At 56.8% G+C, this 110,651-nt stretch carries 107 protein-coding genes, 3 tRNA genes, 3 rRNA genes and 22 pseudogenes (2 of these 135 only partly in view); 36 read left to right on the top strand and 99 right to left on the bottom strand.

Annotated elements, in window-relative coordinates; all coding sequences use genetic code 11:
• The 6 genes from ilvA to ilvL form a co-directional block, all read right to left on the bottom strand.
• Nucleotides 1-1,153 carry the 5' portion of a threonine ammonia-lyase, biosynthetic gene (gene ilvA / locus AC6I8M_RS04310; RefSeq protein WP_010615723.1) on the bottom strand. Its footprint begins 392 nt before the window's first position, so the window shows 1,153 of its 1,545 coding nt (coding positions 1-1,153); it begins with the start codon at nt 1,151-1,153; the stop codon falls past the left edge of the window.
• Nucleotides 1,154-1,159: 6 nt separating this feature from the next.
• A complete protein-coding gene (ilvD, locus tag AC6I8M_RS04305) occupies nt 1,160-3,010 on the bottom strand; it encodes a dihydroxy-acid dehydratase (protein WP_010615722.1) in 1,851 nt (616 codons plus the stop codon).
• A 61-nt stretch (nt 3,011-3,071) separates the two neighbouring features.
• Nucleotides 3,072-4,001: a branched-chain amino acid transaminase gene (locus AC6I8M_RS04300; RefSeq protein WP_010615721.1), complete on the bottom strand. Its 930-nt coding sequence runs from the start codon at nt 3,999-4,001 to the stop codon at nt 3,072-3,074.
• Nucleotides 4,002-4,034: 33 nt separating this feature from the next.
• The gene (gene ilvM, locus AC6I8M_RS04295) at nt 4,035-4,277 is read right to left on the bottom strand and encodes an acetolactate synthase 2 small subunit (protein ID WP_010615720.1); all 243 of its coding nucleotides are present in this window, start codon (nt 4,275-4,277) and stop codon (nt 4,035-4,037) included.
• Entirely contained in the window at nt 4,274-5,920 is a 1,647-nt protein-coding gene (gene ilvG, locus AC6I8M_RS04290; RefSeq protein WP_010615719.1) for an acetolactate synthase 2 catalytic subunit, read from the bottom strand. The genes ilvM and ilvG overlap by 4 nt, the downstream gene beginning before the upstream one ends.
• Before the next feature lie 149 nt (nt 5,921-6,069).
• Nucleotides 6,070-6,168, bottom strand: coding sequence for an ilv operon leader peptide (ilvL, locus tag AC6I8M_RS04285; protein WP_071813600.1), 99 nt, complete (start codon nt 6,166-6,168; stop codon nt 6,070-6,072).
• A 331-nt stretch (nt 6,169-6,499) separates the two neighbouring features.
• On the opposite strand from ilvL, the pseudogene AC6I8M_RS04280 reads away from it, so the two are divergent.
• Nucleotides 6,500-8,022, top strand: a pseudogene (locus AC6I8M_RS04280) (YifB family Mg chelatase-like AAA ATPase).
• Nucleotides 8,023-8,050: 28 nt separating this feature from the next.
• Here AC6I8M_RS04280 and AC6I8M_RS04275 read toward each other — a convergent pair.
• Nucleotides 8,051-8,389 (bottom strand): MaoP family protein, encoded by a 339-nt coding sequence (locus tag AC6I8M_RS04275; RefSeq protein WP_010615718.1) that lies wholly within the window; start codon nt 8,387-8,389, stop codon nt 8,051-8,053.
• Between the two features lie 121 nt (nt 8,390-8,510).
• Between AC6I8M_RS04275 and hdfR the strand changes: the two genes are divergently transcribed.
• Complete coding sequence (gene hdfR, locus AC6I8M_RS04270; protein ID WP_010615717.1) at nt 8,511-9,329, top strand: HTH-type transcriptional regulator HdfR; 819 nt, start codon at nt 8,511-8,513, stop codon at nt 9,327-9,329.
• Between the two features lie 104 nt (nt 9,330-9,433).
• Here hdfR and AC6I8M_RS04265 read toward each other — a convergent pair.
• From AC6I8M_RS04265 to AC6I8M_RS04240, 6 genes are all read right to left on the bottom strand, one after another.
• Nucleotides 9,434-9,509 (bottom strand) — tRNA-Trp (locus tag AC6I8M_RS04265).
• An 8-nt stretch (nt 9,510-9,517) separates the two neighbouring features.
• Nucleotides 9,518-9,594: transfer RNA gene (locus AC6I8M_RS04260), tRNA-Asp, on the bottom strand.
• Nucleotides 9,595-9,694: 100 nt separating this feature from the next.
• Nucleotides 9,695-9,810, bottom strand: a 5S ribosomal RNA gene (gene rrf, locus AC6I8M_RS04255).
• A gap of 138 nt (nt 9,811-9,948) precedes the next feature.
• Nucleotides 9,949-12,854 (bottom strand): 23S ribosomal RNA (locus AC6I8M_RS04250).
• Between the two features lie 238 nt (nt 12,855-13,092).
• Nucleotides 13,093-13,168: transfer RNA gene (locus tag AC6I8M_RS04245), tRNA-Glu, on the bottom strand.
• Between the two features lie 86 nt (nt 13,169-13,254).
• A 16S ribosomal RNA gene (locus AC6I8M_RS04240) occupies nt 13,255-14,796 on the bottom strand.
• Together the 16S, 23S and 5S rRNA genes with 3 tRNA genes alongside form the textbook arrangement of a ribosomal RNA operon.
• 494 nt (nt 14,797-15,290) lie before the next feature.
• Between AC6I8M_RS04240 and AC6I8M_RS04235 the strand changes: the two genes are divergently transcribed.
• Nucleotides 15,291-15,845 carry a gamma carbonic anhydrase family protein gene (locus tag AC6I8M_RS04235; RefSeq protein ID WP_010615716.1) on the top strand — a complete coding sequence of 185 codons (555 nt, stop codon included), beginning with the start codon at nt 15,291-15,293 and terminating at the stop codon, nt 15,843-15,845.
• On the opposite strand, the pseudogene AC6I8M_RS04230 reads toward AC6I8M_RS04235, so the two are convergent.
• The 6 genes and pseudogenes from AC6I8M_RS04230 to dprA form a co-directional block, all read right to left on the bottom strand.
• Nucleotides 15,821-16,067, bottom strand: a pseudogene (locus tag AC6I8M_RS04230) (DUF1488 family protein). The gene AC6I8M_RS04235 and the pseudogene AC6I8M_RS04230 overlap by 25 nt on opposite strands.
• Nucleotides 16,064-16,882 carry a shikimate dehydrogenase gene (gene aroE, locus AC6I8M_RS04225; RefSeq protein ID WP_010615715.1) on the bottom strand — a complete coding sequence of 273 codons (819 nt, stop codon included), beginning with the start codon at nt 16,880-16,882 and terminating at the stop codon, nt 16,064-16,066. The pseudogene AC6I8M_RS04230 and the gene aroE overlap by 4 nt, the downstream one beginning before the upstream one ends.
• A 2-nt stretch (nt 16,883-16,884) precedes the next feature.
• Nucleotides 16,885-17,460 carry an L-threonylcarbamoyladenylate synthase type 1 TsaC gene (gene tsaC, locus AC6I8M_RS04220; RefSeq protein ID WP_010615714.1) on the bottom strand — a complete coding sequence of 192 codons (576 nt, stop codon included), beginning with the start codon at nt 17,458-17,460 and terminating at the stop codon, nt 16,885-16,887.
• A 2-nt stretch (nt 17,461-17,462) separates the two neighbouring features.
• A complete protein-coding gene (locus AC6I8M_RS04215) occupies nt 17,463-17,960 on the bottom strand; it encodes a DNA topoisomerase family protein (RefSeq protein WP_010615713.1) in 498 nt (165 codons plus the stop codon).
• Nucleotides 17,961-17,984: 24 nt separating this feature from the next.
• On the bottom strand, nt 17,985-18,458 hold the full coding sequence (gene smg, locus AC6I8M_RS04210; protein WP_010615712.1) for a DUF494 family protein Smg: 474 nt from the start codon (nt 18,456-18,458) through the stop codon (nt 17,985-17,987).
• Nucleotides 18,430-19,554, bottom strand: coding sequence for a DNA-protecting protein DprA (gene dprA, locus AC6I8M_RS04205; RefSeq protein WP_010615711.1), 1,125 nt, complete (start codon nt 19,552-19,554; stop codon nt 18,430-18,432). Before dprA ends, smg begins: the two co-directional genes overlap by 29 nt.
• Before the next feature lie 116 nt (nt 19,555-19,670).
• Here dprA and def point away from each other — a divergent pair, with 116 nt between their 5' ends.
• The 5 genes and pseudogenes from def to mscL all read left to right on the top strand — a co-directional run bounded on the left by def (nt 19,671) and on the right by mscL (nt 24,409).
• A complete protein-coding gene (gene def, locus AC6I8M_RS04200; RefSeq protein ID WP_010615710.1) occupies nt 19,671-20,183 on the top strand; it encodes a peptide deformylase in 513 nt (170 codons plus the stop codon).
• Nucleotides 20,184-20,204: 21 nt separating this feature from the next.
• Nucleotides 20,205-21,149 (top strand): methionyl-tRNA formyltransferase, encoded by a 945-nt coding sequence (gene fmt, locus AC6I8M_RS04195; RefSeq protein ID WP_010615709.1) that lies wholly within the window; start codon nt 20,205-20,207, stop codon nt 21,147-21,149.
• Between the two features lie 45 nt (nt 21,150-21,194).
• The gene (gene rsmB, locus AC6I8M_RS04190) at nt 21,195-22,481 is read left to right on the top strand and encodes a 16S rRNA (cytosine(967)-C(5))-methyltransferase RsmB (RefSeq protein ID WP_010615708.1); all 1,287 of its coding nucleotides are present in this window, start codon (nt 21,195-21,197) and stop codon (nt 22,479-22,481) included.
• A 31-nt stretch (nt 22,482-22,512) separates the two neighbouring features.
• Complete coding sequence (trkA, locus tag AC6I8M_RS04185) at nt 22,513-23,889, top strand: Trk system potassium transporter TrkA (RefSeq protein ID WP_010615707.1); 1,377 nt, start codon at nt 22,513-22,515, stop codon at nt 23,887-23,889.
• Nucleotides 23,890-23,998: 109 nt separating this feature from the next.
• A pseudogene (mscL, locus tag AC6I8M_RS04180) lies at nt 23,999-24,409 on the top strand (large-conductance mechanosensitive channel protein MscL).
• Between the two features lie 19 nt (nt 24,410-24,428).
• Here the strand turns inward: mscL and arfA (AC6I8M_RS04175) are convergent.
• The 44 genes and pseudogenes from arfA (AC6I8M_RS04175) to fkpA form a co-directional block, all read right to left on the bottom strand.
• Nucleotides 24,429-24,575: pseudogene (gene arfA, locus AC6I8M_RS04175) on the bottom strand (alternative ribosome rescue factor ArfA); the annotation flags it as partial.
• A gap of 8 nt (nt 24,576-24,583) precedes the next feature.
• Complete coding sequence (locus AC6I8M_RS04170) at nt 24,584-25,426, bottom strand: IS3 family transposase (protein ID WP_022537112.1); 843 nt, start codon at nt 25,424-25,426, stop codon at nt 24,584-24,586.
• A gap of 69 nt (nt 25,427-25,495) precedes the next feature.
• Complete coding sequence (gene arfA / locus AC6I8M_RS04165) at nt 25,496-25,663, bottom strand: alternative ribosome rescue factor ArfA (RefSeq protein WP_318285102.1); 168 nt, start codon at nt 25,661-25,663, stop codon at nt 25,496-25,498.
• Entirely contained in the window at nt 25,623-26,060 is a 438-nt protein-coding gene (gene zntR / locus AC6I8M_RS04160; protein ID WP_498013679.1) for a Zn(2+)-responsive transcriptional regulator, read from the bottom strand. Before zntR ends, arfA (AC6I8M_RS04165) begins: the two co-directional genes overlap by 41 nt.
• 1 nt (nt 26,061) lies before the next feature.
• Nucleotides 26,062-26,433: a DnaJ family domain-containing protein gene (locus tag AC6I8M_RS04155; protein ID WP_010618552.1), complete on the bottom strand. Its 372-nt coding sequence runs from the start codon at nt 26,431-26,433 to the stop codon at nt 26,062-26,064.
• Nucleotides 26,434-26,544: 111 nt separating this feature from the next.
• Nucleotides 26,545-26,931, bottom strand: a complete 387-nt coding sequence (gene rplQ / locus AC6I8M_RS04150; RefSeq protein ID WP_010618553.1) for a 50S ribosomal protein L17 — start codon at nt 26,929-26,931, stop codon at nt 26,545-26,547.
• A gap of 40 nt (nt 26,932-26,971) precedes the next feature.
• Nucleotides 26,972-27,961 carry a DNA-directed RNA polymerase subunit alpha gene (locus AC6I8M_RS04145; RefSeq protein WP_010618554.1) on the bottom strand — a complete coding sequence of 330 codons (990 nt, stop codon included), beginning with the start codon at nt 27,959-27,961 and terminating at the stop codon, nt 26,972-26,974.
• A gap of 25 nt (nt 27,962-27,986) precedes the next feature.
• A complete protein-coding gene (rpsD, locus tag AC6I8M_RS04140) occupies nt 27,987-28,607 on the bottom strand; it encodes a 30S ribosomal protein S4 (protein ID WP_010618555.1) in 621 nt (206 codons plus the stop codon).
• 33 nt (nt 28,608-28,640) lie between these two features.
• Nucleotides 28,641-29,030 carry a 30S ribosomal protein S11 gene (gene rpsK, locus AC6I8M_RS04135; RefSeq protein WP_004160563.1) on the bottom strand — a complete coding sequence of 130 codons (390 nt, stop codon included), beginning with the start codon at nt 29,028-29,030 and terminating at the stop codon, nt 28,641-28,643.
• Between the two features lie 16 nt (nt 29,031-29,046).
• Entirely contained in the window at nt 29,047-29,403 is a 357-nt protein-coding gene (rpsM, locus tag AC6I8M_RS04130; protein ID WP_010618556.1) for a 30S ribosomal protein S13, read from the bottom strand.
• A gap of 140 nt (nt 29,404-29,543) precedes the next feature.
• Entirely contained in the window at nt 29,544-29,660 is a 117-nt protein-coding gene (gene rpmJ / locus AC6I8M_RS04125; protein WP_071813610.1) for a 50S ribosomal protein L36, read from the bottom strand.
• Between the two features lie 32 nt (nt 29,661-29,692).
• Nucleotides 29,693-31,024, bottom strand: coding sequence for a preprotein translocase subunit SecY (secY, locus tag AC6I8M_RS04120; RefSeq protein ID WP_010618557.1), 1,332 nt, complete (start codon nt 31,022-31,024; stop codon nt 29,693-29,695).
• A gap of 7 nt (nt 31,025-31,031) precedes the next feature.
• Nucleotides 31,032-31,466, bottom strand: coding sequence for a 50S ribosomal protein L15 (gene rplO, locus AC6I8M_RS04115; RefSeq protein ID WP_010618558.1), 435 nt, complete (start codon nt 31,464-31,466; stop codon nt 31,032-31,034).
• 3 nt (nt 31,467-31,469) lie between these two features.
• Nucleotides 31,470-31,649, bottom strand: a complete 180-nt coding sequence (gene rpmD / locus AC6I8M_RS04110; RefSeq protein ID WP_010618559.1) for a 50S ribosomal protein L30 — start codon at nt 31,647-31,649, stop codon at nt 31,470-31,472.
• Between the two features lie 5 nt (nt 31,650-31,654).
• Entirely contained in the window at nt 31,655-32,155 is a 501-nt protein-coding gene (gene rpsE / locus AC6I8M_RS04105; protein ID WP_010618560.1) for a 30S ribosomal protein S5, read from the bottom strand.
• A gap of 14 nt (nt 32,156-32,169) precedes the next feature.
• A complete protein-coding gene (gene rplR / locus AC6I8M_RS04100; RefSeq protein WP_010618561.1) occupies nt 32,170-32,523 on the bottom strand; it encodes a 50S ribosomal protein L18 in 354 nt (117 codons plus the stop codon).
• 9 nt (nt 32,524-32,532) lie between these two features.
• Nucleotides 32,533-33,066 carry a 50S ribosomal protein L6 gene (gene rplF, locus AC6I8M_RS04095; RefSeq protein WP_010618562.1) on the bottom strand — a complete coding sequence of 178 codons (534 nt, stop codon included), beginning with the start codon at nt 33,064-33,066 and terminating at the stop codon, nt 32,533-32,535.
• 12 nt (nt 33,067-33,078) lie between these two features.
• Complete coding sequence (rpsH, locus tag AC6I8M_RS04090; protein WP_010618563.1) at nt 33,079-33,471, bottom strand: 30S ribosomal protein S8; 393 nt, start codon at nt 33,469-33,471, stop codon at nt 33,079-33,081.
• 32 nt (nt 33,472-33,503) lie between these two features.
• A complete protein-coding gene (rpsN, locus tag AC6I8M_RS04085; protein ID WP_010618564.1) occupies nt 33,504-33,809 on the bottom strand; it encodes a 30S ribosomal protein S14 in 306 nt (101 codons plus the stop codon).
• 14 nt (nt 33,810-33,823) lie between these two features.
• The gene (rplE, locus tag AC6I8M_RS04080) at nt 33,824-34,363 is read right to left on the bottom strand and encodes a 50S ribosomal protein L5 (RefSeq protein WP_010618565.1); all 540 of its coding nucleotides are present in this window, start codon (nt 34,361-34,363) and stop codon (nt 33,824-33,826) included.
• A 14-nt stretch (nt 34,364-34,377) separates the two neighbouring features.
• On the bottom strand, nt 34,378-34,692 hold the full coding sequence (rplX, locus tag AC6I8M_RS04075) for a 50S ribosomal protein L24 (protein ID WP_010618566.1): 315 nt from the start codon (nt 34,690-34,692) through the stop codon (nt 34,378-34,380).
• Nucleotides 34,693-34,702: 10 nt separating this feature from the next.
• Nucleotides 34,703-35,074, bottom strand: a complete 372-nt coding sequence (gene rplN, locus AC6I8M_RS04070) for a 50S ribosomal protein L14 (RefSeq protein ID WP_010618567.1) — start codon at nt 35,072-35,074, stop codon at nt 34,703-34,705.
• 168 nt (nt 35,075-35,242) lie between these two features.
• Nucleotides 35,243-35,497, bottom strand: a complete 255-nt coding sequence (rpsQ, locus tag AC6I8M_RS04065; RefSeq protein ID WP_010618568.1) for a 30S ribosomal protein S17 — start codon at nt 35,495-35,497, stop codon at nt 35,243-35,245.
• Nucleotides 35,497-35,685 carry a 50S ribosomal protein L29 gene (gene rpmC / locus AC6I8M_RS04060; RefSeq protein WP_010618569.1) on the bottom strand — a complete coding sequence of 63 codons (189 nt, stop codon included), beginning with the start codon at nt 35,683-35,685 and terminating at the stop codon, nt 35,497-35,499. Before rpmC ends, rpsQ begins: the two co-directional genes overlap by 1 nt.
• Entirely contained in the window at nt 35,685-36,095 is a 411-nt protein-coding gene (gene rplP / locus AC6I8M_RS04055; RefSeq protein ID WP_010618570.1) for a 50S ribosomal protein L16, read from the bottom strand. Before rplP ends, rpmC begins: the two co-directional genes overlap by 1 nt.
• Nucleotides 36,096-36,107: 12 nt before the next feature.
• Nucleotides 36,108-36,806, bottom strand: coding sequence for a 30S ribosomal protein S3 (rpsC, locus tag AC6I8M_RS04050; protein WP_010618571.1), 699 nt, complete (start codon nt 36,804-36,806; stop codon nt 36,108-36,110).
• A 17-nt stretch (nt 36,807-36,823) separates the two neighbouring features.
• Nucleotides 36,824-37,156 (bottom strand): 50S ribosomal protein L22, encoded by a 333-nt coding sequence (gene rplV / locus AC6I8M_RS04045; RefSeq protein WP_010618572.1) that lies wholly within the window; start codon nt 37,154-37,156, stop codon nt 36,824-36,826.
• Between the two features lie 13 nt (nt 37,157-37,169).
• Nucleotides 37,170-37,448, bottom strand: coding sequence for a 30S ribosomal protein S19 (gene rpsS, locus AC6I8M_RS04040; RefSeq protein ID WP_001138115.1), 279 nt, complete (start codon nt 37,446-37,448; stop codon nt 37,170-37,172).
• Between the two features lie 16 nt (nt 37,449-37,464).
• Entirely contained in the window at nt 37,465-38,286 is an 822-nt protein-coding gene (rplB, locus tag AC6I8M_RS04035) for a 50S ribosomal protein L2 (RefSeq protein WP_010618573.1), read from the bottom strand.
• Between the two features lie 17 nt (nt 38,287-38,303).
• On the bottom strand, nt 38,304-38,606 hold the full coding sequence (rplW, locus tag AC6I8M_RS04030; protein ID WP_010618574.1) for a 50S ribosomal protein L23: 303 nt from the start codon (nt 38,604-38,606) through the stop codon (nt 38,304-38,306).
• A complete protein-coding gene (rplD, locus tag AC6I8M_RS04025) occupies nt 38,603-39,208 on the bottom strand; it encodes a 50S ribosomal protein L4 (RefSeq protein ID WP_010618575.1) in 606 nt (201 codons plus the stop codon). The genes rplW and rplD overlap by 4 nt, the downstream gene beginning before the upstream one ends.
• Before the next feature lie 10 nt (nt 39,209-39,218).
• Nucleotides 39,219-39,845 carry a 50S ribosomal protein L3 gene (rplC, locus tag AC6I8M_RS04020; RefSeq protein WP_010618576.1) on the bottom strand — a complete coding sequence of 209 codons (627 nt, stop codon included), beginning with the start codon at nt 39,843-39,845 and terminating at the stop codon, nt 39,219-39,221.
• A gap of 32 nt (nt 39,846-39,877) precedes the next feature.
• Nucleotides 39,878-40,189, bottom strand: a complete 312-nt coding sequence (gene rpsJ, locus AC6I8M_RS04015; RefSeq protein WP_010618577.1) for a 30S ribosomal protein S10 — start codon at nt 40,187-40,189, stop codon at nt 39,878-39,880.
• A 306-nt stretch (nt 40,190-40,495) separates the two neighbouring features.
• Nucleotides 40,496-40,978 carry a bacterioferritin gene (bfr, locus tag AC6I8M_RS04010; protein ID WP_010618578.1) on the bottom strand — a complete coding sequence of 161 codons (483 nt, stop codon included), beginning with the start codon at nt 40,976-40,978 and terminating at the stop codon, nt 40,496-40,498.
• Nucleotides 40,979-41,081: 103 nt separating this feature from the next.
• Entirely contained in the window at nt 41,082-41,276 is a 195-nt protein-coding gene (gene bfd / locus AC6I8M_RS04005; protein ID WP_010618579.1) for a bacterioferritin-associated ferredoxin, read from the bottom strand.
• A gap of 176 nt (nt 41,277-41,452) precedes the next feature.
• Nucleotides 41,453-42,637 carry an elongation factor Tu gene (tuf, locus tag AC6I8M_RS04000; RefSeq protein WP_022548949.1) on the bottom strand — a complete coding sequence of 395 codons (1,185 nt, stop codon included), beginning with the start codon at nt 42,635-42,637 and terminating at the stop codon, nt 41,453-41,455.
• 69 nt (nt 42,638-42,706) lie between these two features.
• A complete protein-coding gene (gene fusA / locus AC6I8M_RS03995) occupies nt 42,707-44,821 on the bottom strand; it encodes an elongation factor G (protein ID WP_498013678.1) in 2,115 nt (704 codons plus the stop codon).
• A gap of 93 nt (nt 44,822-44,914) precedes the next feature.
• Entirely contained in the window at nt 44,915-45,385 is a 471-nt protein-coding gene (gene rpsG / locus AC6I8M_RS03990; protein ID WP_010616441.1) for a 30S ribosomal protein S7, read from the bottom strand.
• 96 nt (nt 45,386-45,481) lie between these two features.
• On the bottom strand, nt 45,482-45,856 hold the full coding sequence (gene rpsL, locus AC6I8M_RS03985; RefSeq protein WP_010616440.1) for a 30S ribosomal protein S12: 375 nt from the start codon (nt 45,854-45,856) through the stop codon (nt 45,482-45,484).
• Between the two features lie 124 nt (nt 45,857-45,980).
• Nucleotides 45,981-46,268, bottom strand: a complete 288-nt coding sequence (gene tusB / locus AC6I8M_RS03980; protein WP_010616439.1) for a sulfurtransferase complex subunit TusB — start codon at nt 46,266-46,268, stop codon at nt 45,981-45,983.
• Between the two features lie 9 nt (nt 46,269-46,277).
• Nucleotides 46,278-46,637 carry a sulfurtransferase complex subunit TusC gene (tusC, locus tag AC6I8M_RS03975; RefSeq protein ID WP_010616438.1) on the bottom strand — a complete coding sequence of 120 codons (360 nt, stop codon included), beginning with the start codon at nt 46,635-46,637 and terminating at the stop codon, nt 46,278-46,280.
• Nucleotides 46,637-47,023 carry a sulfurtransferase complex subunit TusD gene (gene tusD / locus AC6I8M_RS03970; RefSeq protein WP_010616437.1) on the bottom strand — a complete coding sequence of 129 codons (387 nt, stop codon included), beginning with the start codon at nt 47,021-47,023 and terminating at the stop codon, nt 46,637-46,639. Before tusD ends, tusC begins: the two co-directional genes overlap by 1 nt.
• The gene (locus tag AC6I8M_RS03965) at nt 47,023-47,745 is read right to left on the bottom strand and encodes a helix-turn-helix transcriptional regulator (RefSeq protein ID WP_010616436.1); all 723 of its coding nucleotides are present in this window, start codon (nt 47,743-47,745) and stop codon (nt 47,023-47,025) included. The genes tusD and AC6I8M_RS03965 overlap by 1 nt, the downstream gene beginning before the upstream one ends.
• Nucleotides 47,746-47,931: 186 nt before the next feature.
• Entirely contained in the window at nt 47,932-48,762 is an 831-nt protein-coding gene (fkpA, locus tag AC6I8M_RS03960) for an FKBP-type peptidyl-prolyl cis-trans isomerase (protein ID WP_010616435.1), read from the bottom strand.
• Between the two features lie 280 nt (nt 48,763-49,042).
• On the opposite strand from fkpA, the gene AC6I8M_RS03955 reads away from it, so the two are divergent.
• Nucleotides 49,043-49,261, top strand: a complete 219-nt coding sequence (locus AC6I8M_RS03955; protein WP_010616434.1) for a SlyX family protein — start codon at nt 49,043-49,045, stop codon at nt 49,259-49,261.
• A gap of 55 nt (nt 49,262-49,316) precedes the next feature.
• On the opposite strand, the gene slyD is transcribed toward AC6I8M_RS03955, so the two are convergent.
• The 4 genes and pseudogenes from slyD to kefG form a co-directional block, all read right to left on the bottom strand.
• A complete protein-coding gene (gene slyD, locus AC6I8M_RS03950) occupies nt 49,317-49,856 on the bottom strand; it encodes a peptidylprolyl isomerase (protein WP_010616433.1) in 540 nt (179 codons plus the stop codon).
• A 197-nt stretch (nt 49,857-50,053) separates the two neighbouring features.
• Entirely contained in the window at nt 50,054-50,248 is a 195-nt protein-coding gene (locus AC6I8M_RS03945) for a YheV family putative zinc ribbon protein (protein ID WP_010616432.1), read from the bottom strand.
• A gap of 44 nt (nt 50,249-50,292) precedes the next feature.
• Nucleotides 50,293-51,645: pseudogene (locus tag AC6I8M_RS03940) on the bottom strand (cation:proton antiporter domain-containing protein).
• A pseudogene (gene kefG, locus AC6I8M_RS03935) lies at nt 51,645-52,197 on the bottom strand (glutathione-regulated potassium-efflux system ancillary protein KefG). The pseudogenes AC6I8M_RS03940 and kefG overlap by 1 nt, the downstream one beginning before the upstream one ends.
• A gap of 113 nt (nt 52,198-52,310) precedes the next feature.
• Between kefG and AC6I8M_RS03930 the strand changes: the two are divergent.
• Both AC6I8M_RS03930 and AC6I8M_RS03925 read left to right on the top strand, forming a co-directional pair.
• Nucleotides 52,311-54,098, top strand: coding sequence for an ABC transporter ATP-binding protein (locus AC6I8M_RS03930; protein ID WP_318285101.1), 1,788 nt, complete (start codon nt 52,311-52,313; stop codon nt 54,096-54,098).
• A complete protein-coding gene (locus AC6I8M_RS03925; RefSeq protein WP_022548955.1) occupies nt 54,022-54,213 on the top strand; it encodes a hypothetical protein in 192 nt (63 codons plus the stop codon). The genes AC6I8M_RS03930 and AC6I8M_RS03925 overlap by 77 nt, the downstream gene beginning before the upstream one ends.
• 88 nt (nt 54,214-54,301) lie before the next feature.
• Here the strand turns inward: AC6I8M_RS03925 and tauD are convergent, their stop codons facing one another.
• The 4 genes from tauD to tauA are packed head-to-tail and all read right to left on the bottom strand — an operon-like array spanning nt 54,302 to nt 57,723.
• The gene (gene tauD / locus AC6I8M_RS03920) at nt 54,302-55,141 is read right to left on the bottom strand and encodes a taurine dioxygenase (RefSeq protein WP_010616430.1); all 840 of its coding nucleotides are present in this window, start codon (nt 55,139-55,141) and stop codon (nt 54,302-54,304) included.
• A 14-nt stretch (nt 55,142-55,155) separates the two neighbouring features.
• Nucleotides 55,156-55,968: a taurine ABC transporter permease TauC gene (gene tauC, locus AC6I8M_RS03915; protein ID WP_058948763.1), complete on the bottom strand. Its 813-nt coding sequence runs from the start codon at nt 55,966-55,968 to the stop codon at nt 55,156-55,158.
• Nucleotides 55,965-56,732 (bottom strand): taurine ABC transporter ATP-binding subunit, encoded by a 768-nt coding sequence (tauB, locus tag AC6I8M_RS03910; RefSeq protein WP_010616427.1) that lies wholly within the window; start codon nt 56,730-56,732, stop codon nt 55,965-55,967. Before tauB ends, tauC begins: the two co-directional genes overlap by 4 nt.
• 10 nt (nt 56,733-56,742) lie before the next feature.
• A complete protein-coding gene (tauA, locus tag AC6I8M_RS03905; RefSeq protein ID WP_022548957.1) occupies nt 56,743-57,723 on the bottom strand; it encodes a taurine ABC transporter substrate-binding protein in 981 nt (326 codons plus the stop codon).
• Between the two features lie 235 nt (nt 57,724-57,958).
• Between tauA and AC6I8M_RS03900 the strand changes: the two genes are divergently transcribed.
• Nucleotides 57,959-58,939, top strand: coding sequence for a LacI family DNA-binding transcriptional regulator (locus AC6I8M_RS03900; RefSeq protein ID WP_022548958.1), 981 nt, complete (start codon nt 57,959-57,961; stop codon nt 58,937-58,939).
• Between the two features lies 1 nt (nt 58,940).
• Here AC6I8M_RS03900 and AC6I8M_RS03895 read toward each other — a convergent pair whose 3' ends face one another.
• Nucleotides 58,941-59,543, bottom strand: coding sequence for a LysE family translocator (locus AC6I8M_RS03895; protein ID WP_010617367.1), 603 nt, complete (start codon nt 59,541-59,543; stop codon nt 58,941-58,943).
• A gap of 60 nt (nt 59,544-59,603) precedes the next feature.
• Here AC6I8M_RS03895 and AC6I8M_RS03890 point away from each other — a divergent pair, with 60 nt between their 5' ends.
• The 5 genes from AC6I8M_RS03890 to AC6I8M_RS03870 all read left to right on the top strand — a co-directional run bounded on the left by AC6I8M_RS03890 (nt 59,604) and on the right by AC6I8M_RS03870 (nt 61,773).
• Nucleotides 59,604-59,798 (top strand): hydrolase, encoded by a 195-nt coding sequence (locus AC6I8M_RS03890; RefSeq protein WP_022548960.1) that lies wholly within the window; start codon nt 59,604-59,606, stop codon nt 59,796-59,798.
• A gap of 30 nt (nt 59,799-59,828) precedes the next feature.
• A complete protein-coding gene (locus tag AC6I8M_RS03885; RefSeq protein WP_022548961.1) occupies nt 59,829-60,317 on the top strand; it encodes an alpha/beta fold hydrolase in 489 nt (162 codons plus the stop codon).
• On the top strand, nt 60,217-60,621 hold the full coding sequence (locus AC6I8M_RS03880; protein ID WP_022548962.1) for an alpha/beta fold hydrolase: 405 nt from the start codon (nt 60,217-60,219) through the stop codon (nt 60,619-60,621). Before AC6I8M_RS03885 ends, AC6I8M_RS03880 begins: the two co-directional genes overlap by 101 nt.
• A 2-nt stretch (nt 60,622-60,623) precedes the next feature.
• Nucleotides 60,624-60,842, top strand: coding sequence for a YheU family protein (locus AC6I8M_RS03875; protein WP_010617368.1), 219 nt, complete (start codon nt 60,624-60,626; stop codon nt 60,840-60,842).
• Nucleotides 60,843-60,903: 61 nt separating this feature from the next.
• Nucleotides 60,904-61,773, top strand: a complete 870-nt coding sequence (locus tag AC6I8M_RS03870; protein ID WP_010617369.1) for a phosphoribulokinase — start codon at nt 60,904-60,906, stop codon at nt 61,771-61,773.
• A gap of 73 nt (nt 61,774-61,846) precedes the next feature.
• On the opposite strand, the pseudogene AC6I8M_RS03865 reads toward AC6I8M_RS03870, so the two are convergent.
• Nucleotides 61,847-62,236: pseudogene (locus AC6I8M_RS03865) on the bottom strand (OsmC family protein).
• Between the two features lie 304 nt (nt 62,237-62,540).
• Here AC6I8M_RS03865 and crp point away from each other — a divergent pair.
• Both crp and AC6I8M_RS03855 read left to right on the top strand, forming a co-directional pair.
• A complete protein-coding gene (gene crp / locus AC6I8M_RS03860) occupies nt 62,541-63,173 on the top strand; it encodes a cAMP-activated global transcriptional regulator CRP (protein ID WP_000242755.1) in 633 nt (210 codons plus the stop codon).
• Nucleotides 63,174-63,231: 58 nt separating this feature from the next.
• On the top strand, nt 63,232-65,307 hold the full coding sequence (locus AC6I8M_RS03855) for a YccS/YhfK family putative transporter (RefSeq protein ID WP_010617371.1): 2,076 nt from the start codon (nt 63,232-63,234) through the stop codon (nt 65,305-65,307).
• On the opposite strand, the gene argD is transcribed toward AC6I8M_RS03855, so the two are convergent.
• From argD to ppiA, 5 genes and pseudogenes are all read right to left on the bottom strand, one after another.
• Complete coding sequence (gene argD / locus AC6I8M_RS03850; RefSeq protein WP_010617372.1) at nt 65,304-66,521, bottom strand: bifunctional acetylornithine/succinyldiaminopimelate transaminase; 1,218 nt, start codon at nt 66,519-66,521, stop codon at nt 65,304-65,306. The genes AC6I8M_RS03855 and argD overlap by 4 nt on opposite strands.
• Nucleotides 66,522-66,608: 87 nt before the next feature.
• Nucleotides 66,609-67,184: an aminodeoxychorismate synthase component II gene (locus tag AC6I8M_RS03845; RefSeq protein WP_010617373.1), complete on the bottom strand. Its 576-nt coding sequence runs from the start codon at nt 67,182-67,184 to the stop codon at nt 66,609-66,611.
• A gap of 41 nt (nt 67,185-67,225) precedes the next feature.
• Nucleotides 67,226-67,817: pseudogene (locus AC6I8M_RS03840) on the bottom strand (putative adenosine monophosphate-protein transferase Fic).
• 91 nt (nt 67,818-67,908) lie between these two features.
• On the bottom strand, nt 67,909-67,977 hold the full coding sequence (locus AC6I8M_RS03835; protein WP_318285103.1) for a YhfG family protein: 69 nt from the start codon (nt 67,975-67,977) through the stop codon (nt 67,909-67,911).
• Nucleotides 67,978-68,077: 100 nt separating this feature from the next.
• A complete protein-coding gene (gene ppiA / locus AC6I8M_RS03830; RefSeq protein WP_010617374.1) occupies nt 68,078-68,650 on the bottom strand; it encodes a peptidylprolyl isomerase A in 573 nt (190 codons plus the stop codon).
• A 261-nt stretch (nt 68,651-68,911) separates the two neighbouring features.
• Between ppiA and tsgA the strand changes: the two genes are divergently transcribed.
• Nucleotides 68,912-70,090: an MFS transporter TsgA gene (gene tsgA, locus AC6I8M_RS03825; protein WP_010617375.1), complete on the top strand. Its 1,179-nt coding sequence runs from the start codon at nt 68,912-68,914 to the stop codon at nt 70,088-70,090.
• 48 nt (nt 70,091-70,138) lie between these two features.
• Here tsgA and AC6I8M_RS03820 read toward each other — a convergent pair whose 3' ends face one another.
• On the bottom strand, nt 70,139-71,422 hold the full coding sequence (locus tag AC6I8M_RS03820; protein ID WP_010617376.1) for a cytosine deaminase: 1,284 nt from the start codon (nt 71,420-71,422) through the stop codon (nt 70,139-70,141).
• A gap of 235 nt (nt 71,423-71,657) precedes the next feature.
• Here AC6I8M_RS03820 and nirB point away from each other — a divergent pair.
• From nirB to AC6I8M_RS03790, 6 genes and pseudogenes are all read left to right on the top strand, one after another.
• Nucleotides 71,658-74,193, top strand: a pseudogene (nirB, locus tag AC6I8M_RS03815) (nitrite reductase large subunit NirB).
• A complete protein-coding gene (gene nirD, locus AC6I8M_RS03810; RefSeq protein ID WP_010617379.1) occupies nt 74,190-74,498 on the top strand; it encodes a nitrite reductase small subunit NirD in 309 nt (102 codons plus the stop codon). Before nirB ends, nirD begins: the two are co-directional and overlap by 4 nt.
• A 48-nt stretch (nt 74,499-74,546) precedes the next feature.
• A pseudogene (gene nirC, locus AC6I8M_RS03805) lies at nt 74,547-75,350 on the top strand (nitrite transporter NirC).
• 45 nt (nt 75,351-75,395) lie between these two features.
• Nucleotides 75,396-76,760, top strand: a complete 1,365-nt coding sequence (cysG, locus tag AC6I8M_RS03800) for a siroheme synthase CysG (RefSeq protein WP_010617382.1) — start codon at nt 75,396-75,398, stop codon at nt 76,758-76,760.
• Between the two features lie 72 nt (nt 76,761-76,832).
• Nucleotides 76,833-77,018, top strand: coding sequence for a hypothetical protein (locus tag AC6I8M_RS03795; protein ID WP_010617383.1), 186 nt, complete (start codon nt 76,833-76,835; stop codon nt 77,016-77,018).
• On the top strand, nt 77,008-77,178 hold the full coding sequence (locus tag AC6I8M_RS03790; protein ID WP_318285099.1) for a hypothetical protein: 171 nt from the start codon (nt 77,008-77,010) through the stop codon (nt 77,176-77,178). Before AC6I8M_RS03795 ends, AC6I8M_RS03790 begins: the two co-directional genes overlap by 11 nt.
• Nucleotides 77,179-77,320: 142 nt before the next feature.
• Here the strand turns inward: AC6I8M_RS03790 and trpS are convergent, their stop codons facing one another.
• The 12 genes and pseudogenes from trpS to pilM form a co-directional block, all read right to left on the bottom strand.
• Nucleotides 77,321-78,325 carry a tryptophan--tRNA ligase gene (trpS, locus tag AC6I8M_RS03785; protein ID WP_010617385.1) on the bottom strand — a complete coding sequence of 335 codons (1,005 nt, stop codon included), beginning with the start codon at nt 78,323-78,325 and terminating at the stop codon, nt 77,321-77,323.
• Nucleotides 78,326-78,340: 15 nt separating this feature from the next.
• A pseudogene (locus tag AC6I8M_RS03780) lies at nt 78,341-78,981 on the bottom strand (phosphoglycolate phosphatase).
• A complete protein-coding gene (rpe, locus tag AC6I8M_RS03775; RefSeq protein WP_010617388.1) occupies nt 78,965-79,648 on the bottom strand; it encodes a ribulose-phosphate 3-epimerase in 684 nt (227 codons plus the stop codon). Before rpe ends, AC6I8M_RS03780 begins: the two are co-directional and overlap by 17 nt.
• Nucleotides 79,649-79,713: 65 nt before the next feature.
• On the bottom strand, nt 79,714-80,526 hold the full coding sequence (gene dam, locus AC6I8M_RS03770; RefSeq protein WP_010617389.1) for an adenine-specific DNA-methyltransferase: 813 nt from the start codon (nt 80,524-80,526) through the stop codon (nt 79,714-79,716).
• A gap of 96 nt (nt 80,527-80,622) precedes the next feature.
• Nucleotides 80,623-81,651, bottom strand: coding sequence for an SPOR domain-containing protein (locus AC6I8M_RS03765; RefSeq protein WP_010617390.1), 1,029 nt, complete (start codon nt 81,649-81,651; stop codon nt 80,623-80,625).
• A 75-nt stretch (nt 81,652-81,726) separates the two neighbouring features.
• Entirely contained in the window at nt 81,727-82,815 is a 1,089-nt protein-coding gene (aroB, locus tag AC6I8M_RS03760) for a 3-dehydroquinate synthase (RefSeq protein WP_010617391.1), read from the bottom strand.
• 39 nt (nt 82,816-82,854) lie between these two features.
• On the bottom strand, nt 82,855-83,376 hold the full coding sequence (aroK, locus tag AC6I8M_RS03755; protein ID WP_010617392.1) for a shikimate kinase AroK: 522 nt from the start codon (nt 83,374-83,376) through the stop codon (nt 82,855-82,857).
• 481 nt (nt 83,377-83,857) lie between these two features.
• Nucleotides 83,858-85,105: pseudogene (gene hofQ / locus AC6I8M_RS03750) on the bottom strand (DNA uptake porin HofQ).
• Between the two features lie 160 nt (nt 85,106-85,265).
• Nucleotides 85,266-85,427, bottom strand: a complete 162-nt coding sequence (locus AC6I8M_RS03745) for a hypothetical protein (RefSeq protein WP_498013677.1) — start codon at nt 85,425-85,427, stop codon at nt 85,266-85,268.
• Complete coding sequence (locus AC6I8M_RS03740) at nt 85,417-85,779, bottom strand: HofO family protein (protein WP_010617395.1); 363 nt, start codon at nt 85,777-85,779, stop codon at nt 85,417-85,419. Before AC6I8M_RS03740 ends, AC6I8M_RS03745 begins: the two co-directional genes overlap by 11 nt.
• A complete protein-coding gene (locus AC6I8M_RS03735; RefSeq protein WP_498013676.1) occupies nt 85,772-86,314 on the bottom strand; it encodes a PilN domain-containing protein in 543 nt (180 codons plus the stop codon). Before AC6I8M_RS03735 ends, AC6I8M_RS03740 begins: the two co-directional genes overlap by 8 nt.
• Nucleotides 86,314-87,122: pseudogene (gene pilM / locus AC6I8M_RS03730) on the bottom strand (pilus assembly protein PilM). Before pilM ends, AC6I8M_RS03735 begins: the two are co-directional and overlap by 1 nt.
• Nucleotides 87,123-87,270: 148 nt before the next feature.
• On the opposite strand from pilM, the gene mrcA reads away from it, so the two are divergent.
• Complete coding sequence (mrcA, locus tag AC6I8M_RS03725; protein WP_010617398.1) at nt 87,271-89,820, top strand: peptidoglycan glycosyltransferase/peptidoglycan DD-transpeptidase MrcA; 2,550 nt, start codon at nt 87,271-87,273, stop codon at nt 89,818-89,820.
• Nucleotides 89,821-89,904: 84 nt separating this feature from the next.
• Here mrcA and nudE read toward each other — a convergent pair whose 3' ends face one another.
• The gene (nudE, locus tag AC6I8M_RS03720; protein WP_010617399.1) at nt 89,905-90,471 is read right to left on the bottom strand and encodes an ADP compounds hydrolase NudE; all 567 of its coding nucleotides are present in this window, start codon (nt 90,469-90,471) and stop codon (nt 89,905-89,907) included.
• A gap of 398 nt (nt 90,472-90,869) precedes the next feature.
• Between nudE and AC6I8M_RS03715 the strand changes: the two are divergent.
• The 4 pseudogenes from AC6I8M_RS03715 to AC6I8M_RS03700 all read left to right on the top strand — a co-directional run bounded on the left by AC6I8M_RS03715 (nt 90,870) and on the right by AC6I8M_RS03700 (nt 96,272).
• Nucleotides 90,870-93,004 (top strand): annotated as a pseudogene (locus tag AC6I8M_RS03715) (intracellular growth attenuator family protein).
• Between the two features lie 239 nt (nt 93,005-93,243).
• Nucleotides 93,244-93,626 (top strand): annotated as a pseudogene (gene hslR / locus AC6I8M_RS03710) (ribosome-associated heat shock protein Hsp15).
• Nucleotides 93,627-93,651: 25 nt separating this feature from the next.
• Nucleotides 93,652-94,526: pseudogene (gene hslO / locus AC6I8M_RS03705) on the top strand (Hsp33 family molecular chaperone HslO).
• A 271-nt stretch (nt 94,527-94,797) separates the two neighbouring features.
• Nucleotides 94,798-96,272 (top strand): annotated as a pseudogene (locus tag AC6I8M_RS03700) (phosphoenolpyruvate carboxykinase (ATP)).
• Between the two features lie 118 nt (nt 96,273-96,390).
• On the opposite strand, the gene envZ reads toward AC6I8M_RS03700, so the two are convergent.
• Complete coding sequence (envZ, locus tag AC6I8M_RS03695) at nt 96,391-97,749, bottom strand: two-component system sensor histidine kinase EnvZ (RefSeq protein ID WP_010617402.1); 1,359 nt, start codon at nt 97,747-97,749, stop codon at nt 96,391-96,393.
• A complete protein-coding gene (gene ompR, locus AC6I8M_RS03690; protein ID WP_498013675.1) occupies nt 97,746-98,465 on the bottom strand; it encodes an osmolarity response regulator transcription factor OmpR in 720 nt (239 codons plus the stop codon). The genes envZ and ompR overlap by 4 nt, the downstream gene beginning before the upstream one ends.
• A 440-nt stretch (nt 98,466-98,905) precedes the next feature.
• Between ompR and yjbE the strand changes: the two genes are divergently transcribed.
• Nucleotides 98,906-99,148 carry an exopolysaccharide production protein YjbE gene (gene yjbE, locus AC6I8M_RS03685; RefSeq protein WP_010617404.1) on the top strand — a complete coding sequence of 81 codons (243 nt, stop codon included), beginning with the start codon at nt 98,906-98,908 and terminating at the stop codon, nt 99,146-99,148.
• A 134-nt stretch (nt 99,149-99,282) separates the two neighbouring features.
• Here the strand turns inward: yjbE and greB are convergent.
• A pseudogene (gene greB, locus AC6I8M_RS03680) lies at nt 99,283-99,756 on the bottom strand (transcription elongation factor GreB); the annotation flags it as partial.
• A gap of 53 nt (nt 99,757-99,809) precedes the next feature.
• A complete protein-coding gene (locus tag AC6I8M_RS03675) occupies nt 99,810-101,072 on the bottom strand; it encodes a hypothetical protein (RefSeq protein ID WP_498013674.1) in 1,263 nt (420 codons plus the stop codon).
• A gap of 236 nt (nt 101,073-101,308) precedes the next feature.
• Between AC6I8M_RS03675 and AC6I8M_RS03670 the strand changes: the two genes are divergently transcribed.
• Both AC6I8M_RS03670 and AC6I8M_RS03665 read left to right on the top strand, forming a co-directional pair.
• A complete protein-coding gene (locus tag AC6I8M_RS03670) occupies nt 101,309-103,639 on the top strand; it encodes a Tex family protein (RefSeq protein ID WP_010617407.1) in 2,331 nt (776 codons plus the stop codon).
• A gap of 96 nt (nt 103,640-103,735) precedes the next feature.
• Nucleotides 103,736-105,391 (top strand): annotated as a pseudogene (locus AC6I8M_RS03665) (alpha-amylase family glycosyl hydrolase).
• On the opposite strand, the gene bioH reads toward AC6I8M_RS03665, so the two are convergent.
• Complete coding sequence (gene bioH / locus AC6I8M_RS03660; RefSeq protein ID WP_010617408.1) at nt 105,372-106,145, bottom strand: pimeloyl-ACP methyl ester esterase BioH; 774 nt, start codon at nt 106,143-106,145, stop codon at nt 105,372-105,374. The pseudogene AC6I8M_RS03665 and the gene bioH overlap by 20 nt on opposite strands.
• A gap of 35 nt (nt 106,146-106,180) precedes the next feature.
• Between bioH and gntX the strand changes: the two are divergent.
• Both gntX and nfuA read left to right on the top strand, forming a co-directional pair.
• A pseudogene (gene gntX / locus AC6I8M_RS03655) lies at nt 106,181-106,849 on the top strand (DNA utilization protein GntX).
• Between the two features lie 58 nt (nt 106,850-106,907).
• On the top strand, nt 106,908-107,483 hold the full coding sequence (gene nfuA, locus AC6I8M_RS03650) for a Fe-S biogenesis protein NfuA (RefSeq protein ID WP_010617409.1): 576 nt from the start codon (nt 106,908-106,910) through the stop codon (nt 107,481-107,483).
• A gap of 36 nt (nt 107,484-107,519) precedes the next feature.
• Here nfuA and malQ read toward each other — a convergent pair.
• Together malQ and malP are read right to left on the bottom strand one after the other, a co-directional pair.
• Nucleotides 107,520-109,580 (bottom strand): annotated as a pseudogene (gene malQ / locus AC6I8M_RS03645) (4-alpha-glucanotransferase).
• A 56-nt stretch (nt 109,581-109,636) separates the two neighbouring features.
• A pseudogene (gene malP, locus AC6I8M_RS03640) lies at nt 109,637-110,651 on the bottom strand (maltodextrin phosphorylase); it runs 1,384 nt beyond the window's last position.

Genomic DNA, 110,651 nt, shown 5'->3' with positions numbered 1-110,651 from the left:
AACGCACGCCAACAAAGATGCAGGCGTTGTCGGCATCGGCATAACGGTAGTTGAACTCGGTTACCGCGCGGCCGCCCAGCGTCTGGCAGAAACGCAGGAAGCTGCCCTGCTGCTCAGGGATGGTGACCGCCAGCAGTGCTTCACGCTGTTCACCCAGTTCACAGCGCTCAGAGACATAGCGCAGACCGTGGAAGTTGACGTTGGCGCCCGAAAGCACGTGCGCCAGCCGCTCGCCTTTGATGTCGTGCTGCTGGATGTACTTCTTCATGCCCGCCAGCGCCAGCGCGCCGGAAGGCTCCGCTACCGCACGCACATCCTCGAACAGATCCTTCATCGCTGCGCAGATGGCATCGCTGTCCACGGTGACGATATCGTCGATGTACTCTTTGCACAGGCGGAAGGTTTCGCTGCCGATACGCTTGACCGCCACGCCTTCGGCAAACAGCCCGACGCGCGGCAAATCCACCGGCTCGCCGGCATCAAGCGCCGCCTTCAGGCAGGCAGAGTCCTGCGACTCGACCGCGATAACCTTGATTTGCGGCATCAGCTGTTTAATCAGAACCGCCACACCCGCCGCTAAGCCGCCGCCGCCTACCGGCACAAACACGCGATCGAGATGCGCATCCTGCTGCAACAGCTCCATCGCCAGCGTGCCCTGACCGGCAATCACCGCCGGATGATCAAACGGCGGCACGAAGGTGTAACCCTGCTGCTCCGCCAGCTCAATCGCTTTGGCTTTTGCCTCGTCAAAGTTGGCTCCGAACAGGTAAGCCTCACCGCCAAACGCGCACACTGCATCAACCTTGATGTCCGCCGTCGCCACTGGCATCACAATCAGTGACTTGATGCCGAGCGTGCTGGCCGAGAGCGCCACGCCCTGCGCGTGGTTGCCCGCCGACGCGGTAACCACGCCGCGCGCTTTCTGCTCTTCCGTCAGCCCGGCGATCATTGCGTAGGCACCGCGCAGCTTGAAGCTGTGCACCGGCTGGCGATCTTCGCGCTTCACCAGAATCGTGTTGCCAAGACGCGACGAAATTTTTTCCATTTTTTGCAGCGGCGTCACCTGGGCAATTTCGTACACAGGCGCACGCAGCACCGCGCGCAGATACTCCGCGCCATTGGGCGACGCGGAAAGCGGTTGAGACTCAGCCATCAGAGATTAGCCTCCCAGCTTAGACTTATCGCGCACCGCGCCCTTGTCAGCGCTGGTGGCGAGCGATGCATAAGCACGCAGTGCGAAGGAGACCTGACGCACGCGACCGTGCGGCGTATAAGCCGCTTCGCCACGCGCTTCCTCTTCTTCACGACGGGCATGCAGTTCGTTATCCGGTACCGCCAGCTTAATGCCGCGATTCGGGATATCGATTTCAATGATGTCGCCATCTTTAACCAGCGCGATGGTGCCGCCGTTCGCCGCTTCCGGCGATGCGTGGCCAATGGAAAGGCCCGAGGTGCCGCCCGAGAAGCGTCCGTCAGTGATCAGCGCACAGCTTTTGCCAAGGCCCATCGATTTCAGATAAGTGGTCGGATACAGCATCTCCTGCATGCCCGGACCGCCTTTCGGCCCTTCGTAGCGGATCACCACCACGTCACCGGCGACCACTTTGCCGCCGAGAATCGCTTCCACCGCATCGTCCTGGCTTTCATACACTTTTGCCGGACCTTTAAAGGTGAGGATCTCTTTGTCGACGCCGGCGGTTTTCACGATGCAGCCATCTTCCGCCATGTTGCCGTACAGCACTGCCAGACCGCCATCCTGAGAAAACGCGTGTTCGCGTGTGCGGATACAGCCTTCCTGACGATCGTCATCCAGCGTGTCCCAGCGGCAATCCTGTGAGAACGCCTGGGTGGTACGGATGCCCGCCGGGCCGGCGCGGAACATCTTCTTCACCGCTTCGTCTTTGGTCAGCATGATGTCGTACTGATCGAGCGTTTCGCGCAGGTTGAGGCCCAGCACGTTGCGCACGCCGGTGTGCAGCAGGCCGGCACGATCCAGCTCGCCAAGAATACCGATTACCCCGCCCGCGCGGTGCACATCTTCCATATGATATTTCTGCGTGCTCGGGGCCACTTTGCACAGGTGCGGCACTTTACGTGACAGGCGATCGATGTCGGAAATGCTGAAATCGATCTCGCCTTCCTGCGCGGCTGCCAGCAGGTGCAGCACGGTATTGGTGGAACCGCCCATGGCGATATCCAGCGTCATGGCGTTTTCGAACGCGGCTTTGCTGGCGATGTTACGCGGCAGCACGTGCGCATCATCCTGCTCGTAGTACTGTTTGGTCAGGTTAACGATGCGCTTGCCGGCGTTGATGAACAGGTCTTTACGATCGGCGTGGGTTGCCAGCAGCGAGCCGTTGCCCGGCTGCGACAGGCCCAGCGCTTCGGTCAGACAGTTCATGGAGTTGGCGGTGAACATGCCGGAGCACGAGCCGCAGGTCGGACAGGCGGAACGCTCAATCTGTTCGCTGTCGGCATCGCTGACGTTCGGGTTCGCCCCCTGAATCATCGCGTCCACCAGATCCAGCTTGATGATTTTGTCTGACAGCTTGGTTTTACCGGCTTCCATCGGACCGCCGGAGACAAAGATCACCGGAATGTTGAGGCGCAGCGAGGCCATCAGCATGCCGGGGGTGATTTTGTCGCAGTTGGAGATACATACCATGGCGTCGGCGCAGTGGGCGTTCACCATATATTCCACGGAGTCAGCAATCAGCTCGCGTGAAGGCAGTGAATACAGCATGCCGCCATGACCCATGGCGATACCGTCATCCACCGCGATGGTGTTGAACTCTTTGGCTACACCACCCGCGGCTTCGATTTGCTCAGCGACCAGTTTGCCAAGATCGCGCAGGTGCACGTGACCCGGTACGAATTGGGTGAAAGAGTTGACCACGGCGATAATCGGCTTACCGAAATCGTCGTCGGTCATTCCGGTGGCGCGCCACAGGGCACGGGCACCCGCCATATTACGACCATGGGTGGTGGTGGCGGAACGGTACTTAGGCATGCTCTATTTACTCCAGTCTGAAAAATGACGCGGGCGCTGCTGCACGCGCGTTACTATCTTGTTATGGATTCACCTGATCCAGCCAGCCGTACTTGTCTTCGGTTTCGCCGGTGAACAGGCAAAAGAACGCCTGCTGGATTTTGGTGGTCACCGGACCACGTTTGCCCTCACCCACCTGGATGCCGTCCACGCTGCGTACCGGCGTGATTTCTGCGGCAGTACCGGACATGAACACTTCATCCGCCAGGTACAGTGATTCGCGTGACAGCACCTGCTCGCGCACTTCGATACCGAGATCCTTTGCCAGCTTGATGATTGCATCGCGGGTGATGCCCGGCAGCGCTGAAGAGGTGAACGGCGGGGTGAACAGAATGCCGTCTTTCACTTCAAACAGGTTTTCGCCAGCACCTTCGGAGATATAACCTTGGGTATCCAGCGCGATACCTTCCTGATAGCCGTGGCGGTGCGCTTCACTGCCAACCAGCAGGGAAGAGAGATAGTTACCGCCCGCTTTCGCCGCGGTTGGCAGGGTGTTTGGCGCCACGCGATTCCAAGAAGAAACCATGGCGTTGATGCCCTGCTCCAGCGCTTCGGCACCCAGGTAAGCCCCCCACGGGAACGCAGCGATGATCACATCAGTGGTGAAGCCGTCTGGCGGGTTAACGCCGAGGCCCACGTCGCCGACAAAGGCCAGCGGACGAATATAGGCGCTCTTCAGTTTATTCACGCGGATGACTTCGCGGCACGCTTCCATCAGCTCATCCACGCTGGCTTTAATCGGGAAACGGTAAATTTTGGCGGAGTCGTGCAGACGCTGCATGTGTTCACGGTGACGGAACACCACCGGACCTTTGTGTGAGTCGTAGCAGCGGATGCCTTCGAACACAGAGGTGCCGTAATGCAGTGCGTGAGACATAACGCTAACCTTGGCGTCTTCCCACTTAACCATCTCCCCATTGAACCAGATAAAGTCTGCTTTCTTCGTACTCATTGTTATTTCCTTTGGCGACTAGGCGCGGATTTGTTATGTTGTCTGTTGCTGGATCTCGATACAGGCGACATCCATAAGTTTGCTTAACTGCGAAGACAGTAAATCGACAGAGCGCTGGCTGGCAACGGTCATTTCGATATTAATGTTCTCCGCATTGACGGCGGACGCCATATTCATCGCGCATACCTGGAAGCCACGGTGACGCACGACGCGCAAAATGCGCTCCAATATTTCAGGGCGAAAGCGGGCTTCGATAGACAATCGATGCTGGTTCATACGGTTTTCTCCATCATGTTTGCGTTGCTGGCACCCGGCGGTACCAGTGGCCAGACGTTTTCATGCTCATCAATCGCAACATGCAGGAAGTAAGGACTTTCACTGTTCAGCAGGGCATCAATCGCGGCGTCGACCTGATCTTTACTGCTAATGCGCTGGCCCGGAATATCAAAGGCGCTGGCCAGCGTGAGGAAATCGGGGTTATCGGTGAGGATGGTTTCGCTGTAGCGACCATCAAAGAACAGCAGCTGCCACTGGCGAACCATGCCAAGACGCTGGTTATCCAGCAGCAGGATTTTTACCGGCAGCTGCTTACGCTTGATGGTGCCCAGCTCCTGAATATTCATCATGATTGAGCCGTCACCGGACACACAGATAACGGTGTCATCCGGACGGGCAACCTGCGCGCCTACCGCAGCCGGCAGCCCAAAGCCCATGGTGCCCAGACCGCTGGAGGTGATGAAGTTTTCCGGCGCGCTGAAGCGCATGTGCTGCGCCGCCCACATCTGGTGCTGGCCAACGTCGGTGGTTACCACCGCGCTGTCAGGTTTACGATCTGACAACTGCTTCAGCAGCAGCGGCGCGTAGATCGCCTCACCGGGATGATCGTAGCGCCACGCGAACTCCGCGTTCATCGCTTTAACTTCGGTACGCCAGCCGTCGATCTGCAGCGGCATGCTCAGCGCCGGCAATACCTGGTTGAGATCACCCTGCAGCGATACGTGAGCGCGACGCAGTTTGTTCAATTCCGCCGGATCGATATCGATATGGATGACGCTGGCGTGCGGCGCGAAAGTATCCAGCTTACCGGTAACGCGATCGTCAAAGCGCGCGCCGACGGCAATCAGCAAATCACAGGATTGCACCGCCAGGTTGGCCGCTTTGGTGCCGTGCATGCCGAGCATACCGAGATAGAGATCGCTGCTGGCTTCGGCACCGCCCAGCCCTTTCAGGGTAGAAACCATCGGGATGCCGGTCTCCTGCGCCATGGCCCGCAGCGCCGGAACGGCCTGCGCCATGCCGACACCGCCGCCGATATACAGCATCGGTTTTTGCGCCTGCGCCATCAGCGCGCGCGCTTCGGCAATGTGCTGCGGTGAGTGGCTCAGTGCCTCTTCAACCGGCAGCAGGTGCGGCGTCAGTTCACCGCTGGCAATCTGAATATCTTTGGGGATGTCGACCAGCACCGGTCCCGGACGGCCGGACTGCGCGATGGCGAAAGCTTCCGCCATCACCGAGGGTAAATCATCCAGCGATTCAACGAGGAAGCTGTGTTTAGTGCAGGCTAATGACAGGCCAAGAACGTCGATCTCCTGAAAGGCGTCGGTGCCGATAAACGCTGAAGAGACCTGCCCGGTGATGGCGACAACCGGAACGGAATCCATCATCGCATCGGCCAGCCCGGTGATCAGGTTGGTGGCGCCCGGTCCGGAGGTCGCTATGCAAACCCCGGTTTTGCCGGTCGCACGCGCATAACCGATCGCTGCCATCACCGCACCTTGTTCGTGACGACACAGTAGATGTTCCACGCCGCCATCGTAGAGCGCATCGTACACTGGCATGATTGCTCCACCAGGATAACCAAACACTGTGTCGACACCCTGCGCGCGTAAAGCCTGAACTACCCACTGTGCACCTGTCATGGTTATTCTCCTGTATTCCTGCTGGAACAACAGAATTTTATGCTACTGCTCATAATCTGTTCCTCGCTGATTCGCTGATATTTCGTCTGGTCGAAAAAAAACCCCCGGACCTTACGGTACGGGGGTTTTTCGAATTCCAGGCTTGATTTTTAAGCCTTTCTTTCTCCAAGCGTAGCCCCGCACGGTGGGTTAATAATCACCACCACGCTAATCACGACTAGGCTAATCACTTGTAGAAGGGCTTTCATGTGTCGTCTGTTTTTTCGTTAGTTCGTTCGAAGTAATACCTACAGAGTTACCATAGTTAACAGGGGATTTACAATAATTTTCATCGGAAAATTTTATGACGCGCGCAGCTGACGTACGTTATCGCTTTGTAAGTAAAAGGTTATTCGCATTTGTGATAATTATTCATTACGCCCGCGACGCAACCGTTATTTTGCTTTTGCGATCTGGCTGCGAAAATTAATAAACAGGATGAAAAGTGCAGCGATTTTCCTGAATACCGCTTCAGGATGTTAGTTTCAGCGGTCGCCGTGTGAGTTTTTTCAGCAAGGATAAAGGCAACAAGGAGCGGTTATGTCTTTATCGAAAGTATTAACACGCGCGGCGCTCGGAGTGCAGGCTCCACTGGTGACGATTGAAGTACATATCAGCAATGGTCTGCCGGCATTGACGCTGGTTGGTCTGCCGGAAACCACCGTCAAAGAAGCCCGCGAACGCGTGCGCAGCGCCATTATCAATAGCGGTTTCACCTTTCCGGCGAAGCGCGTCACCATCAATCTCGCGCCAGCTGATTTACCTAAAGAGGGTGGGCGTTATGACCTGCCGATCGCTATCGCCATTCTCGCGGCCTCAGAGCAGCTGCCAGGCGATAAGCTGGCCCATTATGAATTTCCTGGGTGAGCTGGCGCTAAACGGCGCGCTGTGTGGCGTTCAGGCCGCGATTCCTGCTGCCATGGCAGCGCTGCAGGCCGGGCGTCAGATGGTCTTAGCGGAGCAGAATCAACAGGATGTCGGCCTGATACAACAGGGCGAAACGCTGGTGGGTAAGCATCTGGTGGAGATCTGCGCTTTCCTGCATAACCAGACGGCGCTGACGGTAGCCCATTACCAGCCTGAAACGGTGCAGCACGAGCAGCAGGACCTAAGCGATATTATTGGCCAGCAGCAGGGACGGCGCGCGCTGGAAATCACCGCCGCCGGTGGCCATAACCCGTTGCTGCTGGGCCCGCCCGGCACCGGTAAGACCATGCTGGCAACCCGATTGCCCGGCATTATGCCGCCGCTGGACGACCAGGAAGCGCTGGAGTGCGCCGCGATTGCCAGCCTGGTCAGCAAGCGGTACGCTACATCATCAGTGGCGTAAACGGCCGTTCAGAGCGCCTCATCACAGCGCATCGCTGTATGCGCTGGTCGGCGGAGGATCACTGCCGCGGCCGGGCGAAATTTCACTGGCGCACAATGGGCTGCTGTTTCTTGATGAACTGCCCGAGCTTGAGCGCAAAGCGCTGGATGCGTTACGCGAGCCGATTGAGTCCGGTGAAATCGCCATCTCCCGTTCCCGCGCCAAAGTCACTTTCCCTGCACGCTTTCAACTGATTGGTGCAATGAATAACAGCCCGACTGGCCATTATCAGGGGAATCATAATCGCTGCACGCCGCAGCAGGTGCTGCGATATCTCAGCCGGCTTTCTGGCCCGTTCCTGGATCGCTTCGACCTGTCGCTGGAGATTCCGCTGCTACCGGGCGGCTCGCTCAGCCAGAAGCAGCAGCACAGCGAAACCAGCGCGCAGGTGCGCGCCCGCGTACTGGCCGCCCGGGCGATACAGATGGCACGCGCGGGCAAGGTGAATGCGCAGCTGTCGAATCAGGAGATCGCCCGTGATTGTGTGTTACAGCAGCAGGACGCGGAATGGCTGGAGGAGATCCTGAATGCACTGGGATTATCGGTGCGTGCGTGGCAGCGCATCTTAAAGGTGGCGAGAACCATCGCAGATTTAGCGGGTGAACGGCAGATTACGCGTCAGCATCTGCAGGAGGCGGTGGGATATCGCAGTATCGATCGTTTACTGATTTACCTGCATAAAAGCCTGGAATGACAACGGGGCTGAAATCAGCCCCGTCATGTTAATCGTCGCTATCGCTGAAGTCTTCCACCGTGTCCATCTGCGGTTTACCGCCGGACAAGGTATGAAAACGTTTCGGACACTTGATACGTGCAGTGTATTTTGACCAGACACGTTCAGCCTCAGTCTGCGGCTCACGCAGACCACGACAGACTTCAATAAACAGACGCTCTTCTTCGGTCTCCGGATCGCGCTTAGCGAGATCCAGTTCGTTGAAAGCGTATCCGTGGCGTTCCAGAAGCTGAGCTTCTTTAATGGTGAAGTCACCATGACGCGAAAAACCACGAGGGTAATGTTTGTTATCAAAGAAACGATTAGTTGTTGCGAAGCTGTCCGCCATCTTACACGCTCCTGATTCTCATATGGCCGTGCTATTTATGGCGCGGAGTATTAGATAGGCTTGACAGAGTGTAAAACAAAACATTTAAATCAGTACGACAAACATTTTTTGGGAGAATGCTGTGGATACGGAATTACTGAAAACTTTCCTCGAAGTGAGCAGAACGCGTCATTTCGGGCGTGCTGCTGAAGCGCTTTACCTCACGCAATCTGCCGTTAGTTTTCGCATCCGTCAGCTGGAAAATCAGCTGGGCGTTAATCTTTTTACCCGTCACCGCAATAATATCCGGCTGACTTCAGCAGGCGAGCGCTTATTGCCCTACGCTAAGAGCCTGATGAGTACCTGGCTGATGGCAAAGAAGGAGGTTTCGCATACCCAGCAGCACCATGAGCTATCAATCGGTGCCAGTGCATCGCTCTGGGAAGCGTATCTTACGCCCTGGCTGCAGACGCTATACGAGAACCGGGAAAGCCTGCATCTGGAAGCACGTATTGCTCAGCGCCATTTGCTGGTCAAGCAGTTACATGAGCGCCAGCTCGATTTGCTGATCACCACCGAAGCGCCAAAAATGGATGAACTCACCAGTCAGCAGATCGGTCATATTTCACTCGCGCTCTTTCGCGCACGCAAAACTGAAAAGCGTGAAAAATATGATTACATCAAACTCGAGTGGGGCGCGGATTTCCATCAGCATGAAAGTTATCTTTCCAATGATGACGTACCGGTATTAACTACCACTTCTGCACATGTGACCCGCGAATTGCTGCATACCACGGGAGCCTGCGCCTTTTTACCTGATTTCTGGCACGGCATTTACAGCGACTTGATGGTTATTACAGACACACCTGTCGCACGACCGTTATATGCGGTATGGCTGCAGAATAGCGATCAACAGGCACACATTCGTCAGCTGCTTAAATATCCGGTCCTGACTCACTGAAGCAATAAATGAGGGAGTTTGAGTGGAAGAAATGAAACTCAGGCTCTTGCCTGTGCCAAATTTCAGGCAAAAAAAATCCTTTGCCGAAGCAAAGGATTATTTTCTGGCAGGGGCGGAGGGACTCGAACCCCCAACACCCGGTTTTGGAGACCGGTGCTCTACCAATTGAACTACACCCCTAATTAGGGTGGCGGAACGGACGGGGCTCGAACCCGCGACCCCCTGCGTGACAGGCAGGTATTCTAACCAACTGAACTACCGCTCCACCGATTCTGTACTGATATCAGACCGTCGCTGATTTCAGGTGTTTCGCCCTTTCCGCGTCACCGGGAAGGTCACGACCCGATTAGGGGTCTTAAATTGATGCCTGGCAGTTCCCTACTCTCGCATGGGGAGGCCCCACACTACCATCGGCGCTACGGCGTTTCACTTCTGAGTTCGGCATGGGGTCAGGTGGGACCACCGCGCTGTTGCCGCCAGGCAAATTCTGGTGCTCGAAACGAATATTTTTCACTGATGCTGCGTTGCCTCAGCGCAAAATCTTTCGTTTCCGCTAATTTTATCCGTCACAAACTGAAAATTCTTTCTGTCTCTCAGCTTAAAACGCCTCTGGCGTTGTAAGGTTAAGCCTCACGGGTCATTAGTACCGGTTAGCTCAACGCATCGCTGCGCTTACACACCCGGCCTATCAACGTCGTCGTCTTCAACGTCCCTTCAGGACCCTCAAGGGGTCAGGGAGAACTCATCTCGGGGCAAGTTTCGTGCTTAGATGCTTTCAGCACTTATCTCTTCCGCACTTAGCTACCGGGCAGTGCCATTGGCATGACAACCCGAACACCAGCGGTGCGTTCACTCCGGTCCTCTCGTACTAGGAGCAACCCCCCTCAATTCTCCAGCGCCCACGGCAGATAGGGACCGAACTGTCTCACGACGTTCTAAACCCAGCTCGCGTACCACTTTAAACGGCGAACAGCCGTACCCTTGGGACCTACTTCAGCCCCAGGATGTGATGAGCCGACATCGAGGTGCCAAACACCGCCGTCGATATGAACTCTTGGGCGGTATCAGCCTGTTATCCCCGGAGTACCTTTTATCCGTTGAGCGATGGCCCTTCCATTCAGAACCACCGGATCACTATGACCTGCTTTCGCACCTGCTCGAGCCGTCACTCTCGCAGTCAAGCTGGCTTATGCCATTGCACTAACCTCCTGATGTCCGACCAGGATTAGCCAACCTTCGTGCTCCTCCGTTACGCTTTGGGAGGAGACCGCCCCAGTCAAACTACCCACCAGACACTGTCCGCAGCCCGGATTACGGGCCTACGTTAGAACATCAAACATTAAAGGGTGGTATTTCAAGGTTGGCTCCACGCAGACTGGCGTCCGCGCTTCAAAGCCTCCCACCTATCCTACACATCAAGGCTCAATGTTCAGTGTCAAGCTATAGTAAAGGTTCACGGGGTCTTTCCGTCTTGCCGCGGGTACACTGCATCTTCACAGCGATTTCAATTTCACTGAGTCTCGGGTGGAGACAGCCTGGCCATCATTACGCCATTCGTGCAGGTCGGAACTTACCCGACAAGGAATTTCGCTACCTTAGGACCGTTATAGTTACGGCCGCCGTTTACCGGGGCTTCGATCAAGAGCTTCTCCTTGCGGATAACCCCATCAATTAACCTTCCGGCACCGGGCAGGCGTCACACCGTATACGTCCACTTTTGTGTTTGCACAGTGCTGTGTTTTTAATAAACAGTTGCAGCCAGCTGGTATCTTCGACTGGCCTCGGCTCCGGGAGCAAGTCCCTTCACCTACGCGCCAGCGTGCCTTCTCCCGAAGTTACGGCACCATTTTGCCTAGTTCCTTCACCCGAGTTCTCTCAAGCGCCTTGGTATTCTCTACCTGACCACCTGTGTCGGTTTGGGGTACGATTTCGTGTTACCTGGAGCTTAGAGGCTTTTCCTGGAAGCAGGGCATCAGTTACTTCACCGCCGTAGCGGCTTGTCGTCACGCCTCAGTGTTAAAGAAGACCGGATTTGCCTGGTCTTCACACCTGCCCGCTTAAACCGGGACAACCGTCGCCCGGATAACCTAGCCTTCTCCGTCCCCCCTTCGCAGTAACACCAAGTACAGGAATATTAACCTGTTTCCCATCAACTACGCTTTTCAGCCTCGCCTTAGGGGTCGACTCACCCTGCCCCGATTAACGTTGGACAGGAACCCTTGGTCTTCCGGCGAGCGGGCTTTTCACCCGCTTTATCGTTACTTATGTCAGCATTCGCACTTCTGATACCTCCAGCGTGCCTCACAGCACACCTTCAGCGGCTTACAGAACGCTCCCCTACCCAACAACGCATAAGCGTCGCTGCCGCAGCTTCGGTGCATGGTTTAGCCCCGTTACATCTTCCGCGCAGGCCGACTCGACCAGTGAGCTATTACGCTTTCTTTAAATGATGGCTGCTTCTAAGCCAACATCCTGGCTGTCTTTGCCTTCCCACATCGTTTCCCACTTAACCATGACTTTGGGACCTTAGCTGGCGGTCTGGGTTGTTTCCCTCTTCACGACGGACGTTAGCACCCGCCGTGTGTCTCCCGTGATAACATTCTCCGGTATTCGCAGTTTGCATCGGCTTGGTAAGCCGGGATGGCCCCCTAGCCGAAACAGTGCTCTACCCCCGGAGATGAGTTCACGAGGCGCTACCTAAATAGCTTTCGGGGAGAACCAGCTATCTCCCGGTTTGATTGGCCTTTCACCCCCAGCCACAAGTCATCCGCTAATTTTTCAACATTAGTCGGTTCGGTCCTCCAGTTAGTGTTACCCAACCTTCAACCTGCCCATGGCTAGATCACCGGGTTTCGGGTCTATACCCTGCAACTTAACGCCCAATTAAGACTCGGTTTCCCTTCGGCTCCCCTATGCGGTTAACCTTGCTACAGAATATAAGTCGCTGACCCATTATACAAAAGGTACGCAGTCACCTAACAAGTAGGCTTCCACTGCTTGTACGTACACGGTTTCAGGTTCTGTTTCACTCCCCTCGCCGGGGTTCTTTTCGCCTTTCCCTCACGGTACTTGTTCACTATCGGTCAGTCAGGAGTATTTAGCCTTGGAGGATGGTCCCCCCATGTTCAGACAGGATACCACGTGTCCCGCCCTACTCGTCGGACTCACAACTTATGCATCTTCGTGTACGGGGCTGTCACCCGGTATCGCGCGACTTTCCAGACGCTTCCACTGATGCACAAGCTGATTCAGGTCCTGGGCTGCTCCCCGTTCGCTCGCCGCTACTGGGGGAATCTCGGTTGATTTTTTTTCCTCGGGGTACTTAGATGTTTCAGTTCCCCCGGTTCGCCTCGTTAACCTATGTATTCAGTTAACGATAATGCACAAGTGCATTGGGTTTCCCCATTCGGACATCGACGGCTGTAGCGGTTCATAATCACCTTACCGTCGCTTTTCGCAGATTAGCACGTCCTTCATCGCCTCTGACTGCCAGGGCATCCACCGTGTACGCTTAGTCGCTTAACCTCACAACCCACAGGCGTTTATCTGTCTGCCATAACGGCATCACAGTTGCTTGTAAGCTGTAAGCTTTTGAGAGACTCGAACGCATCGCCACTTCATTCTTATTACGGAGAATGAACGCGACGCGTCGTTTCAAATTTTCAGCTTGTTCCTGATTGTTAAAGAGCAAATACTTCGCAGCATGCTTAATCAGCACACTGTGAAGTATTATCGGTAACGCCTTTCACTCATTACCAGCAAGTGGCGTCCCCTAGGGGATTCGAACCCCTGTTGCCGCCGTGAAAGGGCGGTGTCCTAGGCCTCTAGACGAAGGGGACACTGAAGTCTCTTTCGTAAGACGCTTTGCTCATTACTTTTTCATCAGACAATCTGTGTGAGCACTTCGCGGGAGGGTATCTTCAGGTAAGGAGGTGATCCAACCGCAGGTTCCCCTACGGTTACCTTGTTACGACTTCACCCCAGTCATGAATCACAAAGTGGTAAGCGTCCTCCCGAAGGTTAAGCTACCTACTTCTTTTGCAACCCACTCCCATGGTGTGACGGGCGGTGTGTACAAGGCCCGGGAACGTATTCACCGTAGCATTCTGATCTACGATTACTAGCGATTCCGACTTCATGGAGTCGAGTTGCAGACTCCAATCCGGACTACGACGCACTTTATGAGGTCCGCTTGCTCTCGCGAGGTCGCTTCTCTTTGTATGCACCATTGTAGCACGTGTGTAGCCCTGGCCGTAAGGGCCATGATGACTTGACGTCATCCCCACCTTCCTCCGGTTTATCACCGGCAGTCTCCTTTGAGTTCCCGGCCGAGCCGCTGGCAACAAAGGATAAGGGTTGCGCTCGTTGCGGGACTTAACCCAACATTTCACAACACGAGCTGACGACAGCCATGCAGCACCTGTCTCAGAGTTCCCGAAGGCACCAAAGCATCTCTGCTAAGTTCTCTGGATGTCAAGGCCAGGTAAGGTTCTTCGCGTTGCATCGAATTAAACCACATGCTCCACCGCTTGTGCGGGCCCCCGTCAATTCATTTGAGTTTTAACCTTGCGGCCGTACTCCCCAGGCGGTCGACTTAACGCGTTAGCTCCGGAAGTTACGCCTCAAGGGCACAACCTCCAAGTCGACATCGTTTACGGCGTGGACTACCAGGGTATCTAATCCTGTTTGCTCCCCACGCTTTCGCACCTGAGCGTCAGTCTTCGTCCAGGGGGCCGCCTTCGCCACCGGTATTCCTCCAGATCTCTACGCATTTCACCGCTACACCTGGAATTCTACCCCCCTCTACGAGACTCAAGCCTGCCAGTTTCAAATGCAGTTCCCAGGTTAAGCCCGGGGATTTCACATCTGACTTAACAGACCGCCTGCGTGCGCTTTACGCCCAGTAATTCCGATTAACGCTTGCACCCTCCGTATTACCGCGGCTGCTGGCACGGAGTTAGCCGGTGCTTCTTCTGCGGGTAACGTCAATCGGCGAGGTTATTAACCTCACCGCCTTCCTCCCCGCTGAAAGTACTTTACAACCCGAAAGCCTTCTTCATACACGCGGCATGGCTGCATCAGGCTTGCGCCCATTGTGCAATATTCCTCACTGCTGCCTCCCGTAGGAGTCTGGACCGTGTCTCAGTTCCAGTGTGGCTGGTCATCCTCTCAGACCAGCTAGGGATCGTCGCCTAGGTGAGCCATTACCCCACCTACTAGCTAATCCCATCTGGGCACATCCGATGGTGTGAGGCCCGAAGGTCCCCCACTTTGGTCTCGCGACGTTATGCGGTATTAGCTACCGTTTCCAGTAGTTATCCCCCTCCATCGGGCAGTTTCCCAGACATTACTCACCCGTCCGCCACTCGCCACCTAAAGAGCAAGCTCTTCTGTGCTGCCGTTCGACTTGCATGTGTTAGGCCTGCCGCCAGCGTTCAATCTGAGCCATGATCAAACTCTTCAATTTAAAGTTTGATTTGCTGCAACCAGTGCAGCGATGCTCTGTGAATTAAACTTCGTAATGAATTACGTGTTCACTCAGCAAAGACTTGATATTTTTTAAAGCCCGCAGGCTTGCGATATCAATCCTGCGAGTGCCCACACAGATTGTCTGATAAATTGTTAAAGAGCGGTGCGACGCGGCGTTCGGCCTGTTGTCGCAAGGTCGCGTATATTACGCTTTCCTCCTTCAGAGTCAAACACTTTTTTCAGCGTTTTTCTCCGGCGGGGTGAATCGCTTCACGCCCTGCTGAGCCGCCTGCGTTGCCGCTTTGCCGTCTCAGTGGTGGCGCATTATAGGGATCCGGATTTTTTGCACAACCCCTTTTTTCGATCTTTTTTATCTACTGGCGAGTTTTCACTCTTTTCGCTGCGATCGCGAGCGATCCGCGCAAAAATCAGCTTATTTACCCGCACCGGAAACCGCAGGCTAGCGGGAAACATCAGAAAAGGAGAAATAGAATGTCTGTAGCCCTGCGCCCTTATAAGCAACATATTCCCCATACCGGCGAGCGTGTGATGGTGGATAGCAGCAGCGTGGTCGTTGGCGAAGTCGAACTGGCTGATGATGTCAGCATCTGGCCACTGGTAGCAATCCGCGGTGACGTGAATAAAGTGGTGATTGGTAAACGCAGTAATATCCAAGATGGCAGCGTGCTGCACGTTACGCATAAATCCAGCAGTAATCCCGATGGCTTTCCATTGATCATCGGTGAAGACGTGACGGTGGGCCATAAAGCAATGCTGCACGGCTGCACCATAGGCAACCGCGTGCTGGTTGGTATGGGCTCGATCCTGCTGGATGGCGCAATCATCGAAGATGAGGTGATGATTGGCGCCGGCAGCTTGGTACCGCCCGGTAAACGCCTGCAAAGCGGCTATCTCTATTTAGGCAGCCCGGTGAAGCAGATCCGGCCGCTAAGCGAGGCGGAAATAGCCGAACTGCTTTATTCGGCCAGCAATTATGTTGGCTGGAAAGATGAATACCTGGCTCAGGGCAGCCACAGCCAGCCCTGATCGTCGGCCTGTTCCGCCCGGAGCAGCTGCTCCGCCTCTTCCTCCAGATCCCAGCGATGCGCTAAACAGCGCCATCGCCTCTCCGGCACCAAAGCGCTGCTGCAGCGCCAGCAGCGATATCGCGCAGGTCAGTCCCATACCATTAACTAATACCGGGAACAGCACCGCCTGACGGACTGCGTCCCAGCTTTCCCGATCGGGAAACTGGATTGCCTGATTCATGCCTGCATCGCCTGTTTAAGTCGATCGATGACCGGCGCGATCTCCGGCATAACGCCATGCCACAGCTGAAACGCATGCGCCGCCTGGCCCACCAGCATGCCGAGTCCATCCGCCAGCTGCCGGGTGCCGTGCTGCTGGCACCACGCCAGAAATGGCGTCAGCCCCTGCTGATAAAACATGTCATAACAGCGCACCTGCGTATCAATCAGCGTAACCGGCAGCGGCGGCACGTCGCCCGCTACGCCGCTGGAGGTGGCATTGATGATCAGATCAAAACGTTCGCCGGCCAGTTGATCAAAGCTCATCGCCTGGATCGCCCCACTGTGCTGGAATAGCTCAGCCAGCTGTTGCGCGCGTTCTGCCGTGCGGTTAACCACCACCAGCGCGCAGCCCGTCGAAAGCAGCGGCAGGATCACACCGCGCGCCGCACCGCCCGCGCCCACCAGCAGAATGCGATCGCCCGGCCGGATCAGCTGCAGCCGTTGCAGATCGCTCAGCAGGCCGATGCCGTCCGTGTTATCACCAAGAATCGAACCATCGGCTCTCTTCTTTAAGGTATTTACCGCGCCGGATAAGGCCGCGCGTTCGCTGAGCTCATCCGCGAATTCCCATGCCTGCTGTTTAAACGGCAGCGTGACATTGGCGCCTTTGCCACCGCCCGCAAAAAACGCCCCTACCGCCTGCGGGAATCCTTCCAGCGGTGCGCAGATGCGTCCGTAGGGATGTTCGATACCGGTCTGCTCAGCAAAAGCGGCGTGAATGAACGGAGATTTGCTATGGGCGATGGGATGACCAAAAACGGCAAACTTTTCCATAATCAGCCCTGACGAATGAGTTCACCGCTAATGGCATCGCGGATTTCAGAAGGATTCAGGCGGCCGCCGGTGGCCGCCTGCAACACCGGAAACTGCGAGCCAAACTGCTCTGCCACTTCGGCGGCGCTGCGGCACGGCGGCTGACCGGTTAAATTCGCGCTGGTTGAGACCAGCGGCTTGCCAAATCCGCGACACAGCGCCTGTACCTGCGGATTATCGCTGACGCGAATCGCCAGCGAATCAAAGCGGCCGGTTAACCAGGGCGGCGTATGCGGCGAAGCAGGCACCACATAGGTGACCGGACCCGGCCAGCTGGCAAACATACGTTCGCGCTGCAGCACGGTGAGTTCGCGATCGGCAATGTAAGGCTCGAGCTGCGCATAATCAGCGGCGATCAGGATCAGCCCCTTTTCCACCGGACGCTGTTTCAGTGCCAGCAGGGCCATCACCGCGCTTTCGCTGTCCGGGTCGCAGCCAAGGCCGAATACGGCTTCGGTAGGGTAAGCAATCACTTGCTGTTGCTGAAGTTGTTCGATGCAGAAGTCGAGGCTTCCGGGTGCATGCTGGCTCTGGTTCATGATCACTCTTCATCTTGGGCGATGGGCTTACCGCAGCGTTTGCTGGCGCAGAAGCGCTTCATGCCCTGTGCGGTTTTCTTTTCTATTAATAACGGGAACTGGCAATGGGGGCAGACACCTTCCAGCGGCGTGGCGTTGATCGCGAACTGGCAGTCGGGATAACGATCGCAGGCGTGGAAGGTTTTGCCATAGCGTGAACGGCGCTGCACCAGCTTGCCGCTGGCGCACTGCGGGCAGGCAATCGCGGTTTCGTCCGGCTTATCGATGGTTTCCGTGTAATCACACTCCGGATAGTGGCTACAGCCGACAAACATGCCAAATCGCCCCTGGCGCAGCACTTTGTCCGCGCCACACTGCGGGCAGGCATGGCCTTCCAGCACTTTGACAATATGGCCGTCACCCTGGCTTTTCAGCGGGCGAATATAGTCGCAGGTTGGATAATTCACACAGCCGAGAAAAGGCCCGTGTTTACGCACGGTAAATAGTGCTGGTTTACTCATATTACCGAATGCATTAATCGCAAATTAATGCAGCATACCTTCATTAACGTCGAATAATAGTTCTTCCATCTGCTGATAAGCATTTTCACACCCGGGGATGTTAAACAGCACCATCAGCACCACCCATTTGAGATCTTCCAGATCGAATTCCAGCGTATCAAGCGCCATAACCCGTTCGATGACCATTTCGCGCGTTTCCATATTCAGCACCTGGATTTGCTCCAGGAACAGAATAAAACCACGACACTCAGCATCTAAACGCTGGCTCTCTTCTTCCGTGTAGATTCGCATGGAGAGCAGATCGTTAGCCAGCAGCACTGGCGCGACCAGACCATCCTGATAATCCGCTAACCGCTCAAGCCAATTCAACGCATTGTAGATATCTTCGCGATGAAAACCGGCGTCGGTTAAGACATCGGTCAATTTATCCTGGTCAACGCGCATTTCAGCCTCGTTGTGGATATACGTCTCAAACAAGTACATAAGTACGTCGAACATGGCATGCCCTCCTCAATCGGACATAGCCGCCGGGTACAGCTGCGATCCATCCTGCTAACTCCAGCTCCAGCAATTGCGCTGCGATAACTGGCACAGGTTGGCCGGCACGTTCAGCGACGACGTCAACAGGTGTAACCTCATCACCTACGTTAGCCAACACGCTGGGAAATGGCAATGCCACATCATCACTGAGTTGTGAATATATTGTTTCTGAGATGCTGGCCGGCAACCATTGCAGGGCAGAATGCAAATCTTCAAGGATATTGTTGGGATGCGCCACCAGCAGCGCACCCTGCTGAATCAGCCAGTGCGTGCCTTCATAACTAGGATTACCCAGTGCGCCTGGCAGCGCATACACGTTACGGTTTTGTTCCAGCGCATACCGCGCCGTCACCAGCGAGCCACTCTTCAGTGAAGCTTCAACCACCAGCACGCCATGACTCAGACCGCTGATAATACGATTACGCCGCGGAAAATTTACCGCATGGGATGCCATCGACAGCGGCAGTTCTGAAACCAGCGCGCCGCCGCTGGCGATAATCTCCTGTGCCAGCGGCTGATGGCTTTTCGGATAGAGATGATTCAGCCCGCTGCCCAGCACGGCCAAGGTTTTGCCCTGCACTTCCAGCGCGGCACGATGCGCCACGCCATCAATACCGCGCGCCAGCCCGCTGGTGATGGTCAAACCGCTTAGCGCCAGCAGCTGGGTAAACCAGCCGCCCCACTCTCTGCCATACGGCGAACAGTGACGACTGCCGACCACCGCCAGCTGCGGTGTCGCGAGTGCAGAAAGGTCGCCCGCTATATAAAGGGCAGCCGGATAGCGGCTGATTTCCCGCAGCCGGGTGGGATAATGTGCGTCAGTGCAGGCGATCAGATAATGCTGCGCCTGTTGCAGCCAGCGCTGCGTTTTTTCCAGCTGCCGTGGAAAGAGGGCGAGAAACTGTTGCCGCTGCGTGTCGTCCAGCCCGTGCTGCTGCAGCCACGCGTCGTCAACGTGGCTGGCGGCCAAAAGCGCCATGATGAACTGACGGGCACGCTCACCGCTTAAACCCCAGACGTAAGTCAGCCTGATAATCCTTTCACTGTGTTCCATGCTGCGCTCCCTGTCAGCCGTGCTCTGATGCGGCACAATGCTGTCAATCAGGCCCCAAAAAGTCTACAATATGTAGGCAGTAATCTTTTCTTTAACGCATACAGATCTGGATATTTATGTCAGTTTTGCAGGTATTACATTTCCCTGACGATCGCCTTCGCAAAATTGCTGCACCCGTTGCGGCTGTGAATGCTGACGTTCAGCGTATTGTCGACGATATGTTTGAGACCATGTACGCCGAAGAAGGCATTGGTCTGGCGGCGACGCAGGTGGATATTCACCAGCGCATCATCGTGATTGATGTCTCTGAAAGCCGCGAAGAGCGCCTGGTGCTGATTAACCCGGAGCTGCTGGAAAAAAGCGGCGAAACCGGTATGGAAGAGGGTTGCCTGTCGATCCCGGAACAGCGGGCGTTTGTGCCGCGTGCCGAGCGGGTCAAAGTGCGCGCGCTGGATCGCGACGGTAACAGCTTCGAGCTGGAAACTGATGGTCTGCTGGCGATCTGCATTCAGCATGAGCTCGACCATCTCGACGGTAAACTGTTTATTGATTATCTGTCGCCGCTGAAGCGTCAGCGTATTAAACAGAAACTGGAAAAACTGGCCCGCCAGAATGCGCGCGCATCCTGAGAGCGAACAGAAGGTTGAACTGTGTCTGCACCGTTAAAAATCATCTTTGCCGGTACTCCTGACTTCGCAGCGCGTCATCTCGACGCGCTGCTTGCTTCTGAGCATCAGGTGGTTGGCGTCTTTACTCAGCCCGACCGCCCTGCCGGACGTGGCAATAAACTCACGCCAGGCCCGGTAAAAGTGCTGGCTCAGGCGCATGATATTCCCGTGTTTCAGCCAAGGTCCCTGAAGCCGGAAGAGAATCAGCAGCTGGTTGCCGGGCTGCAGGCCGATGTGATGGTGGTCGTCGCTTATGGTCTGATCCTGCCTCAGGCGGTGCTGACGATACCACGCCTTGGCTGCATCAACGTACACGGCTCGCTGCTGCCGCGCTGGCGCGGCGCGGCGCCGATTCAGCGTTCACTGTGGGCCGGCGATAGCGAAACCGGTGTGACCATCATGCAGATGGACGTGGGTCTGGATACCGGCGATATGCTGCACAAAATAACCTGCCCGATTAATGCCGACGATACCAGCGCATCGCTGTACGACAAGCTGGCGCAGCTGGGCCCGCAGGGTATGCTGACCACGCTCAGTCTGCTGGCCGCCGGCAGCGCACAGCCCGAAGTGCAGGATGAGACCTTGGTAACTTACGCGGAAAAGCTCAGCAAAGAAGAGGCACGTCTTGACTGGTCGCTCTCTGCTGTTCAGCTGGAACGTTGCATTCGCGCGTCCAATCCGTGGCCGGTGAGTTATTTCCTCATCGACGATCAGCCGGTCAAAGTCTGGCAGGCCAGCGTGTTACCGCACCGCACCGCCCAGCCGGGAGAAATTCTGCAGGCTGACAAACACGGCATCCAGATTGCTACCGTCGACGGCGTGCTGAATCTGCTCTCACTGCAGCCTGCCGGCAAAAAAGCCATGGCGGCGCAGGATCTGCTCAATTCGCGTCGTGAATGGTTTACACCCGGCACCGTTCTGGCCTGATTCTCCAGCCCGGTCTCCGCCGGGCTTTTTGTTTGATGAATGAATATGAAAAAAGCGACCAACCTGCGCAGCCTTGCCGCGCAACTGATTGAACGCGTGGTGGATAAAGGGGAATCGCTGAGCGCTATTCTGCCCGCTGCGCAAAAAACGCTGGCAAACAACGATGGCGCGCTACTGCAGGAGTTGTGTTTTGGCGTGACGCGCACGCTGCCGCAGCTGGAAGCGTTGATTAACAAGCTGATGGCGCGGCCGTTAACCGGCAAACAGCGCGTGCTGCACTATCTAATCATGGTGGGCCTGTATCAGCTGCTGTATACCCGCGTTCCGCCACACGCCGCGCTGGCAGAAACCGTGGCCGGGGCTGAAGCACTGAAGCGGGCAAATCTGAAAGGATTGCTTAACGGCGTGCTGCGTCAGTTCCAGCGTCAGCAGGACGCACTGCTTGCGGAGGTCAATCAGGGCCCGCAGCGCTACTGGCATCCGGGCTGGCTGCTGAAACGGCTGCAGACCGCGTGGCCGGCGCAGTGGCAGCTGATTGTGGAAGCAAACAATCAGCGACCGACAATGTGGCTGCGCGTGAATCGTCAGCATCACAGCCGTGACGCCTGGCTGGCATTATTAACCCAGCAGGATCAAAATGCGTTTAGCGCTGACGCGCCGGATGCGCTGCGTCTTGAAGCACCGGCACCGGTAAGCCAGCTGCCAGGTTTTGAGCAGGGCTGGGTGACGGTGCAGGATCTCTCCGCTCAGCGTTGTGCCCTGCTGCTGGCGCCGGAAAACGGCGAAACTATTCTCGACCTGTGCGCTGCGCCCGGCGGCAAAACCACCCATATTATCGAAATCGCGCTGCAGGCCCGCGTGCTGGCGGTGGATATCGACGCGCAGCGCCTGTCGCGCGTCACGGAAAACCTGCAGCGTCTGGGGATGCAGTCTGACGTACGTCAGGGTGATGGCCGCACGCCGGCGGCCTGGTGCGACGAGCAGCAATTCGACCGCATCCTGCTGGATGCGCCCTGCTCGGCCACCGGCGTTATTCGACGCCATCCGGATATCAAATGGCTACGCCGCGATCGCGATATCGACGAACTCGCCGCGCTACAGCGTGAGATTCTGGCGGCCATCTGGCCGCGCCTGAAATCGGGCGGTACGCTGCTTTATGCCACCTGCTCAGTGCTGCCGCAGGAGAACCAGCAGCAGATCGATGCTTTCCTTGCGACGCATGATGATGCGGTGCCGCAGGCGCTGCCACAGGGGCAACTTAACGGCTGGCAGGTTTTCCCTGCCATCGATGGCGGCGACGGTTTCTTCTACGTTAAGCTAATGAAAAAATAGTGCAGCGCACAGTGACAAGAGCAACGTATCCATGAAAATTATGATCCTCGGCGCCGGCCAGGTGGGCGGCACACTCGCCGAAAACCTAGTGGGCGAAAACAATGACATCACCGTGGTTGATAGCGACCCCTCACGCTTACGCGTGCTGCAGGATAAGTTTGACCTGCGCGTTGTGCAGGGCCATGGTTCGCACCCGCGCGTGTTGCGTGAAGCTGGCGCCGAAGATGCGGATATGCTGGTGGCAGTCACCAGCTCTGACGAAACCAACATGATTGCCTGTAAGATTGCTTACTCGCTGTTTAACACGCCAAATCGCATTGCCCGTATCCGCGCCGCCGATTATCTGCGCGATGCGGAAAAACTGTTTGTGCCGGAAGCAGTGCCCATCGACCATTTGATCTCGCCCGAACAGCTGGTGATCGACAACATCTATCGGCTGATTCAGTACCCTGGCGCGTTGCAGGTGGTGAATTTTGCCGAGGGCAAAGTCAGCTTGGCAGTGGTCAAAGCCTATTACGGCGGACCGCTGGTGGGCAATCCGCTGTCGATCCTGCGTGAGCACATGCCGCATATCGATACCCGCGTGGCCGCCATTTTCCGTCAGGATCGCCCGATCCGCCCGCAGGGATCGACGATCGTCGAAGCTGGCGATGAAGTGTTTTTTATTGCCGCCAGTCAGCATATTCGTGCGGTGATGAGCGAGATGCAGCGCCTGGAAAAGCCCTATGAACGCATTATGCTGGTCGGCAGCGGTAATATCGGCTTTGGCCTGGCGCAGCGGCTGGAGAAGCAGTACAGCGTTAAGCTGATTGAACGTAATCAGCAGCGCGCGGCTGAACTGGCAGAGCATCTGCAGGACACCATCGTGTTCTATGGCGATGCCTCGGATCAGGAACTGCTGGCAGAAGAGCATGTCGATCAGGTCGATCTGTTTATCGCCGTCACCAACGACGATGAAGCCAATATCATGTCAGCGATGCTGGCCAAAAAGATGGGCGCGAAAAAGGTGATGGTGCTGATCCAGCGTCGCGCCTATGTCGATCTGGTGCAGGGCAGCGTGATCGACATTGCTATTTCTCCGCAGCAGGCCACTATTTCTGCGCTGCTTGGCCACGTGCGCAAAGCCGATATTGTCGGCGTCTCTTCACTGCGCCGCGGTATTGCGGAAGCCATCGAAGCCATCGCCCACGGTGATGAAACCACTTCGCGCGTGGTCGGACGCCTGATTGAAGATATTAAACTGCCGCCGGGCACAATTATCGGCGCGGTGGTACGTGGTGATGACGTGATCATCGCTAATGATAATGTGCGCATTGAGCAAGGTGACCATGTGATCATGTTCCTCACCGACAAAAAGTTTGTGCCGGACGTTGAGCGTCTGTTCCAACCGAGCCCGTTCTTCCTGTAATGGGTTGTGATTGGGCTGAAGTGATAGTGGTGTTTAATCCATTGTTATAATGGCAATTACACGAAGGTTTGTTAGACTTTAGCCATTGGCCAATCGCAAGGAGATAACAATGAGTTTATTCAAAGAGTTTCGTGATTTTGCGATGCGCGGCAACGTGGTGGACTTGGCGGTCGGTGTGATCATCGGTGCTGCGTTCGGTAAGATCGTATAGTCACTGGTTGCGAACATCATTATGCCACTGCTCGGTTTACTGATTGGCGGCGTCGACTTTAAGCAGTTTAAATGGGTGCTCAAGCCAGCAGAGGGCGATATCCCAGCGGTGGTGATGGAATACGGTAACTTTATTCAGACGGTATTTGACTTCATCATCGTGGCGTTTGCTATCTTCATTGCCATCAAAGTAATGAATAAACTGTATAAAAAGAAAGAAGTGGAAAAACCAGCGCCAAAACCGACCAATGAAGAAGTGCTGCTGACTGAGATTCGCGACCTGCTTAAGCAACAAAATAATAAAGTGTGATGAATAAAAGCCGCCAGTTTCAGGCGGCTTTTTTGTCACTAAAGCAGAAGGCCAGAGGTAAACAATGTTGCTTACCGCTGGCCTCCTGATTCGCTCCCTTCGCGTGTTTATCTTTACGCCGGTAGCTGCCTTTCCCCTTCTGATTGCGCTCAACACGCTGGCGATATGAAGTGTTCAACTAAAACTGGCCACCGCTTTAGAGTTTTTCCAGTATCGGTTTTCCGATTCGTTTGGGGGTAACCCACCGTTATAGTCATGCGGCCTTAGCGAGCTGTAATATCCGACGATATAGTCTGTGATCGCATGTGCAGCTTCGCTAAAGTTTATATAACCTGTCACTGGCACCCACTCGTTTTTCAGACTTCTGAAGAAGCGTTCCATCGGGCTGTTGTCCCAACAGTTTCCACGTCGGATCATACTCTGCCTGATCCGGCAACGCCACAGTAACTGCCTGCTTGTATAGTGGCTACCCTGGTCACTGTGGAACATCGCTCCGGCTGGTTTACCGCGAGTTTCCCACGCCATTTCCTGCGCTTTGATGGTCAGCCTGCTGTCCGGTGAGAATGACATTGCCCAGCCTACCGGTTTCCTTGCCAACAGATCGAGAACAACAGCGAGGTAAGCCCAACGCCTGCCTGTCCAGATGTACGTCACATCGCCGCACCACACCTGATTAGGCTCTGTCACTGCGAACTGTCGCTCAAGGCGATTCGGGATAACGATGTGTTCATGACCACCACGTTTATACCGGTGGGTAGCCTTTTTTAATATGTCGTTTTCCATTTCAATACGTTGTAGCTTTTTCTTCAGCTCGCGTATTTCAATCTGTTCCGGGGTTATAGGGGAGGCTTTAGGTATTTTGCCCTGTCGTTCATCCCGCAACTGTTTTCCCCATCGCGTCATGGTAGAAAGACCCACATCCATAGCATTGGCCGCAGCTGCAACGGTGTAGTTCTGATCAAGGACCAGTTGAGCGGCTTCGCGTTTAAACTCTGCGCTGAAATTTCTTTTTTTCATTATGGCACCTGTGTTGTTCTGAGGTGAGCAGATCACCTCTGTTCAGGTGGCCAAATTTAGTGTGCCACTTCAATACAGCGGATCGTGTAACAGGGCTTCCAGGGCGTTATCGTTAATTTTGCCTTTCGATGCTGATAGTGACTCATATCTTCCCCCGGTTAGTGATGGCGCAACTATAGTCCCTGCGCGCCAGAATTCAATCCTTGCTACAACAAATTTCAGAATGCGGATCTTCACCGGTTTCCAGTGCCTCGAGGATCGAACAACAGGCGCTACTGTGCCGGTCGCCACAACAGGTTTCCGCCAGCCGTTGCAATGAGCGCTGAATGGTTTGCAGTTCGCCAATCATACTGTTCACCTCATCCAGCCGTTTCGCCACGATCGCTTTTGACTCTTCACAGATGTGATACTCTGGATCGATGCGGATCGACAGCAGGTCGCGGATCGATTCTAGGCTAAAACCGAGCTGCCGGCCGTAACGGATAAAACGCAGGCGCTGCAGATCGCTATCGCTGTACAGGCGGAAGCCGCCCTCGGTGCGTACCTCATGATCCATCATCTGCTGCTTTTCATAAAAGCGGATGGTGTCCGGCGTAACGTCCGCCAGTTTTGCCAGCTGGCCAATGCGATACATACTATTTCTCCTGCTGTAGCCGCTGACCGATCGCCGGGCGGTATTCGCCACGCAGAAAATCGGTGCTCATGCCAGCCTGCTGCAGTTTCATCTCCAGCAGCGTCAGGCGTTTGGCCAGTTCGCGCGCCTCGCTGTCATCAGGATCGAGTTCGCGAAGCAGATCGCTGAGTGCCAGCGCGTCGCGGCGCATCTCCAGTTCTGGAGGGAGATAGCCGGCGTTTTTCAGTAGTCGCCAGGCACTGCGCAATTCCACCGGCACACCACTGTCATCGTCCAGCGTAAGCGGCGCCCCCTCACCAAGCAGATTGCTCAGCTCGCCCTTTTCCTGAGCGGCGCGGATGTGTTGCTCAGCCAGCTGATCGATAAGCCACATAGAAACCTCCTGCAGGCATGTCTGCCAACAGCATAGCGAATGGAGGGGAAATGGGAAGGAATGACAGGCAATAAAAAACCCGCCGAAGCGGGTTTTTTACGTTACTGCAAATTACTCTGCAGCAGCTTCTGCTTGAGCTTCTGAACGATCAACCAGCTCGATGTATGCCATCGGAGCGTTGTCACCAGCACGGAAGCCACACTTCAGAATGCGAGTGTAACCACCGGCACGGCTCGCGAAACGCGGGCCCAGCTCGTTAAACAGTTTTGCCACGATCTCGTTATCACGAGTACGGGCGAATGCCAGACGACGATTAGCTACGCTGTCGGTCTTGGCAAGAGTAATCAGCGGCTCAACTACGCGACGCAGCTCTTTGGCTTTCGGCAGAGTCGTCTTAATGATCTCATGACGAACCAGAGAACCAGCCATGTTGCGGAACATAGCCTGACGATGGCTGCTGTTGCGGTTCAGTTGACGACCACTCTTACGATGGCGCATGACCTTATCCTTCTCAGTGAAACCTTAACCTGCGATCCGGTTATTCATCAGCAATGCTTGCCGGTGGCCAGTTTTCCAGGCGCATGCCCAGAGACAGACCACGTGATGCGAGCACGTCTTTAATCTCGGTAAGAGATTTTTTACCTAGGTTAGGCGTTTTAAGCAGCTCAACCTCGGTACGCTGTACCAGATCACCGATGTAGTGGATAGCTTCTGCCTTAAGGCAGTTAGCAGAGCGGACAGTCAATTCCAGATCGTCAACAGGGCGCAGCAGGATCGGATCGAATTCTGGTTTCTCTTCTTTGACTTCCGGCTGACGTACATCACGTAAGTCAACGAAAGCTTCCAGTTGTTCTGCCAGGATGGTCGACGCACGACGAATCGCCTCTTCAGGATCGATTGTGCCGTTGGTTTCCATTTCGATGACCAGCTTGTCCAGGTCGGTGCGCTGTTCTACACGCGCTGCTTCAACATTGTAGGCGATACGGTCTACAGGGCTGTAGCAAGCGTCAACCAACAGACGGCCGATTGGGCGCTCATCTTCTTCCGAATGAATTCGGGCAGAAGCCGGCACATAACCACGACCACGCTGAACTTTGATACGCATGCTAATAGACGCGTTTTCATCGGTCAGATGGCAGATCACATGCTGCGGCTTGACGATTTCGACATCACCGTCGTGGGTAATGTCGCCTGCAGTCACAGGGCCAATGCCAGATTGATTCAGAGTGAGGATGACTTCATCTTTACCCTGAACTCTTAACGCCAGCCCTTTCAGATTGAGCAGGATTTCCAGGATATCTTCCTGTACGCCCTCTTTGGTGGAGTACTCGTGCAGCACGCCATCAATCTCAACCTCGGTCACCGCGCAACCCGGCATGGAAGAAAGCAGAATACGGCGCAGTGCGTTACCAAGAGTATGTCCAAAGCCACGCTCTAACGGCTCAAGGGTCACCTTGGCGTGCGTCGAACTCACTTGCTCGATATCTACCAGGCGCGGTTTTAGAAACTCTGTCACAGAACCCTGCATTGTGTCCTCTCTTTGGTACTAAGCTTTACTTAGAGTAAAGCTCGACGATCAGGTGTTCGTTAATGTCCGCAGACAGATCGGTACGCTCAGGAATACGCTTGAAAACACCTTCCATCTTAGTCGCATCAACTTCCAGCCAAGTTGGCTTTTCACGCTGCTCAGCCAGCTCCAGAGCGGCCTTCACGCGAGATTGCTTTTTGGCTTTCTCACGGATGCTTACGACATCATTCGGAGATACCTGATAAGAAGCGATGTTAACAACGCGACCATTTACCATTACAGATTTGTGGCTAACCAGCTGACGTGCTTCTGCACGAGTGGCACCAAAGCCCATACGGTAAACTACGTTATCCAGACGACCTTCCAGCAGAGCTAACAGGTTTTCACCGGTGTTGCCTTTCAGACGCGCTGCTTCTTTATAGTAGTTACGGAACTGACGCTCCAGCACGCCGTAGATACGACGAACTTTTTGCTTTTCACGTAACTGGCCGCCGTAATCAGACAGACGCGGTTTACGCGCACCATGCTGACCAGGGGCTTGTTCAATTTTGCACTTGGAATCAATCGCGCGAACGCCAGACTTAAGGAATAAGTCGGTGCCCTCACGACGGCTCAGCTTGAGCTTAGGACCCAAATATCTTGCCATTTTCTTTCTCCAACTAACCTAAAAAACGGAACGTTAAACGCGACGTTTTTTCGGCGGACGACAACCGTTGTGAGGGATCGGAGTCACATCAGTAATATTAGTGATGCGGAAACCAGCGGCGTTCAGAGCACGAATAGTAGATTCGCGGCCTGGACCCGGACCCTTAACCATAACTTCCAGGTTCTTAATACCGTAATCTTTCACGGCTTCTGCACAGCGCTCTGCAGCGACCTGAGCAGCAAACGGAGTAGATTTACGTGAACCGCGGAAACCGGAACCACCGGCGGTTGCCCAACCCAGTGCGTTACCCTGACGATCAGTAATAGTAACGATGGTGTTGTTAAAAGACGCATGGACATGAGCCACGCCATCTGAGACTTGTTTTCTTACACGCTTACGTGCACGAACTGGTGCCTTTGCCATTATTTACTCACCCCGATTATTTCTTGATCGGTTTACGCGGACCCTTACGGGTACGTGCGTTGGTCTTAGTACGCTGACCGCGCACCGGCAGACCACGACGATGGCGTAAACCACGGTAGCAACCAAGGTCCATCAGACGCTTGATGCTCAGGGTGATTTTACGGCGCAGATCACCTTCAACAACGAATTTACCAACTGCTTCACGCAGCTGATCAATTTGTTCTTCAGACAGCTCACTGATCTTAACATTTTCAGCGATGCCCGTTTCAGCACAGATGGCTTTAGAACGGGTTTTGCCGATACCGAAGATCGAAGTTAATGCGATAACGGTATGTTTTTGATCAGAAATGTTAATGCCTGCTATACGGGCCACTATGCACTCCTAAATAAATGCGTACCATGCTGAAAAGCCCGTTTTCAGGATACTCAAATGGAAACGCATCGACATACAAAAGATTGGCTGGCTAATCTAGCCAGCTCAACCCGACTTTGCAAGAAAAACATGTGACTTAATCAGCCCTGGCGCTGTTTATGCTTAGGCTCGGAGCTGCAGATCACACGTACGACACCGTCGCGACGAATGATTTTGCAGTTACGACATAATTTCTTGACGGAAGCACGAACTTTCATTTTTACTCTCCGTAACTTCTCAAGCTACTGAATTAACGGCCATAGCCTTTCAGGTTAGCTTTTTTCAATGCAGACTCGTACTGACTGGACATCATCAGAGTTTGCACTTGAGCCATAAAGTCCATGATGACAACCACTACAATCAGCAGCGAGGTGCCGCCAAAGTAGAAGGGAACCTTCATGGCATCACGCATGAACTCCGGGATCAGGCAGATAAAAGTAATATACAGTGCGCCGATTAAGGTCAGACGTGTCATTACTTTATCGATGTACTTCGCCGTTTGCTCTCCCGGACGAATTCCCGGTACGAATGCACCAGACTTCTTCAGGTTATCTGCTGTTTCACGCGGGTTGAAAACCAACGCCGTGTAGAAGAAACAGAAGAAGATGATTGCAGTCGCATAGAGTAGCACATAAAGCGGCTGTCCTAGCTGCAAATACAGCGAAATTGTTGTCAGCCAGTTCCAACCGGTACCGCCCCCGAACCAGAATGCTATCGTCGCCGGGAACAGGATAATGCTGGAAGCAAAGATGGCTGGGATTACGCCCGCCATGTTCACTTTCAACGGTAAATGTGTGCTCTGTGCAGCATATACACGACGACCTTGCTGACGTTTAGCGTAGTTGACCACAATGCGGCGCTGGCCACGCTCAACGAAAATAACAAAAAACGTCACTGCAAATACAAGAACTGCAACCAACAGCAACAGAAGGAAGTGCAGGTCGCCTTGCCGCGCTTGCTCGATGGTATGGCCAATGGCCGGCGGTAAACCCGCAACAATACCCGCGAAGATAATGATCGAAATACCGTTACCGATACCTCGTTCAGTAATCTGTTCGCCTAGCCACATCAGGAACATGGTTCCGGTAACCAGACTTACAACAGCGGTAAAGTAGAAAGCAAAGTCTGGATTTAATACCAGGCCCTGCATTCCAGGCATATTCGGCAGACCGGTAGCAATACCGATCGACTGGAATATAGCCAGAACCAGGGTGCCGTAGCGAGTGTACTGGCTGATCTTACGACGACCAGCTTCACCCTCTTTCTTAATCTCGGCCAACGCGGGATGAACCACCGTCAGCAGCTGGATAATAATAGAGGCCGAAATATACGGCATAATACCCAGCGCGAAGATTGAGGCACGACTGAGAGCACCACCAGAGAACATGTTAAACATTTCAATGATGGTGCCACGCTGTTGCTCAAGCAGTTTGACAAGTACAGTGGCATCGATACCGGGGATTGGAATAAAAGAGCCAATACGGAAGACAATCAGTGCACCGATTACAAACAACAGTCTGCGCTTCAGTTCACCAAAGCCACCTTTGGCACTTTGAAAATCTAATCCCGGTTGCTTTGCCATCTGCTACTTATTCCTCGATTTTACCGCCAGCAGCTTCGATTGCAGCATGAGCACCTTTGGTGACACGCAGACCACGAATCGTAACAGGTGCAGATACTTCACCAGACAGGATCACTTTCGCGAACTCAATCTGTACACCGATGATGTTAGCTGCTTTCAGCGTGTTCAGGTCGACGATACCGCCTTCCACTTTCGCCAGATCAGACAGACGCACTTCTGCAGTCACGAATGATTTGCGCGAGGTGAAGCCGAACTTCGGCAGACGACGGTACAGAGGCATCTGACCACCCTCGAAACCACGACGTACGCCACCGTCAGAACGAGACTTCTGACCTTTGTGACCACGACCGCCGGTTTTACCGAGGCCAGAACCGATACCACGGCCCAGACGCTTGGAAGCGTGTTTAGACCCTTCGGCCGGAGACAGAGTGTTTAAACGCATCTCTTACTCCTCCACTTTCAGCATGTAAGAAATCGAGTTGATCATACCGCGTACAGCTGGCGTGTCTTCACGCTCAACAGTGTGACCAATACGACGCAGACCCAGACCAACCAGAGTGGCTTTGTGCTTAGGCAGGCGGCCGATTGAGCTACGGGTTTGTGTAATTTTGATTGTCTTAGCCATCGTGATTACCCCAGAATTTCTTCAACAGATTTACCACGCTTGGCAGCAACCATATCTGGAGACTTCATATTGCCCAGGCCGTCGATAGTTGCACGAACCACGTTGATCGGGTTGGTGGAACCATAGGCTTTAGCCAGAACGTTATGAACTCCAGCGACTTCCAGAACGGCGCGCATTGCACCGCCGGCGATGATACCGGTACCTTCAGAAGCCGGCTGCATGAACACACGAGACCCCGTGTGCGCACCTTTAACCGGGTGCTGCAGGGTGCCGTGAGTCAGCGCGACATTAACCATATTGCGACGAGCTTTTTCCATCGCTTTCTGGATCGCTGCTGGAACTTCACGCGCTTTACCGTAACCAAAACCAACGCGGCCGTTACCATCACCCACTACAGTCAGAGCGGTGAAGGAGAAAATACGACCACCTTTCACAGTTTTAGAGACACGGTTTACCGCGATCAGTTTTTCCTGCAGGTCGCCAGCTTGTTTCTCGATGTGTGCCATCTTAGACCTCTACCTTAGAACTGAAGGCCAGCTTCACGAGCAGCATCTGCAAATGCCTGGACGCGACCATGATATTGGAAACCGGAACGGTCGAAAGAAACATCTTTGATGCCTTTTTCGATAGCGCGCTCAGCCAGAGCTTTACCTACAGCTGCAGCGGCGTCTTTGTTACCGGTATACTTTAGTTGTTCAGCGATAGCTTTTTCTACAGTAGAAGCAGCAACCAGAACTTCGGAACCGTTCGGGGCGATTACCTGTGCGTAAATGTGACGCGGGGTACGATGTACCACCAAGCGAGTAGCACCCAGCTCTTTGAGCTTGCGTCGTGCACGGGTCGCACGACGGATACGAGCAGATTTCTTATCCATAGTGTTAGCTTATTTCTTCTTAGCCTCTTTGGTACGCACGACTTCGTCGGCGTAACGAACACCCTTGCCTTTGTAAGGCTCAGGACGACGGTAGGCGCGCAGATCAGCTGCAACCTGACCAATCAGCTGTTTATCAGCGCCTTTCAGCACGATCTCAGTCTGAGTTGGGCATTCAGCAGTGATGCCGGCCGGCAGTGCATGGTCAACCGGGTGAGAGAAGCCCAGGGCCAGACTCACAAAGTTGCCTTTAAGAGCTGCACGATAACCAACACCAACCAGCTGCAGCTTCTTGGTAAAGCCTTCGGTAACACCGATAACCATGCCGTTCAGCAGCGCACGGGCAGTACCTGCCTGTGCCCAACCATCCGCATAACCTTCGCGTGGAGCGAAAGTCAGGGCGTTGTCTGCATGCTTAACTTCTACAGCACTGTTGATAGTACGAGTCAGCTCGCCGTTTTTGCCTTTGATCGAAACTTCCTGACCGTTGAGTTTTACCTCTACGCCGGCAGGAACAACGACAGGTGCTTTTGCAACACGAGACATTTTATCCTCCGATTACGCTACGTAGCAGATAATTTCGCCACCAAGACCAGCCTGGCGCGCTGCACGATCAGTCATGACACCTTTAGAGGTAGAAATTACAGCAATGCCCAGACCGGCCATAACTTTTGGCAGCTCATCTTTTTTCTTATAGATACGCAGACCTGGACGGCTAACACGCTGAATGCTTTCTACAACAGCTTTACCCTGGAAGTACTTAAGAGTCAGTTCCAGTTCCGGCTTGATGTCGCCTTCGATTTTAAAATCTTGAATATAGCCTTCTTCCTTCAGCACGCTGGCAATTGCCACTTTCAGCTTGGAGGAAGGCATAGAGACCGCAACTTTGTTCGCGGCCTGACCGTTACGGATACGGGTCAGCATATCCGCGATCGGATCTTGCATGCTCATCTGTGTTACTCCCGTGATTCAAATGGTGACAATTACCAGCTAGCCTTTTTCAGACCCGGGATTTCACCGCGCATTGCGGCTTCACGGACCTTGATACGGCTCAACCCAAACTTCCGCAGGAAACCGTGCGGACGACCTGTCTGACGGCAGCGGTTACGCTGACGTGAAGGGCTGGAATCACGCGGCAGACTCTGCAGCTTGAGAACGGCGTTCCAACGGTCTTCGTCGGATGCGTTCACATCAGAAATGATCGCTTTCAGTTCAGCGCGTTTTGCGAAGAACTTGTCTGCTAATTTCACACGCTTAACTTCGCGTGCTTTCATAGATTGCTTAGCCATTAAGTAACCCTACCTTACTTGCGGAACGGGAAGTCAAAGGCAGCCAGCAGAGCACGGCCTTCATCATCAGATTTCGCAGTAGTGGTAATGGTGATATCCAAACCACGAACGCGATCGACTTTGTCGTAGTCGATTTCTGGGAAGATGATCTGCTCACGAACGCCCATGCTGTAGTTACCACGACCGTCGAAAGACTTCGCGGACAGACCACGGAAGTCACGGATACGCGGTACAGCAATAGTGATCAGACGCTCAAAGAACTCCCACATGCGCTCGCCACGCAGAGTTACTTTACAGCCGATCGGATAGCCCTGACGGATTTTGAAGCCTGCAACTGATTTGCGTGCTTTGGTGATCAGCGGTTTTTGACCGGATATTGCTGCTAGGTCAGCTGCTGCGTTATCCAGCAGTTTCTTGTCAGCGATCGCGTCACCAACACCCATGTTCAGGGTGATCTTCTCGACCCGAGGGACTTGCATGACAGAATTGTAGCCAAACTCTGTCATGAGTTTCTGGACTACTTCGTCTTTGTAGTAATCATGCAGTTTCGCCATCGAACTACTCCAAATTACTTGATAGTTTCGCTGTTAGACTTGAAGAAACGGACTTTTTTACCGTTTTCGAATCTAAAGCCTACACGGTCAGCCTTGCCGGTTGCCGCATTGAAGATTGCAACGTTAGAAACCTGAATAGCAGCTTCTTTTTCAACGATGCCGCCTGGTTGGTTCAGAGCCGGAACCGGCTTCTGGTGTTTCTTAACCAAGTTGATACCTTCAACGATGACCTTACCAGAAGTCAGGACATTCTTTACTTTACCGCGTTTACCTTTGTCTTTACCGGTAAGCACGATAACTTCGTCGTTACGACGGATTTTCGCTGCCATTGTTCGCTCCTTAGAGTACTTCTGGTGCCAGAGAGATAATTTTCATGAACTTTTCAGTACGAAGTTCACGAGTTACCGGCCCAAAAATACGCGTTCCGATAGGCTGCTCGCTGTTATTGTTCAGAATAACGCATGCATTACCATCGAAGCGAATGACAGAACCGTCCGGGCGACGAACACCCTTCTTGGTGCGCACCACTACAGCTTTCAGGACATCACCTTTTTTCACCTTGCCACGCGGAATTGCTTCCTTGATGGTCACTTTGATGATATCGCCGACGCCTGCGTAGCGACGGTGCGAGCCCCCCAGAACCTTGATACATATTACGCGACGTGCACCGGAGTTGTCGGCGACGTTCAGCATAGTCTGTTCTTGGATCATTTTAGTGCTCCGCTAATGTCAACTACTACTTCGGGACCCAAACCTCAGGTCGTTAAAAAGCCCCATAATTGAGGGCGCGGTATTATAACACCGGTTCTCGCAGATGGGTAGAAAAAATGAACGGCTCTATAGAGCCGTTCATTTTGTTTTTAGAGGAAGCGGATTCTATTACAGAATCGCTTTCTCTACAACGCGAACCAGAGTCCAGGACTTAGTCTTGGACAGTGGACGGGTTTCGCGGATTTCAACCACGTCACCAATACCACACTCGTTGTTCTCGTCATGGATGTGCAGCTTAGTCGTACGCTTAATGAATTTACCGTAGATCGGGTGCTTCACGAAACGCTCGATAGCAACAACAGCAGATTTCTGCATTTTGTCACTAACAACACGACCCTGCAGAGTACGGATTTTATCGGTCATTACGCCGCCTTCTCAGTCAGTAAAGTCTTAACGCGTGCAACATCACGGCGAACTTGCTTCAGCAGATGGGTCTGCTGCAGCTGGCCAGATGCTGCCTGCATGCGCAGGTTAAACTGCTCGCGCAGGAGGTTAAGCAGCTCAGTGTACAGCTCTTCAACGCTTTTTTCACGCAGCTCAGTTGCTTTCATTACATCACCGTCTTAGTTACAAAGGTGGTTTTGATAGGCAGTTTTGCTGCTGCCAGCTTGAATGCTTCACGGGCCAGCTCTTCCGGTACACCGTCCATTTCATACAGGACTTTACCAGGCTGGATCAGGGCAACCCAATACTCCACGTTACCCTTACCTTTACCCATACGCACTTCCAGCGGCTTCTCGGTGATTGGTTTGTCCGGGAATACACGGATCCAAATCTTACCTTGACGCTTAACTGCTCGGGTCATAGCACGACGTGCTGCTTCGATCTGACGAGCAGTCAGACGACCACGGCCAATAGCTTTCAGACCGAAAGTACCGAAGCTAACATCCGTACCCTGCGCCAGACCGCGGTTACGGCCTTTGTGCACTTTACGGAATTTCGTACGCTTTGGTTGTAACATCAGCGACTCTCCTTACTTACGGCCTTTACGCTGCTGCTTTTTAGGTTGAGCAGCCGGTTCCGGTTGTTCAACAGCAGCCATACCACCCAGGATCTCACCTTTGAAGATCCATACCTTAACGCCGATTACACCATAAGTGGTGTGCGCTTCAGAGGTGTTGTAGTCAATGTCAGCACGCAGAGTGTGCAGCGGTACACGACCTTCACGGTACCATTCGGTACGTGCGATCTCAGCACCGCCCAGACGGCCGCTAACTTCAACTTTGATACCTTTAGCGCCCAGACGCATTGCGTTCTGTACAGCACGCTTCATCGCACGACGGAACATCACACGACGCTCCAGCTGTGAAGTGATGCTGTCAGCAACCAGTTTTGCGTCCAGTTCCGGTTTACGGACTTCGGCGATATTTATCTGTGCAGGAACGCCAGCGATGTTCGCTACGACCGTGCGCAGTTTTTCAACGTCTTCACCTTTTTTACCGATAACGATAGCCGGGCGAGCGGTGTGAATGGTCACACGGATGCTCTTAGCCGGACGCTCGATAACGATGCGAGATACAGACGCTTTTGCCAGTTCTTTGTTCAGGAACTGACGTACTTTAAAGTCGCTGTCCAGGTTGTCAGCGAATTCTTCGGTGTTCGCAAACCAGGTAGAGTTCCATGGTTTTACAATACCCAAGCGAATACCATTAGGATGTACTTTCTGACCCATTGCTAGTCTCCAGAGTCTCAGCGATCGGACACAACCACAGTAATGTGGCTGGTGCGCTTCAGGATGCAATCTGCACGACCTTTAGCACGCGGCATAATGCGCTTTATGCTAGGGCCTTCATCTACGAAAATTTTCGCAACTTTCAGATCGTCGATATCAGCGCCATCGTTGTGTTCGGCGTTAGCAATGGCAGATTCCAAGACTTTCTTAACCAGTACAGCCGCTTTCTTGTTGGTGTAAGTCAGAATATCCAGAGCCTGCGACACTTTCTTACCGCGAATCAGGTCAGCAACAAGGCGAACCTTCTGAGCAGAAGAACGAGCATGGCGATGTTGAGCAATAGTTTCCATCTCTTCCTCCTACTTATTTCTTCTTGGCTTTCTTATCAGCAGCGTGGCCGCGATAAGTACGTGTCGGTGCAAATTCACCCAGCTTGTGGCCGACCATTTCGTCGGAAACAAAGACAGGAACGTGCTGACGACCATTATGGACAGCGATGGTCAAACCGATCATGTTAGGGAAGATTGTTGAACGACGGGACCAAGTGCGCAGGGGCTTCTTGTCACCGCTTTCCACCGCTTTCTCTACCTTCTTCAGCAAGTGCAGGTCAATAAAAGGACCTTTCTTGAGAGAACGTGGCATGGCTTATCCTCTAAAATTATTTGCTACGGCGACGTACGATAAATTTATCAGTACGCTTGTTGCTACGGGTCTTCTTACCTTTGGTCTGAACGCCCCACGGAGTTACCGGGTGCTTACCAAAGTTACGACCTTCACCACCACCGTGCGGGTGATCGACTGGGTTCATCGCAGTACCGCGAACGGTAGGACGAACACCACGCCAACGGGTTGCACCGGCTTTACCCAGAACGCGCAGCATGTGCTCAGCGTTACCCACTTCGCCCAAGGTTGCGCGGCAGTCAGCTTCGACTTTACGCATTTCGCCTGAACGCAGACGCAGGGTAACGTAGGAACCTTCACGCGCAACGATCTGCACGTAAGCACCAGCAGAACGGGCAATCTGACCGCCTTTACCTGGTTTCATTTCTACGTTGTGCACGGTTGAACCAACCGGGATGTTACGCATCGGCAGGGTGTTACCTGCTTTGATCGCAGCATCAACGCCAGACTGAATCTGGTCGCCAGCTTTCAGGCCTTTAGGGGCTAGGATGTAACGGCGCTCGCCATCTTTGTACAGAACCAGTGCGATATTCGCAGAACGGTTCGGATCGTACTCAAGACGCTCAACAACTGCCGGGATACCATCTTTGTTGCGTTTGAAGTCAACAATACGGTAAGCCTGCTTGTGACCACCACCGATATGACGGGTAGTGATACGACCATTGTTGTTACGACCACCGGATTTGCTGTTTTTTTCAACCAGCGCGGCAAAAGGCTTGCCTTTGTGCAGCTCAGGGTTCACCACTTTAACAACGTGACGACGACCCGGAGATGTCGGTTTACATTTAACAACTGCCATTGTCTTTCTCCTCCGACTTACTCAGCGCCGCCGACGAAGTCTAGGTTCTGGCCTTCTTTCAGGGTGACGTAAGCTTTTTTCCAGTCGCTACGACGACCGATACGCTGTCCGTGACGCTTAACTTTACCCTTAACAACCAGGGTGTTAACGTCTTTCACTTCTACTTCGAACAGTTTCTCAACAGCAGCAACGATCTCTGCTTTGGTTGCGTCTTTGGCAACTTTGAGAACGATGGTATTGGTTTTTTCCATCGCGGTTGATGCTTTTTCAGATACGTGCGGCGCGCGCAGTACTTTCAGTAGACGTTCTTCACGGATCATGCCAGCATCTCCTCAACTTGCTTAACTGCTTCTGCAGTCATAACGACTTTGTCGAAGGCGATCAGGCTAACTGGATCGATACCCGCTGCATCACGCACGTCAACCTTGTACAGGTTACGCGCAGCCAGGAACAGATTCTCATCCAGTTCACCGGTGATGATCAGCACGTCTTCCAGCGCCATGTCTTTCAGTTTCTGTACCAGCAGCTTAGTTTTAGGCGCTTCAACAGAGAACGACTCGACAACGATCAGACGGTCCTGACGTACCAGTTCGGACAGGATGCTTTTCAGCGCGCCGCGGTACATCTTTTTGTTAACTTTTTGACTGTGGTCCTGTGGACGCGCAGCGAAGGTCACACCACCTGAACGCCAGATCGGGCTCTTGATAGAACCTGAACGCGCACGGCCGGTGCCTTTCTGACGCCATGGCTTTTTGCCTGAACCAGTTACTTCAGCACGAGTTTTCTGCGCGCGAGTACCCTGACGAGCACATGCAGCGTAAGCGACAACAACCTGGTGAACCAGCGCTTCGTTGAAATCACGACCGAAGGTAGTTTCGGAAACAGTCAGCGCGCTCTGCGCGTCTTTCAGTACTAATTCCATTGCTATCCCGTTACGCCTTCACAGCTGGTTTAACAAACAGGTCGCTGCCGGTTGCACCCGGGACAGCACCTTTGACTAGCAGCAGGTTGCGCTCAGCGTCAACACGTACTATTTCCAGGCTCTGAACGGTTACGCGCTCATTACCCAGCTGACCAGCCATTTTCTTGCCTTTGAACACTTTGCCCGGAGTCTGGTTCTGACCGATAGAACCCGGAACGCGGTGAGACAAGGAGTTACCGTGCGTAGCGTCCTGGGTACGGAAGTTCCAGCGCTTAACGGTACCTACGAAACCTTTACCTTTAGAGGTACCGGTAACGTCTACTTTTTTAACGTCAGCGAAAATTTCAACACTGATGCTCTGGCCAACAGAGTATTCTTCACCTTCGGTGCGGAATTCCCACAGACCACGGCCAGCTTCAACGCCAGCTTTAGCAAAATGACCTGCTTCCGGCTTACCAACACGGTTTGCTTTTTTAGCACCGGTTGTAACCTGGATCGCCTGGTAACCATCGTTTTCCAGACCTTTGACCTGGGTAACGCGGTTTGCTTCAACTTCGATTACGGTTACTGGGATTGAAACGCCTTCTTCAGTGAAGATGCGCGTCATGCCCACTTTTTTACCGACTAAACCAATCATTGTATCAACCTCTCAATCGCTCGATGACCTGATTAACCCAGGCTGATCTGCACGTCAACACCGGCAGCCAGATCCAGACGCATCAGAGCATCAACGGTTTTTTCAGTTGGCTCAACGATGTCTACCAGACGCTTGTGAGTGCGGATTTCGTACTGATCACGCGCATCTTTGTTAACGTGCGGAGAGATCAGAACGGTGAAGCGCTCTTTGCGAGTCGGCAGCGGGATTGGACCACGTACCTGCGCACCAGTGCGCTTGGCAGTCTCGACGATTTCCGCGGTTGATCGATCGATCAGGCGATGATCAAACGCTTTAAGACGGATACGGATTCTTTGGTTCGACATGAGACAAAGGCTCCAAACATTTTATAAACGAAAAAAATTACTACCCGCACCTATTATGATTGATACGGGAGTGTAATCGTTCAGCATATAACTTCCCAATCGGGAGTATTGTCAGACGATACACTAATCGCTATCGCCTGCGATTCTGCTCGAATCGCGCCACACCAATATCGGCAGGCCCGCGCATTATACGCAAATCTGTTCAGGAAGCAACCCATGCTGCGTTTTTAACCGCAAAAGCGCGCGCCGGTAAAAAAGCCCGCACGGGGCGGGCTGCAATGAACAGGTGGAACGGCATGGCAAACGCTACTTATCGCCCTCTTCTTTCAGCTGGGCCTGCAGATAGTTTTGCAGACCCATTTTCTGAATCAGGTCGAGCTCAGTTTCCAGCCAGTCGATATGGTGCTCTTCATCCGCCAGAATCTCGATCATCATGTCGCGGCTGACGTAATCATGAACTTTATCGGCGTACGCAATCGCCTCGCGTAAGTCTTTCGCCCCTTCCAGTTCGAGAGTCAGGTCCGATTGCAGCATTTCCGGTACGTCCTCACCAATGCGCAGCCGGCCGAGATCCTGCAGATTGGGAATGCCTTCGAGAAACAAAATGCGTTCGATGTACTTATCCGCATGTTTCATTTCATCAATCGATTCATGGTATTCGACATCGTTGAGGCGTATCAGGCCCCAGTTTTTGAACATGCGCGCATGTAGAAAGTACTGGTTGATTGCAACCAGTTCATTTCCCAGCAATTTATTGAGGTGAGTAATGATTTTGCCGTCGCCCTTCATTTTGCTTCCTCCGCTTGCAGATAAATAGAGCGTAGATGCGGATAAAAAGAAGTCAAAAAAACGCGACAGTTTTTGGGGTTATTTAGGCGAAGCGGATGCGCAGTTACGCTATCTCTTTGTAAAGCGGCACATTTTGCATTTCATCATCCATAATCTCGCGCGCAACGCGAATACACTTGCCGCACTGCTTGCCGATAGGCACCAGCTGGCGCAGTTGCTGAATCGATTTGGGTTGATAACGGCAGACAACTTCACGCAGGGTTCGGTCGCTTACGGCATTACACAGACAGACGTACATTTACAGCCCACTCCAGTACAATTTCTGATCAAAGTGTAAATGAGAATGGTTTTTATTTCAACATAGTTTTAGAGTGGGATTAGTGGCGCCGGTCAATGCAGAGCAAAAAAAAGAGCACCGAAGTGCTCTTTTTCATGCTGCGGTGGCAACCGGAGTTACCACCGTTATTAACGCAATTAAGCGAGAACTTCAGCAACAACGCCCGCGCCAACAGTACGGCCGCCTTCGCGGATTGCGAAACGCAGACCCTGGTCCATCGCTATTGGGTGGATCAGCTCAACGGTCATTTTGATGTTGTCGCCTGGCATTACCATCTCAACGCCTTCTGGCAGTTCGATGTTGCCGGTCACATCAGTGGTACGGAAGTAGAACTGTGGACGGTAGCCTTTGAAGAACGGAGTATGACGGCCGCCTTCGTCTTTAGACAGTACGTACACTTCTGATACGAACTTGGTGTGTGGCTTGATGGTGCCTGGCTTAGCCAGAACCTGACCACGCTGGATCTCTTCACGCTTGATACCGCGCAGCAGAACACCACAGTTCTCGCCTGCCTGACCCTGGTCCAGCAGTTTGCGGAACATTTCAACACCGGTACAGGTAGACTTGGCAGTCGCTTTGATACCCACGATTTCTACTTCGTCGCCCACTTTCACGATGCCGCGCTCAACACGACCGGTAACAACGGTACCACGGCCAGAGATTGAGAATACGTCTTCGATTGGCAGCAGGAACGGCAGATCGATAGCACGTACTGGATCTGGAATGTAGGTATCCAGGTGCTCAGCCAGCTCAATGATCTTCGCTTCCCACTCAGCGTCGCCTTCCAGCGCTTTCAGCGCAGAACCGCGAACGACTGGAGTATCGTCGCCTGGGAAGTCGTACTGAGACAGCAGGTCGCGAACTTCCATCTCAACCAGTTCCAGCAGCTCTTCGTCATCAACCATGTCGCACTTGTTCATGAACACGATGATGTAAGGAACGCCAACCTGACGGCCCAGCAGGATGTGCTCACGGGTCTGAGGCATTGGGCCATCAGTCGCAGCAACAACCAAGATCGCGCCGTCCATCTGCGCAGCACCGGTGATCATGTTTTTCACATAGTCGGCGTGGCCTGGGCAGTCAACGTGTGCGTAGTGACGGGTCGGGGTTTCATATTCAACGTGAGAGGTGTTGATGGTGATACCACGAGCCTTCTCTTCTGGCGCGTTATCGATCTGATCGAATGCACGCGCCTGGCCGCCGTAGGTTTTAGCCAGAACGGTGGTGATGGCTGCAGTCAGGGTAGTTTTACCGTGGTCAACGTGACCGATGGTGCCCACGTTGACGTGCAGTTTGTTACGTTGAAATTGCTCTTTCGCCATGGCGATAATCCTTACGTTATGCCTTCATCAGTGATGAAGGCATCAGTTGACAATTTTTAAACCGTAGCCTTATTTGCTACGAGCTTCAATAACGGCCTGAGCGACGTTGTTCGGCGCATCATCGTACTTCAGGAACTCCATGGAGTAAGAAGCACGGCCTTTGGTCAGAGAACGCAACTGAGTCGCGTATCCGAACATTTCAGACAGCGGAACTTCAGCGTGAATCTGAACGCCAGTCGCGTTAGATTCCTGACCTTTCAGCATACCACGACGGCGGCTCAGATCACCGATAACGTCACCGGTGTTCTCTTCTGGGGTTTCTACTTCAACCTTCATGATTGGCTCAAGCAGAACCGGCTGTGCTTTCTTAAAGCCATCTTTGAAGGCGATAGAAGCGGCCAGTTTAAACGCCAGCTCAGAGGAGTCAACGTCATGGTAAGAACCGAAGTGCAGACGCACGCCCAGATCAACTACCGGGTAACCGGCCAGTGGACCAGACTTCAGCTGCTCTTGGATACCTTTATCAACCGCAGGGATGTATTCACCAGGAATCACACCACCTTTGATATCGTTGACAAATTCGTAGCCTTTCGGATTCGAACCCGGCTCCAGTGGGTACATGTCGATAACAACATAACCGTACTGACCATGACCACCAGACTGCTTGGCGTGTTTACCTTCGATATCGGTAACTTTAGAGCGAATCGCTTCGCGGTAAGCAACCTGAGGTTTACCGACGTTCGCTTCAACGTTGAATTCACGCTTCATGCGGTCAACGATGATGTCGAGGTGCAGCTCACCCATACCAGCGATGATGGTCTGGTTAGACTCTTCGTCAGTCCATACGCGGAATGACGGGTCTTCTTTCGCCAGACGACCCAGAGCCAGACCCATTTTTTCCTGGTCAGCTTTGGTTTTCGGCTCAACGGCGATAGAAATTACCGGCTCAGGGAATTCCATACGCTCCAGAATGATCGGGTTAGATGGATCACACAGGGTATCACCGGTGATCACGTCTTTCAGACCGATTGCTGCAGCGATGTCGCCTGCGCGAATTTCGCTGATCTCTTCACGTTTGTTGGCGTGCATCTGAACGATACGACCGAAACGCTCACGTGCAGATTTCACGGAGTTCAGTACGGTATCGCCCGAGTTAACCACACCCGAGTAAACACGGAAGAAGGTCAGGTTACCTACGAACGGGTCGTTGGCAATTTTGAACGCCAGCGCCGAGAACGGCTCGTCGTCAGTTGCGTGACGCTCAGCCGGGGTATCTTTACCGTCGTCCAGGATACCGTTGATCGCCGGAACGTCAGTTGGTGCTGGCAGATATTCAACGACCGCATCCAGCATCGCCTGAACACCTTTGTTCTTAAATGCAGAACCACAGGTCACGAGGATGATCTCGTTGTTCAGTACGCGCTTACGCAGAGCAGATTTGATCTCTTCTTCAGACAGTTCTTCACCGCTAAAGAATTTCTCCATCAGCTCTTCAGAAGCTTCAGCAGCTGCTTCAATCAGCTTGCCACGCCACTCTTTAGCCAGTTCCTGCAACTCAGCACGGATATCTTCGTAAACGAAGGTAGTACCCTGGTCGGCGTCGTTCCAGTTGATCTCTTTCATCTTGATCAGGTCAACAACACCGGTGAAGTTCTCTTCTGCGCCGATAGCCAGCTGCAGTGGAACCGGAGTCGCGCCCAGACGTGATTCGATCTGACCAACAACTTTCAGGAAGTTCGCACCCATACGGTCCATTTTGTTAACGAACGCGATACGTGGAACTTTATATTTGTTTGCCTGACGCCATACGGTTTCAGACTGCGGCTGCACGCCACCTACTGCACAGTAAACCATTACTGCGCCGTCGAGCACACGCATAGAACGTTCTACTTCGATGGTGAAGTCAACGTGTCCCGGGGTGTCGATAATGTTGATGCGGTGCGGCTCAAACTGCTTCGCCATACCTGACCAGAACGCAGTGGTCGCTGCAGAGGTGATGGTAATACCACGCTCCTGCTCCTGCGCCATCCAGTCCATGGTTGCAGCGCCATCGTGCACTTCACCGATTTTGTGGTTAACACCGGTGTAGAACAGGATACGCTCGGTGGTAGTGGTTTTACCGGCGTCAATGTGTGCGCTGATACCGATGTTACGGTAGCGCGCAATGGGTGTTGTACGAGCCATTTGATTCCTCTGATTCTCGGACGTTCAATGTAAGTCGACCCCAGCGGGTTGGCTGAATGAGCGCCCGCTGGTTTAACAACAACTACGTGGCGATTACCAGCGGTAGTGTGCGAACGCCTTGTTGGCTTCAGCCATACGGTGAACGTCTTCACGTTTCTTCACTGCAGTACCTTTGTTTTCTGCAGCGTCAGAAAGTTCGTTCGCTAGGCGGAGAGCCATCGATTTATCACCGCGTTTACGAGCAGCTTCTACGATCCAACGCATTGCCAGGGCATTACGACGAACCGGACGGACTTCAACTGGAACCTGGTAGGTTGAACCACCAACGCGACGTGACTTAACTTCGACAGTCGGACGTACGTTTTCGAGTGCAACGTCGAAAGCTTCCAGACCATCTTTACCAGCACGTTGAGCCAGGGTATCAAGTGCGGTATAGACGATTGATTCAGCAATAGATTTTTTACCATCTACCATCAGGATATTTACAAATTTAGCCAGCAGCTCTGATCCGAACTTAGGATCCGGCAGAATTTTACGCTGACCAATGACGCGACGACGTGGCATGGAAATACTCCGTTGTTAATTCAGGATTGTCCAAAACTCTACGAGTTTATTTTGACATTAAAGTTAAAACGTTTGGCCTTACTTAACGGAGAACCATTAAGCCTTTGGCTTCTTCACGCCGTACTTGGAGCGAGCCTGCTTACGGTCTTTAACACCTGAGCAGTCCAGCGCGCCACGAACGGTGTGGTAACGCACACCTGGCAGGTCTTTTACACGACCGCCACGGATCAGGATCACGGAGTGCTCCTGCAGGTTATGACCTTCACCGCCGATGTAGGAGGTGACTTCAAAACCATTAGTCAAACGCACACGGCAGACTTTACGCAGTGCGGAGTTTGGTTTTTTCGGGGTAGTGGTGTAAACACGAGTACAAACACCACGTTTTTGCGGGCAAGCTTCCAGCGCCGGCACGTTACTTTTAGCAACCTGACGAACGCGTGGTTTGCGAACCAGCTGGTTAACTGTTGCCATTAAATAGCTCCTGGATTTAGCTTTTGCTTCATAAACACGTAATAAATCGCCTCGTATTACTACGAGGAGGCAGAATTTTAGGGCTGTGCCCATAGGGTGTCAAGAAATAACCAAGTTTTACCCTTCACCAAGCCACTTGCTGTGGATGCTTCGTCGTCAGCGTAACGAAACCAGTATAGTTCAGACGCGACACATTGGTCGAAATTTGCGCAGTAAGCCCGCGCGCCATCACGTCTTCTTCTAATACCCACATCGTGGCGGGCGACGCCAGCAGCTGCTGCAGCTTCTGACTGCCTGCCAGCGCTGCCGTCACACCATCCTGTAACAGCAGCACGTCATCGCCCCCCTGTAACAGCAGCAGCAGGCTATCGAAATCGCATTGCCAGGGAGAGTGCAGCAGGGTGTAGAGCATGGTCAGTTCTCAGAAACGAAGGATACGGTCATAAGTTGCCAGTGTCTGGCGCAGCGCGGCAGGCTCCAGCAGCTGCGCATCCAGCACGCGCGCTGCCGTGAGGCTCTGGCCACGTGCCAGCAGTGACGCCTGACAGATATAGCAGCGATCGATGTCGTATAGCGCCAGCACGCCAAAGGTCGCAATATAGTCACGCGCCAGAATCTGCGCCGGCCGCTGATCGCGGTTGAGCTGCAGCACACCGTCACCAATAAAGAACAGGCCGATATCCTCGCTCAGCGCGCCAGTCGCCAGCACGGCATCCAGCCCTTCCCGGCCAGCACTGCTGCCGTGCGGAGCCTGAGTAAACAGAAACGCCACGCGGTTCATCAGAACTGCACTAGGCGATCGCAGCTCAGGGCGGCTTCCGCCAGCGCTCCCAAACCGCTGAGGGTAAATCGGGGCTGCAGATTGCTGCCCGCCAGCTGCAGGCGCGCTGCCTCCTGCGCATCGGTCACACCGCGCCGCAACGCGGCTGCCACACAGATATTCAGTGTCACGCCACTGTCGTCGCGCAGCTGCTGCCAGGCGCGCACCATGTCCACTTCATCGCTGGCCGGCGCGCTGAGCTGGTTAGCATTCAGCACGCCTTCGCGGTAAAAGAACACGCTTTCCAGCTGATGTCCCTGCGCCAGCAGCGCACGGGCAAACAACAGCGCGCTACTGGCGTGTTGTGTGCCGTAAGCCGGCCCGGTCACCAGCAGCGTGTAGCGCATTAGCGATCCTGCCCCTGCAGATCGCCACTCTTAAACTGGCGGATATACAGATACACGGTGTGCTTAGAAATATTGAGGCGATCGGCCACCTGGTTAATGGCGTCCTTAATATCGAAAATGCCCTTCTCGTACAGATTGAAGACGATCTGGCGATTCTTGGCGTTATTCGACACGTTGCGGTCGGCGCTCACCTCTTCAATAGTGAACTCCAGCGTCTGGGTGACCAGATCCTCTACCGAGCTGGCAAAGTTGACGTTGGAATCCACCTGCTGCGTCTCCGGCGGCATGAAAGTCGACATAATCTGCGAAAACGGTACGTCCAAGTTCATATTGATGCACAGCAGGCCAATCACCCGCTGCTGCCGGTTACGAATCGCAATGGTTACCGACTTCATCAGCACGCCACTTTTGGCCCGGGTGAAGTAGGCGCGGGACACATTGCTCTCCGCGCCGTGCATATCATGCAGCATGCGCAGCGCCAGATCGGTAATAGGGGAACCCACTTTGCGTCCGGTATGTTCGCCGTTGGCGATACGCACGGCGGAGCATTTAAGATTTTCCAGAGAGTGCAGCACGATTTCGCAGTGCGAGCCAATCAGCATCGCCAGACCGTCGACCACCGCTTCGTAGGATTTAAGAATATCGTAGTCTGCTTGTTCGAACGGACGCTGCTCCAGTAAATCGAAGTCAGTCAGTTCGCCGGGATTGAATGGATTAGACATCGAAGACATTACCCTAAATGGCTGGAGCCTGTCTCGACAGCATTGGGGCAGACTCATCTTATGATCATTGTGCAGGCGCTAGTCTGGCAAATGTCGCCGTTTTTAGCCAGAGCTTTACTCATCGCGCCCCAAATTCAGGATGAGCGAAAACAAAACCGCCGCCCGAAGGCGGCGGTGCAAGTCAGCTTACTGCGCTTTCTTGTCAGCGGCGGCCGGAGCCTGCGCTTTCTCATCCGCTTTCGGCGCCGGCTTGATGTCGAGCAGCTCAACATCGAACACCAGCGTTGAGTTGGCCGGAATACCCGGCACGCCGTTTTTGCCGTAAGCCAGGTTCGGTGGGATTACCAGCTTGATCTTACCGCCTTTCTTCACATGCTTCAGACCTTCGATCCAGCCCGGGATTACGCCGTCCAGACGGAACGACAGCGGCTCGCCGCGCGTGTAAGAGTTGTCGAACTCGGTGCCGTCAATCAGCGTGCCTTTGTAGTTAACCACCACGGTATCGCTGTCTTTCGGGGTTTCACCGCTGCCCTTTTTCTCTACCTGATACAGCAGGCCAGATTCGGTTTTCTTCACGCCCTTCTCTTTGGCGAACTTGTCCGCGTAAGCGGTGCCTTTGTCGGCATTCTCTTTCGCGTCTTTTTCCATCTTCGCCTGAGCGGCCCCTTTCACGCGGCCTTCAAACGCCTGCAGCGTCTGCTCAATCTCTTCGTCAGACAGCTTGCTCTTGCCGCCAAACGCATCCTGAACACCGGCAATCAGCTGGTCTTTGTCCAGTTTGATACCCAGTTTCTCCTGCTCCTTCAGAGAGTTGTCCATGTAGCGACCCAAGGAGGCGCCCAACGCATAGGCTGACTGCTGGTCTTCGTTTTTGAAGGCAGCATTTTTCGGCGCCTGTGGCGCAGCCTGCGCTGCGTCAGCCGGTGCCGCGGTCGTTTCTGCTGTCATTGCCAGCGGTGCATTAAGCGCGACGGCCATGGTGGTAGCTAACAATGTGACTTTAAACAGTGATTTCATCCTTTCTCCAAAACCGAAGCTTCAAAACCTCGGGAACCATTGCGGACAGTGGCCCACACTATAACTTTACGTGGCAGTGGTGAACACTCCCACAGTGTAATTACCCGGTCAACCTCCTACCTTTTTTGCTTCAGGAAGTTTCATCAGAGATATAGGCGCAACGCGGGAATTTAATGCATACGCCAGACCGAAGGTGAAATATCAGGTGATTCTGACACGAAAGACCGTAGAATCACGCCCGATAAGATCAACGCGCAGCACCGTGACAGGAGGAGTGATGATGCAACAACCAGAATGGGATCAACGCCTTGAGGCGCTGGAGAGCAAGCTGGCTTTCCAGGAACATACCATTGAGCAGCTCAATCAGACGGTGGTTCAGCACGAGCTGGAAATGAGTAAACTGCGTGAGCAGGTGCGTCTGCTGGTGGATAAAGTGAAGGCCGCCGCCCCTTCCATGGTCGCTTCGCAAGCAGAAGAGACCCCGCCGCCGCACTATTAATATCGCGTGCTTTGCTGCCCAATAAAAAGGCCACCCGCAGGTGGCCTTTTTACGCTTAGTGGTTGCAGCCGCAACCACCGTGGCCGCCGCAGCCGCCATGACCGTGGTCATGATCGTGATGATGGCCGTCAGCGCCATGAACGTGGCCGTGAGCGATCTCTTCTTCCGTAGCTTCACGGATAGCAACCACTTCCACATTGAAGTTCAGGTTCTGACCCGCCAGCATGTGGTTACCATCAACCACCACGTGCTCATCTTCCACTTCGGTGATCTCGACCGGCACCGGGCCCTGGTCGGTTTCTGCCAGGAAGCGCATGCCAACCTGCAGCTCGTCAACGCCCATGAATACGTCTTTCGGTACACGCTGCACCAGGTTGTCATCGTACTGGCCGTACGCGTCGTTTGCCGGGATGTGCACGTCAAACTTGTCGCCGACCGCGTGATTTTCCAGCACTTTTTCCAGACCAGAAATCAGGGAACCATGACCGTGCAGATAATCCAACGGCGCACTCACCGGTGACTCGTCAACTAACACACCGTCTTCGGTACGAACCTGATACGCCAGGCTCACCACTAGGTCTTTTGCTACTTTCATGATATCTCCTAACCGTTGAGAACAAAGAATCCCGTCTCATTTGGTCTATTCTCGCGTGCAATAACCAACCAGAAAGGTTCAGTACTGAGGATGCCAACAGTGCTGTTGGACCATACTGCTCAGCGTTAATGGCGCCGATTGTAGCGGAATTCAATACCGCTGTAAGGCCTAAGCTTAAAAAAAGCTGAGCCATCGCGCTACTCCAGATGAAAAATGCCAATCACTTGCTCAGTGCTGCGAACCTGATCGCGCGCCTGCTTGTCCGCCTCACGCATCTGGTGGCCGCACTTCACGCACTCCACCACATCGACATTGTTTTCACGCCACATCGCCAGCGTGTCTTTCTCCTGACAGTGCGGACAGACCGCACCGGCAATAAAACGTTTACGCATAGTCTTTCCTGACCGTCATCAGAACGGATACGTTAAGTGTAGCCTTACTCATCATCCCAGCCGTCAAACTGCCGTTTTTCATGCTGCATTTCACGCTGGAAAATGTCCTCCAGCTCGCGGCGCGCCTCACGCACGCGTGAAACCTGCACACTGTCGTCGTGGCTCGGCACCAGTTCACGCAGCATGCGCATAACCAGCCGGCGGAAGTGCTGCTGCGCGCGCTGCGCCTGATGCGGATGCATGCCCAGCGATATCAGCGCTTTGCGGCCTAACTCCAGCGGCGGGAAGTGCTGCTGGCACAAGTGCACAATAGTCATCGAATCTTCCGGATCGTTACAGGTGATGACGATCGACTGCGCATTCTCCGCCCCGGCGGCACGCAGCAGCTCGAGCTCGGTGGCATCGCCATAGTAAACCTTGTAGCCATATTTGCGCATCAGGCTGACCGCCGAGATATCGCGCTCCAGCACGGTGATGCGCTTGTTGTTGGCCATCAGCAAACGCCCGACCACCTGACCAAAACTACCAAAGCCCACCACAATCACCTGTGGCTAATCGTCCTCAACAAACGGCTTTTCGCCGTCCTCTTCCGGTTCGTTGAAGCGGCGCGCCAGAATCTTATCCACACCCTGCATCAGCAGCGGTGTGGTCATCATCGACAACGTCACCGTGACCAGCAGCAGCGGCAGCTGATCGCCGCTGAACAGTTTTGCCGACGACGCCGCCGAAAACAGCACGAAGGCGAATTCACCGCCCTGACTCAGCACGCCGGCAAACTGCAGACGCTCCGAACTGCGCAGACCATAGATGCGCGCCAGCACATAGAGCACCAGCGTTTTCACCGCCACCAGCAGCACCACGCCGATCAGAATTTCGAGAATGTGGGTATAAAGCACGCCGAGGTTGAGCGCCATGCCCACCGAAATAAAGAACAGCCCGAGCAGCAGCCCTTTAAACGGCTCGATGGCGACTTCCAGTTCGTGGCGATACTCACTCTCTGCCAGCAGAATACCGGCGATGAACGTCCCCAGCGCCATCGACAGGCCCAGCGCATCCATAAACAGCGCCGAACCGAGCACCAGTAGCAGCGAGGCGGCGGTAAACACTTCCCGCACGCCGGACGCGGCGATGAAACGGAAAATCGGCCGCAGCGCCCACAGCTTGGCCGGGTTCAGCTCCAGTCCGATGATGAACATCAGGAACACCACGCCAAGCTCCGAAAAGTGCAGAATCTCGTCCACATCGCTGATGAAGCCCAGCCCCCACGGGCCGATGGCGATACCGGCCAGCAGATAGCCCAGCACCGCACCAATGCCGAGCCGGGCGGCAATCGGCACCACCAGCACCGCCGCCACCAGATAGATCACTCCGGCGGTGAGTAACGTTTCGCCTTGCATCACACTCCTCCGTTCGGCAGCGATGACGCCAGCCAGTCGCCATAGGCACGCGCAAAGTTGCGCAGCACCTCGGGTGTCTGACGACGCGCCCAGTAAATCACCATCGGCGTCAGCCAGTGCATGCGACACATCTGCGCCGTCAGCTCAAACGGTCGCATTAATGTCGCTCATCGGGTAGCGATTGAGGCCGCTGTGGTGATACGCCGTCTCCGGCTCACCGGTCGTCACCACGCTGCGCCAGTATTTACCTTCCAGCGCATTACCGTCCTGGCCGCTGGCAAAGCCGCGCGACAGTACGCGATCCAGCCACTCTTTCAGCAGTGCCGGACAGCTATAGGTATAAAGTGGATGCTGAAACACCACGATTTGATCGTCGCGCAGCAGTTGCTGCTCATAATGAATATCAATAAAGAAATCCGCATAGTGGGCGTATAAATCGTGCACCGTGACGTGGTCCAGTTCCATAGCCGACTGCAGCAAAACCCGATTGGCAATCGAATCCTGTGATTCCGGATGGGCGTAAAGCAGCAATATTTTGGGCGGCTGCGACATCGTTCCCTCCAAAGCGTCGTCACCGCGGCGGAATTCCGCTACCATGCTCGACGCAACAAACATTATCGAATTATGTTGCCGATAAATTAACATATTCTGACGATACGGCGCTTATGATTGTCTTTTCCGCATTACAAATCCGTCGCGGCACCAATGTGCTGCTGGATAACGCAACGGCCACCATTAACCCAAGGCAAAAAGTCGGCCTTGTGGGTAAAAACGGCTGCGGTAAATCCACGCAGCTGTCACTGCTGAAGGGTGAAATCAGCAGCGATGCCAGCAACGTCACCTTTCCCGGCAACTGGGCGCTGGCGTGGGTGAATAAGGAAACCCCGGCGCTGAGTAAAGCCGCGCTGGAATATGTTATCGACGGCGACCGCGAATATCGTCAGCTCGAATCCGAATTAGCGGCAGCCAATGCGCGCGACGATGGCAACGCCATTGCACTGCTGCACGGCAAGCCTGGATGCTATCCAGGCGTGGAGCATACACGCACGCGCCGCCAGTCTGCTGCACGGATTGGGCTTCAGCCAGGAACAATTAATGCGGCCGTGAGCGATTTCTCCGGCGGCTGGCGTATGCGTCTCAACCTTGCTCAGGCACTGGTATGTCGTTCCGACCTGCTGCTGCTCGATGAACCGACCAACCACCTCGATCTCGACGCGGTGATCTGGCTGGAGCGCTGGCTGAAGAGCTATACCGGCACGCTAATCCTGATCTCGCACGACCGCGACTTCCTCGACCCGGTGGTGGACAAAATCATCCATATCGAACAGCAGACGATGTTCGAATACACCGGCAACTACAGCTCGTTCGAGCGTCAGCGCGTGGCCAAACTGGCGCAGCAGCAGGCGCTGTACCAGAGCCAGCAGGAAAAAGTCACGCACCTCCAAAAGTACATTGATCGCTTCCGCGCGCAGGCCACCAAAGCTAAACAGGCGCAGAGCCGCATCAAGATGCTAGAGCGTATGGAGCTGATTGCACCGGCGCACGTCGATAACCCGTTCAGCTTCAGCTTCCGCACGCCAGAAAGCCTGCCTAACCCGATCCTGAAAATAGAGCAGGTTTCGGCGGGTTACGGTGAGCGGGTGATTCTGGATGCCATCAAACTCAACCTGGTACCGGGCTCACGCATCGGCCTGCTGGGGCGTAACGGCGCCGGTAAATCCACGCTGATCAAACTGCTGGCTGGCGAGCTGGAGTCGCTGGCGGGCAAGGTGGGTCTGGCGAAAGGGATCAAGCTGGGTTACTTCGCGCAGCATCAGCTTGAGTATCTGCGCGCCGATGAGTCGCCGCTGCAGCATCTGGCGCGCATCGCCCCGAAAACGCTGGAGCAGCAGCTGCGTGACTATCTGGGCGGCTTTGGTTTTCAGGGCGACAAAGTCAGCGAAGCCACCGAGCGTTTCTCCGGTGGCGAGAAAGCGCGGCTGGTGCTGGCGCTGATCGTCTGGCAGCGGCCAAATCTGCTGCTGCTCGACGAACCAACCAACCACCTCGATTTGGATATGCGCCAGGCGCTGACCGAAGCGCTGATCGACTTTGAAGGCGCACTGGTGGTGGTGTCGCACGATCGTCATCTTCTGCGTTCGACCACCGACGATCTTTACCTGGTGCACGACCGCAAAGTGGATGTGTTCGAGGGCGATCTGGATGATTATCAGCAGTGGCTGAGCGACCTGCAGAAGCAGGAAACGCAGCAGGATGCCGCGCCGAAGCAGGACAACGCCAACAGCGCGCAGTCCCGCAAAGATCAGAAGCGCCGCGACGCCGAGCTGCGCGCAGACGCAGCCGCTGCGCAAAGAGATCGAAAAGCTGGAGAAGCAGATGGCCAAATGGCAGACACAGCTCAGCGAAGCCGAAGCACAGCTGGCCGACAGCGCGATTTACGAGCAGAGCCGTAAGGCCGATTTAACCGCCGCCCTACAGCGCCAGGCGGAGAGCAAATCGGCGCTGGAAGAGGTCGAAATGGCGTGGCTGGAGGCGCAGGAGCAGCTGGAGCAGATGCTGGCTGGGTGAGGTATCTCTTTCAGGTCAGCATAAATGCTGACCCTACATGGCCTCTGCGATTTGCAGGGTCGGCATGAATGCCGACCTAGTCAAACCATCAAACCGGCACATCCCCTAACACCGTCGCGCGATGCATCACGCGCCGCGCCGGATAATAATCCGCATTGGCATAATGCTGCGTCACGCGGTTATCCCAGATTGCCACGTCGTTCGGCTGCCAGCGCCAGCGCACCTGAAACTCCGGTTTGGTGGCGTGCGCAAACAGATAGCCCAGCAGCGCCTCGCTCTCCTTCTCGCTTACGCCCAGCAGCCTGGTGGTAAAACCTTCATTAACAAACAGCGCCTTGCGTCCGCTCACCGGATGGGTTCGGATCACCGGATGCTGCACCGGCGGGTGCTTCGCCACGGCCTGCTGCCAGCGCTGGTGCTCCTCTTCCGTCTTACGGTACTTATACTCCTGGAACGATTTCTTAAAGTCGTGCTCCGCCTGCAGGCCACTCAGCAGCTGTTTGAACGGTTCTGACAGCGCCTCGTAGGCGGCAATCCCGCTGGTCCACAGCGTATCGCCACCGCTCTCCGGCAGCAGCTTTGAGGACAGAATGGCGATCGCCGGCGGTGTCTGAATAAAGGTGACGTCGGTATGCCAGTTATCGTTGTCCGGCGGATTATCCTGATGCGTATCCAGCACGATAATCTCTTCCACGCCTTCGGCATGCGGATAAACCGGATGAATGTGCAGATCGCCAAAGCGGATCGCCAGCGCGCGCTGCTGCTCCGGCGTAATGCGCTGATCGCGCAGAAACAGCACCTGATTACGCAGCAGACCGTGGTAAAGCTGCTCAAACTGCGCGTCACTCAGCGGACGGCTAAGATCGACATCGCTGACCTGCGCCCCGATATACGGACCCAGCGCGGTAAAATTCACTCGTTCATTCATTGCTCTTCTCCATTCTAGGGCGTCAGTCGGCGCTGTAGCGCACGTAAACCCAGTTCTAAACTAAAGGCAATCAGGGCGATTACCGCGATGCCCGCCAGCACCACATCGGTGGCGAGAAACTCGCCGGCCGACTGCACCATAAAGCCCAGTCCGCGCGTCGCGGCAATCAGTTCGGCCGCCACCAGCGTGGACCAGCCCACGCCAAGACCGATGCGCAGGCCGGTGAGAATCTCCGGCAACGCACCGGGCAAAATGACAAAACGCAGCAGCTGCCAGCGCGTCGCCCCCAGCGCCTGAGCAGCACGGATCCGCACCTGCTGCGTATTCTTCACGCCGGCCAGGGTGGATAAGGTCACCGGCGCGAAAATTGCCAGATAAATCAGTAAAATCTTTGAGGTTTCGCCAATGCCAAACCAAATCACCATCAGCGGCAAATAGGCCAGCGGCGGCACCGGTCGATAGAGTTCAATCAGCGGATCGAGCAGCCCGCGCACCGCCGGACTAAGCCCCATGGCAATGCCCACCGGAATACCGATCAGCGCGGCAAAGAATAGCGCCACCAGCATGCGCGTCAGGCTGGCACCAAGGTGCTGCCATAGCGTGGCATCCATAAAGCCCTGCGGACCGGCAATAACCAGCAGCTTATGCAGCACCTGCTGCGGCGGCGGCAGAAACAAGGGCGCAATTAGCCCCAGCGCGGTCACGCCCCACCACAGCAGCAGCAGAACGGCCACGCTCAGCAGGCTCAGCGACAGCTGGCGGGAAAAGGGCCAGCGCAGGCGACGAACGCGGGACGTCCGGCGCTTTTCATCGATAACGGCACTCATACAAACGCCTCCCGCTGCGCGAACACCTGGTTCAGGACATACTCACGTCGTTCGATAAATGCCGGATCGGATTTGATACTGCGGCACGGCTCGCCTACGGCGAAGCGCTGGCCAAAGTCGAGCTTCAGCCGCTCCACCACGCGACCCGGCCCCGGCGACAGCAGCACCAGTTCGCTGGCGAGAAAGATCGCTTCCTCAATGTCATGGGTGATCAGCAGAATCAGCTTGCCGGTATCGCGCCATAACGTCAGCAGCAGCGTCTGCATCTGCTCGCGCGTGAAGGCATCCAGCGCACCGAACGGCTCATCTAACAGCAGCTGCTGCGGATCAGCGGCCAGCGCACGGGCAATCCCCACGCGCTGACGCTGCCCCCCAGAGAGCTGCCAGATAAAACGCTTTTCTGCGCCCTCGAGTCCGACTTTACGGATCAGACGACGGGCAATAGCGTGCCGTTCAGCTTTTGCCATGCCCGTCAGCTGCAGACCGAACGCCACGTTATCGATGACGTTACGCCACGGCAGTAGCCCTTCGTTCTGAAATACCACGCCGCGCTCAGCGCCCGGTCCGCGTACCGGCTTGCCATCCAGCGTGATACTGCCGGACTCCAGCGGCAAAAAGCCGGCGATCAAGTTCAGCAGCGTGGTTTTGCCACAGCCGGACGGCCCCAGCACCACCAGCAATTCGCGGCTGGCAAGCTGCAGATTGATATCCTGCAGCGCCGGTTGCCCGGCGTAACGTGCGTTGAGATGGGTGATGCTGAGCATAAGGCCTCCGTTATTTGGCTAAGGGGGCAACAAAGCGCGTGGTGACAAAGCTGCTGTAGTCACTGGCAGCATCCGGCACTTTGCCCTGCTCTTTCAGAAACTGTGCGGTATCGACAATCGCCTTGTTGACCGGTTTGCCCAGCTGTTCCACCTGCTGCTGCGCCGTCAGGTAGGTGTTGCCTTTCACCAGTCCGGGGACGTCACTTTCCGGCACGCCGCTCAGGCGCGACAGCTTGCTGAGGTTATCCGGCTGCTGCAGCCACTGTTCCGGGTTGGCGGTATAAGCCTGCTGCGCGGCAATCGCGCTACGGGCGAAAGCGGTGACCACTTCAGGATGCTGCTGTGCAAAATCCTTGCGCACCACCCAGACGTCGAGGGTCGGTGAGCCCCACTGCCCGACCTGCGACGAGTCGGTCAGCACCTTGCCGTCTTTCTCCTGTTCATTGACGGAGGGTGCCCAGACGTAAGCGCCGTCGATATCACCGCGCTGCCAGGCAGCAATGATCGCCGGCGGCTGCAGATTGACCAGTTGCACCTGGGTGGGTTTGATGCCCCAGTGTTTCAGCGCGGCCAGCAGGCTGTTATGGGTAGTTGAGATGAAGGGAACGGCAATGCGTTTGCCGATCAAATCTTTGGGTGAGCTGATGCCTTTTTTCACCACCAGCGCTTCAGAATTGCCCAGCTGTGAAGCCAGCAGGAAAGCTTCAATCGGCAGCTGTTGCGTGCCGGCCACCGCCAGCGTGCTGGAACCGATGTTGCCAATTTGCACATCGCCCGAGGCTAACGCGCGCAGGACGCTGGCGCCGCTGTCGAATTTGCGCCAGTCAACCGTGGCACCACTATCTTTGGCAAAGGTGTTGTCAGCCTGCGCCACTTTGGCAGGTTCCGCCGATGTCTGATAAGCCACGGTCACATTGACCGCCTGCGCCTGAAAGGTCATCAGCGCTAACGCGGCGGCTACCGCGCTTATTGTTTTGGTTACTGCCATCATCATGCACCCCAATGTTAAGTCGTGACGGCAGTGTCGCCAGCAGCAATGATTTCATAAAGGAATTAAAAATTATTCCTAATAAAAATCGGTTCTTAGATCAACATCGGGTAACGCTATGCAAAAAGTGCAAATACAAAACCGCTGGTGCGGAAGAAATATGTCAGGCGCTCACATGCCGACTGTGGTATTGATCTCGTCTTGATTTTTTACCCCTTTTACAGCGGTACTGGCCTCCATGTCGATTGAGAAAGTTGCGCGCCTCGCGGGCGTGTCGAAAGCCACGGTTTCACGGGTGTTAAACCAGCATCCTGGCGTCCGGCCAGATACGCGTAAACGGGTGCTGGCCGCAATTAATGTGTGCGAATACCAGCCCAACCTGCTGGCGCGCCAGCTGCGTACCGCGCAAAGCAACATGTTGCTGGTGCTGATTTCCGATATCACCAATCCGTTCTGTTCACGGGTGGTGCAGGGCATCGAGGCGGAGGCCGAAGCGCACGGCTATCACATCCTGTTATGTAATTCCGCCTCACAGCTGCGGCGGGAAACCGCCTATCTGGCGCTGCTGGCCGGCAAAATGGTGGATGGGGTGATCACCATGGACGCCGCTGCCTGTCTGCAGGGACTGAAAGAGTTGATTGGTGATGCGCCGTGGGTGCAGTGTGCGGAGTACGATCCCTCGGTTAACGCCTCCAGCGTCACCATTGATAACCGTCAGGCGGCCTATGACACGGTGCATTATCTGGCCGGCAAAGGGCGTCAGCGCATTGCGCTGGTCAACTGCGATATGCGCTATCTCTATTCGCACCAGCGCGAAAGCGGCTATCGCGACGCCATCACGCAGTTGTGGCTTGACTGGCACGGCGTCGCCTATGCCAGTGATATCTCCTGCGAAGCGGGCAGCGCGGCGCTGCGCGAACTGCTAACGCAGCCAGAGCGGCCGGATGCGGTGTTTGCGGTATCAGACGTGCTGGCGGTTGGCGTGATTCACGCTGCACTGGAGGCCGGGCTGCGCGTGCCGCAGGACCTGGCGGTGGTGGGCTTTGACGGCATTCCGTTTACCAGCAGCATCAACCCGCCGCTGACCACCATTGCCCAGCCGATGAACCAGATGGGTGCCCGCAGCGTGCAGCTGCTGCTGGCGCGCATCCGTCAGCGCCAGGCGGCAGTGGTGCATGAAGTGCTGCCGTGGACGCGCATTGAGCGCGCCTCCAGCTGACTCAGTGCCAGATCAACAGCACGCAGGCTGCGGTTAGCGCACCCATGGCGAGGTTGAAGATTTTCCACGCGCGCGGGCTGCGCAGCAGCCGGCCAATCAGCGAGCCGAAACCCATCCAGATCACGCCGGAGACGATGTTGACCAGCGCCATACCGATGCTGATCGCCATCACGGAATGCAGATAGGCGCTGCCGGCAAGGCTGAAGCTGGCGACCGCGCCCAGCGCCATCAGCCAGGCTTTCGGGTTGATTAGTTGCAGTAACCCGCCCTGCCAGAAAGGCATCTGCTTCACACTGGCATCGTCGGTCTCCAGCGTTTCGTATTCGGCGGTGGCAATTTTCCACGCCAGCCACAGCAGGTAAAGGCTACCGGCCACTTTCAGTACCAGATGCAGTGAGGGATAGAGCAGAATCAGGCTGCCGATACCAAACGCCACCATCAGCAACATCACCTGCATGCCAATCATGATACCAATCAGCAGTGGAAAGGTGCGCAGGAAGCCCAAATTAGCACCTGAGGCGGTAAGTAACATATTATTGGGCCCTGGCGTGATGGCCGCGACCCAGAGAAAGCCCAGCATTGATAAAAAAAGACTCAGTTCCATGTATATTCGAGTGCTCCTCACCCAGAAAAGCGAACAACCCATCGAAGCTATCAGCGAGTTATGCATCAGACAAGTACTATCCCAGGCTATTTTGATCGCCCGAGCGGCGAGCGCTTTACCCCGCTGCGCGGCTTCGGCAATGCGCATCTGCAAACGCTGCTGCCGCGCCTGCTGCGCCGGCGCGTCACACTGCGCCCGCACTGGCAGCGCCTCGATCTGCCGGACAGCGACTTCGTCGATCTGGCGTGGAGCTAAGATCCGGCACAGGCACGTCACAAGCCGCGCATGGTGCTGTTCCACGGGCTGGAAGGCAGTTTCCGCAGCCCGTATGCACATGGGCTGATGCAGGCGTGTCAGGCGCGCGGCTGGCTGGCGGTGATCATGCACTTCCGCGGCTGCAGCGGCGAGCCTAACCGTCTGCAGCGCATCTATCACTCCGGTGAAACCGACGATGCGACCTATTTTCTGCACTGGCTGCAGCGCGAATGGGGCACGGTGCCGACCGCGGCGGTCGGCGTTTCGCTTGGCGGCAATATGCTGGCTTGTCTGCTGAGGCTGCAGGGCACGTCGGCCCCGCTGGATGCAGCAGTCGCCATCTCCGCGCCGCTGGCGCTGGAGCCGTGCAGCCCAGAAGCTGGACGTGGGCTTTTCACGCTTTTATCAGCACTACCTGTTGACCCAGCTGAAGAAAAACGCCACGCGCAAACTTCGCGCCTGGCCGGGCACGCTGCCGGTCGATCTGACGCAGCTGCGCGCCTTCCGCCGGCTGCGTGAGTTTGATGATACGATTACCGCCCGCGCCCACGGTTTTATTGATGCGCGCGACTATTATCAGCGCGACAGTGCCATGCCATTACTGACCGGCGTGCGCAAGCCGCTGCTGATCATCCACGCCAAAGACGATCCCTTCATGACCGATGCGGTGATCCCGCAGCCGCAGCAGTTGTCTGCCACAATTGAATATCTGCTGACGCAGCAAGGTGGTCACGTCGGCTTCGTGGGCGGCAGCCTGCTGCGACCCAAAATGTGGCTGGAGCAGCGCGTGCCGGACTGGCTCTCAACTTATCTGGATATGTAATAGTGATTATTCCCTGGCAAGAACTCGACCCGACAACGCTGGAAAACCTGATAGAAAGTTTTGTGCTGCGTGAAGGCACCAATTATGGCGAGCAGGAGCGCAGCCTGACGCAAAAAGTGGCCGACGTGCACCGCCAGCTCGAGCAGGGTGAGGTGGTGCTGGTGTGGTCAGAATTGCATGAATCGGTCAATATTATGCCGCGGCGTAAATTTCGCGGCTAATGCGTCAGGCGGCAATTCGTGGTAACAATGCTCATCGCCGGACTTCACAGGGAGCGCTGTTATGTCAGCCAAGCATCCAGTCATAGCCGTTACCGGTTCCAGCGGCGCCGGAACCACCACCACCAGTCTCGCCTTCCGTAAAATTTTCCAGCAGCTGGATCTGCACGCGGCGGAAGTAGAAGGCGACAGTTTCCATCGCTATACCCGTCCGGAAATGGACATGGCGATTCGTAAGGCGCGCGACCTCGGGCGTCACATCAGCTACTTTGGCCCGGAAGCCAACGACTTTGGCCTGCTGGAGCAGACCTTCCGCGACTATGGTCAGAGCGGACTCGGCCAGTCGCGCAAATATCTGCACACCTACGATGAAGCGGTGCCGTGGAATCAGGTGCCGGGCACGTTTACGCCATGGCAGCCGCTGCCGGAAAACACCGATGTGCTGTTCTATGAAGGCCTGCACGGCGGCGTGGTGACGCAGCAGCATAACGTGGCTGAACATGTCGATCTGCTGGTTGGCGTGGTACCGATTGTTAATCTGGAGTGGATTCAGAAACTGGTGCGCGACACCAGCGAGCGCGGCCATTCGCGCGAAGCGGTGATGGATTCGGTAGTGCGTTCGATGGAAGACTACATCAACTACATCACGCCGCAGTTTTCCCGCACGCACCTCAACTTCCAGCGCGTGCCGACGGTGGATACCTCGAACCCGTTTGCCGCGCGTGAGATCCCGTCTCTGGATGAGAGCTTTGTGGTGATCCATTTTCGCGGCCTGGAGGGCATCGCTTTTCCTTATTTACTGGCGATGATCCAGGGCTCGTTTATTTCCCACATGAATACGCTGGTGGTGCCGGGCGGCAAGATGGGACTGGCGATGGAGTTGATCATGACGCCGCTGGTGCAGCGGTTGATTGAAGGAAAACGCATTGAATAGCGAAGGTTAACGCGCCAGTATCGCCGGGAAGAGGACCTGAGATCGGGAGCGCAGGCCAGCGCTCCCGGCTGGATTACAGTTCGACTACTTCGTAGCTGTGCGTCATCTCGACACCCTTGCCCAGCATGATCGCGACCGAGCAGTACTTCTCGGCGGAAAGATCTACCGCGCGCGCCACCGCTTTGCCGCTGACAATAAAATGCAGATTGATATGCGTAAAAATGCGTGGCGCTTCTTCGCGGCGTTCCGAGGTCAGTTTGACTTCACAATCGGCGACATCGTTGCGCCCCTTTTGCAGAATCGACACCACGTCAATCGCGCTACAGCCGCCCGCAGCCATCAACACCATCTCCATCGGGCTGGGCGCTTTATCACCAGAATTGCCGTCCATTAATACCTGATGACCGGATGAGGATTATCCGAGAAAGGTCAGCCCTTCCACCCATTTCACTCGTGCCTGCATTATTCTTTCTCCTGAAGCGGCGGTTTTGCCGCCAGAGTACGCTTTCACCTGACAAACAGCAATGCAGACGCATCCCCCACCTGCTGAAGCGAGACAACAGGAGACGGGTAGCAAAAGCTATGCTACAAACAGTGCTGAAAATATTTTCGTCACGAAAGACGAAAGCGGGACGAATCAAAAGCATCGCTTACGAATCCATCCCCGAATAACTGTCCCTCACGGGAAACGCTGGACGATTTCACCGCCTGACAGGGAAAACTGCCCCCTGTATTTTGGGCACGATTACAACAGAGGATAATAGCGAATGGTTCTCGGCAAACCGCAAACAGACCCTACACTCGAATGGTTCCTGTCCCATTGCCATATTCACAAATATCCATCCAAAAGCACCCTCATCCATCAGGGTGAGAAAGCGGAAACGCTGTACTACATCGTGAAAGGTTCCGTCGCGGTACTGATTAAAGATGAAGAAGGCAAAGAGATGATTCTCTCCTACCTAAATCAGGGGGATTTCATCGGTGAGCTCGGCCTGTTTGAAGAGGGCCAGGAGCGTAGCGCTTGGGTACGTGCGAAAACCGCCTGCGAAGTGGCTGAAATTTCCTACAAAAAATTCCGTCAGCTGATTCAGGTCAATCCGGATATTTTAATGCGCCTGTCGGCGCAGATGGCGCGTCGCCTGCAGGTAACATCTGAAAAAGTCGGCAACCTTGCCTTCCTCGATGTGACCGGCCGTATCGCGCAAACGCTGCTCAACCTAGCGAAACAGCCTGACGCCATGACGCACCCGGACGGCATGCAGATCAAAATCACCCGTCAGGAGATTGGTCAGATCGTGGGCTGCTCACGCGAAACTGTGGGTCGTATCCTGAAAATGCTGGAAGATCAGAACCTGATCTCCGCACACGGCAAAACCATCGTCGTTTACGGCACCCGCTGATTTCTTCTCACCCACGGCGTGATGGCAACATCGCGCCGTTTCTGTTTACGATGAGCTGATGTGGCGTCGAATCATCTATCATCCGGAAGTTAACTATGCGCTGCGGCAAACGCTGGTGCTGTGCCTGCCTGTGGCGCTCGACTGGCTGTTTGGCGATCTGCAAAAAGGGCTGCTGTTCTCCCTGGTGCCGGCCTGCTGCAACATCGCCGGTCTGGATACGCCACACAAGCGGTTCTTCAAACGGCTGATTGTCGGCGGTGCGCTGTTCGCCAGCGGCAGTTTTCTGATTCAGTACCTCACGGCTTACGCTGTGCCGCTGCCGCTAATTCTGCTGGTGTTACCGCTGCTGGTGGGCGTGACCGGTGAAATCAGCCCGCTGCATGGCCGTTTGCTGCCCGGCACGCTGATCGCCGCCATCTTTACCTTAAGCCTCGTCGGCCGTATGCCGATGTGGGTCCCGCCGCTGCTGTATATCGGCGGGACGCTGTGGTACGGGCTGTTTAACTGGTTCTGGTTCTGGCTGTGGAAAGAGCAGCCGATGCGCGAGACCCTCAGCCTGCTGTACTGCGAGCTGGCCGATTACTGCGACGCCAAATATACCCTGCTGACGCAGTTGACCGATCCGGAAAAAGCGCTGCCGCCATTACTGGCGCGCCAGCAGAAAGCGGTCGATCTGATCACCACCTGCTACCAGCAGATGCATATGCTGTCCGCCAGCCGTGATAACAGCTATAAACGCCTGACGCGCGCTTTCCAGGTCGCGCTTGATCTGCAGGAGCACATCTCGGTCAGCCTGCGCCAGCTGGAAGAGGTGCAAAAGCTGGTGGAGCAGAGCCACGCCGAGGCGGTGATCCGCTGGAACGCGAAAATCATTTCGGCACGGCTGCGCGTGCTGGCCGATGCCATTCTCTATCACCAGCTGCCGGAACGCTTCCACATGGAGAAGCCGCTCGGCGCGCTGGAGAAAATTGCCCGACAGCACCCGGATAATCCGGTCGGTAATTTCTGCCTCTACCATTTCAGCCGCATCGCGCGCGTGCTGCGCACGCAGAAGCCGCTGTACACCCGCGACCTGATGGCCGATCGCCAGCGCCGCCTGCCGCTGCTGCCGGCGCTGCGCAGCTACCTGTCGCTGAAATCTGCCGCGCTGCGGACGGCGGCGCGCTTCGCCGTGATGCTAATGTTCGGCAGCGCGCTGGCGCTGTTCTTCAATATCCCCAAGCCCTACTGGATTCTGATGACCATCATGTTTGTCAGCCAGAACGGCTACAGCGCCACGCGCGTGCGCATTCAGCACCGGGCACTCGGCACCTTCGCCGGATTGCTGATCGCTGCGGCGTCGCTGCGCTTTGCTGTTCCGGAGTCGATTGCCCTGCTGACCATGCTGGTCATCACGCTCGCCAGCTATCTGATCACGCGTAAATATTATGGCTGGTCGATGATTGGCTTTACGGTGACGGCGGTGTATTCGCTGCAGCTGCTGTCGCTGAACGGCGCGCAGTTCCTGCTGCCACGCATGATGGATACGCTGATGGGCTGCCTGATTGCCTTCGCCGGCATGATCTGGCTATGGCCGCAGTGGCAGAGCGGGCTGCTGCGCAATAACGCGCACGACGCGCTGGAGGCTTATCAGGAGGCGCTGCGCCTGCTACTCGGTCCGGAGCAGGCGCCGGAGAAGCTGGCGTATCAGCGCGTCAAGGTTAATCAGGCGCACAACGCGCTGTTTAACTCGCTCAACCAGGCGTCCACCGAACCGGGCTTTAACTTTCAGTATCTGAAAGATATGCGCCTGTGGGTGACCCACAGCCAGTTTATCGTCGAGCACATCAACGCCATGACCATTCTGGCGCGCGAGCACACCATGCTGACGCCAAAGCTGGCGGAGCGCTATTTGCAGTCCTGTGAAATCGCGCTGCAGCGCTGTCAGCAGCGGCTGGCTTACGATGGGCCGGGCAACGACAGCAATATTCTGGAAGCGCCGGAGAATCTGAATGAGGGGCCGGTGACGATTGTCGAACAGCACGTGAAGCGCATTCTGCAGCACCTCAATGTGATGCACACCATTTCTTCACTGGCGTGGAGCCAGCGCCCGCATCACGGCCGCTGGCTCAGCATGCTGAAGCCGAAAGGTTAGTTCAGGACTTTCGCGATCGCCCGGGCGAAGCGCGCCATCCCTTCTGCGATATCGGTCGGCTCAATCACCAGCGACGGCACAAAGCGAATCACATCGCTGCCGGCGGTCAGCACCATCAGGCCTTCAGCGGCGGAAGCGTTGAGGATATCACGCGCTTTGCTGGCGTGCTGCGCGTTGAGTACGGCGCCCAGCAGCAGCCCTTTGCCCCGAATTTCACTGAAGATGTCGAACTGCTGATTGATGTCCTGCAGTGCAGAGACAAACTGCTCACGACGCGCGTCGACACCGTTCAGTACTTCGGGCGTATTGATGATATCCAGCGCGGTTTCGGCAATCGCACAGGCCAGCGGGTTGCCGCCGTACGTGGTGCCGTGCACGCCTGGCGCCATCACCGAGGCGATTTCATGGGTGGTTAGCATTGCGCTCACCGGGAAACCGCCGCCCAGCGCTTTAGCGGTGGTGATGATATCCGGCTGAATAGCGTAGTGTTCGTAGGCAAACAACTTACCGCTCCGGCCCATGCCGCTCTGCACTTCATCCAGCACCAGCAACGCGTTGTGCTGATCGCACAGCGCACGCAATCCCTGCATGAATTCCGGCGTTGCCGGCATCACGCCGCCTTCCCCCTGAATCGGCTCCACCACAATCGCGCAGGTGTGGTCGTCAATCACCGCTTTTACCGCTGCAAGATCGTTAAACGGCACATGGACGATATCCGCCGGCTTCGGGCCAAAGCCATCGGAGTATTTCGGCTGGCCGCCCACCGAGACGGTGAACAGCGTGCGGCCGTGGAAGGCGTTGTGGAAAGCGATAATTTTGCTTTTGAACGGGCTGTGCTTTTTGCAGGCGTAGTGGCGCGCTAGTTTGAACGCCGCTTCGTTCGCTTCGGCACCGGAGTTACCGAAGAATACCAGCTCGGCGAAGGTCGCCGCGATCAGTTTACTGGCGAGGCGCAGCGCCGGCTCATTGGTGAACACGTTACTGGTGTGCCACAGAGTTTCGCCTTGGCTTTTCAGCGTTTCCACCAGCGCCGGATGACAATGGCCAAGCGCGGTGACCGCGATACCACCGGAGAAGTCGATATACTCTTTGCCCTGCTGATCCCACACGCGGCTGCCTTTGCCTTTGACCGGCACAAACTGCGCAGGTGCATAAACAGGCAAAATAACGTTATCGAACGTTTCCCGGCTTACCGCTAGATTTTCCGCTGCCATTGATGACCTCATCGGGTTATTTGTTGAGCTGACATGAAATTATAATCACAAAATATGCATAAAAAATCATGCAATGGCAAACGGAAGTTACGTATTGAGGAAATTCGCCAGCAGCTGATGCCCCTGCTCGCTGAGAATGCTCTCCGGATGGAACTGCACGCCCTCAAGCGGCAGCGTACGATGGCGGAAGCCCATGATCTCATCGGCAACACCGTCGCGCAGGCTCCAGGCGGTGACTTCAAACTCCGGCGGCAGCGTGTCGCGCGCCACAATCAGCGAGTGATAGCGCGTGACGGTCAGCGGATTATTCAGGTTGCGGAACACGCCCTGGCCGGTGTGCTGCACCGTAGAGGTTTTGCCGTGTATCACCTGGCGCGCGCGCACCACCTTCGCCCCGTAGGCTTGGGCGATTGCCTGATGGCCAAGGCATACACCGAGAATCGGCAATCGTCCGGCAAAGTGGCGAATGGCTTCGAGCGAAATGCCAGACTGATCCGGCGTACAGGGGCCCGGCGAGATCACCAGATGGCTCAGCGGCAGCGCCGTCATCTCTTCCAGCGTCATCGCATCGTTGCGCACCACGCGCACCTGCGCGCCCAGTTCACAGAAGTACTGGTAGAGATTCCAGGTAAAGGAGTCGTAGTTATCAATTAACAGCAGCATAATGCCCTCAGGCCAGTAAAACCGCCGCTATTCTACGCATTTTAACGCGCCGGACTCACCACTTTCGCAAACTGCACGTTGAGCGGCGCGAGATCGCCGCCGACGCCGGCGACGATGGCCTTGTGCCAGCTTTCAGGCTCCAGCTTATCCCAGTTCAGCAGATAGCCCGCGTGCAGCGCCAGCTGTTCGAAAAAGATGCGCTGTGCCCGCCCGTTACCGGCACGGAACGGATGCAGGACGTAGATTTCACAGTAGTAATGCGCGATGCGTGCCACGAACGTCTGCTGGTCGAGGTCGCACAGGCCCTCTTCCTCCTCCAGTGCGCTCATCAGCGCATTGCCCTCGTTCTCGATGTACTCGCAGTGGCAAGGGCGTGTCGTCGCGTCAGATGTCGGTGGTACGCAGTTCGCCGGCCCAGCTGTAGATATCCTGAAACAGAGTGCGGTGAATGTGGCGCAGGTGCGGCAGGCCAGGCGTGGCCGGTCCGAGCGCCAGCGTGGCCAGCCGCGCCGCGCTGAATGCCAGCTCGGCTTTACGCAGCTGCGCCACGTCGTGAATTTCCAGCAGGTTTTTCAGCACGTCATCGTTGTGCCACAAATAGGGATCGCGCACCGCCAGGCTGTTATCCGCCATATTGCCTCCTCAGCGATGCCAGACGATCGTCCGCCTGTGCGCTCTCGACGGCAGGTTCATTCAGTTTATAACCGGCCAGTTTGCAGCTGGCCTAGTAATTGGCCGCACGGGTTTGCTGCCACAACGTGATTTTCTGTTTTTCGGTGAGTTTGCTGCTCATAGCACCTGCGGCAAGCAGGATGTGCCCTAAGTATAAGAGCAAATTTCAGCTTTGCCGGAGCGCGACAGACAGCGCCACGCAGGGGTGGCGCGTAGAGGGATTACGGCAGGACTTTCGCGGAAGTGATAACAACCGGTTTTGATGGCACATTCTGGTATGGCCCGACATCTTTGGTCGGCACCTGGGCGATCTTGTCGATAACATCCATGCCTTTCACCACTTTACCAAACACCGCATAGCCGAAGTCGCGCTGGCCATGGTCAAGAAAAGCGTTGTCCGCCACGTTCAGGAAGAACTGGCTGGTAGCACTGTCTTTCTCAGCGGTACGCGCCATGGAAATGGTGCCACGCAGGTTGCGCAGGCCGTTATCCGCTTCGTTTTTGATCGGCGCGTTGGTCTGCTTCTGCTGCATATCAGCCGTGAAGCCGCCACCCTGAATCATGAAACCAGGGATCACACGATGAAAAATGGTGTTGTTGTAGAAGCCGTTATTCACGTAATCCACAAAGTTTTTTACTGAAACCGGGGCTTTCTGATTATCCAGTTCAAGTTCGATATTGCCCGCAGAGGTGGTGAGCAGCACGTGCGTATCCCCTTTCGCCGCCAGAGCCGAAGCAGATACTGAAGAGAGCGCTAACAGGGCAACCGCCGCTGTCAAAGTACGTTTAAGCATGAAAGGTTCCTTACCTTGGAGAGCAAGTTCAAAAACGAGATTGATTGTAAAGAGCATGTAATACAAGAGCCAGCGTTTTACCTATATTTACGCTGATGTTGCTATCGTCATACTTTTCCCGTCGCGCAATCATTTGCGTGACTAGAATCACACTACTAATGAAATATCTCTCGCACGTTTCACTGCTTGTTTATTACGATCACAGGTCCATTTACAATTCATGACACTTTTTGCCACGTCGGCGCATCACAGGTTCAGAACATGACAAACCGTAATCGCATTGGCCTTACCTGGATCAGCTTTTTCTCCTATGCGCTCACCGGCGCACTGGTGATCGTTACCGGTATGGTGCTGGATAATATTGCCCAGTATTTCCAGCTGCCCATCTCAGAGATGAGCAACACCTTCACTTTCCTTAACGCCGGTATTCTGGCGGCGGTGTTCCTGAACGCCTGGCTGATGGTGATTGTGCCACTCAAGCGCCAGCTGATCTTTGGCTTTGTGCTGATGATCCTCGCCGTGGCCGGACTGATGACCAGCCATAACCTCACGGTGTTCTCGCTGTGCATGTTCGTGCTCGGCGTGGTCAGCGGTATCACCATGTCGATCGGCACCTTCCTGATTACCCATCTGTACGATGGTCGCCAGCGCGGTTCCCGTCTGCTGTTTACCGACTCGTTCTTTAGCATGGCCGGCACCATCTTCCCGATTATCGCGGGCATTCTGCTGGCGCGCGCGCTGCCGTGGTACTGGGTTTACGCCTGCATTGGCGTGATCTACGTGGCGATCTTTGTCCTGACGCTGATGGTCGAGTTCCCGGTACTGAAGAGCGAAGCCGCGGTGCAGGGCGGCGAGAAAGAGAAGTGGGGCATCGGCGTGCTGTTCCTGTCGATTGCGGCACTGTGCTACATCCTCGGCCAGCTCGGCTTCATCTCCTGGGTGCCGGAATACGCCACCAAATCGATGGGCATGGATATCGCCGCCGCCGGTCAGCTGGTCGGTAACTTCTGGACCGCCTATATGGTCGGCATGTGGGCGTTCAGCTTCCTGCTGCGCTTCTTCGACCTGCAACGCATTCTGGTGGTGCTGGCATTGCTGGCCACCGGCCTGATGTTCTGGTTCGTGAAAACCACCGATGCCAGCATGCTGCACTGGATTATTATGTCGCTTGGCTTCTTCTCCAGCGCCATTTACACCACCATCATCACGCTGGGCTCGCTGCAGACCAAAGCGTCATCGCCGAAGCTGGTTAACTTCATCCTCACCTGCGGCACCGTCGGCACCATGCTGACCTTCGTGGTCACCGGCCCGATCGTGGCCAAAGGCGGTGCGCACGCGGTGCTGTCCACCGCGAACGCGCTGTACGCGGTGGTGTTCGTGATGTGTGTGCTGCTCGACTTTGTCACCAAACATCGCCAGCACGGTCACCAGACTGCCTGATCCCCGAGCGGCGCGAAGCCTCGCGCCGCTATTCCCCTTCTCGCTCCCTTAACGCCGAAACGTCACCGCTTCGGTAGCGCCGAGATAAATTTCACTGCTTGCCGGCTGCGTGGCCGCCACCAGCACGCGCTTACGCAGCGAATAGCGCACCGGCACCTGACGGCGTAGCGCATCGAACCCGTTATCGGCAGGCAAAATAATCAGGCTGGCCGCGTTGCCCACCTGCACGCCATAATCCGCCAGCTGCATGGTTTTCGCACTGTTGTGCGTGATGAGTTGCAGCCCGCTGTCGATCTGCTCATAGCCCATCAGCTGACAGACGTGCAGCCCCATGTGCAGCACCTGCAGCATGCTGGCGGTGCCGAGCGGATACCAGGGATCGAACACATCATCATGGCCGAAGCAGACGTTGACACCCGCCTCCAGCAGCTCTTTCACCCGCGTCACGCCGCGCCGTTTCGGGTAACTGTCAAAACGTCCCTGCAGATGAATATTTACCAGCGGGTTGGCGACAAAGTTAATCTGCAACAACTTCAGCAGGCGGAACAGTCGCGAGGTATAAGCGTTATTGTACGAATGCATCGCCGTGGTGTGGCTGGCGGTGACGCGGGCGCCCATGCCTTCGCGGTGTGCCAGCGCCGCCACGGTCTCGACAAAGCGCGACTTCTCATCATCAATCTCGTCACAGTGCACGTCCACCAGCCGGTCATAGCGTTGCGCCAGCGCAAACGCCTTGTGCAGCGATTCGACGCCATATTCGCGGGTAAATTCATAATGCGGGATCGCGCCCACCACGTCAGCACCGAGGCGCAGCGCCTCTTCCAGCAGCGCTTCGCCGTTGGGATAAGAGAGAATGCCCTCCTGCGGAAAGGCCACGATCTGGATATCGATCCACGGCGCCATCTCCGCCTTCACCTCCAGCATCGCGGTTAATGCGGTAAGCGTGGGATCGGACACATCCACGTGGGTGCGCACGTGCTGAATGCCGTTGGCAATTTGCCACTTCAGCGTCTGCCGCGCGCGCTGCTTCACATCCTCATGGCTGAGCAGCGCCTTGCGTTCAGCCCAGCGCTCAATGCCTTCAAACAGCGTGCCGGACTGATTCCACGCCGGTTCGCCAGCGGTTTGCGTGGTGTCGAGATGGATATGCGGCTCGATAAACGGCGCGCTCGCCAGCCCGCCGGCGGCATCCAGCACATCCGGCTGGGCGACCGCGTGCGGCGGCTGCGGAATAATGGCGCTGATGTTGCCGTGGCGAATTTCGATCTGCCATAAACCCGGTTGGCCTGCCAGGCGCAGGTTGTTTATCCACTTAAACGCTTGCTGGGTCATATCCTTCTCCGCTGAAAACGCAACATCTTAAGCTAGCACGAAAAACGGCCGCGCCGCTGGCAACTTTTCTGCCGCCATTGGGTAATTTTCAGCCAAATAAAAGACTTAGATAAAAACGCTAAAAATCAGCAACATACCTCTAAATGGGTATATAAAGCCGCAGTTGATGTACGTCAATAAGCGCCAGAAACAGCGCGCTAAGGTAGGCGCAGATCCCGCAAATTTTGAGGCAAGCATGAGCAAGCCCAGTGTCGTTATTATTGGCAACGACATGGTTGGCCACCGCTTTATCGAAGAACTTATCGACAAAGCCGCCCCTGAGCAGTTCGCGGTAACCGTTTTCTGTGAAGAGCCCCGCGTCGCCTATGACCGCGTCCATCTCTCCGCCTATTTTTCCCACCACACCGCCGAAGAACTCTCACTGGTGCGCGAAGGCTACTACGAAAAACATCAGGTCAATCTGCTGCTCGGCGAGCGCGCCATTACCCTCAACCGTGAGGAAAAGCTGATTCACTCCAACACCGGTCGTGCGGTGCATTACGACACGCTGATTCTGGCCACCGGTTCTTATCCGTGGATCCCGCCGATCGCCGGCGCGGAGGGCAGCGACTGCTTTGTCTATCGCACCATCCGCACCATCGAAGATCTCAACGCCATTGAAGCCTGCGCGCGCCGCAGCAAACGCGGTGCGGTGATCGGCGGCGGCCTGCTCGGACTGGAAGCGGCGGGCGCGCTGAAAAATCTCGGCATTGAAACGCACGTGATTGAGTTTGCACCGGTGCTGATGGCGGAACAGCTGGATACACAGGGCGGCGAACAGCTGCGGCGTAAGATCGAACAGATGGGCGTGCAGGTCCATACCGGCAAAAATACCCGGCAGATTGTGCATCACGCTAAAGGCGGTAAAACGCTGGAGTTCGCCGATGGCAGCGCGCTGGATGTCGACTTCATCGTGTTCTCCACCGGCATTCGTCCGCAGGATAAGCTGACGCAACAGTGCGGCCTGGCGCTCGGCCAGCGCGGTGGCGTTGCCATCAACGATCGCTGCCAGACCAGCGATGCGGCGATCTGCGCGATTGGGGAATGTGCCGCCTAGCAGGATCGGATTTACGGTCTGGTGGCACCCGGCTACAAAATGGCGCAGGTCGCCAGCGATGCGCTGGTCGGGCGTGACAGCGTCTTTGCCGGTGCCGATATGAGCGCCAAACCAAGCTGCTAGGCGTGGATTTCGGCGGCATTGGCGATGCGCATGGCGCCCGCAGCTACATCTGGCTCGACGAACAGCAGCACGTGTATAAACGCCTGATCGTCAGCGAAGACAATACAACCCTGCTCGGCGCGGTGCTGGTGGGCGACACCAGCGACTACGGCAGTCTGCTGCAGCTGGCGCTCAATCACATCCCCTTACCGGAAAACCCGGCGCTGCTGATTCTGCCGGCAGGCAGCGGCGAAAAACCGGCGATGGGCGTCGATTCGCTGCCAGACAGCGCGCAAATCTGCTCCTGCTTTGACGTCAGCAAAAGCGATATCGTTAACGCGGTGCAGGCGGGCTGTCACACCGTGGCGGCGCTGAAAGCCGAAACCCGCGCCGGTACCGGCTGCGGCGGCTGCATCCCATTGATTACGCAGGTGCTAAACGCTGAGCTGAGCCGTCAGGGCATCGAAGTTAATCATCACCTGTGCGAGCATTTCGCCTATTCGCGCCAGGAGCTGTATCACCTGATCCGCGTGGAGGAGATCAAATCGTTTGACGCACTGCTGACGAAGTATGGCCAGGGTTACGGCTGTGAAGTGTGTAAACCGACCGTCGGATCGCTGCTGGCCTCCTGCTGGAACGAATACATCCTCAAGCCGCAGCATACGCCGCTGCAGGACAGCAACGATCTCTATCTCGGCAACATCCAGAAAGATGGCACCTACTCGGTGATTCCGCGCACCGCTGGCGGTGAAATCACGCCGCAGGGGCTGATGACGCTGGGCGAAGTGGCGCGGCAATACAACCTTTACACAAAAATCACCGGCTCACAGCGCATCGGCCTGTTTGGGGCGCAGCGCGACGATCTGCCGGCGATCTGGTCACAACTGATTGCCGCCGGCTTTAAAACCGGACAGGCTTACGCCAAAGCGCTCGCATGGCGAAAACCTGCGTCGGCAGCAGCTGGTGCCGCTATGGCGTTGGCGACAGCCTCGGCTTCGGCATTGAGCTGGAGAACCGCTACAAAGGCATCCGCACGCCGCACAAGATGAAGTTTGGCGTCTCCGGCTGTACCCGTGAATGCGCCGAAGCGCAGGGCAAAGATGTCGGCGTCATCGCCACCGAAAAAGGCTGGAACCTGTACGTGTGCGGCAACGGCGGCATGAAACCGCGCCACGCCGATCTGCTGGCGGCCTACCTCGACCGCGACACGCTGCTGCAGTATCTTGACCGCTTCATGATGTTTTACATCCGCACCGGCGACCGGCTGCAGCGCACTTCGCTGTGGCTGGAGAGCATGGACGGCGGCATCGACTATCTGCGCAGCGTGATCATCGACGACAGGCTCGGCCTCAACGCTCAGCTGGAGCAGGAACTGGCGCGTCTGCGCGCTGACGTCCGCTGTGAATGGACTGCCACGGTTAACGACCCGCAGCAGCAGGCGCACTTTACCACGTTTATTAACAGCCCGCAGCGCGACCCGCTGGTGCAGCACGTCAATGAACGCGAGCAGCATCGCCCGGCGCGTCCGGCGGAGCGCATCGCTATCACCCTGATCGAGGAGGCTGACGCATGAGCCAGTGGTACACCGTGTGTGAACTCACACAAATCCTGCCCGCTACCGGCGTGTGCGCGCTGGTTAACGGCCAGCAGATTGCCATCTTTCGCCCGCGCGACGATGCGCAACTGTACGCTCTGAGCAACATCGACCCGTTTGCTGAGGCCAGCGTGTTATCGCGCGGCCTGATCGCAGAACACCAGCACACGCTGTGGGTCGCCAGCCCGCTGAAAAAACAGCGTTTTCGCCTGAGCGATGGCGTTTGTCTGGAAGATGAAAGCCGCTCGGTGGCGAGCTATGCGGTGCGCGTTAGCAACGGCTAGGTCGAAGTCTGCGCCTGACAAAATTCCTTCACTTTATGAGACGTCACTATGTTTTCTGACACCCTGAACACCTGCGCCGCCAATGCGGCGCGCATTGTACGCACCGCGCAGCACAGCCCGCTGGCCTTCTGGATTGGATCGGCGATGGCCGGCGCTTACGTTGGCCTGGCGATCATCCTGATCTTCACCCTCGGCAACCTGGCGGACCCGGCGTATCGTCCACTGCTGATGGGCGCCACCTTCGGTATTGCCCTGACGCTGGTGATCATCGCCGGTTCCTAGCTGTTTACCGGCCACATAATGTTCCTCACCGTGGGCGTCAAAGCCGGTACCATCAGCCACGGTCAGATGTGGTGTGTGCTGCCGCAAACCTGGCTGGCTAACCTGATCGGCTCGGTGTTTGTCGCCCTGCTCTACTACTACGCCGCTGGTGCGCTGCTGCCAAACGCCGGCTCGCTGATTCACAGCGTAGCGCTGGCAAAAACCACGCAGACGGCGATGGCACTGTTCTTTAAAGGCGCGCTGTGCAACTGGCTGGTGTGTCTGGCGATCTGGATGGCGGTGCGCAGCGAAGGTGCCGCGAAGTTCATCGCCATCTGGTGGTGCCTGCTGGCGTTTATCGCCTCCGGCTACGAGCACTCCATCGCCAACATGACGGTATTTGCGCTGTCGTGGTTTGGCCAGCACAGCGCCGACCTGACGCTGCGCGGCATCGGCCACAACCTGCTGTGGGTGACGCTCGGCAATATGTTCTCCGGCATGGTGCTGATGGGCCTCGGCTACTGGTATGCCACGCCGCAGGCGCAGCGCCCGCAGACGCAAGCCCAAGCTTCGCCGCTGAAATCGGTATAATCCATTCCACAGCACGCACCGTGCGGGCTTTTTTCAGGATTCGCTATGGACTACTTTCCGCTGTTTTGTCGGCTGCAAGGCAAGCGCTGTTTACTGGTTGGCGCAGGCGACGTGGCTGAACGCAAAGCGCGTTTGCTGCTGGAGGCCGGCGCAGAGCTGTACGTCGGCGCGCTGGATTTTTCCCCGGCGTTTCAGCAGTGGGCCCAACAGGGAAAAGTGACGTTACTGCACGGCGAATTTACCGATGACTGGCTGGATGAGTGCTGGCTGGCGATTGCGGCCACCAATGATGATGGGGTCAATCAGCAGGTGGCTGACGCCGCCGAACAGCGCCGCCTCTTCTGTAACTTGGTGGATGCGCCGCAGCAGGCCAGCGCCATTATGCCGTCCATCGTCGACCGCTCGCCGCTGATGATCGCCGTCTCTTCCGGTGGCCGCGCGCCGGTGCTGGCGCGTCTGCTGCGTGAGAAGCTGGAGGCGATGCTGCCACAGCATCTCGGCGAACTGGCTGCGCTGGCGGGCTCACTGCGCGCCCGCGTGAAACAGCATTTTAGCGCCATGGCGCCACGTCGCGCCTTCTGGGAGCGCTTCTTTGCCAGCGATCGGCTGGCCCAAACGCTGGCCAACGGCGATCGCTCACGCGCTGCCGCGCAGGTCGATGCCTTGTTTGCGGCGCCGCTGGCGCAGCAGGGCGACGTGGTGCTGGTGGGTGCCGGGCCGGGCGATGCCGGTCTGCTGACGCTGAAAGGGTTGCAGGCTATCCAGCTGGCTGATGTGGTGGTGTATGACCGGCTGGTGTCGGAGCCGATTCTTAATCTGGTGCGGCGCGATGCCGAACACATCTTCGTGGGTAAGCAGGCGGGCCATCATTGCGTGCCGCAGGAGCAAATCAACCAGCTGCTGCTGGAGCAGGCGCAGCGCGGCAAGCGTGTGGTGCGCCTCAAAGGCGGCGATCCCTTTATTTTTGGCCGCGGCGGCGAAGAGCTGGAGGTGCTGGCGCAGCATAACATCCCGTTCAGCGTGGTGCCGGGCATCACCGCCGCGTCCGGCTGTGCCGCCTACAGCGGTATTCCCCTCACCCACCGCGACCATGCCCAGAGCGTGCGCTTCGTCACCGGCCATCTGCAGCAGCACGGCGAAATGGAGTGGGGCAAACTGGCGGCGGAACAGCAGACGCTGGTGTTTTACATGGGCCTCAGCCAAGCGGCCGAAATTCAGCAGCAGCTGTTACGGCACGGGATGGACACAGCGATGCCGGTGGCTATCGTGCAGCATGGCACCACGCCGCAGCAGCGCGTCGCCTGCGCCACGCTGCAGGCGCTGGCGACGCTGGCACAGCAGTTTGCCAGTCCGGCGCTGATTATTGTGGGCCGCGTGGTCAGCCTGCGCACGCAGCTGCGCTGGTTCTGATGCGGTAAAAAACTGTACAGCGCTGCGCTTTGCCGCCAGACTGAGCAGCCAAATCAATCACAAGGAGTTTCCATGCGCATTATTTCTCTGGCCGCGGCGCTGCTGATGCCGCTGAGCGCGGCGGTAAGTGCCGCCCCGGTGACGTGGTCAACGGTCACGGGTGAATGGCAGGTGGTTGCCGTGACGCCGAAAAAAGGAGAACGGCCAGATTTACATCAAAAACGATCCGCAGTTTATGGGCGCGCGCGTGGCGTTTAAACCCAATGCGATTAGCTGGACGCGCGGTACTGCCGAACGCGGCATTAATCCGGCGACCGACAATTGTCAGGGTAAACTGCGCCTGAGCGCCGCCAACGGGGACGGACAGGATCGTGATTTCAGCTTTCGCTATGGCTTCAACGTGCACTATGGCAATTAGGCGTGGGGACCGGCACCGGGCTCGGTACTGAGTGTGCTGGCCGACGGCAATGCGCGGCTATTCTAGGATGGCGCAGAGCTGATGCTGCATCGGGTGAAGTAAAGTCTGCGGGGCGCGTTAGGCTGCGCCCCAGCAAATAAACTTATGGCTGCGCTACAAAGCCCACGGCGTCATACACTTTCTTCAGCGTTTCCTGTGCATGCGCACGGGCTTTCGCTGCGCCATCGCGCATCACCTGGTTGAGGAACGCTTCGTCATTGCGGAAGCGATGATAACGCTCCTGCAGCTCAGTCAGCATCTCAGACACAGCATCTGCCACCGCGCCTTTTAGGTGACCATACATTTTGCCTTCGAACTCCTGCTCCAGCTGCGCAATCGACTTACCGGTCACGCCTGACAGGATATCCAGCAGGTTAGACACGCCCGCTTTATCTTTGATGTCGTAACGCACCACCGGCGGCTCTTCAGAGTCGGTCACTGCGCGCTGAATCTTCTTCACCACCGATTTGGTGTCTTCCAGCAGACCAATCACGTTGTTGCGGTTGTCATCGGATTTCGACATCTTCTTCGTCGGCTCCAGCAGTGACATCACGCGCGCGCCGGACTTCGGAATAAACGGCTCAGGAATTTTAAACACGTCGCCGTACAGCGCATTGAAGCGCGCGGCGATATCGCGGCTCAGCTCAAGGTGCTGCTTCTGGTCTTCGCCGACCGGCACCTGGTTAGTCTGATACAGCAGAATATCGGCCGCCATCAGCACCGGATAATCGAACAGACCGGCGTTGATGTTCTCTTCGTAACGTGCCGATTTGTCCTTGAACTGCGTCATGCGGCTCAGTTCACCGAAGTAGGCGTAGCAGTTCAGCACCCAGCTCAGCTGCGCGTGCTCCTGTACGTGCGACTGCACGAAGATGGTGCTTTTTTCCGGATCGATACCGCAGGCAAGGTACAGCGCCAGCGTATCCAGCGTGGCTTTGCGCAGCGCGGCCGGGTCCTGACGAACGGTAATGGCGTGCAGATCGACGATGCAGTAAATGCAGTGGAAATCATCCTGCATCTGCACCCACTGACGCAGCGCACCCATGTAGTTGCCAATGGTCAGTTCACCGGAAGGCTGGGCGCCGCTGAAAACGATGGGTTTGCTCATGTTATGTCCTGATAATCACAGCCCGAGAACGGGTAAAAGTTCGCTAAAAGTATCGAGAGTTAAATCGGGCTGGCTGGTGGCAATCGGCTCACCGTAGTTGTAGCCGAAGGTCATCGCAACGTTCGGCACGCCCGCCGCCTGGGCAGCGAGAATATCATTGCGCGAATCACCGACAAACAGCAATTGTCCTGGAAGCACGCCAAAACGGCCGAGAACGAGGAAAATCGCCGCCGGATGCGGTTTTTTTACCACCACATCGTCGCCGCCGATGATCAGAGAAAAGTAGTCGGCAATGCCGAGCGACTGCAGCAGCGGAGCAACAAACGGTGTGGGTTTGTTGGTGACGATGGCCAGCGTCTCCTGCACCTGTAGGAACAGCGTACTGCCGGCTTCCATCGTCGCGGCGTAATGTTTGTCGAACAGCGCACGCGCGTCGCGCTGCTCATCGGCGTGCGGCCCAGCGCCCAGCTGAGCGCCCGCGCCATCATGATGTCCGCACCGTTGCCAATCCAGGTCGAAACCCGCTCAACGCCAGCGGGTGGCAGCTGCAAATCGGCCAGCGCCAGATCGATCGCCTGTGCTAGGCCTGGCGCGCTGTGTACCAGCGTGCCGTCGAGATCGAATGCCAGCGCGCGGATATCAGTGAAATGAGCCATTAACTTTCTCCAGTTCGCTGCGCATCTCATCGATCACCTTCTTGTAATCCGGATGACCGAAGATCGCCGAGCCGGCAACAAACATATCAGCCCCGGCCGCCGCGATTTGACCGATGTTATCGATCTTCACGCCGCCATCCACTTCCAGACGGATTTGGTAACCGCTCTGGTCAATGCGACGACGCGCTTCGCGCAGTTTATCCAGCGTGCCCGGAATAAAGGACTGGCTGCCGAAGCCAGGGTTGACCGACATCAGCAGAATGATGTCGAGCTTATCCATCACGTAATCGAGATAGCTGAGCGGCGTTGCCGGATTGAACACCAGACCGGCTTTACAGCCGTTCTCTTTGATCAGCTGCAGCGTACGGTCAACGTGCTCGCTGGCTTCGGGATGGAAAGTAATGAAGCTGGCACCCGCTTTGGCGAATTCCGGGATCAGCGCATTAACCGGTTTGACCATCAGATGCACATCGATGGGCGCGGTGATGCCGTAATCGCGCAGCGCTTTCAGCACCATTGGCCCCATGGTCAGATTGGGAACATAGTGGTTATCCATCACATCGAAATGCACCACGTCGCCACCAGCTTCCAGCGCTTTAGCGGTATCTTCGCCTAGGCGGGCAAAATCAGCGGCAAGGATTGATGGGGCCAGTAAAAATTGTTTCATCCGAATCTCCCAATTTTGTGCGCCAGCCGGGGCTAGCGTGATGCGTTGGTCGCGGACGAAACAGGCTAGCGGAAAAGCGCCAGCAGTTCGTCAACCTGAGTGCGACCACTTATGCTTCGACTGATGGAACGCCGGGCTTTAACTACGTGTAAATCCGCATTCTGATACCACTCGCGCGTCAGCAGAGTATCGTGGTTAGAAATCAGTACCGGGATGCGGCTCTCCTGCGCCAGCTGACTGGCCAGCTCCGCCAGATGCTGCTGCTCGCGCAGGCTAAAGCTGTTGGTGTGGTAAGCGGTAAAATTAGCCGTCGCCGACAGCGGCGCATACGGCGGATCGCAATAAACCACTGAGCCTGCAGGGGCGTTGCCCAGAGTAACATCGTACGATTCACAGACAAAGGTGGCTTTTTGCGCGCGCTCGGCGAACAACAGCAGTTCGGCTTCCGGGAAGTACGGCTTACGATAGCGACCAAAGGGCACATTAAATTCACCGCGCAGATTGTAACGGCACAGGCCGTTGTAACCGTGGCGGTTGAGATAAAGAAACAGCAGGGCGCGCTGATAGGTATCCGCGCTGGCGTTGAACGCCGTACGCTGGGCGTAATAGGTTTCCGCCGTATTGCCGCTGGCGCTGAACAGCTGGCGCGCGTCTTCAATAAACGAGGCGGTGCGCGTTTTGACGATATTGTAGAGATTGATCAGATCACCGTTGATGTCCGCCAGGTGATAACGGTCATAATCGGTGTTGAGGAATACGGAACCGGCGCCGACAAAAGGTTCGATTAAACAATCACCTTGTGGCAGATGACGACGGATATCGTCAAGCAGCGGGTATTTCCCTCCGGCCCATTTCAGGAAAGCGCGATTTTTCTTCATGCTGTCGTGGCTATTACATCTTAATTATTGGCTGTGGCGAAACCGACAGCAGATCTGCGCTTAGAACGGGGCCGCAGCAGCGCGGCCCCACATCACTTATTGGCTCTCTTTCTTCACCTGGCTCAGCGGTTTAACCCACGGGTTCGCCGTACGCACTTCCGCCGGCAGTGAAGCTACCGCACGTTTGGCTTCGGCCGGTGTGGCATAAGCGCCGCTCACCAGCACGTACCACGGCTGGCCGTTACGCGTGGTTTTATACACGTGATAACCGCTCAGATTCTGTTTCTTCGCCCAGGCGTTCAGGCTCGCTTCTTTCGACGCACCGCTCAGCTGCAGCGTGTAGTTACCGCCCGATGGCAGCGACTTGCTGGCACCGCCACTGCTGGCGGGTGCGCTGTTGTGCGCGGTGGTGGTGTGCGTTTTGTTCTCTTTCACTGCGGCCGGTTTACTGGCAGCGGGTGTTTTGTGGCTGCCGACGCTGCTGGCACCGAGGCTGCGCGGTGGCGTCTCAGCGCGTACCGCCGGCGGCGTGACCGCTTTGCCGGCGCTGCCGCTGACCGTCGCCGGTGCGGTAGGCAGCGAACTGTTGCCCTGTGCGCCCTGCGCCGCGGCATCAACGGAACCCTGCTGATTATTCAGCGCGGTATTGAGATCGCCCGGCAGCGTTACGCGCTGCTGGTTGGCCGGTGTGTCAACCAGTGCTGCCTGAGTCGGCGTGGAGGAAACAGACGGCATGGAGATTGACTGACCGTCACTGCCGGCAGGTGCGGCGTTACCGGCGGTATTCTGCGGCGCACAGCCCTCAGCCGACGGCGTGGCATTCTGCTGGCCGCTCATGGCGGTTGAACCTGACAGGTCGATATTCTTTTCACTGCCGCCGCCAGCCGGTGCCGCGCTACCGGTGCTGGCGCTGTTGCTGGCCGGTTTCTTCTCGTCCGGGCCGGTCAGCGCGGAGCCAATGCCCAGCACCAGAATCAGCAGCACCAGAATGCCGATGCCCATCATCATATGCTGACGGGAAACCGGTACTTTCGCTTTCGGCGCAGAAGACGATTTGCGAGGCCGCGTGGGAAGGCGGTCACTGGCGTCAGGTTTTAACTCGTCTTCCGGTTTGAACTCATCCATTTAGCCTCCTCCGTAAAACGGCACGCTGCTCACTGTTCCCCCGCCGGACGGCAGCCCGACGTAGTCCGGGGATAATCAAGATACTTTGCAATCGTTAATCGCAGCCAGCACCATATCATGCGCTACGCCGCCACGCACTTCAGAGCGGCCAATAGCGAGAGGCAGCACCAGACGCAGCTCGCCGCCGAGCACTTTTTTATCGCGCATCATGTGCGGCAGATAGGCTTCTGCCGTCATGCTGGCCGGGCCGTTAACCGGCAGGCCAGCACGCTGCAGCAGCGCAATAATGCGGTCAGTATCGGCAGCGCTGAACTGACCCAGACGCTCAGCGGTGCGCGCCGCCATCACCATGCCCGCCGCAACCGCTTCACCGTGCAACCAGTTGCCGTAACCCATGTGCGCTTCAATCGCATGGCCAAAAGTATGACCGAGATTGAGCAGCGCACGCAGGCCGGTTTCACGCTCGTCGGCCGCCACCACTTCGGCTTTCAGCTCGCAGCAGCGGCGAATGCAGTAAGCCATGGCAGTGTTATCCAGCGCCAGCAGCGCATCAAGATTCTGCTCCAGCCACTGGAAAAATTCACCGTCGAGAATGATGCCGTATTTGATCACTTCCGCCAGACCGGAGGCCAGCTCGCGCGGCGGCAGCGTAGTGAGGCAGTCGGTATCGACCACCACCGAAGCCGGCTGGTAGAAAGCACCGATCATGTTTTTACCGAGGGGATGGTTCACCGCAGTTTTGCCCCCGACCGAGGAGTCAACCTGCGACAGCAAGGTGGTCGGCACCTGAATAAATCGCACACCGCGCTGGTAGCTGGCGGCAGTAAAACCGGTCAGATCGCCAATCACGCCACCACCCAGTGCAATCAGCGTGGTGTCACGGCCGTGCGGCTTCTGGAGTAGCGCGGTGAAAACCTCGTCCATCACCGCCAGCGTTTTGTACTGCTCACCGTCGGGCAGAATCACCTGATCCACTTTCACCCCGACGTTGCGCAGCAGCGTCGCGAGTTTTTCCAGATAGATCGGTGCCAGCGTCTGATTCGTCACCAGCATGGCATTGTCGCCGGCTTTCAGCGGCCAAAAAGAAGCCGGATAGTTAAACAGTCCGGCAGCGATGGTGATGGGGTAACTGCGATCCCCCAGTGAGACAGTGATCTTCTCCATGATGACCGATACCTATTGCTGAGCCCTCAGGGTGCTGGATTAATTTTTTTCCAGCATGTTGATGATCTGATTGGCGACAACTTTTGCACTTTGATCGTCAGTGCGAATGGTGACGTCAGCGATCTCTTCATAAAGTGGATTACGTTCGCCAGCCAGTGCTTCCAGTACCTCGCGCGGCGGTTCGTCAACCTGCAGCAGCGGACGCTTTTTATCACGCTGAGTGCGGGCAAGTTGCTTTTCGATGGTGGTTTCGAGGTAGACGACCACGCCGCGGGCGGAGAGACGATTACGGGTTTCACGGGATTTGACGGAGCCGCCACCGGTCGCCAGGACAATGCCCTGTTTCTCGGTCAGCTCGTTGATGATTTTCTCTTCACGATCGCGAAAACCGGCTTCGCCTTCCACATCAAATACCCAGCCTACATCCGCTCCGGTACGTCGCTCAATTTCCTGATCGGAATCGAAAAATTCCATATTAAGTTGCTGAGCTAACTGACGACCAATAGTGCTTTTGCCGGCACCCATCGGCCCAACCAGAAAGATATTGCGTTTCTCTGCCATTTTGTCGGTATTACTAAGAATTCGTTGATGATACCCCGCGTTCAGCACATTGCTGGCGGGACAGGAACTGAGACCTCATGAGCGTTAGCAAGAGTCAGACGGAAAATTATCTCAACACTCATGGCCGTTTGGCAACCGAATAAATTGCCCCCGGCGACCTTCAAACAGGACCGGTCTGTGGTTCGCGAGACGGTAACGCTCTTCCTTTTTTGCCATCCTTGTGCGCGCTACAGGTGCGCTGGCTGGGCCTGTCGCTCCCGACAGCTTACCTGCGTAAACGGTGGAATACGTGCCGTTGCTGACGTCCTGTACCACCCAAAATTCGGGCATATTTCTTTCGATGCCAGTATCGCTTATCACTGACACCCGCCGGAAGGTTATCCTGCCGCGTTCCGTTACACCGTTTTAAAATCGCTAAACCTTGTATGCTAATTCCTGCCTTGCGTCAACACAGTTGGTCATATGGAGCGAATTTTCCGCTTTATCCGGCGGTAAGCGCTGCTTCCCTGACCAGTCGCGGCGTGATGAAGATCACCAGCTCACGTTTTTTGCGCTCGTCGGTCTGCTGACGAAACAGACTGCCGAGCAGCGGCACCTTACCCAGCCACGGCACGCGCTTTTCGCCCTAGGTGCGCTGCTGCTGGAAAATACCGCCCAGCGCCAGCGTTTCACCGTCGCGCAGCGTCACCTGAGTGGCGATTTCCTGCTTATCAATGCTCAGCACCTGACTTTCCCCCATCGTCAGGCTGCGACCCGGCATGTCCTGGCTCAGCCGCAGCGTGAGCTGAATACGCCCGTTGCCCAATACCACTGGCGTTACCTCCATGCCCAGCACCGCCTCTTTGAACTCAATCGCCGTCGCACCGCTGTTACCGGATTTCACCTCGTAGGGAATTTCGGTGCCCTGCTTGATGGTGGCGGTCTGCTGGTGCGAGGTAAACAGCCGCCGGCTGGCGATGATTTCGATCTGGTTCTCCTGCTCCAGAGCGCTCAGCTCCTAGTTTAGCAGTTCGCCGCTGATAGGTCCGAGCGTGACGCCGGCGCGTATCGCCGGATTGCTCACCGCCATCGGCACCAGCAGCTGCGGATTGCGCAGCGCCCTGGTGACGACATCGCCGGGTGCGGTGCTCTAGCTGACACCGAGCTCGTACAGATGCTCTTCATTGATGGTGACAATGTGCGCTGACAGCTCAACCTGCTCCAGCGGCAGATCCAGCGCCTGCAGCCAGCGCTCGGTGTCGCGCAGCGCCTGGGCGCTGTCCTTTAGCAACAGACTGTTGGTACGGCTATCCACCGTCACGCTGGCGCGCGGCGTCATCAGCGAGCGTTCCGCCTGCAGGCTGCGGTAGACATCGCTGGCGCTGGCGTAGTGCAGCGTAACGGTACGCTGCTCAAGCGGCGCCTGCAGCTGCTTCTCTTCACGCTCCGCCTGTGCCTGCTGTGCCTGTAGCTGCTGCCAGCTCTCCGGATAGACCAGCAGCACGCCCTCCTCCTGGATCACGGTGAGTTTCGCCAGCCGCGTGACCAGCGCCAGTGCGCGCTCCCAGCCGACGTTATCGAGTCGCAGCGACAGCCGCCCCTCCACGCCCGACGCTATCAGCAGGTTGGTTTGCTGATAGTCAGCCAGCGCCTGCAGAATGCGCTCGACCGGCGCATCATCAAATACCAGGCTCAGGGGCTGATCAGCGGCGTGCAGCGGATTGCTCAGCGCCAGCGTCATCCTTTTCATAAAATCCTCCTTTTATTACCCATGTGATGTGCTGCGGCGGGCAGCTCTGCGTGGCGCTCAGTACCAGCGTATGTGCACTGAGCTGGGTCACCTGCCACGGTGCCACCGGAAAAGCAGCCGGTGCGCTCAGCCGCTGACGTTTGCCCTGCGGTGAAACCAGCTAGGCCACAAAGTGCGGCGCGCGACCAATGATGCCCTGTAATCGCCAGCCCTGCGGTACGGTAGCGGGCGCCTGACACTGGCTGGCAGCCAGCAGCTGGAACGGATCGCGCGCCAGCGCCCAGCTGCTGCACAGCAGTAACACCAGTGCGCTACTCCGCATCGTCACTCTCCAGCCAGAACTCGCTGTGTAACATGCCCTGCTCCGCCTGCAGCTGAAAACGCTGTGGCACCGCTAACGCCGTCGCAGCCAGCCCGCTGAACAGCGGCAGAAATTGCGTCCAGCTCAGGCGCAGCGCCAGCTGCTGTGGCTGACTGTCCGGATGCCAGGCCTCGAGCTGATTGCCGCGCGCCGCCACCAGTAGCTCTAACGATACGGACGCCGCCGTTGCCGCTGGCTGCAACGTTGCGATCTCCGCCTGAAGCTGTTCGATGGCCGGTCGCGCGTGCAGCTGCAGGCTGGCTATCCGCCACGTCAGTGCCAGCTGCAGCCAGCGCTGGATGAGCTCATTCATCGGTCGCCTCCTGCAGCCGGGTGCGCAGCACGAAGCGGTAATCAGCCTGCGCCTGACGTTGTACGCTACCCTGCTTCACCGCCGCAAACAGCCGCTGCGTCTGCAGCTGACGGCGGAACGCGCTGACGTCAGCCAGACTTTGCGCCAGACCGTCCAGCACCAGTTGCCCCTGACGCCGCTCCACGCGACTCAGCCACAGCGTCTCCGGCATCAGCGCGGGCAGTTGCTGCCAGAACTGCTGCCAGCGTTGATGCTGCTGCTGCCGCTGTTGCTGCGCCTGCTGCCTGAGTAACAGAGCATCCCGCTGCGCCATCAGCGTTTGCTGTTGCGCCAGCCGTTGCTGTATCTGCTGGAGCTGCATGGTCATACCGGCCCGCTGCCGGGCTGCGTGCTGGAGCCACTGTTCAGCGCGCCACCACAGCAGCAGCGTGAGTAACAGCGTAAACAGCAGCACGGCAACCAGCAGCGCCACACTGTGCTGGCGGCGTAGCAGCAACTGCTGTGCCCGCCACGGGAGCAAATTGACCGCCAGCATCAGTAATCCTCCGTGCGCAGCGCTAGGCCAAGCGCAATGGCCAGCGCGCCCGCCTCTGCGGGTAGCGGCGGTTGCAGATAGTGCAGCAGTGCCAGCGGCTTGCAGCGCTGTACTTCCGCTCCGGCAACGCCTGCGGTGAGGTGCAGAACACCGCTTGTGCCTGGGGAAAGGTGTCACGCAGATGGGCGAGCGTCAGGGGTTCGGTCGCCGCGCCGCAGGCGCTATTTTCGCCGGCCAGCGTCCACAGCCAGTGGTCGCTGAGCGGATGGATCAGCAGCTGATACGGGCGCAGCGGAACGCGCATGGCGATCTGCGTCAGCGCCAGACTGCTCAGCTCAAACACGTCGGGGCGCAGTCCGGCCTGCTGCAGCGGCGCCAGCCACTGGGCGATGACGTCGCGGCGCGCGGCGGTGACGTGCAGCTGGCTGGCGCTGCCGCCCAGCCGGTAATCCAGCGACAGCGAGGCCGCCTCTACCGGGAACAGACGCGATGCGGACGCGTTAACGTAGCGGCTGAGAGCCGGCTCACGCAGTGAGGTTTGCAGCAACGGCAGCGTACGCTGCAGCACCAGTTGCGGCGGCAGGCCAACGCGCAGTGAGTAGCGCTTCGGTAAATGACGCTGCCAGCGCACCAACATCTCCTGTAACACTGGCGAGGTTTGCAACACGTCGTTGCGTAACGTATCGTGCGGCAGCGGCTGCTGCCACCAGTATCGCAGCTGCCATCCGTGACGGCGTCGTTCAATGCCAAGGGCGCAGAGTTGCCCGTTCTGGATGTCCAGTCCAATTTGCCAGCGCTGAAAAGCCATGCGCGCGATCTCCTTATCGCTACAGGAAAAAGGATGATTACCCGCATTGCATGAAGAATGACGGGTATATCAAAGCGTCAGGCTTGCCTTTATACTACCGCGCGATTGTTTATAAACTGCCCAAACGCCAACAGATGGGAATTCTCAGGTGAAGTTCGTAAAGTATTTATTGATCCTTGCAGTGTGTTGCATTTTGCAGGGAGCCGGCACGGTTTATGGTTTGTACAAATACATAGAGCCGCAGCTGCCTGATGTGAACACATTGAAAGATGTGCGCCTGCAAACCCCGATGCAGGTTTACAGCGCGGATGGCGAGCTGATCGCCCAGTACGGTGAAAAACGCCGTATCCCGCTCACCCTGCAACAGATGCCGCCTGAGCTAATCAAAGCGTTTATCGCCACCGAAGACAGCCGCTTTTATGAGCATCACGGCGTCGATCCGGTGGGGATTTTCCGCGCCGCCAGCATCGCGCTGGTCTCCGGCCACGCCTCGCAGGGCGCCAGTACCATTACGCAGCAGCTGGCGCGTAACTTCTTCCTCAGCCCTGAACGCACGCTGATGCGTAAAATCAAGGAAGCCTTCCTGGCGATTCGCATCGAGCAGTTGCTGAGTAAGGATGAAATCCTTGAGCTGTATCTGAATAAAATCTATCTCGGCTATCGCGCTTACGGCGCCGGTGCGGCGGCGCAGGTTTACTTCGGTAAACCGGTCGATCAGCTTTCACTGAGTGAGATGGCGATGATCGCCGGCCTGCCGAAAGCGCCGTCGACCTTTAATCCGCTCTACTCGCATGCTCGTGCGCTGGCGCGCCGAAATGTGGTGCTGGCTCGCATGCTGGATCAGAACTACATCACTCAGCAGCAGTATAACGACGCGCGCAACACGCCGCTGACCGCCAGCTATCACGGTCCGGAAATTGCCTTCTCTGCACCGTATCTCACCGAGTTAGTGCGTCAGGAGATGGTGAAGCGTTACGGCGACAGCGCCTATGACGATGGCTACAAGGTGTATACCACCGTGACCCGCCATCTGCAGGAAGCCGCACAGCAGGCGGTGCGTAACAACGTGATGGCGTACGATATGCGTCACGGTTATCGCGGCCCGACCAACGTGCTGTGGAAAGTGGGCGAAGCCAGCTGGGATCACACCCGCATCGTCAACGCGCTGAAAGATCTGCCGGTCTACGGTCCGCTGAATGCCGCCGTGGTCACCAGCGCTAGCGCCGACGAAGCCACCGCCATGCTGAAAGATGGCAGCAGCGTTTCGCTGACCTTAGCGGGCGTGCGCTGGGCGCGTCCGTATAAATCCGACACCCTGCAGGGACCGACGCCGCACAGCGTCACTCAGGTTCTGCAGGCTGGCCAGCAGATTTGGGTACGCAAAGTCGGGGATGCGTGGTGGCTGGGACAGGTACCGCTGGTGAACTCGGCGCTGGTGTCGCTTAATCCGGAAGACGGTGCGGTACGCGCGCTGGTAGGCGGTTTTGACTTCAACCAGAGTATGTTCAACCGCGCCACCCAGGCGCTGCGTCAGGTCGGCTCGAACATAAAGCCGTTCCTGTATACCGCCGCCATGGACCGCGGCCTGACGCTGGCCTCCATCCTCAACGACGTGCCGATTTCACGCTGGGATGCCGGTGCCGGCGCAGACTGGCGACCAAAGAACTCGCCGCCTACCTATGCGGGTCCGATTCGTTTACGCCAAGGGCTGGGTGAGTCGAAAAACGTGGTGATGGTGCGCGCGATGCGTGCCATGGGCGTTGATTACGCCGCTGAGTATCTGCAGCGCTTTGGCTTCCCGGCGCAGAACATTATCCATACCGAGTCGCTGGCCCTGGGCGCAGCATCCTTCACGCCAATGCAGGTGGCGCGCGGCTATGCGGTGATGGCCAACGGCGGTTTCTTGGTCGATCCTTACTTCATCTCGAAGATTGAGAACGAACAGAGCGGCGTGATTTTCCAGGCGCAGCCGAAGATCGCCTGCCCGCAGTGCAATCTGCCGGTGATCTATGGCGACACCAAAAAGTCGGTGGCGCTGAATGAAGAGTGCGTGGAGAACGTCGCCACCTCGAATCAGCAGCAGAATCAGACCGTGCCGCAGCCCGAGCTGGAGCAGGTACCGGCGCAGCCACAGCCGGCCGGCGATCAGCAGTATGCGCCGCACGTGATCAACACGCCGCTGGCGTTCCTGATCAAGAGCGCGCTGAACTCTAACATCTTCGGTGAACCCGGCTGGATGGGGACCGGCTGGCGTGCCGGTCGCGATCTGAAGCGCAACGATATCGGCGGCAAAACCGGTACCACCAACAGTTCAAAAGACGCCTGGTTCTCCGGTTATGGTCCGGGCGTGGTGACGTCGGTGTGGATTGGCTTCGATGATTCGCGCGCGCTGGGACGCACCACGGTATCGGGGGCGATTCCGGATCAGATCTCCGGCTACGAAGGCGGCGCGAAGAGTGCGCAGCCGGCATGGGATGATTACATGAAAGTGGCGCTGGATGGTGTCCCGGTGCAGCCGCTGACGCCGCCGGACGGCGTGGTGACGGTGACCATTGACCGCAGCACCGGCAAGCTGGCCAACGGTGGCGGCAACCCCCGTCAGGAGTACTTCATCAACGGCACCCAGCCGACCGAGTACTCGGTGCATGATGTGGGCACCACCATCATGGACAACGGTGAAAGCCACGAACTGTTTTGATCAAAAAAGCCGGGGGAAATCCCCGGCTCATCGTTTTTTGTCCCGTGCGACTTTCCGCGCCTTTCATTGCGCCGCCAGATGTCCTCAATAACTCAACCGCCCCTGCTTCACCAGCCACTCACGCACCATAAACAGCGCGCTTACGTTACGCGCCTCGCGAAAATCCGGCTCTTCCAGCAGCGCCAGCAGATTGCTGAGCGGCCAGCGACGTACAATCAGCGGCTCCGGCTCATCCCCTTCCAGCTTCTCTTCGTATAACCCTTCAGCTACCACGATATTCATCTTGCTGGAGAAATAGGACGGCGCCATGGTGAGTTTGCCAAGCGCTTCCAGCTGGTGCGCGCCAAAGCCCACTTCCTCTTTCAGCTCACGGTTGGCGGCTTCAAAAGCGCTTTCACCAGGATCGATTAAGCCTTTCGGGAAGCCCAGTTCATAGGTTTCCAGTCCGACGGCGTACTCCTGGATCAGGATCACGTCATTGCCAATGATCGGCACAATCATCACCGCTTCAAGATCGGAGGGCTTCATGCGCTCATAGACGCGACGCGCACCGTTGCTGAAGGCGAGATCAACCGCTTCGATGGTAAACAGGCGGGAGCGGGCCACCGCTTCCACGTTGAGGATGTCAGGTTTTTTCAGGGGAGTGGTCATATCAGTCTCAAACTTAGCACAGCCTTGTGAAACGCGATGACGTCAGCATACCGAAGCCCGCGGCATTGTGCGACACACAGCGCGGGTCAATCATGGTGACATACATTTGCCCACTGCCGCTAACAGCTTCTTGTTATCTGCACAGTAAGATTTTCACAATAAGTCAACGGGGTAGCAGCAAATTGGGATAATACCGATGTTTAATTGAGGGGCTTGTGAGTATCATCCCGTTAAGGAATAATCTAACAAATTTATAATACAATGATTTTGCGCGGTATTTTGTTTCATTTGCCTCTTGTCAGAATGACTTCTGCTCGCCAAAATTGACTCGTATTGCAGGTTTTACCGGGAGCACATCGTAAACGTGACGGCAGTTTTTTGGCTGGATTGAGCAAAGCATGAGCACTCTTATCGTCATTCTGGCTGTCATGCTAGCCTGTTCGTTAGTGGCCGGAATCGGCTACTGGTACGCTATGCGGCATCGTCCGCCGTTGGCGAAACCACTGCCGTTTATCAGTCCGCCCTGCCGTAAACTCACCGATGAAGAACGCGCTGCCGTTGAGAAGTATATTGCGTCGCTGGGTAAAGCGCGTCAGCACAGCGGCGGGCGATCGACCTGTTCGTCACGGGAACCCGAAGCGCTGGCGCTGACCGCACAGAGCAAATGTTTATCCCGTTACCCGCTCCATCACCCGTTACGGCCTCTCCACTGACGATCCCCACAAATGGCGCCACTACCTGGATGAAGTCGAGGTGCATCTGCCGCCGCTGTGGGAGCCAGTACATCGCTGAAGAAAACTACGTCGAGCTGATTCGCACACAGACCCTGCCGCTAGTGATCTCGCTTAACGGCCACTCGCTGGTGAACTATGCAGTGGAACAACCGGCGCTGCCGCCGCTGGTCCGGCCGATGTCGACCAACGCTTCGATTCGTAAAGAGGAGAGCGAAAACGTCGAGCTGCTGCAGGTGCGCAAAGAGTCGCCGGAAGAGTATCAGCTGTCGCGCGCCGACGGCACGCGTGAAGCGAGCGCCATTTGCTGCGCCTTCCTGCTGTTTTTCCTCAGCCTAGTGCTGCCCGGCAGCCTGATGCTGTGGATTGCGCTGCCCGCCGGCGCGATCGTCGCTGTCAGCCTGTGGTTTATGTACCGATTCCCCGGTGAAAAAGGGCTGCGCGATGTGCACTGTCTGCGCGGCGCACCGAAGCGCTGGGGCCTGTTTGGCGAATCCAATCAGGAGCAGAGCAACATCTCGCTCGGCATCATCGACTTAATCTATCCGGCACACTGGCAACCTTATGTGGCGCACGACCTGGGCCAGGTGACGGATGTGGATATCTATCTGAATCGTCAGGTGGTACGCCAGGGGCGCTTCCTGTCGCTGCAGGATGAAGTCCGCAACTTCCCGGTACAGCGCTGGCGTAAAAACCTGGTGCTGGCGTGCGGTTCACTGCTGGTGCTGGTGATGCTGGTGAGCTGGATTCCACTCAGCATGCCGATCAAACTCAGCCTCGCCTGGCTGAAAGGGACTGAGAGCGTGGAAGTGAACAGCGTCGATAAACTCACTGCCCTGCCGCTGCACATCGGCGATAGCCTGAAAGTGAGCGGCACCGGGATGTGCTCGGTCCCGGGCAATTACCAGAGCAACCGCAGCTACGCCTACATGCCATTCGACTGCTCGGCGATTTACTGGAACAACGCTGCGCCGCTGCCGCAGTCCGACATCATCGATAAAGCCGCCGCGCTGCTGGAGACCACCACGCAGCAGCTGCATCCGGAAACCAACACCGACCCGAAACTTAACCCGCAGCTGGCGTCGGCGATTCAGAAATCAGGCATGATCCTGCTGGATGATTTCTCCGATCTGGTGCTGAAAACCCAGCAGCTGTGCAGCCAGCAGCAGGACTGCGTGCGCCTGAAAAATGCGCTGGTCAACTTCGGTAACGCCAAAGACTGGGATACGCTGATTCACCGTGCGGATTCCGGCAAGCTCAACGGCATGAACGTGCTGCTGCGTCCGGTTAGCGCCGAAGCGCTGGAGAATCTGGTGAACACCGCCACCTCGACCTTCTTCTCGCGTGAGACGCGTCGCGCGGCGGAAACCCTTAACAGCCCGCCGCCGGGTGGATTCCTGATCATTAGCGATGAAGGCCGGCAGATGGTGAACCAGCCGCAGCCGTCGGTGGCGCTGTTCGATCTCGACGCCCCTTCACAGTGGCACGAACTGCAGCGCCTGTCCGGCATGCTGCTGCACACGCCGTTTGCCGCCAGCGGTATCATTACCAGCATTACCACCGATGCCAACGGCACGCGCCACATCACCCTGCACAACGAGCCCGATGCCATGGCGCAGTGGCGCTATCTGGGCACCGCGCTGCTGATGCTGGTGCTGATTGTCAGCGCCGTCAGCAACGGCCTGCTGGCGCTGCGCCGCATCCACCGCAACCGCCTGCGTATGGCGCAGATTCAGCAGTATTACGACAAGAGCTTTAACCACAACCTCAGCACTATGCAGAGCGTGCGCTCGCTGTTCTGACCCTCCGCCTTCTGTGCTACCCTGTCGCCCTGTTTTTCAGGGCGGAAAACAAAATGCCGATTACGCTTAAGGGATTAGCGATGGATCGGCAGCCCGCAACGGCACCTCGCCCTTGATTTATCACGTTGTACCCATACCTTTGGGTATCCGGCACCGGCCCGGTCCATCTTTCCGGCGTCATGCGACCGTGTGTGACCGATCGCCACACGGCGTGACGCAGCGTAACAGCAGGAGCCGCAATGAAAGAGAAAACCAGTGAAGGCGTTCGCCTTGATAAATGGCTGTGGGCCGCGCGCTGGCTCGCGACATGATTGAAGGCGGCAAAGTGCATTACAACGGCCAGCGCAGCAAACCGGGCAAAGTGGTCGAACTGCAGGCCGAGCTGACGCTGCGTCAGGGCAACGATGAGCGCACGGTGATCATCACCGCCATCGGCGACCAGCGGCGTCCGGCCAGCGAAGCGCAGCAGATGTACGCGGAGACGGCCGCCAGCATCGAAAAGCGCGAAAAGAACGCTCTGGCGCGCAAAATGAATGCCCTGACCATGCCGCATCCCGATCGCCGCCCGGATAAAAAAGAGCGCCGCGATCTGCTGAAATTTAAATTGTCGGGCGATGAATAACTCGCACCCCCACGAGAGAAACCTTATGTCTGTTCAAGATCAACTACATCGTTACCTGCTTGAAAACGTCGCCGTGCGCGGCGAGCTGGTCAACGCATCTCAAACCTGGCGCGACATCGTGCAGAACCACGACTATGCCGAGCCGGTCAAAACGCTGCTGGGCGAACTGCTGGTCGCCACCAGCCTGCTCACCGCTACGCTGAAGTTTGACGGCGACATCACCGTGCAGCTGCAGGGCGATGGCCCGCTGAGCATGGCGGTGATCAACGGGAATAACCGCCAGGAGCTGCGCGGCGTGGCGCGGCTGAAAGAGGATGCGGAGATCGCCGCCGGCAGCAGCCTGAAGCAGATAGTGGGTAACGGCTATCTGGTGATCACCATTTCGCCTGAGAAAGGCGAGCGCTATCAGGGCGTGGTCGGCCTGGAAGCCGATACGCTGGCGGGCTGTCTGGAAGATTACTTCATGCGTTCCGAGCAGCTGCCAACCCGCCTGTTCATTCGCACCAGCGAGAAAGGCGCAGCCGGTATTCTGCTGCAGGTGCTGCCTGCGCAGGAGCCAAACCTGGATGACTTCAACCATCTGGCCACGTTAACGGAAACCGTGAAGAGCGAAGAGCTGATTGAGCTGCCCGCTACTGACGTACTGTGGCGTCTCTATCATCAGGAAGAAGCCACGGTTTACGATCCGGCGCCGGTCAGCTTCAAATGCACCTGCTCGCGCGAACGCTGCGGTGAAGTGCTGAAAACGCTGCCGCCAGAGGAAGTGGATGAGATTCTCGTCGAAGACGGCAAAATCGATATGCACTGCGACTACTGCGGCACGCACTATATGTGTACGACGCAGTAGATATTGCTGCTATTCGTAACACTCCCTCCGGCAATAGCGATCAACTGCATTAATTAGCAAACGGGCGGTGACGCCGCCCGTATTTTCCGCCGGCGTAGCGCTATGATTTTTTCACGGAAATTAACTAATTTTCGCTAACTTTAGTTTCATAAGTGGCAGATTTCTCTACTTGTCACGTTCCAGCTCGCATTTTTAACTCTCTTCACTTTTCCACCTCGCTCAGACGTGTACACTGCGCGCGATCTACCCTGTGCGGCTATGCGCAGCAGGACGCAGAAACCCTCATAAAAAATGCCATGAAGTACCGATTTAAGGAGCAGTCACATGCGCGTTAACGGCCTGACATCGCAAGACCTCGAAACGCTCGGAATTAGCGGCACCACCGAGGTGGTGTACAACCCTGATTACGCCACGCTATTTCAGGAAGAGACCCGCCCGGAGCTGGAAGGTTACGCGCGCGGCACCCTGACGCAGAGCGGTGCCATTGCCGTGGATACCGGCATCTTCACCGGACGTTCGCCGAAAGATAAATACATCGTGCGGGATGACACCACGCGTGACACGCTGTGGTGGAACGATGTTGGCAACGGCAAGAACGACAACCAGCCGCTGTCACAGGAAACCTGGCAGGCGCTGAAAGATCGCTGCACGCAACAGCTTTCCGGCAAGCGTCTGTTTGTGATTGACGCCTTCTGCGGCGCCAACCCGGACACCCGCCTCAGCGTGCGTTTCGTGATGGAAGTAGCGTGGCAGGCGCATTTCGTCAAAAACATGTTTATCCGTCCGACTGAAGCCGAACTGGCTGAGTTTACCCCGGATTTCGTGGTGATGAGCGCGGCGCAGTGCACCAATCTGGACTGGCAGGCGCAGGGTCTGCATTCAGAGAATTTTGTCGCCTTTAACCTGACCGAACGCATGCAGCTGATCGGCGGCACCTGGTACGGCGGCGAGATGAAAAAAGGCCTGTTCGCCATCATGAACTATCTGCTGCCGCTGAAGGGTATCGCCTCGATGCACTGCTCGGCAAACGTCGCCAAAGCGGGCGACGTGGCGGTGTTCTTTGGCCTGTCCGGTACCGGTAAAACCACGCTCTCTACCGATCCGGATCGATCAGCTGATCGGCGGCGATGAGCACGGCTGGGACGACGACGCCAGCAAGACGGAAAACACCCGCGTGTCTTACCCGATTAAGCACATCGAAAACATCGTGCAGCCGGTGTCGAAAGCGGGCCACGCGAAGAAGGTAATCTTCCTGACCGCCGACGCGTTTGGCGTACTGCCACCGGTTTCGCGTCTGACACCGGAGCAAACCCAGTATAACTTCCTGTCCGGCTTTACCGCCAAGCTGGCCGGCACCGAGCGCGGTGTGACGCAGCCCCCGCCCAACCTTCTCGGCCTGTTTTGGCGCGGCGTTCCTGACGCTGCATCCAACGCAGTACTCGGATGTGCTGGTGGAACGTATGCAGGCGTCCGGCGCGCAGGCCTATCTGGTGAATACCGGCTGGAACAGCAGCGGCAAGCGCATTTCGCTGAAAGACACGCGCGCTATCATCAACGCGATTCTGGCCGGTGAGCTGGATGAAGCCGAGACCGTGACGCTGCCAGTATTCAATCTGCAGGTGCCTACCACGCTGGCACAGGTGGACGATGCCATTCTCGATCCGTGCCGCAGCTGGCCTGACGACGCCGCCTGGCAGCAGGCTGCCGAAGCGCTGGCGCAGCGCTTTATCACCAATTTCGAGAAGTACACCGATAACGATGCCGGCAAGGCGCTGGTGCAGGCCGGCCCGCAGCTGTGAGGTAGACCAGCCGCCACCACGGCGGCTTAGGTATGGCACATTTCATCGCGCATGCCTGCAGCGGCAATATCGCTGATGGATGCGCAATAAATTGCGCCGCTACGGTTCGTGCGGAAATTTAGCTAACATTACTGCTTACTGCCGTCGTGGCGCTGTTTTCCGGGATCGGTAACCATGCACGGATACGTAATCCGCCGCGTTTACTGTCGCCAATCTCCAGCGATCCGTCATGCGCATCGATAATACGCTGCACAATTGCCAGGCCAAGACCAGTGCCGCTGGTGCTGCGCGCGCTGTCGCCGCGCACAAACGGCTGCAACAGATGCTGTAACTGATCCGGCTTAATGCCCGGACTATCATCCTCCACTTGAAACCACGCGCGATTCAATTCCTGACCGCTGCTGACCTTGATCCAGCCGTTACCGTAGCGCGCCGCGTTGACCACCAGATTCGCCACCGCGCGTTTAATCGACAGCGGGTTAATATCCAGCATCAGCTCCGCGTCCATCACCGCATTCTCAATCTCGCGCTCGTAGCCGCTCTCCGCCGCCACCACTTCGCCCAGCACACTATTCAGATCGGCGCGCTCGGTTTGCATCTCCTGCCCGGTGCGCAGGTAATCGATGAACTGCTCAATGATGGCGTTACACTCTTCGATATCTTTGTTGATCGACTCGGCCAGGTAGCCATCTTCCTCGCCCATCATCTCGGTGGCAAGACGGATGCGCGTCAGCGGCGTGCGTAAATCATGGCTGACGCCCGCCATCAACAGCGTGCGGTCATCGGCCAGCTGCTTCACGCCCGCCGCCATCTGGTTGAAGGCGCGCGTCACCGAACGCACTTCCGAGGCACCGTATTCGCGCAGCGGTGGCGGAATAATGCCTTTCCCCACCTGCAACGCAGCGTGTTCGAGATCGACTAAGGGTCGGTTTTGTATACGGATAAACAGCCATGCGCCGCCAATCGCCAGCAGCATTATTGCCAAGGTATAGCGGAACAGCGGTGAGAAGTCGCCCTGATGGATTTCGGTCAGCGGTACGCGCACCCAGATATCCGGCGACAGCCAGGTTTTCAGCCAGACCACCGGCGAGTTTTTGTTAACCTCAACCCGCACGTCGGTCGGCCCACCCAGCTGCTGCGCCATCTGTTCACTGAGGAATTCATAATGCTGCGCCCAGCGCAGCCCGCTCTCTTCCGCCGCCGCGTTGGTGTACAACGAGATGCCCAGCTCACGATAAATTTCGCGCCGGAAGGCCGTCGGCACTTCCAGCTGCGTACCATCCTCCAGCTGCAGCCGATCGGTTATCAGCATACGCACTTCGTAGGCGAGGACTTTGTTGAACTGCTGCAGGCTGGGAAGAATGGCGAAATTGAGCACCACCAGGTAGGTCGTTACCAGGCTGACGAACAGCAATGTAACGATCAACAACAGGGTGCGGGCAAACGAACTGCGGGGTGAGAAGCGCAATCGCCTCATGCTTTACTGCCGTCCGGAACGAACACGTAGCCAAGACCCCAGACGGTCTGGATGTAGCGCGGATGCGCCGGATCTTCTTCGACCATGCGGCGCAGACGAGAGATCTGCACGTCGATTGAACGTTCCATCGCACTGTACTCACGCCCGCGCGCCAGGTTCATCAGCTTATCGCGCGACAGCGGCTCACGCGGATGGCTCACCAGCGCTTTCAGCACGGCGAACTCTCCGCTGGTCAGCGGCATCGGCTCATCTTCACGGAACATTTCACGCGAGCCGAGGTTCAGTTTGAACTTACCGAAGGCGATGACGGCTTCTTCCTGCGACGGCGCGCCCGGCAGCTCATTGGCCTGACGACGCAGCACGGCACGGATACGCGCCAGCAGCTCACGCGGGTTGAACGGTTTTGGAATGTAGTCATCGGCGCCGATTTCCAGCCCCACGATACGATCAACCTCTTCACCTTTCGCGGTGACCATAATGATCGGCATCGGGTTACTCTGGCTACGCAGACGACGGCAAATTGACAGGCCATCTTCGCCCGGCAGCATTAAATCCAGCACCATTAAATGGAATGATTCGCGGGTCAGCAGACGATCCATCTGCTCGGCGTTGGCGACGCTGCGCACCTGAAATCCCTGTTCGGTGAGATAGCGTTCGAGCAGTGCGCGCAGACGCATATCATCATCGACGACCAGAATTTTGTAGTTCTCTTGCATGTTCAACTCCCAAAGGCGCCATTGCCTGTGCCGATATTGTGTAAAAAAGATGCCTGTCTGTGACAGTCATTAATGGTTTATATTCTAGCCGAAATTGTTACAAAGCATATTAAACAGCAGCTTATCTTTAATTTTAACCGCGAACTGCGGCTTCGCTCGCGCTTTTCTGACTGATTTTGACGCCGTTTAGCGCTTGTCTGAAAATCAGCGCCGTTTTCTGCCGGCGAGTGGTCCAGCCGGGCCGTCCCGCTTCCGCCGTCAGGCGGGGCGCGCCATTTGGCTTAAGTTTCGCGTGCAGGATAAGCCAGCGTCCGCGCTCAAAATAAGGCCAGCTTTAAATAAAGTGATTTGAATCAGTCAGTAAACTCTCCTTTCCTCTGCGCAAATGATCTCCGACACTGCATCGGTACCTGCTTACTGAGTTCATGTGGAGAAGAAAGATGAAAAAAACCGTTGTTCTGCTGAGCGCTCTGGTACTCACCAGCCTCACACAGGTTCAGGCCGCTACGCCAGCGGGCGAAGCCGCCGGCGCACAGGCGTCGACCACGGCCAAAGGTAATTCAGATGCTATCGGCATCGGTGCGGTGGGCGCCCTGCTCGGCGTCGCGCTGGCCACCATGGGCGGCGGCGATCACGGCGGCGGCAGCACCTCAACTACCACGGCGACCACGCCGGGCAAATAACGCTTATCTGGCGCGGCAAGGCTGCGGCGCTTCCCCCTCTTACACTGCCAGCCCTTTCGCCAGCGGAGAATAAGTTGCGCCCCGGCTTGTTTCACCAGGCCATTACTCTCCGCCTCTTTTTCCTCACTTTCCGTGACGTACTCAATGCGGTTCACAAACCACACTTTCTGCCCTTCCGGCGTGTTAACCGTCACCTCCTCATCCACCTCTTTCTTGATCAGCGCGCGCGCCATCGGCGAGTCGATGGAGATGTAATCTTTCACCGTATCGCCATAGATCTCGTCCGGTCCGACGATGCGAAAACGCTTCACGTCGCCCTGCTCATTCTCCACTTCCACCCAGGCACCGAAGAACACTTTGCCCTCCTGCTGCGGCGCATAATCAACAATTTTCAGCTCGGCGAGGCATTTACGCAGATAGCGCACGCGCCGATCTATCTGGCGCAGCAGGCGCTTGTTATAGGTGTAATCGGCGTTTTCAGAGCGATCGCCCAAGCTGGCGGCCCAAGAGACAATGCGGGTGATTTCCGGCCGCTTCTCATTCCACAGATGGTCGTGCTCAGCACGCAGCTTGTTATAGCCTTCGCGGGTAATCAGTTGAGTTTTCATCGCTTCACTCGTGGTTACAGCCCTGTTCACTGCATAGAGGCTATCACAAAGCATTACCTGCTCGGACAGGCACCCAGCGTCTTTTTCATCAGGCGCACATAATCGGCGACCAAGCCGGGCGTCCAGGTCATGATTTCTGCCCGTTCGCGCAGTACACAGGCACCCCAGAATACCGGCTGCAGCAGCAGCGCAAACACCTGCTGCAGCCGCTGGCCGTAATAGCCTTCAAACGCCACGTCCAGCGCATCTACCACGGTAGTCGAACAGTTTTTTGCCGTCAGATTATACAGGCTGTCACCACGGTTGCCCTGCCAGTAGCTGGCGAGCGCCTGCCCGTTGTAGTGTTGAAAACTGAAGGTTAAATCCGGGCTGCGCCAGTCGGCAATCTCTGCCGCCAGCGAGGGGAGAAAACGGCCGGTGCGATCGTTAATCTGTCCGGCCAGCAGCAGACGCGGCAGCTCGTGCGGTTGCGGATCGATCTCCTGCTGCGGATAAAGGCTGATGTAGCCGCGCTCGCCAAAGCTCAGTGCCGCGTGGCCGGTACAAAAGTGCCTTTCACCGTTAATCACGCCGATGTAACGGTCAATCACATAGCGCTTCGGCTGTTGACTGGCTTCAGACTGCGCCTGCCAGACGTGGACACAGAGAGGAAATGCCGCGGCGACCGGCGGAAAGCGGGCCTGCTGCCACGGCCGGAGCCGCGCGATATTACGATGGCCGCGACAAAACCACGGCAGCAGCGTAACGGACTGACCCGCCGGCAGGCGCTGCCACTGGCGCCAGACGCGCCACACCGTCAGGCTGAACGAGAGCAGCAACAGCACCAGCCAGCTGCCCAGCAACAGGCAGGTATGCAGGTTGTCATTGAAAAACAGCACCACGCTCAGCACCATCTCGCCGCAGCCCAGCATAAAATGTCGCACCCAGCGCTGGCGCTGAATCAGCGCCGCGCTCAGGCAGCGAAACAGGCCGTTAAACAACAGGCAGATTTCCATCACCGTCAGCAGCAGTTGCTTCAGTTGCCTTTCGTCACCGTGCCACAGCGCGCCAGCTAGCAACGTGCCGACAAAAATCAGGGAAAACAGCAGATTGAGCCAGCGCTGCAGCGACACCTCGCCGCTCAGCAGGTTAAACAGCAGCGACAGCGACAGTAAGAGCGTCAGCACCTGTAGCGACAGATTGATATGCCCATCGACCAGCACGTCCGCCACGATCATGCCTGCCAGCAGCACGCCGCACAGCGCCAGGCCATAAATCAGCAGACGATAACGCACCAGCTGCTCGCGTCCGGCCAGCAGCAGCAGTAATTTGATCATTGCTTCACCCTCCTTCCGTGGTTTGCCACGGATTATAGGGCAGAGACGGGGCGAGCCTGGCAGCGACCGGCACGCCATTGCGCTGAGGTTTAACGCATAGGTGGCTAAGTTTCTCTGAGTTGCGCGCTGCATTCAGAAAAAGACGGATTCACCGGTCAGCGGCTGGCAATTTGCTGCCTCAGTCCGTATAACTGTCCCCTATTTAAAACCCTGTGTAAGCAAGACCGTTACTGATGATGAAAGATTCGCTGAGCCAGATTATCGCAGGTGAGCTGAAGGCACGCGCCGACCAGGTTGACGCCGCCATTCTCTTGCTGGATGAAGGGAACACCGTGCCGTTTATTGCACGTTACCGTAAGGAAGTGACCGGCGGGCTGGATGATACCCAGCTGCGTACGCTGGAGAGCCGTCTCGGCTATCTGCGTGAGCTAGAGGAACGCCGCCAGTCGATTCTGAAATCCATTGATGACCAGGGCAAACTGACGCCGGAATTAGCCACTGCCATCAACGGCACTCTGAACAAAACCGAGCTGGAAGATCTCTATCGGCCTTATAAGCAGAAGCGCCGCACGCCCGGGCAGATCGCTATCGAAGCCGGGCTGGAACCGCTGGCAGAGACGCTGTGGAACGATGCGTCTCAGGATCCCGAGCAGCTGGCAGCGCGTTATGTCGATGCGGACAAAGGCGTCGCCGATGTGCGTGCCGCGCTGGATGGCGCACGCTATATCCTGATGGAGCGCTTCGCCGAAGACGCTGCGCTGCTGGCAAAAGTGCGTGATTACCTGTGGAAGAACGCCCATCTGGTTGCGCGCGTCGTGGAAGGCAAAGAGGAAGAAGGCGCTAAATTCCGCGACTACTTCGATCACCACGAAGCGCTGAGCAGCGTGCCGTCGCACCGCGCGCTGGCCATGTTCCGTGGCCGTAACGAAGGCGTTTTACAGCTGTCGCTCAACGCCGATCCGCAGTTTGATGAAGCGCCGCGCGAAAGCTACGGTGAAACGCTGATCGCCGACCACCTTGGCCTGCGTCTGAACAATGCACCGGCCGACAGCTGGCGCAAAGCCGTGGTCAGCTGGACCTGGCGCATCAAGGTCCTGCTGCACCTCGAAACCGAACTGATGGGCACCATTCGCGAACGGGCGGAAGACGAAGCGATCAACGTGTTTGCCCGTAATCTGCACGATCTGCTGATGGCGGCCCCCGCAGGCATGCGCGCCACCATGGGCCTCGATCCTGGCCTGCGCACCGGGGTCAAAGTGGCGGTGGTCGATGCCACCGGCAAGCTGGTCGCGACCGATACCATCTATCCGCATACCGGCCAGGCGGCCAAAGCCGCGACCTCGGTGGCGGCACTGTGCGCGAAACATCAGGTTGAACTGGTGGCAATCGGCAACGGCACCGCTTCACGTGAAACCGAGCGTTTCTTCCTCGACGTACAGAAGCAGTTCCCGCAAATCAAAGCGCAAAAAGTGATTGTCAGTGAGGCCGGAGCATCGGTCTATTCCGCTTCCGAACTGTCGGCGCAGGAGTTCCCCGATCTCGACGTTTCGCTGCGCGGTGCGGTGTCTATCGCCCGTCGTCTGCAGGATCCGCTAGCAGAACTGGTCAAAATTGACCCGAAATCGATTGGCGTCGGCCAGTATCAGCACGATGTCAGCCAGAGCCAGCTGGCGAAAAAACTCGATGCGGTGGTGGAAGATTGTGTGAACGCCGTGGGCGTCGATCTGAATACCGCTTCGGTGGCGCTGCTGACGCGCGTCGCTGGCCTGACGCGCATGATGGCGCAGAACATTGTCAGCTGGCGTGACGAAAACGGCCGTTTCCAGAACCGCCAGCAGCTGCTGAAGGTGAGCCGCCTTGGGCCGAAAGCCTTTGAGCAGTGCGCGGGCTTCCTGCGCATTAACCACGGCGATAATCCGCTGGATGCCTCAACGGTGCATCCGGAAGCCTATCCGCTGGTGGAGCGCATTCTCGCCGCTACGGAACAGGCGCTGAATGAACTGATGGGCAATCCGGGTAGCCTGCGCGACCTGAATGCGCGCGACTTCACCGATGAGCGTTTCGGGCTGCCGACCGTCACCGATATCATCAAAGAGCTGGAGAAACCGGGCCGCGATCCGCGTCCGGAGTTCAAAACTGCGCAGTTTGCCGAAGGCGTGGAGACGCTCAATGACCTGCTGCCGGGCATGGTGCTGGAAGGTACGGTGACCAACGTGACCAACTTCGGCGCGTTCGTCGATATCGGCGTGCATCAGGACGGCCTGGTTCACATCTCTTCGCTGTCGGACAAATTCGTAGACGATCCGCATCAGGTCGTGAAAGCCGGCAATATTGTCAAAGTGAAGGTGATGGAAGTCGATCTGCAGCGTAAGCGTATCGCGCTGACCATGCGTCTGGATGAGCAGCCGGGTGAAAGCAACGCGCGCAGCGGCGGCAACCGTGGCGCAGGCAAAGAGGCCGCGCGGCCGGCAGCCGGTGCCAAAGGTCGTGGCAAACCCGCCAGCGCCAGCGTCGGTAACAGCGCGATGGGCGATGCGCTGGCGGCCGCCTTTGGTAAGAAACGCTAAGCGGCGCGCGAGTACAGGAGGTTGATAAATTGTCCTGGCGGACTACGCTGAAAAAACCGTGTGAAAAAATGACCTTCCGCGTAACCCGGCGATCCGATGGACATTATCAACTTCCTGCTCGATGAGATTTATGAAGGTAGCTTCCCCGTAGCGGCGCGCGACAAGGTAAAGCTGCCGCGTAAAGCGCACTGGGATGAAAAAGACGTGGTGCTGATCAGTTACGCTGACCAGTTCCGCGAACCCGAGCAGCCCACTCTCGCCAGCTTTACGCGCTTTTTTCAGCAGCATCTGCAGTCCACCTTCAGCCTAGTGCATCTGCTGCCATTTTTCCCCTACTCGTCCGACGATGGCTTCTCCGTTATCGATTATCACCAAGTGAATCCGATCTGCGGCGACTGGCAGCACATCACGGCGCTGCACAGCGAAACCCTGCTGATGTTCGATTTCGTCTGTAACCACATGTCGGCGCACAGCGCGTGGTTTCGCCACTTTCTGGCGCAGGATGCCGGCTGGGACGACTTCTTTATCAGCATGCCGCCCGCCACCGATCTCAGCGCCGTGACGCGCCCGCGCACCTCACCGCTGCTGACGCCGTTTACCCTCGCTAACGGCGACACGCGCTTTATCTGGACCACCTTCAGCGCCGACCAAATCGATCTCAACTTCGCCAATCCGCAGGTGCTGATCCGCATGGTGGGCGTGCTGCTGGATTATCTCAACAAAGGCGCGGATTACGTGCGGCTGGACGCGGTCGGCTACATGTGGAAAACGCCGGGCACACGCTGTATCCATCTGACCAAAACCCATCAGCTGGTGAAGCTGTTTCGCGCCATCGCCAACGAAGTAGCGCCAGGTACGGTGATAGTGACCGAAACCAACGTGCCGCATCAGGATAACATCAGCTATTTCGGCAATGGCCACGACGAAGCGCAGATGGTTTACCAGTTTTCGCTGCCGCCGCTGGTGCTGCACGCCATTCACTCCGGCTCGGCGCGCGCGCTGCGCCAGTGGGCCAGCACGCTTGAGCCCGGTGATGGCGGCACCACCTTCTTCAATTTTCTCGCCTCGCACGACGGCATTGGCCTCAATCCGGCACGCGGCATTTTGTCGGAAGTAGAGATTGTGGCGCTGGTGCGTGAACTGGCGCTGGAGGGCGCGCTGGTGTCCTATAAAAACAACCCGGACGGCAGCACCAGCCTGTATGAAATCAACGTAACGTATCTGGATGCGCTTAATCACCAGACCGACGATGACGACACGCGCCTGCGTCGCTTCCTGCTGGCGCACGCGATTCTGCTGGCCTTTCCCGGCGTGCCCGCCATCTATATTCAAAGTATTCTCGGCTCGCGCAATGACAACGAGGGCGTGCGCGCTGCCGGGCACAACCGCGCCATCAACCGTGAGAAGTACAGCCTGCGCGATATCGAACAGCAAATCAGCGGCGGCAACCCGCTGCGTCAATAGGTCTTTGAGCGGCTTAGCGCGCTGATTCAGCTGCGCACCCGTCAGCCGGCGTTCCATCCGGACAATCCGATGACGCTGCTGGAGAGCGACAACGCAGTGCTGCTGCTGCGCCGTCACGCGGCGGACAGCGATGAAGGGTTACTGTGCGTGTTCAATCTCAGCAGCCGCGAGATCAGCACCACGCTGCCGCAGGCGCGCCCTTTTCAGGATGTGATCAGCGGAAAGCGCGTGGATGGCAGCCAGCCGCTGGTGCTGGCCGCCTGGCAGTTTATGTGGCTGCGTGGATGAACTGCTGCACCTGCTGGCAGAACGCCTCCGGGTGCGAAATAAACGGCGCGTGCGCGGCCTTCGCGATGACAAACGACTGCGAATGCGGCCAGCGCGCATCCAGCTGCGGCGCAATGCGGCGCGGCACCAGGCCATCCAGCGCGCCATAGATACGCAGGAACGGCAGCGTCAGCCCATCCAGTGCGCTGCGCAAATCATCGTGGCGCAGAATGTTCAATCCCCCTTCCAGTACCGCCACCGACGGCATCGGCTGCGACAGCACCACCTCCTTCAGCTGGCGCGCATCCTGACGCGCATTTTCCGTACCCATGGTTTGCAGCGCGAGAAAACGCTCCACCGTGCGCTGGAAATCGCTGCTCAATTGCTGCTGGAACGTCGCCAGCGTCTCAGGCTGGATGCCCGGCCACGCATCCCGGGCGGTGAAGCACGGCGGCGACGCCACGCTAATCAATGCCGCCACGCGATCGGGCTGGCTCAGCGCTAGCTGGCTGGCCACTAAGCCGCCCAGCGACCAGCCGAGCAACACGGCGCGCGCTGGCAACTGCGGTAATAGCTGCTGCGCCATCTGCGCCAGGCTCAGCGGCCCAAATCCCTGGCTGCGGCCAAATCCCGGCAGGTCCACTAGGTGCAGACGAAAATGCGGGCTGAGTCGCGGAACAATGTGTTGCCACACTTCTGCGTTCAATCCCCAGCCGTGCAGCAGCACAAGATCGCGATCGCCTGTGCCTGTGGTGTGCCAGTAAAGCGAACTCATCGGTTACACTCCCGAAAAGTGAAAAGGAGGTCGCTATGCTAGCAATCCCGGCCCTGTGTTGGCTATGCCGTCTGCCGCTGCGTATCGCCCGGCACGGCCTGTGCAGCGTATGTCTGCGTCAGCTGCCGGCGCTCTGTCCCTGCTGCGGGCTGCCAGCCAGCGGCGATCAGCCGTATGGACGCTGCCTGCGCCGGCCGCCGCCGTGGCACGCTCTCACTTGCGTGAGTGATTATGTGCCGCCGCTGAGCGAATGAGTGCAGCAGCTCAAATTCTCGCGCGCAACCGCACTCAGGGTGATGCTGGCGCGGCTGCTTTTGTTAAAATTATTAACAAAGCGCCGCCAGCAGCTGTTGCCGCGTATCGATCTGGTGCTGAGCGTGCCGCTGCATCGCCGCCGCGCCTGGCAGCGCGGTTATAATCAGGCCGCGCTGCTGGCTAAACCGCTGGCGCGCTGGCTCGGCTGTGAATACCGCGAAGGGCTGCGCCGGGTGCGTCACGGTGCGGTGCAGCATTCGCTCAGCGCCCGCGCCCGGAAAAGCAATCTGCGTGGAGCGTTTCGCCTTGAAATGGCAGTGCGCGGACGCCACATCCTGCTTATCGATGATGTGGTGACCACCGGCAGCACGGTGAGGGAAATCAGCCGCTTATTGCTGGCGCAGGGCGCGGCCAGCGTACACATAGGATGCCTGTGCCGTACCTTGTAGAGCGTCGGCGTTGGGCGTATTATAACCAAGTATTTTAGTCAACTATTGAGCAATCGCAATGATCCGTATTACTGATACTGCGCAAGAGCACTTCGCAAAACTGCTGACAAAACAGGAAGATGGCACCCAGATTCGCGTATTCGTTATTAACCCGGGTACGCCAACCGCCGAGTGCGGCGTCTCCTACTGCCCGCCGGATGCGGTCGAAGCCACCGATACCGAACTGAAGTTCGACAAGCTGTCTGCGTATGTCGATGAGCTGAGCGCGCCGTACCTCGAAGATGCGGAGATCGACTTCGTGACCGATAACCTCGGTTCACAGCTGACGCTGAAAGCGCCGAACGCCAAGATGCGCAAAGTGTCGGACGATGCGCCGATGGTTGAGCGCGTGGAGTATCTGCTGCAGGCGCAGATCAACCCGCAGCTGGCCAGCCACGGCGGTCGCGTATCGCTGATGGAGATCACCGACGAGGGCTATGCCATTCTGCAGTTCGGCGGTGGCTGTAACGGTTGCTCCATGATTGACGTGACGCTGAAAGACGGCATCGAGAAAGAGCTGCTGGCCGCCTTCCCGGAACTGAAAGGCGTGTGCGACCTCACCGAGCATCAGCGCGGCGAGCACTCCTACTACTGATTGATAACGCGGCAGCCACCCCGGCTGCCGCGTGTTTTACTCCTTCTTACGCCCTTCATTGACGATCGCCAGCAGCCGCTGCACTTTCCGGTAACGAAACAGCGTCTCCAGCGGTACGCGCAGTTTGCGCCGCCAGTTGGGGTATTCTGCCACCGTGCCCGGCACGTTGACCGGTGTCTCCATCCCCAGCCAGTCCTCCGGCTGCAGCCCCAGCAGGGCGCTGTCGGTAAACGCCAGAAAGCGGTGCACGCCCTGATTCAGCGCGAGCGTCAGGCGCTGACCCGCAATGTTTTTGCTGCGTGCGTCAATGGCCTGCGCCTCGCTCATCGCCTTCAGCAACGCTTTTCTCTGCCCATCGCGTTCTGCGATGGCCGCCTTCAGCATGCTGCGTTTGGCAAACAATCCCAGCTGATTGCGCAATTGCAGATCGGCGGCATGCCAGAATCCGCTCAGCGTCGGTAAATCATGGGTACTGGCACTGGCAATCGACTGGCGCGGATAGGCTGCCGGTGGCCGGAACTGCCCCTCCTCCCCGCATTCGAACATCAGCACCTTCCACGAAAAAATGCCGCGGTCGCGCAGCAGCGCTGACGATCTCCTGCGGCACGGTGCCGAGATCTTCACCGATCACCATACAGCGCTGACGCTGACTCTCCAGCGCGAGGATCGCCAGCAGGTCGTGCACCGGATAGGCGACATACGCGCCTTTGTCAGCACCTTCGCCATAGGGAATCCACCACAAACGCAGTAGCGCCATAACGTGATCGATACGCAGCGCCCCGCAATCGCGCATATTGGCGCGCAGCAGATCGATAAACGGCTGATAGCCCCGCGCGCGCAGCACGTGCGGATCGAGCGGCGGCAGCGCCCAGTTCTGCCCGAGCGGGCCAAGCGGATCCGGCGGTGCACCCACCGATTCGCCCAGCTTATACAGCTGCGGATCCTGCCAGGTTTCCGCGCTGTGCTGTGCCACGCCAACCGCCAAATCGCGATATAACCCGACCGCCATCCCCAGTTGCTGGCTACGCTGCCAGCAGGCGGCGAACTGCTGCTGCGCCAGCCATTGCAGCCAGCTCCAGAACAGAATGTCGTCCTCATGCTGCGCGCACCACTGCTGCACCTCCGGCTGCTGCGCCTGCTGCCAGCCTGACGGCCACTTTTCCCAACCCCACTCATCGGGATGCTGCTGGCTGCGCGCCGCCACGATGGCGTCAAACGCCGCCTGATAGCGCAGCGCATCGCCGCCTTCAGCAAGAAACTGCTGAAACGCCGGCTGCCGGGTCAGCTGCGGCTGTGCGTGTTGCCAGGCAAAACGCAGCGCAGTCAGCTTGAGCGTCGTCACCGCGCGGTAATCGACAAACGCCGCGCTGCGCGCCTGTTTTAGCGCTTTGCGCGTTGGCGCGCTGTGCCACCAGCGCTGGGCGGCGTCACTGTGGGTGAATTCGTCGATTTGATTGATGTCGATGTACAGCACGTTGAGCCAGCGGCACGAACTCGGGCTGTACGGGCTGACGTGATCCGGCTGCGCCGGATAGAGCGCATACAGCGGGTTGAGACCGATGAAATCGCCGCCGTGAGCGGCGACCTGCTCCAGCATCTGCATCAGGTCGCCAAAGTCGCCGATGCCCCAGTTACGCGCCGAGCGCAGCGTATAGAGCTGCACCAGCGCGCCCCAGCGCTTCTCCCCCTGCGCCAGCGCTGGCGGCAGATAACAGCGCGCCGGTGCGATGATAATTCGCGTCTGCCACTGCTGGCGTGAAGTGCTCAGCGTGAGCTGATGGTAGCCCTCGGGCAGTTCTGCCGGCAGCGCCAGGCTTTCCTCCGCGCTCAGCGTGCCGTCATAGTGCTGCCCCTGCTCGCTCACCAGCTGCCAGCGGTAGTCATCGCTGCCCTGTGGCGTCAGTTCAGGCTGTGCCCGGGCGGCGTGAACACCAGCACCGGCGGCAGCGGTGGCGCGTTGCCCGTCGGGGCGTCCATCAGCGCCAGCAGCGCGCGTTTGGTGTCGTCGCTGATGGTCTGTGAATCACCTTTATTGTTGATAAAACTCAGTGCGATACCGGCATCCCGTGCAGCCTGATCCAGTTTCTTCATGGCCATGTCGTCTCCTTCGTTGCCGTGCGCACATTACGCATGCAGCGTCATTTTCCGGCGGCTCAGCGCGCCGCCTGCCCGATACGCTGTTGATAATCGCGAATCGAACGATCGGCACTGAAGCGGCCGGTATGCGCCGTGTTGAGAATCGCCGCTTTGGTCCACGCTTCCGGATCGCGCCACAGCGCTTCGACGCGCTGCTGCGCCGCGATGTAGGCGGCGAAATCGGCCAGCACCAGCCACGGATCGCCCTGTTTGCTCAGGCTCTCCAGCAGCGGCGCAAACGCCTGCCGGCCGCCGTCGCTGAATTTGCCCTTTTCCAGCTCCTTCAGCAAACCGTCGAGATAGCGATCGTGCTTGCGCAGTTTCTTCGGACTGTAACCGTCGGCCTTCAGTGCTTTTACCTCATCCACCGTGTTGCCGAAGATAAAGATATTTTTCTCACCGACCGCCTCGGCAATCTCCACGTTTGCCCCGTCCAGCGTGCCAATCGTCAGCGCGCCGTTGAGTGCCAGCTTCATGTTGCCGGTACCGGAAGCTTCGTAACCGGCCGTGGAGATCTGCTCCGAGAGATCGGCTGCCGGAATCATCAGCTCGGCGGCGGTAATCCGGTAATCCGGCACAAATACCACCTTCAGGCGATCGCCCACCAGCGGGTCGTTGTTGATCACCTCCGCGACTTTATTGATGGCACAGATAATGTTTTTTGCTAGCAAATAGCCGGGCGCCGCCTTGGCGCCAAGCAAAAATACGTGCTGCACGAAGTCGGGATTGTCCGGATTATCGCGCAGCTGGCGATAGCAGTGCAGGATGTGCAGCAGACTGAGATGCTGGCGTTTGTATTCTTGCAGGCGCTTAATCTGCACATCAAACAGCGCGTCAGGATTGATATCGATGCCGGTCGCGCGTTTGATGTACACCGTCAGCCGCAGTTTGTTTTGCTGCTTGATGGTGCAGGACTGCTGGCGAAAGCTTTTCTTCTTCGCCAGCGGCGCCAGCCACGTCAATGCGTCGAGATCGTTCGCCCACTCCACCTGCAGGCTGTCGTCAATCAGCGCGGACAGCAGCGGATTGCAC

It is taken from the genome of Type-A symbiont of Plautia stali, from assembly GCF_059731155.1.
Note: the sequence above shows the minus strand (reverse complement) of the source record. Positions and strands in the feature narration are given on the sequence as shown.

Excerpts from the sequence above, each read along its gene's own strand:
- ilvD (WP_010615722.1), bottom strand. The coding sequence starts at position 3,010 with ATGCCTAAGTACCGTTCCGCCACCACCACCCATGGTCGTAATATGGCG.
- AC6I8M_RS04300 (WP_010615721.1), bottom strand. The coding sequence starts at position 4,001 with ATGAGTACGAAGAAAGCAGACTTTATCTGGTTCAATGGGGAGATGGTT.
- ilvM (WP_010615720.1), bottom strand. The coding sequence starts at position 4,277 with ATGAACCAGCATCGATTGTCTATCGAAGCCCGCTTTCGCCCTGAAATA.
- ilvG (WP_010615719.1), bottom strand. The coding sequence starts at position 5,920 with ATGACAGGTGCACAGTGGGTAGTTCAGGCTTTACGCGCGCAGGGTGTC.
- ilvL (WP_071813600.1), bottom strand. The coding sequence starts at position 6,168 with ATGAAAGCCCTTCTACAAGTGATTAGCCTAGTCGTGATTAGCGTGGTG.
- AC6I8M_RS04275 (WP_010615718.1), bottom strand. The coding sequence starts at position 8,389 with ATGGCGGACAGCTTCGCAACAACTAATCGTTTCTTTGATAACAAACAT.
- AC6I8M_RS04235 (WP_010615716.1), top strand. The coding sequence starts at position 15,291 with ATGTCTGTAGCCCTGCGCCCTTATAAGCAACATATTCCCCATACCGGC.
- aroE (WP_010615715.1), bottom strand. The coding sequence starts at position 16,882 with ATGGAAAAGTTTGCCGTTTTTGGTCATCCCATCGCCCATAGCAAATCT.
- tsaC (WP_010615714.1), bottom strand. The coding sequence starts at position 17,460 with ATGAACCAGAGCCAGCATGCACCCGGAAGCCTCGACTTCTGCATCGAA.
- AC6I8M_RS04215 (WP_010615713.1), bottom strand. The coding sequence starts at position 17,960 with ATGAGTAAACCAGCACTATTTACCGTGCGTAAACACGGGCCTTTTCTC.
- smg (WP_010615712.1), bottom strand. The coding sequence starts at position 18,458 with ATGTTCGACGTACTTATGTACTTGTTTGAGACGTATATCCACAACGAG.
- dprA (WP_010615711.1), bottom strand. The coding sequence starts at position 19,554 with ATGGAACACAGTGAAAGGATTATCAGGCTGACTTACGTCTGGGGTTTA.
- def (WP_010615710.1), top strand. The coding sequence starts at position 19,671 with ATGTCAGTTTTGCAGGTATTACATTTCCCTGACGATCGCCTTCGCAAA.
- rsmB (WP_010615708.1), top strand. The coding sequence starts at position 21,195 with ATGAAAAAAGCGACCAACCTGCGCAGCCTTGCCGCGCAACTGATTGAA.
- trkA (WP_010615707.1), top strand. The coding sequence starts at position 22,513 with ATGAAAATTATGATCCTCGGCGCCGGCCAGGTGGGCGGCACACTCGCC.
- AC6I8M_RS04170 (WP_022537112.1), bottom strand. The coding sequence starts at position 25,426 with ATGAAAAAAAGAAATTTCAGCGCAGAGTTTAAACGCGAAGCCGCTCAA.
- zntR (WP_498013679.1), bottom strand. The coding sequence starts at position 26,060 with ATGTATCGCATTGGCCAGCTGGCAAAACTGGCGGACGTTACGCCGGAC.
- AC6I8M_RS04155 (WP_010618552.1), bottom strand. The coding sequence starts at position 26,433 with ATGTGGCTTATCGATCAGCTGGCTGAGCAACACATCCGCGCCGCTCAG.
- rplQ (WP_010618553.1), bottom strand. The coding sequence starts at position 26,931 with ATGCGCCATCGTAAGAGTGGTCGTCAACTGAACCGCAACAGCAGCCAT.
- AC6I8M_RS04145 (WP_010618554.1), bottom strand. The coding sequence starts at position 27,961 with ATGCAGGGTTCTGTGACAGAGTTTCTAAAACCGCGCCTGGTAGATATC.
- rpsD (WP_010618555.1), bottom strand. The coding sequence starts at position 28,607 with ATGGCAAGATATTTGGGTCCTAAGCTCAAGCTGAGCCGTCGTGAGGGC.
- rpsK (WP_004160563.1), bottom strand. The coding sequence starts at position 29,030 with ATGGCAAAGGCACCAGTTCGTGCACGTAAGCGTGTAAGAAAACAAGTC.
- rpmJ (WP_071813610.1), bottom strand. The coding sequence starts at position 29,660 with ATGAAAGTTCGTGCTTCCGTCAAGAAATTATGTCGTAACTGCAAAATC.
- secY (WP_010618557.1), bottom strand. The coding sequence starts at position 31,024 with ATGGCAAAGCAACCGGGATTAGATTTTCAAAGTGCCAAAGGTGGCTTT.
- rplO (WP_010618558.1), bottom strand. The coding sequence starts at position 31,466 with ATGCGTTTAAACACTCTGTCTCCGGCCGAAGGGTCTAAACACGCTTCC.
- rpmD (WP_010618559.1), bottom strand. The coding sequence starts at position 31,649 with ATGGCTAAGACAATCAAAATTACACAAACCCGTAGCTCAATCGGCCGC.
- rpsE (WP_010618560.1), bottom strand. The coding sequence starts at position 32,155 with ATGGCACACATCGAGAAACAAGCTGGCGACCTGCAGGAAAAACTGATC.
- rplR (WP_010618561.1), bottom strand. The coding sequence starts at position 32,523 with ATGGATAAGAAATCTGCTCGTATCCGTCGTGCGACCCGTGCACGACGC.
- rplF (WP_010618562.1), bottom strand. The coding sequence starts at position 33,066 with ATGTCTCGTGTTGCAAAAGCACCTGTCGTTGTTCCTGCCGGCGTAGAG.
- rpsH (WP_010618563.1), bottom strand. The coding sequence starts at position 33,471 with ATGAGCATGCAAGATCCGATCGCGGATATGCTGACCCGTATCCGTAAC.
- rpsN (WP_010618564.1), bottom strand. The coding sequence starts at position 33,809 with ATGGCTAAGCAATCTATGAAAGCACGCGAAGTTAAGCGTGTGAAATTA.
- rplE (WP_010618565.1), bottom strand. The coding sequence starts at position 34,363 with ATGGCGAAACTGCATGATTACTACAAAGACGAAGTAGTCCAGAAACTC.
- rplX (WP_010618566.1), bottom strand. The coding sequence starts at position 34,692 with ATGGCAGCGAAAATCCGTCGTAACGACGAAGTTATCGTGCTTACCGGT.
- rplN (WP_010618567.1), bottom strand. The coding sequence starts at position 35,074 with ATGATCCAAGAACAGACTATGCTGAACGTCGCCGACAACTCCGGTGCA.
- rpsQ (WP_010618568.1), bottom strand. The coding sequence starts at position 35,497 with ATGACCGATAAAATCCGTACTCTGCAGGGTCGTGTTGTTAGTGACAAA.
- rpmC (WP_010618569.1), bottom strand. The coding sequence starts at position 35,685 with ATGAAAGCAACTGAGCTGCGTGAAAAAAGCGTTGAAGAGCTGTACACT.
- rplP (WP_010618570.1), bottom strand. The coding sequence starts at position 36,095 with ATGTTACAACCAAAGCGTACGAAATTCCGTAAAGTGCACAAAGGCCGT.
- rpsC (WP_010618571.1), bottom strand. The coding sequence starts at position 36,806 with ATGGGTCAGAAAGTACATCCTAATGGTATTCGCTTGGGTATTGTAAAA.
- rplV (WP_010618572.1), bottom strand. The coding sequence starts at position 37,156 with ATGGAAACTATTGCTCAACATCGCCATGCTCGTTCTTCTGCTCAGAAG.
- rpsS (WP_001138115.1), bottom strand. The coding sequence starts at position 37,448 with ATGCCACGTTCTCTCAAGAAAGGTCCTTTTATTGACCTGCACTTGCTG.
- rplB (WP_010618573.1), bottom strand. The coding sequence starts at position 38,286 with ATGGCAGTTGTTAAATGTAAACCGACATCTCCGGGTCGTCGTCACGTT.
- rplW (WP_010618574.1), bottom strand. The coding sequence starts at position 38,606 with ATGATCCGTGAAGAACGTCTACTGAAAGTACTGCGCGCGCCGCACGTA.
- rplD (WP_010618575.1), bottom strand. The coding sequence starts at position 39,208 with ATGGAATTAGTACTGAAAGACGCGCAGAGCGCGCTGACTGTTTCCGAA.
- rplC (WP_010618576.1), bottom strand. The coding sequence starts at position 39,845 with ATGATTGGTTTAGTCGGTAAAAAAGTGGGCATGACGCGCATCTTCACT.
- rpsJ (WP_010618577.1), bottom strand. The coding sequence starts at position 40,189 with ATGTCGAACCAAAGAATCCGTATCCGTCTTAAAGCGTTTGATCATCGC.
- bfr (WP_010618578.1), bottom strand. The coding sequence starts at position 40,978 with ATGAAGGGCGACGGCAAAATCATTACTCACCTCAATAAATTGCTGGGA.
- bfd (WP_010618579.1), bottom strand. The coding sequence starts at position 41,276 with ATGTACGTCTGTCTGTGTAATGCCGTAAGCGACCGAACCCTGCGTGAA.
- tuf (WP_022548949.1), bottom strand. The coding sequence starts at position 42,637 with ATGGCGAAAGAGCAATTTCAACGTAACAAACTGCACGTCAACGTGGGC.
- fusA (WP_498013678.1), bottom strand. The coding sequence starts at position 44,821 with ATGGCTCGTACAACACCCATTGCGCGCTACCGTAACATCGGTATCAGC.
- rpsG (WP_010616441.1), bottom strand. The coding sequence starts at position 45,385 with ATGCCACGTCGTCGCGTCATTGGTCAGCGTAAAATTCTGCCGGATCCT.
- rpsL (WP_010616440.1), bottom strand. The coding sequence starts at position 45,856 with ATGGCAACAGTTAACCAGCTGGTTCGCAAACCACGCGTTCGTCAGGTT.
- tusB (WP_010616439.1), bottom strand. The coding sequence starts at position 46,268 with ATGCTCTACACCCTGCTGCACTCTCCCTGGCAATGCGATTTCGATAGC.
- tusC (WP_010616438.1), bottom strand. The coding sequence starts at position 46,637 with ATGAACCGCGTGGCGTTTCTGTTTACTCAGGCTCCGCACGGCAGCAGT.
- tusD (WP_010616437.1), bottom strand. The coding sequence starts at position 47,023 with ATGCGCTACACGCTGCTGGTGACCGGGCCGGCTTACGGCACACAACAC.
- AC6I8M_RS03965 (WP_010616436.1), bottom strand. The coding sequence starts at position 47,745 with ATGTCTAATCCATTCAATCCCGGCGAACTGACTGACTTCGATTTACTG.
- fkpA (WP_010616435.1), bottom strand. The coding sequence starts at position 48,762 with ATGAAATCACTGTTTAAAGTCACATTGTTAGCTACCACCATGGCCGTC.
- AC6I8M_RS03955 (WP_010616434.1), top strand. The coding sequence starts at position 49,043 with ATGCAACAACCAGAATGGGATCAACGCCTTGAGGCGCTGGAGAGCAAG.
- slyD (WP_010616433.1), bottom strand. The coding sequence starts at position 49,856 with ATGAAAGTAGCAAAAGACCTAGTGGTGAGCCTGGCGTATCAGGTTCGT.
- AC6I8M_RS03945 (WP_010616432.1), bottom strand. The coding sequence starts at position 50,248 with ATGCGTAAACGTTTTATTGCCGGTGCGGTCTGTCCGCACTGTCAGGAG.
- AC6I8M_RS03930 (WP_318285101.1), top strand. The coding sequence starts at position 52,311 with ATGATTGTCTTTTCCGCATTACAAATCCGTCGCGGCACCAATGTGCTG.
- AC6I8M_RS03925 (WP_022548955.1), top strand. The coding sequence starts at position 54,022 with ATGGCCAAATGGCAGACACAGCTCAGCGAAGCCGAAGCACAGCTGGCC.
- tauD (WP_010616430.1), bottom strand. The coding sequence starts at position 55,141 with ATGAATGAACGAGTGAATTTTACCGCGCTGGGTCCGTATATCGGGGCG.
- tauC (WP_058948763.1), bottom strand. The coding sequence starts at position 55,968 with ATGAGTGCCGTTATCGATGAAAAGCGCCGGACGTCCCGCGTTCGTCGC.
- tauB (WP_010616427.1), bottom strand. The coding sequence starts at position 56,732 with ATGCTCAGCATCACCCATCTCAACGCACGTTACGCCGGGCAACCGGCG.
- tauA (WP_022548957.1), bottom strand. The coding sequence starts at position 57,723 with ATGATGGCAGTAACCAAAACAATAAGCGCGGTAGCCGCCGCGTTAGCG.
- AC6I8M_RS03900 (WP_022548958.1), top strand. The coding sequence starts at position 57,959 with ATGTCGATTGAGAAAGTTGCGCGCCTCGCGGGCGTGTCGAAAGCCACG.
- AC6I8M_RS03895 (WP_010617367.1), bottom strand. The coding sequence starts at position 59,543 with ATGGAACTGAGTCTTTTTTTATCAATGCTGGGCTTTCTCTGGGTCGCG.
- AC6I8M_RS03890 (WP_022548960.1), top strand. The coding sequence starts at position 59,604 with ATGCATCAGACAAGTACTATCCCAGGCTATTTTGATCGCCCGAGCGGC.
- AC6I8M_RS03885 (WP_022548961.1), top strand. The coding sequence starts at position 59,829 with ATGGTGCTGTTCCACGGGCTGGAAGGCAGTTTCCGCAGCCCGTATGCA.
- AC6I8M_RS03870 (WP_010617369.1), top strand. The coding sequence starts at position 60,904 with ATGTCAGCCAAGCATCCAGTCATAGCCGTTACCGGTTCCAGCGGCGCC.
- crp (WP_000242755.1), top strand. The coding sequence starts at position 62,541 with ATGGTTCTCGGCAAACCGCAAACAGACCCTACACTCGAATGGTTCCTG.
- AC6I8M_RS03855 (WP_010617371.1), top strand. The coding sequence starts at position 63,232 with ATGTGGCGTCGAATCATCTATCATCCGGAAGTTAACTATGCGCTGCGG.
- argD (WP_010617372.1), bottom strand. The coding sequence starts at position 66,521 with ATGGCAGCGGAAAATCTAGCGGTAAGCCGGGAAACGTTCGATAACGTT.
- AC6I8M_RS03845 (WP_010617373.1), bottom strand. The coding sequence starts at position 67,184 with ATGCTGCTGTTAATTGATAACTACGACTCCTTTACCTGGAATCTCTAC.
- ppiA (WP_010617374.1), bottom strand. The coding sequence starts at position 68,650 with ATGCTTAAACGTACTTTGACAGCGGCGGTTGCCCTGTTAGCGCTCTCT.
- tsgA (WP_010617375.1), top strand. The coding sequence starts at position 68,912 with ATGACAAACCGTAATCGCATTGGCCTTACCTGGATCAGCTTTTTCTCC.
- AC6I8M_RS03820 (WP_010617376.1), bottom strand. The coding sequence starts at position 71,422 with ATGACCCAGCAAGCGTTTAAGTGGATAAACAACCTGCGCCTGGCAGGC.
- nirD (WP_010617379.1), top strand. The coding sequence starts at position 74,190 with ATGAGCCAGTGGTACACCGTGTGTGAACTCACACAAATCCTGCCCGCT.
- cysG (WP_010617382.1), top strand. The coding sequence starts at position 75,396 with ATGGACTACTTTCCGCTGTTTTGTCGGCTGCAAGGCAAGCGCTGTTTA.
- AC6I8M_RS03795 (WP_010617383.1), top strand. The coding sequence starts at position 76,833 with ATGCGCATTATTTCTCTGGCCGCGGCGCTGCTGATGCCGCTGAGCGCG.
- trpS (WP_010617385.1), bottom strand. The coding sequence starts at position 78,325 with ATGAGCAAACCCATCGTTTTCAGCGGCGCCCAGCCTTCCGGTGAACTG.
- rpe (WP_010617388.1), bottom strand. The coding sequence starts at position 79,648 with ATGAAACAATTTTTACTGGCCCCATCAATCCTTGCCGCTGATTTTGCC.
- dam (WP_010617389.1), bottom strand. The coding sequence starts at position 80,526 with ATGAAGAAAAATCGCGCTTTCCTGAAATGGGCCGGAGGGAAATACCCG.
- AC6I8M_RS03765 (WP_010617390.1), bottom strand. The coding sequence starts at position 81,651 with ATGGATGAGTTCAAACCGGAAGACGAGTTAAAACCTGACGCCAGTGAC.
- aroB (WP_010617391.1), bottom strand. The coding sequence starts at position 82,815 with ATGGAGAAGATCACTGTCTCACTGGGGGATCGCAGTTACCCCATCACC.
- aroK (WP_010617392.1), bottom strand. The coding sequence starts at position 83,376 with ATGGCAGAGAAACGCAATATCTTTCTGGTTGGGCCGATGGGTGCCGGC.
- AC6I8M_RS03745 (WP_498013677.1), bottom strand. The coding sequence starts at position 85,427 with ATGCGGAGTAGCGCACTGGTGTTACTGCTGTGCAGCAGCTGGGCGCTG.
- AC6I8M_RS03740 (WP_010617395.1), bottom strand. The coding sequence starts at position 85,779 with ATGAATGAGCTCATCCAGCGCTGGCTGCAGCTGGCACTGACGTGGCGG.
- AC6I8M_RS03735 (WP_498013676.1), bottom strand. The coding sequence starts at position 86,314 with ATGCTGGCGGTCAATTTGCTCCCGTGGCGGGCACAGCAGTTGCTGCTA.
- nudE (WP_010617399.1), bottom strand. The coding sequence starts at position 90,471 with ATGACCACTCCCCTGAAAAAACCTGACATCCTCAACGTGGAAGCGGTG.
- envZ (WP_010617402.1), bottom strand. The coding sequence starts at position 97,749 with ATGAGGCGATTGCGCTTCTCACCCCGCAGTTCGTTTGCCCGCACCCTG.
- ompR (WP_498013675.1), bottom strand. The coding sequence starts at position 98,465 with ATGCAAGAGAACTACAAAATTCTGGTCGTCGATGATGATATGCGTCTG.
- yjbE (WP_010617404.1), top strand. The coding sequence starts at position 98,906 with ATGAAAAAAACCGTTGTTCTGCTGAGCGCTCTGGTACTCACCAGCCTC.
- AC6I8M_RS03675 (WP_498013674.1), bottom strand. The coding sequence starts at position 101,072 with ATGATCAAATTACTGCTGCTGCTGGCCGGACGCGAGCAGCTGGTGCGT.
- AC6I8M_RS03670 (WP_010617407.1), top strand. The coding sequence starts at position 101,309 with ATGAAAGATTCGCTGAGCCAGATTATCGCAGGTGAGCTGAAGGCACGC.
- bioH (WP_010617408.1), bottom strand. The coding sequence starts at position 106,145 with ATGAGTTCGCTTTACTGGCACACCACAGGCACAGGCGATCGCGATCTT.
- nfuA (WP_010617409.1), top strand. The coding sequence starts at position 106,908 with ATGATCCGTATTACTGATACTGCGCAAGAGCACTTCGCAAAACTGCTG.